This window comes from Ruegeria sp. BHSC276, assembly GCF_059612945.1.
The window spans coordinates 556,519-669,021 of sequence record NZ_JBXWRP010000003.1; the positions used below are offsets into that span (position 1 = coordinate 556,519).

At 63.7% G+C, this 112,503-nt stretch carries 107 protein-coding genes and 3 tRNA genes (2 of these 110 cut by a window edge); 51 read left to right on the forward strand and 59 right to left on the reverse strand.

All coding sequences use genetic code 11. The features are described from left to right. Both AC2FMD_RS06440 and lptG read right to left on the reverse strand, forming a co-directional pair. On the reverse strand, positions 1-92 hold the start of the coding sequence (locus AC2FMD_RS06440; protein ID WP_496794814.1) for an LPS-assembly protein LptD. It extends 2,065 nt beyond the left edge of the window; the window shows 92 of its 2,157 coding nt (coding positions 1-92); the start codon lies at positions 90-92; its stop codon lies off the left edge, out of view. Next, entirely contained in the window at positions 92-1,192 is a 1,101-nt protein-coding gene (lptG, locus tag AC2FMD_RS06445; protein WP_496686298.1) for an LPS export ABC transporter permease LptG, read from the reverse strand. The genes AC2FMD_RS06440 and lptG overlap by 1 nt, the downstream gene beginning before the upstream one ends. A gap of 215 nt (positions 1,193-1,407) precedes the next feature. On the opposite strand from lptG, the gene AC2FMD_RS06450 reads away from it, so the two are divergent. The 3 genes from AC2FMD_RS06450 to AC2FMD_RS06460 are packed head-to-tail and all read left to right on the forward strand — an operon-like array spanning position 1,408 to position 4,440. Continuing rightward, on the forward strand, positions 1,408-2,880 hold the full coding sequence (locus AC2FMD_RS06450) for a leucyl aminopeptidase (protein ID WP_496794815.1): 1,473 nt from the start codon (positions 1,408-1,410) through the stop codon (positions 2,878-2,880). A 4-nt stretch (positions 2,881-2,884) separates the two neighbouring features. Next, positions 2,885-3,346 carry a DNA polymerase III subunit chi gene (locus tag AC2FMD_RS06455; RefSeq protein ID WP_496678018.1) on the forward strand — a complete coding sequence of 154 codons (462 nt, stop codon included), beginning with the start codon at positions 2,885-2,887 and terminating at the stop codon, positions 3,344-3,346. A 47-nt stretch (positions 3,347-3,393) separates the two neighbouring features. Continuing rightward, a complete protein-coding gene (locus AC2FMD_RS06460) occupies positions 3,394-4,440 on the forward strand; it encodes an aldo/keto reductase (protein ID WP_496740666.1) in 1,047 nt (348 codons plus the stop codon). Positions 4,441-4,515: 75 nt separating this feature from the next. On the opposite strand, the gene AC2FMD_RS06465 is transcribed toward AC2FMD_RS06460, so the two are convergent. After that, positions 4,516-5,502, reverse strand: a complete 987-nt coding sequence (locus tag AC2FMD_RS06465) for a GlxA family transcriptional regulator (protein WP_496740664.1) — start codon at positions 5,500-5,502, stop codon at positions 4,516-4,518. Between the two features lie 133 nt (positions 5,503-5,635). Here AC2FMD_RS06465 and bcoG point away from each other — a divergent pair, with 133 nt between their 5' ends. The 3 genes from bcoG to AC2FMD_RS06480 all read left to right on the forward strand — a co-directional run bounded on the left by bcoG (position 5,636) and on the right by AC2FMD_RS06480 (position 8,853). Next, positions 5,636-6,550, forward strand: coding sequence for a 3-dehydrocarnitine:acetyl-CoA trimethylamine transferase BcoG (gene bcoG, locus AC2FMD_RS06470; RefSeq protein ID WP_170368570.1), 915 nt, complete (start codon positions 5,636-5,638; stop codon positions 6,548-6,550). An 81-nt stretch (positions 6,551-6,631) separates the two neighbouring features. After that, on the forward strand, positions 6,632-8,095 hold the full coding sequence (locus tag AC2FMD_RS06475; RefSeq protein ID WP_496794816.1) for a carnitine 3-dehydrogenase: 1,464 nt from the start codon (positions 6,632-6,634) through the stop codon (positions 8,093-8,095). Further along, a complete protein-coding gene (locus AC2FMD_RS06480) occupies positions 8,092-8,853 on the forward strand; it encodes an SDR family oxidoreductase (protein ID WP_496740660.1) in 762 nt (253 codons plus the stop codon). Before AC2FMD_RS06475 ends, AC2FMD_RS06480 begins: the two co-directional genes overlap by 4 nt. Here AC2FMD_RS06480 and AC2FMD_RS06485 read toward each other — a convergent pair. Further along, entirely contained in the window at positions 8,850-9,032 is a 183-nt protein-coding gene (locus AC2FMD_RS06485) for a hypothetical protein (protein ID WP_093962276.1), read from the reverse strand. The two genes, AC2FMD_RS06480 and AC2FMD_RS06485, sit on opposite strands and share 4 nt — an antisense overlap. Positions 9,033-9,122: 90 nt before the next feature. After that, positions 9,123-9,989, reverse strand: coding sequence for a helix-turn-helix domain-containing protein (locus tag AC2FMD_RS06490; RefSeq protein WP_496740658.1), 867 nt, complete (start codon positions 9,987-9,989; stop codon positions 9,123-9,125). Positions 9,990-10,099: 110 nt separating this feature from the next. Here AC2FMD_RS06490 and AC2FMD_RS06495 point away from each other — a divergent pair, with 110 nt between their 5' ends. Genes AC2FMD_RS06495 through AC2FMD_RS06505 form a run of 3 tightly spaced genes read left to right on the forward strand, consistent with a single transcriptional unit; the run spans position 10,100 to position 12,122 of the window. Continuing rightward, positions 10,100-10,303, forward strand: coding sequence for a DUF2061 domain-containing protein (locus AC2FMD_RS06495; RefSeq protein WP_170432309.1), 204 nt, complete (start codon positions 10,100-10,102; stop codon positions 10,301-10,303). Next, complete coding sequence (locus AC2FMD_RS06500) at positions 10,296-11,198, forward strand: fatty acid desaturase (protein ID WP_496740656.1); 903 nt, start codon at positions 10,296-10,298, stop codon at positions 11,196-11,198. Before AC2FMD_RS06495 ends, AC2FMD_RS06500 begins: the two co-directional genes overlap by 8 nt. A 21-nt stretch (positions 11,199-11,219) precedes the next feature. After that, on the forward strand, positions 11,220-12,122 hold the full coding sequence (locus AC2FMD_RS06505; RefSeq protein WP_496678033.1) for an EamA family transporter: 903 nt from the start codon (positions 11,220-11,222) through the stop codon (positions 12,120-12,122). A 59-nt stretch (positions 12,123-12,181) separates the two neighbouring features. Here AC2FMD_RS06505 and AC2FMD_RS06510 read toward each other — a convergent pair whose 3' ends face one another. From AC2FMD_RS06510 to AC2FMD_RS06520, 3 genes are all read right to left on the reverse strand, one after another. Then, positions 12,182-13,570: a DEAD/DEAH box helicase gene (locus tag AC2FMD_RS06510; RefSeq protein ID WP_170459353.1), complete on the reverse strand. Its 1,389-nt coding sequence runs from the start codon at positions 13,568-13,570 to the stop codon at positions 12,182-12,184. Between the two features lie 452 nt (positions 13,571-14,022). Continuing rightward, on the reverse strand, positions 14,023-14,799 hold the full coding sequence (locus tag AC2FMD_RS06515; protein WP_496740654.1) for a YiiX/YebB-like N1pC/P60 family cysteine hydrolase: 777 nt from the start codon (positions 14,797-14,799) through the stop codon (positions 14,023-14,025). A 76-nt stretch (positions 14,800-14,875) separates the two neighbouring features. Further along, positions 14,876-16,483 carry a peptide chain release factor 3 gene (locus tag AC2FMD_RS06520; RefSeq protein ID WP_496740652.1) on the reverse strand — a complete coding sequence of 536 codons (1,608 nt, stop codon included), beginning with the start codon at positions 16,481-16,483 and terminating at the stop codon, positions 14,876-14,878. A 109-nt stretch (positions 16,484-16,592) separates the two neighbouring features. On the opposite strand from AC2FMD_RS06520, the gene AC2FMD_RS06525 reads away from it, so the two are divergent. The 7 genes from AC2FMD_RS06525 to AC2FMD_RS06555 all read left to right on the forward strand — a co-directional run bounded on the left by AC2FMD_RS06525 (position 16,593) and on the right by AC2FMD_RS06555 (position 22,863). Beyond that, positions 16,593-16,955, forward strand: coding sequence for a nuclear transport factor 2 family protein (locus AC2FMD_RS06525; RefSeq protein ID WP_496740650.1), 363 nt, complete (start codon positions 16,593-16,595; stop codon positions 16,953-16,955). Between the two features lie 75 nt (positions 16,956-17,030). Continuing rightward, positions 17,031-17,810: an SDR family oxidoreductase gene (locus AC2FMD_RS06530; RefSeq protein ID WP_496686269.1), complete on the forward strand. Its 780-nt coding sequence runs from the start codon at positions 17,031-17,033 to the stop codon at positions 17,808-17,810. Positions 17,811-17,812: 2 nt separating this feature from the next. Beyond that, positions 17,813-18,925 carry a YhaZ family DNA alkylation repair protein gene (locus AC2FMD_RS06535; RefSeq protein WP_496678355.1) on the forward strand — a complete coding sequence of 371 codons (1,113 nt, stop codon included), beginning with the start codon at positions 17,813-17,815 and terminating at the stop codon, positions 18,923-18,925. An 85-nt stretch (positions 18,926-19,010) separates the two neighbouring features. Next, positions 19,011-20,096 carry an ABC transporter ATP-binding protein gene (locus AC2FMD_RS06540; RefSeq protein WP_496678042.1) on the forward strand — a complete coding sequence of 362 codons (1,086 nt, stop codon included), beginning with the start codon at positions 19,011-19,013 and terminating at the stop codon, positions 20,094-20,096. 123 nt (positions 20,097-20,219) lie between these two features. Beyond that, entirely contained in the window at positions 20,220-21,002 is a 783-nt protein-coding gene (gene surE, locus AC2FMD_RS06545; protein ID WP_496686266.1) for a 5'/3'-nucleotidase SurE, read from the forward strand. Continuing rightward, positions 20,999-21,649 carry a protein-L-isoaspartate(D-aspartate) O-methyltransferase gene (locus AC2FMD_RS06550; protein ID WP_496740648.1) on the forward strand — a complete coding sequence of 217 codons (651 nt, stop codon included), beginning with the start codon at positions 20,999-21,001 and terminating at the stop codon, positions 21,647-21,649. Before surE ends, AC2FMD_RS06550 begins: the two co-directional genes overlap by 4 nt. 62 nt (positions 21,650-21,711) lie before the next feature. After that, positions 21,712-22,863 (forward strand): peptidoglycan DD-metalloendopeptidase family protein, encoded by a 1,152-nt coding sequence (locus AC2FMD_RS06555; protein ID WP_496712850.1) that lies wholly within the window; start codon positions 21,712-21,714, stop codon positions 22,861-22,863. Between the two features lie 33 nt (positions 22,864-22,896). On the opposite strand, the gene AC2FMD_RS06560 is transcribed toward AC2FMD_RS06555, so the two are convergent. Beyond that, a complete protein-coding gene (locus AC2FMD_RS06560) occupies positions 22,897-23,568 on the reverse strand; it encodes a helix-turn-helix transcriptional regulator (RefSeq protein ID WP_496686262.1) in 672 nt (223 codons plus the stop codon). 21 nt (positions 23,569-23,589) lie between these two features. Then, positions 23,590-23,895 (reverse strand): hypothetical protein, encoded by a 306-nt coding sequence (locus tag AC2FMD_RS06565; protein ID WP_480753377.1) that lies wholly within the window; start codon positions 23,893-23,895, stop codon positions 23,590-23,592. A 219-nt stretch (positions 23,896-24,114) separates the two neighbouring features. Between AC2FMD_RS06565 and AC2FMD_RS06570 the strand changes: the two genes are divergently transcribed. From AC2FMD_RS06570 to AC2FMD_RS06585, 4 genes are all read left to right on the forward strand, one after another. Next, positions 24,115-24,330, forward strand: a complete 216-nt coding sequence (locus AC2FMD_RS06570; RefSeq protein WP_496678054.1) for a twin-arginine translocase TatA/TatE family subunit — start codon at positions 24,115-24,117, stop codon at positions 24,328-24,330. A gap of 6 nt (positions 24,331-24,336) precedes the next feature. Continuing rightward, on the forward strand, positions 24,337-24,795 hold the full coding sequence (tatB, locus tag AC2FMD_RS06575; protein WP_149774519.1) for a Sec-independent protein translocase protein TatB: 459 nt from the start codon (positions 24,337-24,339) through the stop codon (positions 24,793-24,795). After that, complete coding sequence (tatC, locus tag AC2FMD_RS06580) at positions 24,792-25,673, forward strand: twin-arginine translocase subunit TatC (protein WP_496686259.1); 882 nt, start codon at positions 24,792-24,794, stop codon at positions 25,671-25,673. Before tatB ends, tatC begins: the two co-directional genes overlap by 4 nt. A 115-nt stretch (positions 25,674-25,788) precedes the next feature. Further along, entirely contained in the window at positions 25,789-26,631 is an 843-nt protein-coding gene (locus tag AC2FMD_RS06585; protein WP_496686256.1) for an ATP-binding protein, read from the forward strand. 58 nt (positions 26,632-26,689) lie between these two features. Here the strand turns inward: AC2FMD_RS06585 and AC2FMD_RS06590 are convergent, their stop codons facing one another. The 17 genes from AC2FMD_RS06590 to AC2FMD_RS06670 form a co-directional block, all read right to left on the reverse strand. After that, a complete protein-coding gene (locus AC2FMD_RS06590; protein ID WP_496678062.1) occupies positions 26,690-27,337 on the reverse strand; it encodes an SDR family NAD(P)-dependent oxidoreductase in 648 nt (215 codons plus the stop codon). A gap of 42 nt (positions 27,338-27,379) precedes the next feature. Then, positions 27,380-27,628 (reverse strand): hypothetical protein, encoded by a 249-nt coding sequence (locus tag AC2FMD_RS06595; protein ID WP_496678064.1) that lies wholly within the window; start codon positions 27,626-27,628, stop codon positions 27,380-27,382. A 184-nt stretch (positions 27,629-27,812) separates the two neighbouring features. Then, positions 27,813-29,273 carry an amidophosphoribosyltransferase gene (purF, locus tag AC2FMD_RS06600; RefSeq protein WP_496678066.1) on the reverse strand — a complete coding sequence of 487 codons (1,461 nt, stop codon included), beginning with the start codon at positions 29,271-29,273 and terminating at the stop codon, positions 27,813-27,815. 482 nt (positions 29,274-29,755) lie between these two features. Further along, positions 29,756-30,325, reverse strand: coding sequence for a CvpA family protein (locus AC2FMD_RS06605; RefSeq protein WP_496678068.1), 570 nt, complete (start codon positions 30,323-30,325; stop codon positions 29,756-29,758). A 41-nt stretch (positions 30,326-30,366) separates the two neighbouring features. Continuing rightward, a complete protein-coding gene (gene radA, locus AC2FMD_RS06610) occupies positions 30,367-31,731 on the reverse strand; it encodes a DNA repair protein RadA (protein ID WP_496740645.1) in 1,365 nt (454 codons plus the stop codon). A gap of 129 nt (positions 31,732-31,860) precedes the next feature. Continuing rightward, positions 31,861-32,640: a kinetochore Spc7 family protein gene (locus AC2FMD_RS06615; RefSeq protein WP_496740643.1), complete on the reverse strand. Its 780-nt coding sequence runs from the start codon at positions 32,638-32,640 to the stop codon at positions 31,861-31,863. 150 nt (positions 32,641-32,790) lie between these two features. Further along, positions 32,791-33,243 carry a paraquat-inducible protein A gene (locus tag AC2FMD_RS06620; protein ID WP_496678072.1) on the reverse strand — a complete coding sequence of 151 codons (453 nt, stop codon included), beginning with the start codon at positions 33,241-33,243 and terminating at the stop codon, positions 32,791-32,793. After that, positions 33,240-33,800, reverse strand: a complete 561-nt coding sequence (locus tag AC2FMD_RS06625; RefSeq protein ID WP_496686248.1) for a HEPN domain-containing protein — start codon at positions 33,798-33,800, stop codon at positions 33,240-33,242. The genes AC2FMD_RS06620 and AC2FMD_RS06625 overlap by 4 nt, the downstream gene beginning before the upstream one ends. Beyond that, positions 33,797-34,543, reverse strand: a complete 747-nt coding sequence (locus AC2FMD_RS06630) for an ABC transporter ATP-binding protein (RefSeq protein WP_496740641.1) — start codon at positions 34,541-34,543, stop codon at positions 33,797-33,799. The genes AC2FMD_RS06625 and AC2FMD_RS06630 overlap by 4 nt, the downstream gene beginning before the upstream one ends. Then, a complete protein-coding gene (locus tag AC2FMD_RS06635) occupies positions 34,540-35,322 on the reverse strand; it encodes an MlaE family ABC transporter permease (protein WP_149774500.1) in 783 nt (260 codons plus the stop codon). Before AC2FMD_RS06635 ends, AC2FMD_RS06630 begins: the two co-directional genes overlap by 4 nt. Beyond that, positions 35,319-36,353, reverse strand: coding sequence for an alanine racemase (alr, locus tag AC2FMD_RS06640; RefSeq protein WP_496686245.1), 1,035 nt, complete (start codon positions 36,351-36,353; stop codon positions 35,319-35,321). The genes AC2FMD_RS06635 and alr overlap by 4 nt, the downstream gene beginning before the upstream one ends. Before the next feature lie 198 nt (positions 36,354-36,551). Beyond that, entirely contained in the window at positions 36,552-38,042 is a 1,491-nt protein-coding gene (locus AC2FMD_RS06645) for a replicative DNA helicase (protein ID WP_496678081.1), read from the reverse strand. Positions 38,043-38,267: 225 nt separating this feature from the next. After that, positions 38,268-38,948 carry an orotate phosphoribosyltransferase gene (locus AC2FMD_RS06650; protein WP_496686243.1) on the reverse strand — a complete coding sequence of 227 codons (681 nt, stop codon included), beginning with the start codon at positions 38,946-38,948 and terminating at the stop codon, positions 38,268-38,270. A 146-nt stretch (positions 38,949-39,094) separates the two neighbouring features. Beyond that, positions 39,095-40,276, reverse strand: a complete 1,182-nt coding sequence (locus tag AC2FMD_RS06655) for an ammonium transporter (RefSeq protein WP_496678084.1) — start codon at positions 40,274-40,276, stop codon at positions 39,095-39,097. A gap of 180 nt (positions 40,277-40,456) precedes the next feature. Continuing rightward, entirely contained in the window at positions 40,457-40,933 is a 477-nt protein-coding gene (locus AC2FMD_RS06660) for a CinA family protein (RefSeq protein ID WP_496712862.1), read from the reverse strand. Then, on the reverse strand, positions 40,930-41,427 hold the full coding sequence (locus AC2FMD_RS06665) for a phosphatidylglycerophosphatase A family protein (RefSeq protein ID WP_496740634.1): 498 nt from the start codon (positions 41,425-41,427) through the stop codon (positions 40,930-40,932). Before AC2FMD_RS06665 ends, AC2FMD_RS06660 begins: the two co-directional genes overlap by 4 nt. Further along, a complete protein-coding gene (locus AC2FMD_RS06670) occupies positions 41,424-42,554 on the reverse strand; it encodes a bifunctional 2-C-methyl-D-erythritol 4-phosphate cytidylyltransferase/2-C-methyl-D-erythritol 2,4-cyclodiphosphate synthase (RefSeq protein WP_496740631.1) in 1,131 nt (376 codons plus the stop codon). The genes AC2FMD_RS06665 and AC2FMD_RS06670 overlap by 4 nt, the downstream gene beginning before the upstream one ends. A 152-nt stretch (positions 42,555-42,706) precedes the next feature. Between AC2FMD_RS06670 and dusB the strand changes: the two genes are divergently transcribed. The 5 genes from dusB (at position 42,707) to ntrX (ending at position 49,977) form a co-directional block, all read left to right on the forward strand. Continuing rightward, complete coding sequence (gene dusB / locus AC2FMD_RS06675; protein WP_496794817.1) at positions 42,707-43,723, forward strand: tRNA dihydrouridine synthase DusB; 1,017 nt, start codon at positions 42,707-42,709, stop codon at positions 43,721-43,723. After that, positions 43,720-44,799 carry a two-component system sensor histidine kinase NtrB gene (locus AC2FMD_RS06680; protein WP_496740628.1) on the forward strand — a complete coding sequence of 360 codons (1,080 nt, stop codon included), beginning with the start codon at positions 43,720-43,722 and terminating at the stop codon, positions 44,797-44,799. Before dusB ends, AC2FMD_RS06680 begins: the two co-directional genes overlap by 4 nt. A 16-nt stretch (positions 44,800-44,815) precedes the next feature. Further along, positions 44,816-46,183 (forward strand): response regulator, encoded by a 1,368-nt coding sequence (locus AC2FMD_RS06685; protein WP_496678096.1) that lies wholly within the window; start codon positions 44,816-44,818, stop codon positions 46,181-46,183. Positions 46,184-46,279: 96 nt separating this feature from the next. Continuing rightward, entirely contained in the window at positions 46,280-48,571 is a 2,292-nt protein-coding gene (locus tag AC2FMD_RS06690; protein WP_496740627.1) for a sensor histidine kinase NtrY-like, read from the forward strand. Further along, complete coding sequence (ntrX, locus tag AC2FMD_RS06695) at positions 48,568-49,977, forward strand: nitrogen assimilation response regulator NtrX (protein ID WP_496678099.1); 1,410 nt, start codon at positions 48,568-48,570, stop codon at positions 49,975-49,977. The genes AC2FMD_RS06690 and ntrX overlap by 4 nt, the downstream gene beginning before the upstream one ends. A 63-nt stretch (positions 49,978-50,040) precedes the next feature. Here ntrX and AC2FMD_RS06700 read toward each other — a convergent pair whose 3' ends face one another. Next, positions 50,041-50,508: a hypothetical protein gene (locus tag AC2FMD_RS06700; RefSeq protein WP_496678100.1), complete on the reverse strand. Its 468-nt coding sequence runs from the start codon at positions 50,506-50,508 to the stop codon at positions 50,041-50,043. A 96-nt stretch (positions 50,509-50,604) separates the two neighbouring features. On the opposite strand from AC2FMD_RS06700, the gene trkA reads away from it, so the two are divergent. From trkA to hflX, 4 genes are all read left to right on the forward strand, one after another. Beyond that, positions 50,605-51,981 carry a Trk system potassium transporter TrkA gene (gene trkA / locus AC2FMD_RS06705; RefSeq protein ID WP_496711421.1) on the forward strand — a complete coding sequence of 459 codons (1,377 nt, stop codon included), beginning with the start codon at positions 50,605-50,607 and terminating at the stop codon, positions 51,979-51,981. Further along, the gene (locus AC2FMD_RS06710; RefSeq protein WP_496711420.1) at positions 51,981-53,519 is read left to right on the forward strand and encodes a TrkH family potassium uptake protein; all 1,539 of its coding nucleotides are present in this window, start codon (positions 51,981-51,983) and stop codon (positions 53,517-53,519) included. The genes trkA and AC2FMD_RS06710 overlap by 1 nt, the downstream gene beginning before the upstream one ends. A gap of 122 nt (positions 53,520-53,641) precedes the next feature. Further along, positions 53,642-53,881: an RNA chaperone Hfq gene (gene hfq / locus AC2FMD_RS06715; protein WP_005982826.1), complete on the forward strand. Its 240-nt coding sequence runs from the start codon at positions 53,642-53,644 to the stop codon at positions 53,879-53,881. After that, complete coding sequence (hflX, locus tag AC2FMD_RS06720; RefSeq protein ID WP_496740625.1) at positions 53,881-55,152, forward strand: GTPase HflX; 1,272 nt, start codon at positions 53,881-53,883, stop codon at positions 55,150-55,152. The genes hfq and hflX overlap by 1 nt, the downstream gene beginning before the upstream one ends. Before the next feature lie 3 nt (positions 55,153-55,155). On the opposite strand, the gene AC2FMD_RS06725 is transcribed toward hflX, so the two are convergent. From AC2FMD_RS06725 to hemB, 4 genes are all read right to left on the reverse strand, one after another. After that, positions 55,156-55,551, reverse strand: coding sequence for an SgcJ/EcaC family oxidoreductase (locus AC2FMD_RS06725; RefSeq protein WP_496740623.1), 396 nt, complete (start codon positions 55,549-55,551; stop codon positions 55,156-55,158). Positions 55,552-55,659: 108 nt separating this feature from the next. After that, on the reverse strand, positions 55,660-58,122 hold the full coding sequence (locus AC2FMD_RS06730; RefSeq protein WP_496740621.1) for a penicillin acylase family protein: 2,463 nt from the start codon (positions 58,120-58,122) through the stop codon (positions 55,660-55,662). A gap of 159 nt (positions 58,123-58,281) precedes the next feature. Next, on the reverse strand, positions 58,282-58,854 hold the full coding sequence (locus tag AC2FMD_RS06735; RefSeq protein ID WP_496740619.1) for a lipid-binding SYLF domain-containing protein: 573 nt from the start codon (positions 58,852-58,854) through the stop codon (positions 58,282-58,284). Positions 58,855-58,998: 144 nt separating this feature from the next. Continuing rightward, positions 58,999-59,997: a porphobilinogen synthase gene (gene hemB / locus AC2FMD_RS06740; RefSeq protein ID WP_496740617.1), complete on the reverse strand. Its 999-nt coding sequence runs from the start codon at positions 59,995-59,997 to the stop codon at positions 58,999-59,001. Positions 59,998-60,116: 119 nt separating this feature from the next. On the opposite strand from hemB, the gene AC2FMD_RS06745 reads away from it, so the two are divergent. Then, on the forward strand, positions 60,117-60,641 hold the full coding sequence (locus AC2FMD_RS06745; RefSeq protein WP_496794818.1) for a component of SufBCD complex: 525 nt from the start codon (positions 60,117-60,119) through the stop codon (positions 60,639-60,641). A 21-nt stretch (positions 60,642-60,662) separates the two neighbouring features. Then, positions 60,663-64,121, forward strand: coding sequence for a transcription-repair coupling factor (gene mfd, locus AC2FMD_RS06750; protein ID WP_496794819.1), 3,459 nt, complete (start codon positions 60,663-60,665; stop codon positions 64,119-64,121). Between the two features lie 9 nt (positions 64,122-64,130). Here the strand turns inward: mfd and AC2FMD_RS06755 are convergent, their stop codons facing one another. From AC2FMD_RS06755 to AC2FMD_RS06775, 5 genes are all read right to left on the reverse strand, one after another. After that, the gene (locus AC2FMD_RS06755) at positions 64,131-64,808 is read right to left on the reverse strand and encodes an SH3 domain-containing protein (RefSeq protein WP_496740611.1); all 678 of its coding nucleotides are present in this window, start codon (positions 64,806-64,808) and stop codon (positions 64,131-64,133) included. Then, a complete protein-coding gene (locus AC2FMD_RS06760) occupies positions 64,805-66,469 on the reverse strand; it encodes a hypothetical protein (RefSeq protein WP_496740609.1) in 1,665 nt (554 codons plus the stop codon). The genes AC2FMD_RS06755 and AC2FMD_RS06760 overlap by 4 nt, the downstream gene beginning before the upstream one ends. A gap of 56 nt (positions 66,470-66,525) precedes the next feature. Beyond that, positions 66,526-67,734, reverse strand: coding sequence for a multidrug effflux MFS transporter (locus tag AC2FMD_RS06765; protein ID WP_496678126.1), 1,209 nt, complete (start codon positions 67,732-67,734; stop codon positions 66,526-66,528). 76 nt (positions 67,735-67,810) lie between these two features. Then, complete coding sequence (locus tag AC2FMD_RS06770; protein WP_496740607.1) at positions 67,811-68,470, reverse strand: DsbA family oxidoreductase; 660 nt, start codon at positions 68,468-68,470, stop codon at positions 67,811-67,813. Further along, the gene (locus AC2FMD_RS06775) at positions 68,467-69,984 is read right to left on the reverse strand and encodes a class I adenylate-forming enzyme family protein (protein WP_496740605.1); all 1,518 of its coding nucleotides are present in this window, start codon (positions 69,982-69,984) and stop codon (positions 68,467-68,469) included. The genes AC2FMD_RS06770 and AC2FMD_RS06775 overlap by 4 nt, the downstream gene beginning before the upstream one ends. Before the next feature lie 65 nt (positions 69,985-70,049). Here AC2FMD_RS06775 and AC2FMD_RS06780 point away from each other — a divergent pair, with 65 nt between their 5' ends. Next, positions 70,050-70,673 (forward strand): helix-turn-helix domain-containing protein, encoded by a 624-nt coding sequence (locus AC2FMD_RS06780; protein WP_496678132.1) that lies wholly within the window; start codon positions 70,050-70,052, stop codon positions 70,671-70,673. Here the strand turns inward: AC2FMD_RS06780 and AC2FMD_RS06785 are convergent. Both AC2FMD_RS06785 and AC2FMD_RS06790 read right to left on the reverse strand, forming a co-directional pair. Beyond that, entirely contained in the window at positions 70,670-70,897 is a 228-nt protein-coding gene (locus AC2FMD_RS06785) for a hypothetical protein (protein ID WP_496678133.1), read from the reverse strand. The two genes, AC2FMD_RS06780 and AC2FMD_RS06785, sit on opposite strands and share 4 nt — an antisense overlap. A 457-nt stretch (positions 70,898-71,354) precedes the next feature. Then, positions 71,355-73,181: an extracellular solute-binding protein gene (locus AC2FMD_RS06790; RefSeq protein WP_496740603.1), complete on the reverse strand. Its 1,827-nt coding sequence runs from the start codon at positions 73,179-73,181 to the stop codon at positions 71,355-71,357. 314 nt (positions 73,182-73,495) lie between these two features. On the opposite strand from AC2FMD_RS06790, the gene AC2FMD_RS06795 reads away from it, so the two are divergent. Beyond that, positions 73,496-74,269: a 3-hydroxybutyrate dehydrogenase gene (locus AC2FMD_RS06795; RefSeq protein ID WP_496678138.1), complete on the forward strand. Its 774-nt coding sequence runs from the start codon at positions 73,496-73,498 to the stop codon at positions 74,267-74,269. 28 nt (positions 74,270-74,297) lie between these two features. Further along, entirely contained in the window at positions 74,298-75,326 is a 1,029-nt protein-coding gene (locus AC2FMD_RS06800) for a patatin-like phospholipase family protein (RefSeq protein ID WP_496740601.1), read from the forward strand. Here AC2FMD_RS06800 and AC2FMD_RS06805 read toward each other — a convergent pair whose 3' ends face one another. The 3 genes from AC2FMD_RS06805 to AC2FMD_RS06815 form a co-directional block, all read right to left on the reverse strand. Further along, positions 75,327-76,004: a DUF502 domain-containing protein gene (locus AC2FMD_RS06805; RefSeq protein ID WP_149774457.1), complete on the reverse strand. Its 678-nt coding sequence runs from the start codon at positions 76,002-76,004 to the stop codon at positions 75,327-75,329. Positions 76,005-76,074: 70 nt separating this feature from the next. Next, positions 76,075-76,989 (reverse strand): pseudouridine-5'-phosphate glycosidase, encoded by a 915-nt coding sequence (locus AC2FMD_RS06810; protein ID WP_496689111.1) that lies wholly within the window; start codon positions 76,987-76,989, stop codon positions 76,075-76,077. Further along, a complete protein-coding gene (locus tag AC2FMD_RS06815; protein ID WP_496689109.1) occupies positions 76,986-77,879 on the reverse strand; it encodes a PfkB family carbohydrate kinase in 894 nt (297 codons plus the stop codon). Before AC2FMD_RS06815 ends, AC2FMD_RS06810 begins: the two co-directional genes overlap by 4 nt. Before the next feature lie 143 nt (positions 77,880-78,022). Between AC2FMD_RS06815 and AC2FMD_RS06820 the strand changes: the two genes are divergently transcribed. Then, on the forward strand, positions 78,023-79,165 hold the full coding sequence (locus AC2FMD_RS06820) for a HupE/UreJ family protein (protein WP_496740599.1): 1,143 nt from the start codon (positions 78,023-78,025) through the stop codon (positions 79,163-79,165). Here the strand turns inward: AC2FMD_RS06820 and AC2FMD_RS06825 are convergent. Then, complete coding sequence (locus tag AC2FMD_RS06825; RefSeq protein ID WP_496794820.1) at positions 79,162-79,782, reverse strand: thiamine phosphate synthase; 621 nt, start codon at positions 79,780-79,782, stop codon at positions 79,162-79,164. The genes AC2FMD_RS06820 and AC2FMD_RS06825 overlap by 4 nt on opposite strands. Positions 79,783-79,944: 162 nt before the next feature. On the opposite strand from AC2FMD_RS06825, the gene AC2FMD_RS06830 reads away from it, so the two are divergent. From AC2FMD_RS06830 to yghX, 4 genes are all read left to right on the forward strand, one after another. Beyond that, positions 79,945-80,688 carry an RNA methyltransferase gene (locus tag AC2FMD_RS06830; RefSeq protein ID WP_496678147.1) on the forward strand — a complete coding sequence of 248 codons (744 nt, stop codon included), beginning with the start codon at positions 79,945-79,947 and terminating at the stop codon, positions 80,686-80,688. 60 nt (positions 80,689-80,748) lie between these two features. Beyond that, a complete protein-coding gene (ctaA, locus tag AC2FMD_RS06835; RefSeq protein ID WP_496794821.1) occupies positions 80,749-81,894 on the forward strand; it encodes a heme A synthase in 1,146 nt (381 codons plus the stop codon). Between the two features lie 4 nt (positions 81,895-81,898). Further along, positions 81,899-83,368: a carboxypeptidase M32 gene (locus tag AC2FMD_RS06840; RefSeq protein WP_496740595.1), complete on the forward strand. Its 1,470-nt coding sequence runs from the start codon at positions 81,899-81,901 to the stop codon at positions 83,366-83,368. A 63-nt stretch (positions 83,369-83,431) separates the two neighbouring features. Beyond that, on the forward strand, positions 83,432-84,328 hold the full coding sequence (gene yghX / locus AC2FMD_RS06845; protein ID WP_496740593.1) for a YghX family hydrolase: 897 nt from the start codon (positions 83,432-83,434) through the stop codon (positions 84,326-84,328). A gap of 39 nt (positions 84,329-84,367) precedes the next feature. Here the strand turns inward: yghX and gyrA are convergent, their stop codons facing one another. Further along, positions 84,368-87,067 carry a DNA gyrase subunit A gene (gyrA, locus tag AC2FMD_RS06850; RefSeq protein ID WP_496740870.1) on the reverse strand — a complete coding sequence of 900 codons (2,700 nt, stop codon included), beginning with the start codon at positions 87,065-87,067 and terminating at the stop codon, positions 84,368-84,370. Between the two features lie 223 nt (positions 87,068-87,290). Here gyrA and AC2FMD_RS06855 point away from each other — a divergent pair, with 223 nt between their 5' ends. From AC2FMD_RS06855 to AC2FMD_RS06875, 5 genes are all read left to right on the forward strand, one after another. After that, positions 87,291-87,560 (forward strand): usg protein, encoded by a 270-nt coding sequence (locus tag AC2FMD_RS06855; RefSeq protein WP_149774447.1) that lies wholly within the window; start codon positions 87,291-87,293, stop codon positions 87,558-87,560. A 318-nt stretch (positions 87,561-87,878) separates the two neighbouring features. Continuing rightward, entirely contained in the window at positions 87,879-89,333 is a 1,455-nt protein-coding gene (gene zwf, locus AC2FMD_RS06860; RefSeq protein ID WP_496689101.1) for a glucose-6-phosphate dehydrogenase, read from the forward strand. Further along, complete coding sequence (gene pgl, locus AC2FMD_RS06865; protein WP_496711400.1) at positions 89,330-90,001, forward strand: 6-phosphogluconolactonase; 672 nt, start codon at positions 89,330-89,332, stop codon at positions 89,999-90,001. Before zwf ends, pgl begins: the two co-directional genes overlap by 4 nt. A gap of 3 nt (positions 90,002-90,004) precedes the next feature. Beyond that, the gene (gene pgi / locus AC2FMD_RS06870; RefSeq protein ID WP_496740591.1) at positions 90,005-91,615 is read left to right on the forward strand and encodes a glucose-6-phosphate isomerase; all 1,611 of its coding nucleotides are present in this window, start codon (positions 90,005-90,007) and stop codon (positions 91,613-91,615) included. 175 nt (positions 91,616-91,790) lie between these two features. Beyond that, positions 91,791-93,410, forward strand: a complete 1,620-nt coding sequence (locus AC2FMD_RS06875; protein ID WP_496794822.1) for a long-chain-fatty-acid--CoA ligase — start codon at positions 91,791-91,793, stop codon at positions 93,408-93,410. A gap of 21 nt (positions 93,411-93,431) precedes the next feature. On the opposite strand, the gene AC2FMD_RS06880 is transcribed toward AC2FMD_RS06875, so the two are convergent. The 3 genes from AC2FMD_RS06880 to AC2FMD_RS06890 form a co-directional block, all read right to left on the reverse strand. Next, positions 93,432-93,506: transfer RNA gene (locus tag AC2FMD_RS06880), tRNA-Asn, on the reverse strand. 139 nt (positions 93,507-93,645) lie between these two features. Then, positions 93,646-93,720, reverse strand: a tRNA-Asn gene (locus AC2FMD_RS06885). Positions 93,721-93,793: 73 nt separating this feature from the next. After that, complete coding sequence (locus AC2FMD_RS06890) at positions 93,794-94,705, reverse strand: MBL fold metallo-hydrolase (RefSeq protein ID WP_496794823.1); 912 nt, start codon at positions 94,703-94,705, stop codon at positions 93,794-93,796. A 48-nt stretch (positions 94,706-94,753) separates the two neighbouring features. Between AC2FMD_RS06890 and AC2FMD_RS06895 the strand changes: the two genes are divergently transcribed. After that, positions 94,754-96,073 (forward strand): ATP-binding protein, encoded by a 1,320-nt coding sequence (locus AC2FMD_RS06895; RefSeq protein ID WP_496740585.1) that lies wholly within the window; start codon positions 94,754-94,756, stop codon positions 96,071-96,073. A gap of 9 nt (positions 96,074-96,082) precedes the next feature. Here the strand turns inward: AC2FMD_RS06895 and AC2FMD_RS06900 are convergent. Further along, a tRNA-Ile gene (locus AC2FMD_RS06900) sits at positions 96,083-96,159 on the reverse strand. Between the two features lie 106 nt (positions 96,160-96,265). On the opposite strand from AC2FMD_RS06900, the gene purM reads away from it, so the two are divergent. From purM to rnd, 3 genes are all read left to right on the forward strand, one after another. After that, positions 96,266-97,312 carry a phosphoribosylformylglycinamidine cyclo-ligase gene (gene purM, locus AC2FMD_RS06905; RefSeq protein ID WP_496740583.1) on the forward strand — a complete coding sequence of 349 codons (1,047 nt, stop codon included), beginning with the start codon at positions 96,266-96,268 and terminating at the stop codon, positions 97,310-97,312. After that, the gene (gene purN, locus AC2FMD_RS06910) at positions 97,309-97,905 is read left to right on the forward strand and encodes a phosphoribosylglycinamide formyltransferase (protein WP_496678167.1); all 597 of its coding nucleotides are present in this window, start codon (positions 97,309-97,311) and stop codon (positions 97,903-97,905) included. Before purM ends, purN begins: the two co-directional genes overlap by 4 nt. 114 nt (positions 97,906-98,019) lie before the next feature. Next, positions 98,020-99,177 carry a ribonuclease D gene (rnd, locus tag AC2FMD_RS06915; protein ID WP_496678169.1) on the forward strand — a complete coding sequence of 386 codons (1,158 nt, stop codon included), beginning with the start codon at positions 98,020-98,022 and terminating at the stop codon, positions 99,175-99,177. A 6-nt stretch (positions 99,178-99,183) separates the two neighbouring features. Here the strand turns inward: rnd and AC2FMD_RS06920 are convergent, their stop codons facing one another. Continuing rightward, complete coding sequence (locus AC2FMD_RS06920; RefSeq protein ID WP_496678171.1) at positions 99,184-99,636, reverse strand: hypothetical protein; 453 nt, start codon at positions 99,634-99,636, stop codon at positions 99,184-99,186. 212 nt (positions 99,637-99,848) lie between these two features. On the opposite strand from AC2FMD_RS06920, the gene AC2FMD_RS06925 reads away from it, so the two are divergent. Continuing rightward, positions 99,849-100,259 (forward strand): SufE family protein, encoded by a 411-nt coding sequence (locus AC2FMD_RS06925; protein WP_496740580.1) that lies wholly within the window; start codon positions 99,849-99,851, stop codon positions 100,257-100,259. Positions 100,260-100,268: 9 nt separating this feature from the next. On the opposite strand, the gene AC2FMD_RS06930 is transcribed toward AC2FMD_RS06925, so the two are convergent. From AC2FMD_RS06930 to AC2FMD_RS06940, 3 genes are all read right to left on the reverse strand, one after another. Then, positions 100,269-100,937: a DUF1638 domain-containing protein gene (locus tag AC2FMD_RS06930; protein ID WP_496740578.1), complete on the reverse strand. Its 669-nt coding sequence runs from the start codon at positions 100,935-100,937 to the stop codon at positions 100,269-100,271. Between the two features lie 77 nt (positions 100,938-101,014). After that, a complete protein-coding gene (locus tag AC2FMD_RS06935) occupies positions 101,015-102,049 on the reverse strand; it encodes a Hint domain-containing protein (RefSeq protein ID WP_496794824.1) in 1,035 nt (344 codons plus the stop codon). Positions 102,050-102,195: 146 nt separating this feature from the next. Next, positions 102,196-102,894 carry a corrinoid protein gene (locus AC2FMD_RS06940; protein WP_149774433.1) on the reverse strand — a complete coding sequence of 233 codons (699 nt, stop codon included), beginning with the start codon at positions 102,892-102,894 and terminating at the stop codon, positions 102,196-102,198. Positions 102,895-103,198: 304 nt separating this feature from the next. Between AC2FMD_RS06940 and AC2FMD_RS06945 the strand changes: the two genes are divergently transcribed. Continuing rightward, positions 103,199-104,269, forward strand: a complete 1,071-nt coding sequence (locus AC2FMD_RS06945) for a PA0069 family radical SAM protein (protein WP_496794825.1) — start codon at positions 103,199-103,201, stop codon at positions 104,267-104,269. A gap of 34 nt (positions 104,270-104,303) precedes the next feature. On the opposite strand, the gene gltA is transcribed toward AC2FMD_RS06945, so the two are convergent. Both gltA and gltX read right to left on the reverse strand, forming a co-directional pair. Then, a complete protein-coding gene (gene gltA / locus AC2FMD_RS06950; protein WP_496794826.1) occupies positions 104,304-105,599 on the reverse strand; it encodes a citrate synthase in 1,296 nt (431 codons plus the stop codon). A gap of 102 nt (positions 105,600-105,701) precedes the next feature. Next, positions 105,702-107,108, reverse strand: coding sequence for a glutamate--tRNA ligase (gene gltX, locus AC2FMD_RS06955; RefSeq protein WP_496689077.1), 1,407 nt, complete (start codon positions 107,106-107,108; stop codon positions 105,702-105,704). 78 nt (positions 107,109-107,186) lie between these two features. Between gltX and AC2FMD_RS06960 the strand changes: the two genes are divergently transcribed. Next, positions 107,187-109,223, forward strand: a complete 2,037-nt coding sequence (locus AC2FMD_RS06960) for a ComEC/Rec2 family competence protein (RefSeq protein WP_496794827.1) — start codon at positions 107,187-107,189, stop codon at positions 109,221-109,223. Here the strand turns inward: AC2FMD_RS06960 and lexA are convergent. The 5 genes from lexA to trpD all read right to left on the reverse strand — a co-directional run. Next, complete coding sequence (lexA, locus tag AC2FMD_RS06965) at positions 109,217-109,915, reverse strand: transcriptional repressor LexA (protein ID WP_496794828.1); 699 nt, start codon at positions 109,913-109,915, stop codon at positions 109,217-109,219. The genes AC2FMD_RS06960 and lexA overlap by 7 nt on opposite strands. 80 nt (positions 109,916-109,995) lie before the next feature. Next, positions 109,996-111,168: a molybdopterin molybdotransferase MoeA gene (locus AC2FMD_RS06970; protein ID WP_496740568.1), complete on the reverse strand. Its 1,173-nt coding sequence runs from the start codon at positions 111,166-111,168 to the stop codon at positions 109,996-109,998. Further along, positions 111,165-111,638, reverse strand: coding sequence for a cyclic pyranopterin monophosphate synthase MoaC (moaC, locus tag AC2FMD_RS06975; protein ID WP_496678187.1), 474 nt, complete (start codon positions 111,636-111,638; stop codon positions 111,165-111,167). The genes AC2FMD_RS06970 and moaC overlap by 4 nt, the downstream gene beginning before the upstream one ends. Beyond that, positions 111,638-112,450 carry an indole-3-glycerol phosphate synthase TrpC gene (gene trpC, locus AC2FMD_RS06980; RefSeq protein ID WP_496740566.1) on the reverse strand — a complete coding sequence of 271 codons (813 nt, stop codon included), beginning with the start codon at positions 112,448-112,450 and terminating at the stop codon, positions 111,638-111,640. Before trpC ends, moaC begins: the two co-directional genes overlap by 1 nt. Next, positions 112,447-112,503, reverse strand: the 3' portion of a protein-coding gene (gene trpD, locus AC2FMD_RS06985) for an anthranilate phosphoribosyltransferase (protein WP_496794829.1). 963 nt of this gene lie beyond the right edge of the window; 57 of the gene's 1,020 nt are visible here — the last part of the coding sequence; its start codon lies off the right edge, out of view; the stop codon is at positions 112,447-112,449. The genes trpC and trpD overlap by 4 nt, the downstream gene beginning before the upstream one ends.

Below are 112,503 nucleotides of genomic sequence, written 5' to 3' on the forward strand. Positions count from 1 at the left end.
GCGGTGTCGGGTTGGCTGGGCTGCGCGGTGGCGAGCCAAGGGGTGCCCGCGGCCAGCGCAGCCGTCAGCAGCAAGGTCGCGAGCCGGCGCATCAGCCATCCTCCACATGCAAAAGCAGGCCAAGCGACAACAGGATGGCGGCAAAGGGCGGCGCCCAGGCCGCGAGGTAGATCGGCAATTGTCCGTTTTCTCCGAGGATCTGTGCGAAGTTGCGGATGAAATAGATGGCGAAGCCCAGCAGAACGGCGCTGAGAACCGCGATGCCGGTGCCCCCGAACCGGACATGGCGCATGGTAAACGCCGCCCCAATCAGGACCATCGAAACCAAAAACAGCGGACGCGCGAGCTGAACATGCATCCAGACCTCGTATTGCTTGGTCGAAAAGCCGGCCTCGCGCAGATCGCGGATCAGTTGCGGCAGGTCATAGACCGAAACGGAATCCCGCTGGCCCAACGTGTCGAGGATGCGATCGCGGGTCAGCGTCGTGGCCAGCCTGAGGGTCTGGTGTTTGGTCGCCTGGGTTTCGGGATTTTCGCCGTCGGCCAGCGACCAGTCTTTGGCGTCGCGTAGAACCCAGTTGCCGTCCTCAAGCATGGCGCGGCGGGCGACGATCTGGCGGTTTGGAATACCCTCGGGGCCGAATGTGATGATCGTCACGTCTCGCAACTCGAGGGTTTCGCCGCTTGTGGTGCTGCGCGCGTTGATCACCGATTGTCCCTGAGCTGATCCCTGGCGCAGCCACAGGCCGTCGCGGCTGATCGAAAGGGTCGAACTGCCGCCGTTCTTGTAGAGGTCTGACATGTTGCGGTATTTTTCCGACGTGGCCGCCGCGATCGGATTCAGGAAGGCCACGGCGAGACAGCCGACCAACAGCGCCACCATCGCCGGTGCGGCCAGCGCACGGATGCCCGACCGACCGATGGCGCGGGTCACCACCAGTTCGGAACTGCGCGCCAGTCCGACGAACAGCGCGATGGTGGACAGGATCATCAGCAGGGGCAGCATTTCCGAGATCGCCGCCGGCGTGTTCAGCAACGTCAGTTGCAGCAACTGGCCGAAGGACAGATTGACGTCACCAAAGCGCCGGAGCTGTTCGATCAGGTCGATCAGGATCATCAAGGTCAGGAAGATGGCGCCGATGACCAGAAAGCTCTGTATAAACCGACGCGCGAAGTAACGGTCGAGAATCACGTCCGCACCTCCGACCAGGCCTCTTTGGCGGATTCGCCTGTGCCTGTCCGTTTCTGCGACGGCCTGTGCCTGCCGTTTGGTGCCAAATTGTCCCCCCGGACCTGCCGTTCATTTTCGGGCGACCTTAATGCAATTGGTTGGCGGGGAAAACTGCTATCTGGTCAATGCCGCGCCTGCGGGCTAGGTCTGGGGGCAGAGTCTTTCAGGAGCAAGAAATGAGCAGTCTGGTACCGATCCGCTTCCAATCCCAAGATCTGGACCTGATGGCGCAGGCCGAGGGGCGTGTGGCCATCATCATCCCCGCCGATGGCAAGTTGAACCCCGTCGCCCGCCGGGCCAACCGGCTGACCCGCGGGGCCATTGCCCGGCTGGTTGAAAGCACCCGGTTCGGCAAGGCCAAGACGGAGGAGGTGATCTCGTTGGCGTGGCCCTGCGGCATGGCGGCCGAGGCGCTGGACGTGCTGGTCCTGCCGCGCCGCCCCGACGCGGACGAGGCGCGCAAAGGCGGCGCCGCCCTGGCCAAGTTGGCCGCGGGCAAGGATCTGCTGGTGATGGCGGGCAACCAAGCGCGGGTCGAGGATCTGGCCATGGGCATCGCTTTGCGCAGCTATGCGTTCGATGCGCACAAAACCAAGGCCGACGCGGATGACGCGCAGGGCACCGTGACCATCTGCCATGTCAAGGCCGACGATGCCGAGGCCGCGTTCGCGCCCTTGTATGCGGTGGCCGATGGCGTGCGCATGACCCGTGACCTGACCAATGAACCGGCCAATGTGCTGACCACCACCGAATTCGCCGACCGTCTGAAAGAGATGGAAGATCTGGGCCTTAAGGTCGAGGTGCTGGACGAGGACGATCTGACCAAGCTGGGCATGCGCACCTTGCTGAGCGTCGGGCAGGGGTCGCACAGCCCGTCCAAGGTGGTGGTGATGCAGTGGAACGGCGGCGACGCCGATGACGCGCCGCTGGCGCTGGTGGGCAAGGGGGTCGTGTTCGACACCGGCGGGATTTCTCTAAAGCCTGCGGCTGGGATGGAAGACATGACCATGGATATGGGTGGCGCCGGGGTCGTGGCCGGCACCATGCGCGCGCTGGCCAAGCGCAACGCCAAGGCCAATGTTGTGGGTCTGGTCGGGCTGGTCGAGAACATGCCCTCGGGCAATGCCATTCGCCCGGGCGACGTGGTCAAGTCGATGAAGGGCGACACGGTCGAGATCATCAACACCGACGCCGAGGGCCGATTGGTGCTGTGCGACGTAATGTGGTACGCACAGGAGCGGTTCAAACCGGTGGGCATGATAGATCTGGCAACCCTGACCGGCGCCATCATCATCGGGCTGGGGCATGAAAACGCAGGCGTGTTTTCCAACAACGACACCTTCTGCGACGCGTTCCTGAAGGCGGCCCGGGCCGAGGACGAAGGCGCGTGGCGGATGCCGCTGGGCGAGGCCTATGACAAGCAGCTGGAGTCCCGCATCGCCGACATCAAGAACGTGGGCGGCCGGCCCGCCGGGTCGATCACCGCGGCGCAGTTTCTGCAGCGTTTCGTCAAGGAAGATACGCCCTGGATCCATCTGGACATCGCCGGTGTGGCCTCGGTGGCGAAGGAAACCGACTATGCGCCCAAAGGCGCGACCGGATGGGGCGTGCGCGCGTTGAGCCGCTTCGTGCAGGACAATTTCGAGTAGGCCGATGGGCGCCGTCTATTTCTACCACCTGACCCGTCACCCGTTGGAGCACACCTTGCCGGTGCTGCTGGACAAGGCGCGGCAGGCCGGGTGGCGGATTGCCGTGCGGGGCACAGACCCCGCGCGGATGGACTGGCTGGACGAAAGGCTGTGGCTGGGCCCCGAGGAATCGTTTCTGCCGCATGGTCGCGCGGGCGGGCCGCATGACGCGATGCAGCCCATCCTGCTGACCACCGGACCCGAGGCCGCCAACCACCCGGCCTGTCTGATGGCGGTGGACGGGGCCGATGTGACCGCCGACGAGGTGACTGCGTTGGAGCGGGTCTGCATCCTGTTCGACGGGAACGATCCGCAGGCGCTGGATCATGCGCGGGGGCAGTGGAAGACGTTGACCGGGGCGGGCTGCGCCGCCCAGTACTGGTCCGAGGAGTCGGGCCGTTGGGAGAAAAAGGCCGAATCCGGGTGATGCGGCCACGGGCGGTGCGACCGCCCGCGAGGACAGGAGAGATTGCAATGAAGTTGAAGCCTTTGGGCCGCACGGGGATCGAGGTGTCGGACCTGTGCCTGGGCACGATGACTTTCGGCACACAAACCGCCGAGGCCGACGCGCATCGGCAGATGGACACGGCACTGGCGGCGGGGATCAATTTCGTCGATACCGCCGAAATGTACCCGGTGAACCCGGTGTCGAAGGACACGATCGGCCGCACTGAGGAGATTCTGGGCAATTGGAACGCCGCCCATCCGGCGCGGAGGGCCGAGTATGTTCTGGCGACCAAGCATTCGGGGGAGGGCCTGGCCGCCGTGCGGGATGGTGCGCCGATCTCGGCTGCGACCATCCCGGGCGCCATCGAGGGGTCTCTGCGGCGTCTGCGGACCGATTACATCGACCTTTATCAGTTCCACTGGCCCAACCGCGGCAGCTACATGTTCCGACAGAATTGGGACTACGACCCGTCAGGCGGTGATCGGCAGGCGGTTCTGGACAACATGCGCGAATGCCTCGAGGCGCTGCAGGCGCAGGTGGACAAGGGCAATATCCGCGCCTTCGGCCTGTCGAACGAAAGCGCCTGGGGAACCGCCCAGTGGCTGCGCCTGTCCGACGAGTTGGGGGCACCACGGGTGGCGTCGGTCCAGAACGAGTATTCCCTGCTGTGCCGCCTGTATGACACCGACATGGCCGAGCTGAGTGCCTATGAGGATGTGGGTCTGCTGGCATTTTCGCCGCTGGCTGCCGGGTTTCTGACTGGCAAGTATCAGAGCGGGGCGGTGCCCGAGGGATCGCGCATGTCAATCGTGCCGCAGATGGGCGGGCGCAAGGGCGACCGGGTGTTCGACGCGGTCGAGGCCTATCTGGCGATTGCCGCGAAACACGGGCTGGACCCGGTGCACATGGCGCTGGCCTGGTGCCAGGCGCGGCCTTTCATGACCTCGGTCATCTTCGGCGCGACCACGCAGGTGCAGCTGGAGCGGATCCTGGAGGGGCGGGATGTCGTGCTGTCGGATGAGATTTTGGCCGAGATCAACGCGGCCCATCGCGCGCATCCGATGCCGTATTAAGCGATGGGGGCGCTGCCCCCGTCGCCCTTGGCGACTCCCCAGGGATATTTTTTTGCCAGATGAAGCTTGCGCTCGTCAGTGATGAGTGGGCTGGGTGCGGTCTTGTCTGAGGTCACGGGCGGACTGCCCGTGCGCGGTGCGGAACGCGCGCGCAAAGCTGGATTGTGACGTGAACCCCGTGGCTTGCGCCACGTCCATCAGCGGCATGTCGGTGTCGGTGACCAGACGGCGGGCCTCGGCAAGGCGCAGTTGCAGGTAGTGGTCCTGCGGCGTGGTATTCAGCCGCAGGCGGAACTGTTGCTGCAGGGTGCGCGGGCTGGTTCCCAGGGCCTTTGCGATGTCGGCCAGGGGCAGCGGGTCATCTAGCGAGGCCTGCATGATCGCGTTGGCGCGGGCGGTCAGGGCGCTGTGGCGGTGCGGTGCGCCAGTGCGGCTCTGCGGTCTGCCGGGTTCGGGGGCACCTTCGTAAAGAAACAGGCCCGAGACCCGGGCCGCGAAGCCGGCGCCATGGCGGGCGGCGATGACATGCAGCATCATCTCGACCGCGGGGATCGCGCCGCCCGAGGTCAGGCGGTTGCCGGAAACGGTGAACCGATCGGGGCGCACGTCGACTTCGGGGAAACGGGTGGCGAAGGTCTCGAGATCCTCCCAATGGGTGGTGGCGGCGTGACCGTCAAGCAGCCCTGCTTCGGCCAGCAGCCATGGGCCTCCGTCAATGCCCGCCATCGTGGCACCGGTATTGGCGATGCGACGCAGCCCGGCCAGAAGGCTGGGCGTGGCGTGGCGCACCAGATTGAACCCCGCGATCACGATCATCAGGTCGCAGTGGTCGAGACGCGCGAGCGGGATGCCCGGCACTCGCAATGCGCTGGTCAGCATCGCCGGTTCGGGCGTTGCGGTCACGTAGTCCCAGTCGAAGGCTGGGCGGTCGGCCAGCCGGTTGGCGGCGCGCATCGGGTCCACCGCCGAGGCAAAGCTGAGCGTGTTGCACTCGTCCAGCACCAGAACGGCGGTTTTCAGCGCGCGGTGCTCGGGCTGGAGGATGTTTTTTGCGGATTTCATCAAGTCTGATTCGCATTCTGGCAAGTTGTCTGCTCAAGGCTGCGCCAGAGTCGGGGCCAGACGCAAATCGGAATCCGGGGAGAAGCCTGGGGAAAACCCATGGCGAAGCCGGGTATAAATTGGGGATAACACCATGCCTTTGGAAATGAACCGCGAAGTTTTCATCACCTGCGCCGTGACCGGCTCGGGCGGGACGCAGGATCGCAGCCCGCATGTGCCGCGTTCACCCAAGCAGATCGCCGACAGCGCCATCGCGGCCGCCAAGGCCGGGGCGGCGGTGGTGCATTGCCATGTGCGCGACCCCGAAACCGGCGCGCCCAGCCGCCGTCTGGACCTGTATCGCGAGGTGACCGACCGCATCCGCGATGCCGAGGTGGACGTGGTTCTGAACCTGACCGCCGGCATGGGTGGCGACATCGTGTTCGGCGGGGTCGAAGCCCCGTTTCCCGTGGCCGAGGGGACCGACATGATCGGTGCGTCGGAACGCGTGGCCCATGTGGCCGAATGTCTGCCCGAAATCTGCACCCTGGATTGCGGCACCATGAACTTTGCCGAGGCCGACTATGTGATGACCAACACGCCCGGCGCGTTGCGGGCAATGGGGCAGATGATGACCGATCTGGGCGTGAAGCCCGAGATCGAGGCCTTTGACACTGGCCATCTGTGGTTTGCCAAGCAACTGGTGAAAGAGGGCGTTCTGGCCCCGAATGCGCTGGTGCAGCTGTGCATGGGCGTCCCGTGGGGCGCGCCGGATGACCTGAACACCTTCATGGCGATGGTGAACAACGTGCCCGACGACTGGACCTTCAGCGCGTTCTCGCTGGGGCGGCATCAGATGGCCTACGTGGCGGCCTCGGTTTTGGCTGGCGGCAACGTGCGCGTGGGGCTCGAGGATAACCTGTGGCTGGACAAGGGGGTGCTGGCTGAAAACTGGCAACTGGTCGAACGCGCCGGAACAATCATCGAGAACATGGGCGCGCGGGTGATCGGCCCGGCTGAGGTGCGCGAGAAGTTGGGATTGGTCAAACGGGCGCCTGTGGCAACCTGACGAGCGGGGCGACCCTCGGAAATTCTGTCAAACAACGATGGCCCCAGATGCCGTGTGGACGCTTGGGGCGAAGGAGAGAAGATGAAGACGGCAGCGATCATCGGTGGTGGCGTGATCGGCGGCGGATGGGCCGCGCGGTTTCTGCTGAATGGCTGGAACGTGCGGGTGTTTGACCCGGACCCCGAAGCCGAGCGCAAGATCGGCGAGGTCCTAGACAACGCGCGGCGGTCGTTGCCCGGGCTGAGCGATGTACCGCTGCCGCCCATGGGCGCGCTGAGCTTTCACGGCGACATGGCCGACGCGGTGCAGGGGGCCACTTGGATACAGGAGAGCGTGCCCGAGCGGCTGGACCTGAAGCTGAAGGTTTACAAGGGGCTGCAGGAGGCCTGCGATCCGGGGGCGATCATCGGGTCCTCGACCAGCGGGTTCAAGCCGTCCGAGCTGCAGGAAGGCGCGTTGCGGCCCGAACAGATTGTGGTGACGCACCCGTTCAACCCGGTCTATCTGCTGCCGCTGGTCGAGCTGGTGCCCTCGGCCGCCAACACGCCCGAACTGGTCGCGCAGGCCAAGGACGTGTTGCGCTCGGTCGGATTCTTCCCGCTGCAGGTCCGCAAGGAGATCGACGCGCATATCGCCGACCGGTTCCTCGAGGCCGTCTGGCGCGAGGCGCTGTGGCTGGTCAAGGACGGCGTGGCCACGACCGAGGAGGTGGACGAGGCGATCCGCATGGGCTTTGGCATCCGTTGGGCGCAGATGGGCCTGTTCGAAACCTATCGTGTGGCTGGGGGCGAGGCCGGGATGCGGCATTTCATGGCCCAGTTCGGGCCAGCGCTGAAATGGCCCTGGACCAAGCTGATGGACGTGCCCGAGTTCACCGACGCGTTGGTCGACATGATCGCCGACCAGTCGGACGCGCAATCGGGGATGCACTCGATCCGCGAGCTGGAGCGGATTCGTGACAACAATCTGGTGGGCATGATGCGGGCGTTGAAGGCGCGCGACTGGGGCGCGGGGGCAGTACTGAACCAGTATGACGCGCTGCTGAAGCCGGGTGCCCTGCCGACGCTGGATCAGGCAGACCTGAGCCAGCCGATTCTGACGCTGGCCCGCGCGGTGCCGCTGGACTGGACCGACTACAACGGTCACATGAACGAGGCGCGGTATCTCGAGGCCTTTGCTGCCGCGACCGACCGCTTCATGGAAATCATCGGCTGCGATGCCGACTACATCGTCTCGGGCGGCAGCTATTTCACCGCTGAAAATCACATCCGGTATCTGGACGAGGCCCATGCCGGGGCGAAAATCGAGGTGCGCACGCAGATGTTGTTGGGCGAGGGCAAAAAGCTGCACCTGTTCCACGGCATGTACGAGGGCGACAAATTGCTGGCCACGGGCGAGAGCTTTCTGCTGCATGTCAGCCTGGAAACCCGTCGGCCCTGTGCGCCGTCTCCGCAGATCGAAGCCGCGATGGCCCGCATCGCCGAAGCGCAGGCCGGGTTGCCCTATCCCGAGGGCGCAGGGGCGGCGATCCGCAAACCGGTATGACCGGGCGGGTTCTGATCACCGCCGGCGCCTCGGGCGTGGGGCGCGCGATGGCTGAGGCGTTCGACGCCGCCGGCGCTCAGGTCTGGGTGGCGGATGTGGACGCCGAGGCGCTTCAGGCCTGCCCGGATCACTGGGGGCGGTCGCAGGTCGATGTGTCGGATGAGGCCGCCGTCGCAGCGCTGTTCGGCGAGATCGCGGCGCAGTGGGGCGGTATGGACGTTCTGTGCGCGAATGCGGGTATCGCGGGGCCGACCGCATTTGTCGAGGATGTTGCGCTAAGCGATTGGAAAAAATGTATTTCCGTCAATCTGGATGGGGCGTTTCTGTGCGCGAAATACGCGGCGCCGATGCTCAAACGGCAGGGACGCGGCGTGGTGCTGATCACATCCTCGACCGCCGGGCAGTACGGCTATCCCAACCGTGCGCCCTATGCGGCGGCGAAATGGGCGGTGATCGGACTGGGCAAGACCCTGGCGATGGAACTGGGGCCGCACGGCGTACGGTGCAACGTGATCTGCCCCGGCGCGGTGGAAGGCCCGCGGATGGAGGGCGTGCTGCAGCGCGAAGCGGCCGCCAAGGGCATGACCCGCGATCAGGTCTATCAGGGCTATGCGGCGGGCACTTCGATGGGCCGCTTCGTCGAAGCCCATGACATTGCCGCCATGGCGGTGTTCCTGGCCTCGGATGCGGCACGGTTGGTGTCGGGCCAGGTCATTGCCGTCGATGGGCATACCGTGAACCCCGACCCCAAGCTCTAGCCCTGGTTGGGGCCGCGCATCTGGCGGATCGAGGCGCGAACGGCCTGCCAGTTCTGTGCCTCTTCCACGTTTCCGGCGGCTTCGAATTCGCGGGCTTTCTGGGCGGCTTCGGCCTCGGCCTTGTCGCCATGCGCCGAGTAGAGGGCGCGCGCGTATTGAGCGGTTTTGAGAGCGTCCATTCCTGATATCCTCCTTTGGGTCGGATCGTTCGGATTTTCGCGCACCTCACTATAGGGGATCGGGTGGGAAATTGCACCCGTGGACTGGTGTCACCCCGCCGAAATGGCGGCGCGCAGTTGGCGCAGATGGGTCGGGAAATGCCGGGCGGTCAGATCGGCTTCGCGGACCAAGGTATCGAAATGCCGCGTAAAAACCTCGATCCGGTCCCGGTCGCGAAAGGCCATGTAATGGCTGCCGACATAGAACACGCATAGCAGCGGACCAAAGATGGTAACCGGCGCGGAATAGAGCCGCTTGGCATCGAACAGGTAGATGCGCATACGCGGATACAGCTGCTCGCACAGCTCGAGCATGTGATCGATCTGGTCCAGCCGCGCCTGCAGGGGCAGTCCATCATAATAGCCGGTGCCATGGGCAAAGCTGTGAATCTCATACAGCGGCATAGCGATTTCATAATCGGACTGGGCACCGCGCATCCAGGTCAGGCGGTCCTCGGAGGCGCCGATGGCCTGGTCGGCGGTTCGGCCCAGATGCGGCGCGTATTCCCATTCCAGCACGGCGCGGGTTTTCAGCATGTCGGGCAGAGTGGCCGGAACATAGCGGATCTTGTAACCCGCGGCCTGCTGGTGCCATTCAAAGATGCGCTCATCGACCAGCGCGCGGGGTGCCTCGGTCATGGTGAGCGAGCTGGCCAGCAGCTCGGCCGCGCTTTCAGGGCGGTCCGAGAGGCTGAGCAGCCAATCCGCCGACACCCCCAGAGCCGAGGCGCAGCTGCCCACAACATGGGCGTTGGGCAGGCGTGCGCCCGTATCGGTCAGCAACTGGGAAACGGTCGAGCGATCGACCCCGATGGTGCGCGCCAGCGCGCTTTGGCTCATGTTCCGCTGCGCCATCGCTCGGGCCAGGCGCAGACGGAACTGCGCGGCGCGGTCTCGTTTGTCGAAATTTTCCTGCATTTGATGATAAATATCACGGACGCTGAGATTTGTTAATCATATTCGGAATTCTCGACAGCGCCACTGGCAGGTAACGCTTTGGTGAAAAGCAAAAAAGACTGGGGACCGGAATGGAAACGCGGCGAAGATCTGTCGTGAAAGCAATCATTTGGAATGCGATGGGCCTTGCGGTCATGACCGTGGTGGGGCTGATCGCCACCGGCTCGGCCGCTGTCGGCGGCGCATTGGCGGTGGTGAACACGGCCATCGGCCTGACGCTCTACGTGATTTACGAACGCATCTGGGCCGGAATCTCCTGGGGACGGCATGGCTGAGGCGACCACTCCCAAGTCCCCCGAATGGCCGACCTTTGCGCTGATCGTTGCCTGCTATGCCCTTTGGCTGATCGCGATTTTCGGTGTGGCGGCGTGGTCGCTCTGGCTGGCGGTGCCGATGATGGGTGGTGTCGCGGCGCTGCACTCATCCCTTACGCATGAGGCGCTGCACGGCCATCCGTTCCGCGCAAAGTGGCTGAACGAGGCGCTGATGGCGCTGCCGCTGACCCTGTTCATCCCCTACAACCGCTTCCGCGATCTGCATCTGGCGCACCATCAGGATGCCAACCTGACCGACCCTTACGACGATCCGGAATCCAACTATCTGGACCCGGCGGTCTGGATCAGGCTGCCGCGATGGCAGCGGTGGGTCTATCAGGCGAACAACACGCTGTTGGGGCGCATGGTGCTGGGTCCGATCATCGGCCAGTTGGCCTTTATGCGCGACGACTGGCGCGGCGCGGTAAGCGGGGACCGCGACATCTGGCTGGCCTGGGCCCTGCATCTGCCGGGTGCGGCGGCGGTTCTGTGGATCGTGGCGCAATCAGCGATGCCTGTCTGGGCCTTCGTTCTGGCGGCCTATCTGGGGCTGGCGCTGGTCAAGATCCGCACCTTTCTGGAACACCGCGCGCACGAGAAATCGCGCGCCCGCACGGTTATCGTCGAAGACCGCGGACCGCTTGCGTTTCTGTTTCTGAACAACAACCTGCACGTCGTTCATCACATGAACCCGGCGGCGCCATGGTATAGACTGCCCGCGCTCTATCGCCGAGGGAAAGAGCGCTATCTGGCCTGCAACGAGGCCTATATCTATCGCTCGTACGGGCAGGTTTTCCGGCAGTATTTCTGGCGCGCCAAGGATCCGGTGGCGCATCCGCTCTGGCCAAAACCCTGATTTGACGACAGAAGGGACTCCATGAGCTTGTGGATCCCCGTAACCTTGGCCGCCGCCACCTTTCAGACGGTGCGCTTCATGCTGCAGAAATCGCTGAGCAGCGTGAAGTTGTCGGCGACCGGCGCGACCTTTGCGCGCTTTGCCTATTCGATGCCTCTGGTGCTGCTGGGGCTGGCGGGGGCGATGCGGCTCAGCGGTCTGCCGCTGCCGGCGCTGCCGCCTCTGTTCTGGCTCTATGCCGCCATCGGTGGGGTGTCTCAGATCCTCGCTACGATCTGCGTCGTGGCGCTGTTCAAGCAGCGCAACTTTGCCGTCGGCATCACCTTCAAGAAAACCGAGGTGATCCAGACCGCCATCGTCGGTTTCATCGTGCTGGGAGACCGGGTCTCGGCCGGTGCGTTCGGGGCCATCCTGCTGGGGCTGCTGGCGGTTCTGCTGTTGTCGAAAACGCCGGGCGGCAGTGGGGCGTGGTGGCGTCACCTGACCAACCGCGCCTCGCAACTGGGGTTGGGGTCGGGCGTCTTGTTCGCCTTTTCTGCGGTCAGCTATCGCGGCGCGTCGCTGCAACTGGGCGATGGCGAGGCTTGGTTCCGGGCGCTGGTGACGCTGGCGGTCGTGGTCTCGATCCAGTTCCTGTCGATGGCGCTGTGGCTGGTTTGGCGCGACCGGGCCGAGCTGCGCGCGGTGTGGGACACACGGCGCACCGGCATCTTCGTCGGGCTGACCAGCCTGGGCGGGTCGTTCTGCTGGTTCTGGGCTTTCAGCCTGCAGAACGCGGCCTACGTCAAGGCGCTGGGGCAGGTGGAGCTGATTTTCAGCCTCATGGCCTCAGTCCTGGTCTTCCGCGAGACGGTTACACGGCGCGAGATTGCGGGGATGGTCCTGCTGGGCCTCTCGATCCTGATCCTGGTCGCAGCGATCTGAGATGTAATAAGGCGCACGGAGGTCCGTGCGCCTTCTGATCTTTTTGCCGTGCAGGCCGGTCAGCCCGCGCGGCGTTCGTCAAAGCTGAGAGCGATGAAGCTGGGCAGGTGATCGCCCATGCCCACGACGGCCGTTCCGCCATCATCGCGGCGCCCACGTCCTTTGCCACGTTTTTCCTTGGCAGGTTTGTCGTTCGGGGCGGCGTCCTTGGCGGGCTTGTCTTTCTTGCCCTCATCCTTGCGGGTCGAGGCGCGCGATTTCTTTTCGGGCTTTTTGTCCTCGGCCTCGGCCGGTTCGGCCTGAACCGGGTTGTCCAGACGCGGGATTTCTTTCTGGATCAGCTTCTCGATCGCATCCAGCGCCTTTTCATCGCGGGCCGAGCAGATGGTGATCGCCTTGCCCTCGCGCCCGGCGCGGCCGGTGCGGCCGATGCGGTGCACATAATCCTCGGGGTGGCTGGGCACGTCGAAGTTGAACACATGGCTGACCGACGGAATGTCGAGCCCGCGCGCGGCCACGTCAGACGCCACCAGCAAACGTACTGAGCCCTCGCGGAACCCGTCCAGCGTTTTCATCCGCTGCGACTGGTCCAGATCGCCGTGGATCGGCGCGGCGTTGTAACCATATTTCTTGAGCGATTTCGCGGTGATATCCACATCGGTCTTGCGGTTGCAGAAGATGATGGCGTTGGTGCATTTGTCACCTTCGGCATCGATCAGTGCGCGCAGGACCTTGCGCTTGGTGCTGCCCTCGCGGTCACGGCGGCCGCCTTTGACCATCACGACACCCTGTTCGATGGTCTCGGACGCGGTGGCCTGACGAGCCACTTCGATCCGGGCCGGGGCCGACAGGAAAGTGTCGGTGATCCGCTCGATCTCGGGCGCCATGGTGGCCGAGAAAAACAGCGTCTGGCGGGTAAAGGGCGTCAGCGAGAAGATGCGTTCGATATCGGGAATGAACCCCATGTCCAGCATCCGGTCAGCCTCGTCCACGACCATGATCTGCACGCCGGTCAGCAGCAGCTTGCCGCGTTCGAAATGGTCCAGCAGACGGCCGGGCGTGGCGATCAGCACGTCGACGCCGCGGTCGATCAGGGCCTCTTGTTCTTTGAAGCTGACGCCGCCGATCAGCAGCGCTTTGGTCAGCTTCAGGTGCTTGGTGTAGGTGTCGAAGTTTTCCGCCACCTGCGCCGCCAGTTCCCGCGTCGGGCACAGCACCAGCGAACGCGGCATCCGCGCCCGGGCGCGGCCGCGCGCCAGCAGGGTGATCATCGGCAGGGTGAAGCTGGCGGTCTTGCCTGTGCCGGTTTGGGCGATACCCAGAACGTCTCGCCCTTCCAGCGCCGGTGGAATGGCACCTTCCTGGATTGGGGTCGGGGTTTCGTAGCCGGCTTCCTCAATAGCTTTGAGGACCTTCGGGTTCAGGTTCAGATCGGTGAATTTCGTCATGTATGTCCGGTTCATGCGGACACTGACCTGGCCCGCGCGTATGAAAAATGCCGGGCCCGGATGGCCATGCGCACCATGCGCGTTTCGGCTTGGGTGCGGACATAACAAAAAGGTGTGGCAGGGTCAAATGAAGTCGCCTTCATGTGTGGCCGTCATCTGTGATTGGGCTTTTGGCGCGACAATTCAGCAACTTCCGGGGAAGTTTTTCAGTGGTTTCGCCTAGAGTTCCAGCGGCCTGTGCAGGATCATGCCCCGCACACCCTCGGGTCGGCACGACCGGGTTCGTCGAAAAAGCTGCGCAGAGTGCGAAAGGTCTTACGGGCGTGCTCATCGAGGTGGATGTGGCACGCCCCGCATTCAGATGAGGGGCGACACGGACGAGGATGTCGGAAGTGGACCGGCGACCATCGACGGCATCCCCCGAGGCGGCGAGGCCCGGTCGGGCGCAGTCGTCATGTCACGGCGCTGCGGTTGGGTTCGGATGGCAGAGCATCGAGCCCGGGCGGCCGGTCCGACCAGGTCAGGGTGCGATAGTCGAACCCGTATTCGATCGTCGGTTTCACGATGCGGAAATAGGGCGACAGGTCAAAGTCGCGCGGGGCGAACAGCGAATGGTGCCGGATGCTGAGGATCTCGCGGGCCTGGCCGGCGTCGCAGTCTTCGGTCAGGACCGGCAGGATCGGATAGCGTACGCTCTGGAACGCCTCGGCGATCAGGGTCGAGCAGATGGCGCGGGTCGGGTCACCCGAGCCCAGTTCCAGCATCTTGCGGCGAAAACGGGCCGGAACCGGCGGGTTCGGAAGCAGATACCGCAGCAGGTCGAAGATGTTCTTCAGGTCATAGGTCTTGCCGATACTGCCGCGCATGAAGGCGATGATCTGCGCCTCGTCTTCCGGGGTCAGGCCGATGGGGCGGCAGATACGAGTATTGAGATGGGCGAAATGTGAAACCGGAACCGCGCGCACGCCCTCTTGCAGGTCGGCCTCGATCATCTGGGTGTCGGGGTCGTCGCCCCCGGCGTAGAAGGCCACATGCGACCAGGTCGAGTTGGTGAGATACTTGATCGCCGAGGCGACCCGGCTGTTGCCCTCGACCAGCAGCACGTCGCAGGGCCGCAGGGTGCGGCGCAGGCGTTCGGGCGTGGTGGTCGAAAAGCTCTGATACCCTTTCAGCGGCTTTTCGATGAACCGCGACAGTGTGCGCCCAACCGTGCCCAGAAGCCTGTTCATGCCGCATCCTCCGCGCTGTGTCCGACGGCAGTATACCGCCCAATCCGGTCCGGGTCGGATCACAAACCCGTTGATATTACGTCATCATCTCCTTGGTCGCGGTCAAGGACAGTTTGGGATAGTCGCGCACCACGCGGTCGATGTCCCACTGAAGCCGGGTCAGATAGACGATGTCGCCATCGTGGTCATGGGCGATGTGCTGCTTGTTGGCATTGACGAACCTCTCGATCTCGGCCTTGTCGCCCGACACCCAGCGCGCACTGGTGAATTGCGAGGCCTCGAACCGGACGGGCAGGCCGTATTCCAGTTCGATCCGGCTGGCCAGCACTTCGAATTGCAACGCCCCCACCACGCCGACGATGAAGCCCGAGCCGATCGACGGCTTGAAAACCTTGGCCGCCCCTTCCTCGGCAAACTGCATCAGCGCCTTTTCCAGGTGCTTGGCCTTCATCGGGTCGCCCGCGCGGACGCCCTGCAGAAGTTCGGGCGCGAAGGACGGGATGCCGGTCACGCGGATCGCCTCGCCCTCGGTCAGAGTGTCGCCGATGCGCAACTGTCCGTGGTTGGGGATGCCGATGATGTCGCCGGCCCAAGCCTCTTCGGCCAGTTCCCGGTCCGAGGCTAGGAACAGCACCGGGTTCGACACCGCCATGGGCTTCTTGGTGCGCACATGGGTCAGCTTCATGCCGCGCTTGAAATGGCCGCTGGCCATGCGGACAAAGGCCACCCGGTCGCGGTGCTTGGGGTCCATGTTGGCCTGCACCTTGAAGACAAAGCCCGCCACCTTCTTTTCGTCCGGCGAAATCTGGCGCGGTTCGGCCGATTGCACCTGCGGCTGCGGGCCATATTGGCCGATACCCTCCATCAGTTCCTTGACGCCGAAAGAGTTGATGGCCGATCCGAACCAGATCGGGGTCATATGCCCTTCCAGAACCGCCTGCGGGTCCAGCGCGGGCAGCAGTTCGCGCGCCATCTCGACCTCTTCCAGCAGCTTGTCCAGCAGATGCGCGGGTACGTGCTCGGCCAGCTTGGGGTCGTCCAGCCCGTTGATCTCGATGCTTTCGGCCACCCTGTTGCGGTCGGCGCGGTCCATCAGCTCCAGCCGGTCGCGCAGCATGTCATAGCAGCCGATGAAATCGCGCCCCATGCCGATGGGCCAGCTGGCCGGGGTCACGTCGATGGCCAGCATTTCCTGGATCTCGTCGATGATCTCGAACGTATCGCGGCTTTCGCGGTCCATCTTGTTGCAGAAGGTCAGGATGGGCAGGTCGCGCAGGCGGCAGACCTCGAACAGCTTCTGCGTCTGGCTTTCCACACCCTTGGCCCCGTCGATCACCATGACCGCGGCGTCAACGGCGGTCAGGGTGCGATAGGTGTCTTCGGAAAAGTCCGAGTGGCCGGGCGTATCGACCAGGTTGAACCGATAGGGGCCATAGTCAAACGACATGGCCGAGGCCGAGACCGAAATGCCCCGGTCCTTTTCCATCTGCATGAAGTCCGACCGCGTGCGCCGTGCCTCGCCCTTGGCGCGCACCTGTCCGGCCATCTGGATGGCGCCGCCATACAGAAGAAACTTTTCGGTCAGGGTCGTCTTGCCCGCATCCGGGTGCGAGATGATGGCAAAGGTCCGGCGCCGGGCGATCTCGGGCGGCAGGGTGGGTTGGTTCGAGGCGGTATCAAGCATGACCGCGCGTATAGGCGGGGAATCCTGCCGAGGCAAGACAAAGGGGGTGGTTCGAATCGGGCGGATGTGCGACGAAGAACATATAGTGAACAAATAATGGAGTGGACCAATGAATTTGAAAGAAATCGCTCAGGAGCTGGTGGCCGGCTGCCGCGAGGACCGCGCCAAGGAAAATCTGGAAAAACTGTATGCGCCCGATGCCGTTTCGGTCGAAGCGATGGACATGCAGGGCATGGGCCGCGAGACCCACGGCATTGAAGGCATCCGAGGCAAGCACGACTGGTGGGAAGGCGCGCACGAGGTGTCGGGCGCGTCGGTCAGCGACCCGTTCCTGCATGGCGAAGACCGCTTCGCCGTGATCTTCGAGGTTCAGGGCAAGGTGAAGCAAACCGGTGAAGTCTTTGATATGAAAGAGGTCGGCGTCTATCACGTGGCAGATGGAAAGATCGTACGCGAAGAGTTCTTCTACTGATTTGCCGCTGCCAATCTGGCCTTCCTTGCCTAGCCGGTGCTAGACATGCGTGCAACAACAAACAGGGGGGATCAGATGGATCTGGGAATCAAAGGAAAACGCGCGCTGGTCTGTGCCAGCAGCAAGGGCTTGGGGCTGGGCTGCGCCGAGGCGCTGGCGGCCGAGGGCGTCGATCTGGTGATGAATGCGCGCGGGCCTGACGCGCTGGAGGCCCAGGCCGACCGGTTGCGCGCCGAACATGGCGTCGAGGTGCAGACCGTGGCCTGCGATGTGACGACGCCCGACGGTCAGGCGCAGGTGATCGAGGCCGCGCAGGGCGTTGATATCCTTGTGACAAACGCCGGTGGCCCGCCGCCTGGTCTGTGGTCGGACTGGGACCGCGAGGATTTCATCAAGGCGCTGGATGCCAACATGCTGACGCCGATCGCCTTCATGAAGGCGCTGTTGCCGTCGATGATGGACAAGGGTTGGGGCCGCGTTGTCAACATCACCTCGCAATCCGTGCGGGCGCCGATCGCGGTGCTGGGCCTGTCGAACGCGGCGCGCACCGGGCTGACCGGCTATGTGGCCGGAACCGCGCGGCAGGTGGCGCCCTATGGCGTGACGATCAACAACCTGTTGCCGGGCATCCACGCCACCGACCGTGCGGATTCGCTGGATAGTGGCGTCGCGCAGCAAAAGGGAATCTCGCTGGACGAGGCACGAGCCGAACGCGCGGCCACGATCCCGGCGCGGCGCTATGGCGCGCGGCAGGAATTCGGCGCGACCTGCGCGTTTCTGTGCTCACAACATGCCGGGTTCATCGTGGGGCAGAACATCCTGCTGGACGGCGGGGCGACCAACCTGACGATGTGACCGTGGCGCAGGGGTTTTCGCTGAAGGATCAACTGTTCAACGCGGAAAAGACCCGTTACCTGGCCGGCCTGTTCACGCAGGCCGACGCCGGTTTTGACGGCGACGCGTTCCACGCGCGGGTCATGTCGCGCCTGCCGGAGCTGGAGCTGAAGCAGCGGATCGCGTGGATTGCCGATTGTTTGCATGCGGCCTTTCCCGGCGCGCTGCCCGACGTAGCCCCGGTGATCCTGCGCGCCTTGCCGCCGCCTCTGGATCCGTCCCTTAGCGATGACGATTTCGGTGACTTCATCTTCGCCCCGCTGGGTGACTGGGTGGCGCAGGTCGGCGCGGACCATCCCGACCTGGCACTGGATGTCCTTGCGGAGCTGACCCAGCGGTTCTCGATGGAATGGGCAATCCGGCCCTTTCTGAACAGCCATCCCGATCTGGTGCTGGACCGGATGCAGGACTGGTGTAGGCATTCCAGCTATCACGTCCGGCGGCTGGTCTCCGAAGGCACGCGCCCGCGGCTGCCTTGGGGGCAGGCGGTCGGGCTGGACCTGACCGACCCACTGCCGCTGCTGGATCGGTTGCATTCGGACCCGACGCGCTATGTCACGCGGTCGGTAGCGAACCATCTCAACGACATCACCAAGAAAGACCCTGACCTGGCGCTGAACCGCCTGAAGGCGTGGCATGCCTCGGGCGCGCAAGACACTGACGAGATGCGGTGGATCACCGCACATGCGCTGCGCGGGCTGGTCAAGTCCGGCCATGGCGGGGCGATGGCGCTGCTGGGCTATGATCCCGACGCGCCGCTGGAGGTGGATGTTGCGGTGAATGGCGACGCCCGTATCGGCGGCGTTCTGGAGTTCACCGTCTCGGTTTCAGGCCCCGATGATCAACCGGTATTGATCGACTATATCGTTCATTTTCAGAGATCTGGGGGAAAAATCTCACCCAAGGTTCACAAGCTCAAGCAAGCCAATCTGTCAGATGGCCGCCTGCAGCTGAGCAAGCGGCACAAGCTCAAGGGCGACGCCACCACGTTTCGGCTGGTCCCGGGGCCGCACAGGCTTGAGGTTCAAGTCAACGGCCGTGTCCGCGCGGGCGTGTCGTTCGAGCTGCTGGCATAGGCCTCTCTTGCGCCCGATGGGCCGGGTTGTTATCCCGACGCAAGCCCGATGAATTTGATCGGGAAAAGGCAATTGGGGTCCGTCGGTGGCAATCAATACAGCTCCTCCGCGATTGGAAATCCGCAATCTGGTCTGCCGGTTCGGCGGGCGCACGGTGGTCGATGATGTCTCTCTGACCGTTCAGGCGGGGCAGGTGACCTGTCTGCTGGGCCCGTCGGGCTGCGGCAAATCCACCACGTTGCGGGCGATCGCCGGGGTCGAGATGCAGGAGTCCGGCGAGATCTATGTCGACGGCAAGCTGATCTGCGACACCGTGTTCCGCGTGCCGCCCGAACGGCGCGAGATCGGGCTGATGTTCCAGGACTTCGCTCTGTTCCCGCACCTGAGCGTGGCCGACAACGTGGCCTTCGGCCTGAAGGGCGGCAAGGACGAGAAACGCGCCCGCGTCGAGGAGTTGTTGGGCAAGGTGGACCTGCTGCGCTATGTCGACGGGTTTCCTCATCAGTTGTCGGGGGGCGAGCAACAGCGGGTCGCGCTGGCCCGTGCGCTGGCGCCGCGTCCCCGGATCATGCTGATGGACGAGCCGTTCTCGGGCCTCGACAACCGTCTGCGCGATGGCATCCGCGACGAGACGCTGGCCATCCTCAAGGAAGAGGACGCCGCCGTGCTGCTGGTCACGCACGAGCCCGAAGAGGCCATGCGCATGGCGGACGAGATTGCGCTGATGCGGCGCGGCAGGATCGTGCAGCAGGGCGCGCCCTACAACGTGTATACCCGGCCGGTCGACAAGGCGGCGGTGGCGTTCTTCAGCGATGTCAACGTGTTGCGGTCACAGGTGAATGGGGCGCTGGCGGAAACGCCATTCGGACAGTTCCTGGCGCCGGGCATCCCCGACGGCACCAATGTCGAGATCGTGTTCCGCCCGCAGCATGTGCGGCTGGATTTCGACCGCAACGGCAAGGGGCCGCTGCCCACCGCCACCGACGGCGTTCCGGCCCGCGGCGTGGTCGAGCGGGCGCGGTTCCTGGGCAACGAAAGCCTGATCGAGTTTCGCATGGACTATGACGGCTCGATCCTGAAGGTCACCGTGCCCAACGTGTTCGTGCCCAATCCGGGTCGGGTGATGTGGCTGACCATCCGCCGCGACAAGTGTTTCGTTTTTCCGGCCTGACCGCCCTGCGCCGTCGATTTCTCCGCAAGTGGTGCGCGAATGCCGCAGAAAGGGCCGGGGCGTCGCTTGCCGCGTTCGGTGGCTGCGTCTATCAAGGGCCAAACGCGGGGGCACAGCAGGCAGATGCGCATACTTCTGACGAATGATGACGGGATAAACGCGCCGGGGCTGATGACGCTGGAGGCGATCGCTGCAGATCTGGCCGGGCCCGAGGGCGAGGTCTGGGTAGTGGCGCCTGCTTTCGAGCAGTCGGGGGTGGGCCATTGCATCAGCTATACCCATCCGATGATGATCGCCAAGCTGGGCGAGCGTCGGTTCGCCGCCGAGGGCTCGCCCGCCGACTGTGTTCTGGCCGGGCTGCACGAGGTGATGAAGGACGCCCGGCCCGATCTGGTCCTGTCCGGGGTGAACCGGGGCAACAATTCGGCCGAGAACACGTTGTATTCCGGCACCATCGGCGGCGCGATGGAGGCCGCCTTGCAGGGCATACCCGCGATTGCCCTGTCGCAGTATTTCGGGCCGCGCAATCTAGGGCTCGAGGATCCGTTCCAGGCCGCCGCGCGTCACGGCGCCGACCTGGTGCGGCGCATCCTTGCGGCCACGCCGCCCGAGCAGGAAGACTACCGGCTGTTCTACAACGTGAATTTCCCGCCCGTTCCCGCCGACGAGGTGCTGGGCACCCGCGTCGTGCGCCAGGGCTTTCGGCGCGACACGCATTTCTCGGTCGAGCCGCACACCTCGCCTTCGGGGCGGCGGTTCCTGTGGATCAAGGGCGGCTATCAGCACAACCCCACCGCGCCCGGCACCGACGCGGCGGCCAATCTGGAAGGTTACATCTCGGTCACGCCGATGCGGGCCGATCTGACGGCGCATGACGCGCTTGACGCTTTGAAGACGATCGAATGACTGGACCGGACCCGGAAACCAAGATGCAGTTCCTGTTTGCCCTGCGCTCGCGCGGGGTGACGGATGCGCGCGTTCTGGACGCGATGGAGCAGATCGACCGTGGCAGGTTCGTCCGCGGCCTGTTCGCGGAACGGGCCTATGAGGACACGCCGCTGCCGATTGCCTGCGGTCAGACGATCAGCCAGCCCTCGGTCGTTGGGCTGATGACGCAGGCGCTGCAGGTCACGCCGCGGGACAAGGTGCTCGAGGTGGGCACCGGGTCGGGCTATCAGGCGGCGGTTTTGGCCAAGCTGGCACGCCGGGTCTACACGGTCGAGCGCCACAAGCGCCTGGTGCGCCAAACCGGAGAGGTGTTTCGCGAGTTGGGACTGACCAACATTACCGCGATGCATTCAGACGGATCCTTTGGATTGCCCGAACAGGCCCCCTTTGACCGGATTATCGTGACCGCCGCCGCCGAGGATCCGCCCGGGCCGCTCTTGGCGCAGTTGAAAATCGGCGGTATCATGGTGTTGCCCGTGGGGCAGTCGGATGCGGTGCAGACCCTGATCCGGGTCACCAGAACCGAGTCCGGCTTCGACTATGACGAATTGTTGCCCGTCCGATTCGTGCCCTTGTTGGAGGGGCTTGGCAGGGACGAAGCGTAGAAGCCGTAGCAAAAAGGGCGCCAGAACCCCGGCAAACAGGGGCAGGTGTTGAGGACAGAGACATGAGAGCAGTTTCCAGGTCAGTCTTGGGTCGTGGCGCGTCGGCGCTGGCCACGGTCGCGGTGCTTGCCGGGTGCGAGGGGCCGCTGGATTACGATTTGCGGGGTCAGGTCGGCGGGTTTTCGACCACCCCGGCCGCCTTGTCGGCCACAGCAGACCGCCCGGCGCCCGATGCGCGCGGGGTGATCACCTATCCCACCTACCAGGTGGCGGTGGCCCGGCGGGGCGATACGGTCGGGACGGTCGCGGCGCGGGTCGGCCTGCCCGAGGCCGAACTGGCCCGGTTCAACGGATTGCTGCCCAGCGACCAACTGCGCGAGGGCGAGGTTCTGGCCTTGCCCCGGTCGGTCGGGGCCGGGGTGGGCAATGTCGATATCGCCTCGATCGCAACGACGGCCATCGAGCAGGCGCCGGATACGGGCGGCGTGCGTGTCTCGACGCTGGAACCGGTCAAACCTGCGCCGGTCACCTCGACGGACGAGCCGATCCGCCACAAGGTCAAGCGCGGCGAGACGGCCTATACCATTTCCCGCCTGTACCAGGTGCCGGTGGATGCGCTGGCCGAATGGAACGGCCTGGGCCCCGATTTCACCGTGCGCGAGGGGCAATACCTGCTGATTCCAGTCAAGGACCAGGCCGCGCCGCGACAGGCGGCCGTGCCCGCGGCAACGGCGGTGACCGAGCCGGGGCAGGGGTCTCCGACACCCACGCCGCCCAGTGCCACCCAGCCCCTGCCGGATGAAAAGATCGCACCGCCGGCCCCCGCGCCGGACGTTACCGCCGAGGCGCCGACCCAGACCAGCGCTTCGGCCCTGGCGATGCCGGTCACCGGCAAGATCATCCGGCCCTATGCCAAGGGCAAGAACGAGGGGATCGATATTGCCGGCAGCCCCGGCACACCGGTCAAGGCCGCCGAGGCCGGCACCGTGGCCGCGATCACGGCCGATGCCGACCAGATCCCGATCATCGTGGTCAAGCACAGCAACGATCTGCTGACGGTCTATGCGAATGTCGAGGGGATCTCGGTTAAGAAAGGCGACCGGGTCAGCCGCGGCCAGAGCATTGCCAAGCTGCGCGGCGGCGAAAACGCCTATGTGCATTTCGAGGTGCGCGAAGGCTTTGAGTCGGTGGATCCGGAAACCTATCTGCGCTGAAAATTCGGCGCGATCTTTCGGGGCTGACGGGCATCAGGCGGTCGGGTCGTAATCGGCCAGCCGCTTTCCGGGCTCATCGGCAAAGATCTCGGGCAAGGGCGTGACGCTTTCGATTAGGTCAATGCGGAACACGCGGAAGGCATCGCGCAGCTCGCACCAGGCGGTCAGGGTCCAGACCCTGCCCCAGTATTCCATGTGCAAGGGGCGGATTGTGCGTTCGGTCAGGGTTCCGTCGATGCGCCGGTAGGTCAGCCGCAGTTTCTGGCGCGATTTGATGGCCGCTCGGATCGGCGCCATATGCGCCAGCCCGCGCGCGGCATCGGCAAAGGGATAGACGGCGAATTTCCACGCATCCGCCTCGGCCACCACCTGGGTGGGCAGTACTGCGTCGATCTTGGCGGCTAGCGACTCCGCGGCGGCCTTCAGGTCGGGGTCGGCGGCCTCGGCCACGATCGCCATGCCGAGGTTCAGGGCCTCAAGCTCGGCCGGGCTGAGGTTCAGCGGGGGCAGGGTGATCTGCTCGCGCACCATGTAACCCACACCGCGTTCGCCCTGGACGGGAACGCCCGAAGCCACCAGTGTGTCCATATCGCGATAGATGGTGCGGACCGAAACCTCGAGCCGGTCCGCGATGTCCTGCGCGCGGTGCAGTTTGCCGTCGCGCAGGATCTGGATGATGTCGAACAGGCGGTCAGTGCGGCGCATGACACGCCGTCCGGACCGCGATCAGGCGGTCATGTTCCATAGCACTTTCTCATGGCGCATCTGGATGCTGGCGGGGTCGATCGCCGCCATCAGACCGGCGGCAAAATCCTGCTGTGGGAACTGCGCTGCGGCGTCCTGTGCGGCCTTCATGTCGGTCCAGATGACATAATCGGTCCAGCGGCCATCCTCGCCCTGGCTCAACTGTCGGTGGGCAAAGCCGCGAGCCGCACGCACGAAGGCCTCGGTCGTCTGGCTGAGCCTGACGAACTCTTCCGGCGTGGTGCCATCAGCGAGGGTGAAGGTGACGATTTCAGCAACATGGGTCATGTGAGTCTCCGTTGACCAGGTTTCGATGCCCTGTTCCTAGTCGTCTGCAACTGACATAAACCTGTCAGTTGAAAATTGCCAGCCCGCAAAAACCACATGAGCGGCCCGGATTTGAACGCGGATTTGACTTGCGTCACTTTTTTCGATGGCCCGGTGGGCGTAGACACGAAGTCAGATCACATTCCCGGCGCGTTGCGCCGACGTAGAAGGAGAAGAGACATGCTCAACAATATCGGCCTTCCCGGCCTCCTGCTGATCGCCGTCGTGGTGCTGGTGCTGTTTGGCCGCGGCAAGATCAGCTCGTTGATGGGTGAGGTGGGCAAAGGCATCACCGCATTCAAGAAAGGCGTAAAGGAAGGCGGCGAGGAGATCGAACAGGACGCGTCTGAGCTGGCCAAGGACGTCACGCCCGAGACCGACAAAGACAAGGTCTGATCGCCCATGTTTGATCTGGGCTGGACCGAGCTGCTGGTCATCGGCATCGTTGCCCTGATCGTCGTGGGGCCCAAGGACCTGCCGGTTCTGTTCCGCAATGTCGGACGGTTCATCGGCAAGGCCCGGGGCATGGCGCGCGAATTTTCAAGCGCCATGAACGAGGCGGCCGACCAGGCGGGCGTGAACGATATCAAGAAAGGTCTGGACGCGGCCACCAACCCGGTGGGCAGTGCGATGGATGGCGTCAAGCAGGCCGCGCAGGACATGGCCAAGAGCATGGATCCGACCAAGTTCGACCCCGACAGCGAAACCGGCAAACTGGCCGCTGAACGCGCCGAGCAGGCCAAGAAGATCCAGGCTGCCACCGCCCGTGCCGCCGCCGAGCGCAAGGCGAAAGAAGCCGCCGAGGCCCTGGCCAAGGCCGAAGAGGCCGAAGCCGCGCTGAAAACCGAAGGCAAGACATGAGCAAGACCGACGAGATCGAGGATACCTCGGCCCCCCTGATCGAGCATCTGGCCGAGTTGCGCACGCGTCTGATCCACAGCGTCGTGGCGTTTTTGATCGGTATGATCATCTGTTTCACGGTTGCCACGCCGATCTTCAACTTTCTGACCCAGCCCCTGTGCGATGTTCTGTCCGAGCGCGGACAGGACTGCGACCTGATCTTCATTTCGCCGCAGGAGGGCTTCTTCGTGGCGATCAAGGTCTCGCTCCTGGGTGGGTTCATTCTGGCCTTTCCATATATCGGCATGCAGATGTGGCGGTTCGTGGCGCCGGGGCTCTACCGGTCCGAGAAGAACGCCTTCCTGCCATTCCTGCTGGCCTCGCCCTTCATGTTCCTGCTGGGCGCGAGCTTTGCCTTTTACGTGGTCACCCCGCTGGCCTATGACTTCTTCCTTGGATTCCAGCAATTCGGGGCCGAGGGTGAGGCTGTCGCCGAAGGCGCATCCGCGCCGCTGAGCGTGGTGTTCCAAGGTTCGGCGCAGGAATATCTGAACCTGACGATCAAGTTCATCGTGGCCTTCGGTCTGTGCTTCCAGCTTCCGGTTTTGTTGACCCTGATGGGCAAGGCCGGGCTGGTCAGCGCCGAAGGTTTGGGCGCGGTGCGCAAATATGCCGTGGTGGGCATTCTGGTTCTGGCCGCCATCGTGACCCCGCCGGACGTGATCACCCAGATCATTCTGTTCGTTGTGGTCTACGGCCTGTACGAGATTTCGATCTTCCTGGTGGCCCGGGTCGAGAAAAAGCGCGAAGAACAGCTGCGGGCCGACGGCTATTATGACGATGAAGAAGCAGCCGATGACGAGCTGATGGCAGAGTTTGAGGCCGAAGACGACAAGTAAACCCGAGCAGTGAATGGGGAAGGGCGCGCCTTGACGGGTGCGCCCTTTCTTCATCCGGGTCTTGTTGGCGGCCCATGAACGTGGTTGAAATCGGCCGCAAGACTTCGGAGGACCCATGGACGACCAAGCCCTGAACCGCATTGCCGACGCATTGGAACGCATGGCCCCGGCGCCGCTGGCTGCGCCTGATTTCTCGGCCGCCCCCGCTTTTGTCTGGCACATTGCGCCCGACCGGCTGGAGCCGGTGCACCATGTCAACCGCGTTGATCTTGACCTGCTGGTGGGCATCAACCGGTCGCGCGATACGCTGTTGGACAACACGCGCCGCTTCGCGGCCGGGTACAAGGCAAACAACGCGCTGTTGTGGGGTGCCCGCGGTATGGGCAAGTCCAGCCTTGTCAAGGCGGTGCACGGCACCCTTCAGCCCGAGTTTCCCGACCTGAAGCTGGTTGAGCTTCAGCGCGAGGACATGGGCTCGGTCGCGCGGTTGCTGAACCACCTGCGCGCTGCACCTTTCCGGTTCATCCTGTTCTGCGACGACTTGTCGTTCAGCCATGACGATCAGCACTACAAGTCGCTGAAGGCCGTACTGGATGGCGGGATCGAGGGTCGGCCCGAAAACGTGGTGTTCTATGCCACGTCGAACCGCCGCCACCTGATGCCGCGCGACATGATCGAGAACGAACGCTCGAGCGCGATCAACCCGTCCGAGGCAGTCGAGGAAAAGGTTTCGCTGTCCGACCGGTTCGGCTTGTGGCTGGGGTTTCACCCCTGCGATCAGGACGAATACCTTGCGATGATCGACCGGTATTGCGCGGCTTATGGCGTCAGCGTCGATGCCGACGCTCTGCGGGCCGAGGCGATCGAATGGCAGGCCACGCGCGGCGCGCGTTCGGGCCGGGTGGCGTGGCAGTTCTTTGTCGATCTGGCGGGCCGGCAGGGCGTCCATATCGAATGAAAACGGCGCCCGTCATGGGGGCGCCGCTGCAACTTGCAAGGGATCTGGCCGAACGGTCTCAGCCCAGCATGGATAGCAGGCGCGCGGCCTCGTCCGAGGGGCTGGCCAGCTTCGACCGATCCTCACCCGGGAAGAAACGCGCGCGCAGGGCTGTGGCCATAGGTCTGGGCTGCAGAACATGAACCTTTGGCCCGGTGCGCACGGTTTCGGCGGCCCAGCTGCGCGCCATGGCAATCTGCGCAGCCTTGGTTGCGCCATAGGTGGCGCAGAACTTCTCGCCGGCACGCGGGTCGTCAAAGAACACCGCCTGTCCAGCCTCACCCAACAGGGGCGCGACATAGGGAATCAGAACCGAAGTCGCGGAGGCGTTCACGTCCACGGATTTCTGCCAATCCTTGGGGTCGATGAAATTCGCAGGCGTCAGCGGTGCGGTGTGGATGGCCGTGTGCAGCCACAGGTCCAGCTTGCCCCAGCGGTCATGGATGCCGCGGCACAGTGTGGCCATGGCATTGGGGTCGGCGATATCCATCGGCGCCAGGGTGGCCGCGCCTCCTTGGGACTTGATGCGGTCATCCAGATCTTCCAGCCCGCCTGTGGTGCGGGCAACGGCGACGATGTGGTATTCGGGTGCCAGCGCCTCAGCCAGGGCGGCTCCCAGCCCACGCGACGCGCCGGTAACAAGGGCAATTTTGGTCTGATCGGTCATGCGCGGGGTTTGAACCCAAGCGCGCAGCCCGTCAAGCCCGGATCAGCTTCCGGGGATGGCGATGCGCTGGGTCCGGCCGCTTTGTCGCAGTATGATGCCGTCCTTGTCGATGGCCACGATCGTGCCCGAACCAAAGCGGCTGCCTGTCTTGACCTCTTTAACCCGTCCCGACGATGAGCGCATCAGGGCGCGCATGTCGTTCTGCGGGCCAAAGACGCCCAGGACGGTCGTACCATTCTTGCTGAGCGCGCCCTTCTGCGTGGCCGCGCTGTCGACTCGGGGATTTGCCATGTGAACTGGCCGGCCCGGTGGCCCGGCCTCCGTGTGATTGCGTGAGTGAGCAGCCGGCTGGCTAGCAGAGCCAAAGGGGAAGGAAAAGCCGGTGCAGCAGCTTTCGGCCATCTTTTGCCACGCGGACCGGGGCCATGAAAAAAGGGGCCCTGCGGCCCCTTGGAGAAGTCTCTGAATTCCGGCCTTATTCGGCCGCCGGTTGCATCTTGAACCCTTGTTCAACCATATCCGCCGGAGTGACGGGATACTCGCCCGAGAAGCATGCATCGCAGTATTGTGGGCATTCTTTGCTGCGACCCTGCGATTCGCCGACCGCCCGGTACAACCCGTCCAGCGAGATGAACCGGAGGCTGTCGACCGCCAAATGCTTGGTCATCTCTTCCTCGGTCATCGTGGCGGCCAACAGCTTTTCGCGCTGTGGCGTGTCCACACCGTAGAAACAGGGCCAGGCCGTGGGAGGCGAGGCGATGCGGAAATGCACCTCTTTCGCACCGGCATCCAGGATCATTTCCTTGATCTTGCGGCTGGTTGTGCCGCGCACCACCGAGTCGTCGACCAGAATCACCCGCTTGCCCTCGATCAGGGCGCGGTTCACGTTCAGCTTGAGCCGCACGCCCATGTTGCGGATTTGCTCGGTGGGTTCGATGAAGGTGCGGCCCATGTATTGATTGCGGATGATACCCATTGCATAGGGGATGCCCGACTCCAGCGAGTACCCAATGGCCGCTGGTGTGCCGCTGTCGGGCACGGGGCAGACCAGATCCGCCTCGACCGGGCTTTCCTTGGCCAGCTCGCGTCCGATGGCCTCGCGGGTCTCATAGACCGAGCGTCCACCCAGAATCGAGTCTGGGCGCGAGAAGTAGACATGCTCGAAGATACAGAACTTGCTGGGTTGTCGGCGGAATGGGAAGTGGCTTTCAACGCCGTTCTGGGCATTGATCACCACCATTTCGCCGGGCTCGATCTCACGCAGGAATTCAGCACCGATGATGTCCAGCGCGCAGGTTTCCGAAGCCAGGCACCAGCCGTCGCCGATTTTGCCCAAAACCAGCGGGCGTACACCCAGGGGGTCGCGTACCCCGATCAGCTTGGTGCGGGTCATGGCCACGACCGAGAAGGCGCCCTCGACCCGGCGCAGCGCGTCCTCCATCCGTTCTGGGATGTTGCGCTGCAACGACCGCGCCATCAGGTGGATGATGCATTCGCTGTCGGACGAGCTCTGGAAGATCGAGCCGCGCTCGATCAACTCGCGCCGCAGGGCGTTGGCGTTGGTGATGTTGCCATTGTGCGCAATCGCAGCGCCGCCCATGGCGAACTCGCCGAAAAACGGTTGAACGTCGCGGATTGCGGTCTGGCCCTTGGACCCGGCCGTGGAATAACGCACATGCCCGATGCCGATCGGACCGGGCAGGCTTTCGATGATGTCGGACGAGGTGAAATTGTCGCGCACATAGCCGAACCGGCGGGCCGAGTTGAAGCCAAGCTGCGGGTCGTGGGTGACGATCCCGCCGGCCTCTTGCCCGCGATGCTGCAGGGCGTGCAGCCCCAAAGCGATGAAACTTGCGGCATCCTGGACGCCGACGACACCGAAGATCCCGCATTCCTCGCGGAGTTTGTCGTCATCGAACGGGTGGGCGGGGGGCATCTGCGGGCTTGGCAAGACGGGCAGCTCCGATTCCGTTGCGGGTTGGCCCTCACATAATGCCTAAACCCGCGCATGTCATCAAAGGATCACAAATCGTTTTGCCGCAGCGCGGTTTTGGGGTTCAATGATGGGCGGAAATATCGCCACCGCAGGTGTGCCGAGGAGTGCTGGCCTGCGGTCCCAAGCCAAGATGGAGGTGGGCATGTGGCAAGGCCGACCCGGACCCAAGAAGGAAGAACGCGTCAAGCGAAGGTGTCATCGGTGCCGCGGAATGGGACGCGCGCCTTGTCAGATCTGCATGGGCAAAGGTGAGGTTCTGAAAGGCCGCGATCACCTCGGTCGGCCGCAATTCAATCGTTGCGATGGCTGTTTCGGCCTGAAGACATCGCGCTGTTCGGTTTGTGGTGGCGAAGGGTTCGTCTGACCGGCAAAAAGAAAAAGCCCGGCCAGGGCCGGGCTTGGTCTGCAATTCCGGGCAGCCGTTATTGACCCTGCGAATCCGCGGTGCACGTTGCCACCAGTTGTTCGTATTGCGTGGTAACCCAGCCCAGAGCGGCCTCGGGGTTCTGCTCTTCGATCTTGTCGCTGAACTGTTCGAACACCTTGGCCGAGCGGCTTTCGTCCACGATCGTGTAGGACTGACCGGTCATGACGGTGTCATAGACAAAAAAGGCAATGGCCACCAGCAGGATACCGCGCGCGATGCCGAAGAAGAACCCCAGCGCCTGATCCAGCCCTCCCAGCGCCGACCGCTGCACCAGCGACGAAAACAGTGGGGTAAAGATACTGACCACGATCAGGGCCACGGCGAACACGGCGGCGAAACCGGTGATGACCGACAACTCGCAGCTGTCGCGCAGGAAATCCCCAACCACCGGGATTTCCTTGACCAGCGGCACCGCCTGCGGCGCAAAGATGAAGGCCAGTACGGCCGCGGCAACCCATCCGGCGATGGCCATCACCTCGCGCATGAAACCGCGTGAATAGGCCAGGATGCCCGACAGCACGACGATCAGGGCAACGACCCCGTCAATGATTGTAAAACCTTCCATGGCCCTCGCCTGTTCGTTTTTCTGCCCCTCGTGGCGCGAGCTTAACCTGCTCCGAAGGTTTCGCCAACAAACCCGGCCAGATCAGAGGGTCGGGTGAGTGTCAGACCTGCCACAGTGCCGGTTTTGCCACCTGCCGGAGCAATTGCCGATGTGAAACCAAGTTTTTGCGCTTCTTTCAACCTGTTTTCGGTTTGCGGTGCGGGTCTAAGTGCCCCGGATAGAGAGATTTCTCCGAAAACCACGGTGTCGGCGGGCAGGGCGGTGTCCTCGCGCGCGCTCAGCAGAGCGGCTGCCACGGCGAGGTCGGCTGCGGGCTCGCTGATCTTCAGGCCCCCGGCCACGTTCAGATAGACGTCGAGCCCCGCAAAGGGGATGCCGCAGCGCGCTTCGAGCACGGCGAGGATCATCGCAAGCCGTCCGCTATCCCAGCCGACGACGGTGCGGCGGGGCTGTGAGTGGGGCGAGGGCGCGACCAGCGCCTGCAGTTCGACCAGAACCGGCCGGGTGCCCTCGATGCCTGCGAAAACGGCCGAGCCGGGGCTGGGCGTGCCGCGTTCCGACAGGAAAAGGGCCGAAGGGTTGGTGACCTGCGCCAGACCTTTCCCAGTCATCTCGAATACGCCGATCTCGTCAGCGGGGCCAAATCGGTTCTTGACCGCGCGCAGGATACGGAACTGGTGGCCGCGCTCGCCCTCGAAATAGAGGACGGTATCGACCATGTGTTCGACCACGCGGGGGCCGGCGATCTGGCCTTCCTTGGTGACGTGGCCGACCATGATGATGGATACGCCGCGGCGCTTGGCAAAGCTGGTCAGTTCATGCGCGGCGGCGCGGACCTGGCTGACCGATCCAGGCGCGCTGTCGACATTGTCCGCCCACATGGTCTGGATCGAGTCGATGATGGCAAGGCCGGGTTTCTCGGCCTCAAGCGTGGTCAGGATGTTGCGCAGGTTGGTCTCGGCGGCCAGTTGCACCGGCGCGTCTTCAAGCCCCAGACGGCGCGCGCGCATGCGGACCTGCGCACTGGCTTCCTCGCCCGAGACATAAATGGTTTTCAGCCCCGACCGGGCAAAGCGCGCGGCGGCCTGCAGCAGCAGGGTGGATTTGCCGATGCCCGGATCGCCGCCCACCAGCAGTGCCGAGGCCGGGACCAGCCCGCCGCCCAGGACACGGTCCAGTTCCTCGACACCGCAGACTGTGCGGGGGGGCGGGGCCTCCTCGGTAGAGAGGTCAGTCAGGGTTACAGCTTGGCCGCGCTTGCCGCCCAGAGATTTTTTGGCTGGGCCAGCCGACAGCGGGGTTTCCTGGACAATGGTGTTCCACTCGCCACAGCCGTCGCAGCGCCCGGACCAGCGGGTATGCGAGGCGCCACAGGCCGAGCAGGTAAACGTCGTCATCTTTGCCATGGAACCTTTGGTGCCCGAGGATGGAAGGTTCTTCAAGCCCCCGTGGCCCGAAAGCCGAACGGGCGAGCCGCGGCGTCAGGCCCGGCGGGCCATCCTTCACGGCGGGTGCTGGTGCACTTGGGGGGCGTGCTATTCAGCAGCCCGCGGGGGCATGGCGATGACACTCGTGGCAGTCGGATCGCTGTCGTCGGGTGGGGTCTGCAATTGGGCGGACAGCTCGGGCAGGAGCTCGAACAATTCGTCTCGCAGGCGGGTCAACTGGGACTTGGCTATCGATTCCTCGATCTCGATGTCGCGCGTCCACTGGCGCAGCTCGTGCTGGATCGTCTGGGCCTCTTCGATCCGCTGCTGGAACAGCGCGACCTCTTCCTGCCGCTGTTGCAGGAACGCCCGCGCCCGCGCGACCTTGGCCGCGCCATAGGTCTCGGCCAGTTCGTGGCTGACCTGGCTCATCTGTGCAGCCAGTTCCAGGACTTCGGGCTCGAGCGTTTGCAGGTCGGGGTGGTCGCGCAGGAAAGCCATGCGTTCCTTGACCGCGTCGAATTCCGAGGCCAGCGCAAACACGCCGCTGCGGTCGGCCGCGTGGGCGATCTGGTAGGCATCGACCACGTCCTGCATCTGCAGCGAGAACTTCCGATGCGCATTTTCCAACGCCATCATGCGCGCGCTGGAGGGCAGATAGAAAGCGAACATCAGAACCAGAGCGGTCAGGCCGATCTGGATGTAGGCGCCTGCGTTCGGGATGTCCTGTCCGCCCAATCCAGCCTGCATCGTCAGCCAAGGCCAGACATCCACGGCGGCAAGCATGGTGGCGGATACGGCAAACAGGGCAGCGGCGCAGATCAAGAAAAAAGTCAGTCGAAGGAATACGTTCTGGAAATGAATTGAAATCGAATGGAGGGCGGCCATGGCAGTCCTACTCCTTTTGAAACCGGCAAAACCGGGCCCGGGCGGAGTATCCATCAAACGTGCAAGACGATCCGCGTCGGACCCTGAAACAAAAAACGACTTGGCTGCTCGAATGCTGGCCATCATAGCCAGAAATGCGTTTTCAATCAATCAGGTCCGGGGATTTCGTGAACCACGTTTCACTTCGGTAACGTAGCCCAGCGCGATTGAGGCAAGGATGCAGCCAGTGAACAGGTACAGACCCCACGCTGTTTCGATCGTTGCGTAGGAAATGCCCTTGGCCAAGGTGATGTAGAGCGCGATGAGGAAGATATCGGCCATGGCCAGCTTGCCCATGATGTTCAGCGCGGGTTGGACACGTGGGTCCAGCAGGTCCCATTGGACCAGCGCGGTGCCGATGGTTTTGATGTACGGGGCGAACAGGGCAAAGACGGTAACGACCAGCGCGAGGAAGATGTCTGATTTCCAGAGGGATTGAAGGCCGGTGATGACGCTGATCTCGCTGAGGCCGAAGATCGGCAGCAGGCCTGCGCGCATCAGCGGGGCGAACCACGCGATGGGGTAGAGGATCAGCAGCGAGAGGGTGGCGAGGCGGAGGGTCATTCGTTCGTCTTCGGTTGCCAACGTCTTTTTTCGACATTCAACTTGGACAAAACAGTATCGGCAATAGCGATAAGTGCGATTGCGTCAGGTAGGCTGTGGCCGCCGAGTATGGGGTATCTGGACATAAACGGTCGATCGTAGACACGGTCAAATAAGTCCACATGAATGTGATGCCGCCGATAAGCTTCTGCTAACTCCTGGATGTCCATGGAGTTGTTTGCTTCCTGGATTTCTTTTGGAACACTTAGATTTTGCAGTTGGGCTTCGATGCGCTTTTCTAGGTCGTAGTCGTCTAGTTTCAGAAAGAGTTTTGAAATGCTGTGAGTTTTAGGTGGAACTGTTGAACGACAAGCAATCAAACCCTTCAATGAAGTTTCAAGAGCTACGCCCAGCAATTGCGAAAGCGGATGAAAAATTAGTGCTAGGTCCCAATGGAATCGGTTCTTGTTTTCGAATTCGGATTCCCACAGAATTTTTGCTGCCTGCAGATACTTCTCAGATATAGCAGCAAAAAGGATAGGGCTCGTCGACTCGCGGTTCTTCCCCAGCTCAGTCACCGCACCGCCTCAATCGGCCCTTCCGCACTCCCACTGATGAACTGCTCGACAAAAGGATCACCCGAGGAATCCATCTGGCTGACCGGACCGGTCCACTGGATCACCCCGTCATGCAGCATCGCCACGTTGTCGGCGATCGCGCGGACGGAACTCATGTCGTGGGTGATGGTCATTGCGGTGGCGCCCATCTCGGTCACGATTTCGCGGATCAGATCGTTAATGACGCCCGACATGATCGGGTCCAGCCCCGTGGTGGGCTCGTCGAAAAAGATGATCTCGGGCTCGGCGGCGATGGCGCGGGCCAGGCCCACGCGTTTCTGCATGCCGCCCGACAGCTCGGAGGGGTACAGATCGGCCACATTGGCGCGCAGGCCGACGCGGCGCAGCTTGTCGATGGCGATCTCGCGGGCCTCGTGTGCCGGGCGCTTGAGCGAGCCGCGCAGCAGACGAAAGGCCACGTTCTGCCAGACGGGCAGGGAATCGAACAGAGCGCCGCCCTGGAACAGCATTCCGAACCGAGCCAGAAAAGCATCGCGGTCGCCGGTTTCGGCATCCTTACCATCGACATAGATCTTGCCGCTGTCGGGCTTGATCAGGCCCAGGATGCATTTCAGCGCCACCGATTTTCCAGTGCCCGACCCCCCGATGATGACCATTGAGGTACCCGTGGGAATTTCCAGGTTCACGCCCCGCAGGACATGGTTGTCGCCAAAGGCCTTGTGTACGTTCTCCAACCGGATCATAGCGAGAAGAACACCCCCGTCAGAACGAAGTTGGCGGCCAGGATCAGCACGGCCGCGGCCTCGACCGAGCTTTTGGTCGCGCGGCCCACGCCCTGGGCGCCACGGCCTGAGTGCATGCCGTAGTAGCAGCCCATGATGGCGGCGATTACCCCGAAGGCCGCCCCTTTGACCAGCGACGACAGAATGTCGAGCGGTTCCAGAAAATCGACCGTATTCTTCAGATAGGCCGCCGGGTTGAAGCCCAGGTTCTGCGTGGCCACGGCATAGCCGCCCGCGATGCCGATGATGTCACCTACCGCCACCAGCACGGGCAGGGTGATTAGCGCGGCCAGAACGCGCGGGGCGGTCAGGTATTTCATCGGGTGGGTCGACAGGGTGACCAGCGCGTCGATCTGCTCGGTCACTTTCATGGTGGCGATTTCGGCCGCGATTGACGAGGTGACGCGGGCGGCGATCATCAGGCCGACCATGACAGGGCCCAGCTCGCGCACCATGCCGATGGCGACGATCTGGGGCACCACGGCCTCGGCATTGAAACGCGCGCCGCCGGCATAGATCTGCAGCGCCAGTGCCCCGCCGGTGAAGATGGTGGTCAGCCCAACGACCGGCAAGGACAGCCAGCCGATGTTCAGCAGGGCCACGCCGAATTCACGCGGGTAGAAGGGCGGGCGAAAGATGTGCGACACCGCATCCAGAGCAAACAGCGCCACGCGGCCGAAGGCGGCCAGCAGGTTCAGGACCGCGCGGCCCAGTTCGCCAAGCCATGCGATCGGGTTCATTCGACGTAGCCCCGCGAATAGCGGCTGCCGAGTGAGGTCAGGATCTCGTACCCGATGGTGCCCGCGGCCTCGGCCAGATCGTCCACCGTCTGGTGGCCGTTGAGAATGCGCAGACGTTCGGGCGTGTGCGGCAGGTCGGTCACGTCGACGGTGATCAGATCCATCGAGATGCGCCCCACGACCGGGCAGGGCAGGTCACCGGCGAAGGTGTCGATGCCGCCGCCGATGGCGCGGTGGAGCCCGTCGGCATAGCCCGCGGCCACCGTGGCGATGCGCGACGGGCGGCGGGCCTTCCAGGTATTGCCATAGCCGACGGTTTCTCCGACGGCCAGATCGCGCACCTGGATTACCGGCAGATCGACGGTGACGACCGGCCTGGCCGCGGCGAAGGGCAGGCCGCCATACAGGCCGATGCCCGGGCGGCACAGATCGAAATGGTATTCAGGGCCCAGCAGCATGCCACCGGTGGCGGCCAGCGACCGGGGGGCCGACACGCCCTCGGTCATGCCCCGGAATGCCTCGAGCTGCTGGCGGTTCATCGGGTGGTCGGGTTCGTCTGCGCAGGCCAGGTGAGACATGACCAGCACCGGGTTCAGTGCCTCGGCCCGGTTGCGCAGGGCGGACCAGTCGGCGGGCTCCAGCCCCAGGCGGTTCATGCCCGTGTCCAGTTGCAGGCCGAACGGATGCACCGGCAGCGCCTGGATGTGGCGCTGGAATTGTTCGGGCGAGTTGAGCAGCGGCACCAGGTCGTGATCGCGCAGCAGATCCGCATCGCCTTCCATGTGGCCGGAAAAAACGAAGATCAGAGGCCCGGGACCGATCGCCCGGCGCACGGCGGCGCCTTCCTCGGCCACGGCAACAAAAAACTTGCGGACGCCTTCCTCGGCCAGCGTGCTGGCAACGGGGCCGGCACCCAGACCGTAGGCGTCGGCCTTGACCACGGCGCCGGTCTCGGCATCGGTTTTGGCGTCCAGCGCTCGCCAGTTTCCGGCCAGCGCGTGAAGGTTGATCGTCAAACGTGCGGTACTCATGATCCGTTCATGACATCGCGCCGCACGAGGTCAAGGGGGAATGCGCCACAAATGAGCGGAATCTCCGCGACTTGGGCAGCATGTGGCCGGGCCGCTCCCAAAGGGGGCGCGTTCGACGGCCACCCGCATTGTTCCCCCATCAGGGTCAAAGCCAGCGAATGACCCCGATCGTTCACATGGTCGACTGAGGAGAGGGGGTCAGTAACCCTCGATCTGGGCGCCCTGCTGCCAGGGTTTGACAAGGTTGCCGAACCGGGTGAACTGCGCCTCGAAGGACAGCTCGACCGTGCCGATGGGACCGTGGCGCTGTTTGCCGACGATGACCTCGGCCTTGCCGTGCAGGCGCTCCATCGCCTGCTTCCATTCTTCCATCTTCTCCAGCTCGTGATCGCCGGGCTTTTCGCGCTCTTTGTAGTACTCTTCGCGGAACACGAACATCACCACGTCGGCGTCCTGCTCGATCGAGCCGGATTCGCGCAGGTCGGACAACTGCGGGCGCTTGTCGTCACGGTTTTCCACCTGACGCGACAACTGCGACAGGGCGATGACGGGGATGTTCAGTTCCTTGGCGATGGCCTTCATGCCCATCGAGATCTCGGCGATCTCGTTCACGCGATTGTCGGACATGCCGCGGCACAGCTGCAGATAGTCGATTACCAGCAGGTCCAGCCCATGCGTCCGCTTGAGCCGACGCGCGCGCGCCGCCAGCTGGCTGATCGGCAGAGCCGGCGTGTCGTCGATGAACAGCGGGCAGGCCTCCAGCGCCTTGGCGGCGTCGACGAAACGGCGGAACTCGTCCTCGGTCATGTCGCCCTGGCGGATCTTGTGGCTGGAAATCTCGGACGCTTCGGCCAGGATCCGCCCCGCCAGCTGCTCGGCGCTCATTTCCAGCGAGAAGAAGCCGACGACGCCGCCATCGACCGCCCCTTCGGTGCCATCGGCACGGATTCCGCGCTTGTAGGCCTTGGCCACGTTGAAGGCGATGTTGGTCGCCAGCGAGGTTTTTCCCATCGACGGCCGCCCCGCAAGGATGATCAGGTCGGACGGATGCAACCCGCCCAGCTGCTTGTCCAGATCGATCAGCCCGGTCGAGATCCCGGCCATGCCGCCGCCGCGCTGATAGGCTTCGTTGGTGACGTTCACCGCCTCGGTCACGGCCTTGAGGAAGGACTTGAACCCTTGTTCGGTCTGGCCCTGCTCAGACAGCTGGTACAGCTTCTGCTCGGCTTCGACGATCTGTTCCTTGGGTTCGCTGGCCACATCGACCCGCGCCGCTTTGTCCGAGATGTCGCGACCCAGCCGGATCAGCTCGCGCCGGATCGCCAGGTCATAGATCATCTGGGCATAGTCATGCACGGCAAAGGCGCTGATCGAGGCGCCGGCCAGCTTGACCAGATAGGCCGGACCGCCCAGTTCCTTAAGGCCTTCGTCCTCGGCCAAAAAGGATTTCAGCGTCACCGGCGAGGCCAGTGCGTTCTTGGCGATGCGCGCGGCGGCGACTTCATAAATACGGGCATGGACCGGGTCATAGAAATGCTCGGGCCCGATGATCGAGGCGACCCTGTCATACAGGTCGTTGTTGGTCAGGATCGCGCCAAGAAGCTGCTGTTCGGCTTCGATGGAATGCGGCATGGTCTCGGCGTTCTGAATCTGCGCCGCTGCCTGCTCGATACTGCTGATTTCGTTCATTTCGTCCCCGCTGCCTGTCCCGAGGTTCTACACGCAGACCCGCTGTTCAAGCTATCTGGAAATACCTGTGGCTAACTGCGGGTAAAGCCATGGGATAACTTTCCAGACCGTTTGGATGTTATCTTGATTGTCGCCTATTATGTAGGAAACGGTGAAAAAGTCACCAGATATCGCGGTGACTGGGCTGATTCCCTCACAGTTATCCCCATCTCATCCACATCTGACCTAAGACTGTTTGTTGGCCTCCTGCCAGCCGCGCGGGTCGTTCAGGAAGGCTTCGACCCCGTCAAGTGTTTCCGCATCAAAGGCTTGCTGCGCCTTGGCCTCGGCCAGAACGTCCCACCAGGTGCACAGGTGGTGCAACTGCACGCCGTGATCGCCCAGCGTCTTTTCGGTTTCGGGAAAGATGCCATAATAGAAGATCACCGCCGTATGTGCGCAGGTGGCGCCGGTTTCGCGGATCGCGTCCACGAAGGACAGTTTCGAGCCGCCATCGGTGGTCAGGTCCTCGACCAGCAGCACGCGCTGGCCTTCGGTCATGGTCCCTTCGATCCGGGCGTTGCGGCCATAGCCCTTGGGCTTCTTGCGCACATAGGTCATCGGCAGGGCCATGCGTTCGGCCACCATCGCGGCGAAGGGGATGCCCGCGGTTTCACCGCCGGCGATGTTGTCGAAGGCTTCGAACCCGGCATTCCGCATGACTGTGACCGTCAGGAAATCCATCAGGGTCGACCGGATGCGCGGGTACGAGATCAGCTTGCGGCAATCGATATAGGTGGGGCTGGGCAGGCCACTGGCCAGCGTGAACGGCTCACGCGCGTTGAAATGCACCGCCTTGATCTCCAGCAGCATCCGCGCGGTCAGGCGGGCGATTTCCGTGCTGTCGGGAAAGGAACTGGGGATCATGGCGGGACCTCGGTGCTGAAATGACGTTGCGGGCTGATAGCCTGCCGACCGGCCCGATGTCGAGAGGGGTTGGCGCAAAAGAAAAGCGGACCTCGCAAGAGGTCCGCTTGATGCCCGGATGGGCAGTTGAGGCAGCCAAGGTGGGCTTAGCTGCTCATGTCATAGGCCCGTTCGCCGTGGACCGACAGATCGAGCCCGTTCGTCTCGGTCTCGGCGTCTACGCGAAGCGGGGTGACAAGCGCAACCACCTTGATCAGCACAAATGTGACAACTGACGTAAAGGCACCCACGATCACCAGCCCGCCCAGCTGTGCGGTCCAAGCGCCCAGGCCGAAGACGGCGATCATGATGGTGCCGAAAATGCCGCCCACGCCATGCACGGCGAACACGTCCAGCGTATCGTCGATGTTCAGCACGTTGCGGACCACGTTCACCGCCTCTTGGCACAGGATGCCGGCGACCGCGCCGATGATCAGCGCCTGAACCGGATCGACATAACCCGAGGCCGGAGTGATCGAGGCCAGACCCGCGATGGTCCCGGTGACCAGACCGACCAGCGAGGCCTTGCCATACTTGATCCGCTCCCACAGCGCCCAGCTGAGCGATGCGGTGGCGGCCGAGATATGGGTGACCGTCAGCGCCATGGCCGCGCCGCCATCCGCGGCCAGTTGCGAGCCGCCGTTGAAGCCGAACCAGCCGACCCACAGCATCGCGGCCCCGATCATGACGAATCCGGGGTTGTGCGGCGGGGTTGTGCGGTTCTTACGCGGCCCCAGGACCCAAGCGATGATCAGAGCGGCCAGACCGGCGGTTTCGTGCACCACGATTCCACCGGCGAAATCGCGCACGCCGATTTCACCTAGAATGCCGCCATCGGTCAGGATTCCTCCGCCCCAGATCCAATGAACCACCGGCGCATAGCACAGCAGCATCCACAGGCCCGAGAAGACTAGCACGAAGCCAAAGCCCACGCGCTCCACATAGGCGCCGACGATCAGGGCCGGGGTTATGATGGCAAAGGTCATCTGGAAGGCAAAGAACAGCACCTCGGGCAGGGTGCCCGACAGGCTGTCGGCATCGACGCCGTTCAAAAACGCCTTGCCCAGCCCGCCCCACAGGCCCGAACCGCCGTCGCCGAAGGCGATCGAGTAACCCGCGACCAGCCACAGGATGCTCATCAGGCAGGCGATCGCGAAGCAGTGCATGAAAACGCTCAGCACGTTGCGGGCGCGCACCAGCCCGCCATAGAACAGGGCCAGGCCCGGCAAGGTCATGAACAGGACCAGCGCCGTCGCGACGATGATCCAGGCGGTATCGGCTCCGTTCATTGGGCCGTTCTCCTCTTTCCTGAAGCTGCGCCAAGGGGCGCGGTGTGAGTGACGTGCCGTGGGTTCAACCGAACGGACGCCGAGGAAAAAAGAGGCAGGGTGCAAAAAAGATGCCTGTTTTGGCGCCCTTTTTCCAAGTGGTGACAAAAAGTGCGCCTTTTTTGGACAAGTGTCGAAAAATTAGGCGAGTTCGGAAAGCCCGTTTTCCAGCAGTTTCAGCGCATGATCCCGCGCCGCGCGTCGGACATTGGCGCGGCCTGCGGCGCCGAACTCTACGGTTTCGGTCAGGGTAGGGCGGTCGTTGACGGCGAGGCCGAAACAGACCCGGCCCTCGGGCTTGAACTCGGACCCGCCGGGCCCCGCGATGCCGGTGATCGAGACTGCAAGCTGCGCCTGAGAATGCGCCAGCGCACCCTCGACCATCTCGCGGGCGACCTCTTCAGAGACGGCACCATGGGCCGCCAAGGTCTCGGCGCGCACGCCCAGCATGTCCTGTTTGGCGGCGTTGGTATAGGTGACGAAGCCTCGGTCAACCACGGCCGAACTTCCAGGAATGTCGGTCAGCGCGGCGGCGACCATACCGCCCGTGCAGCTTTCGGCGGTGGCGATCATGACGTTCAGCGCCTTGGCGCGGTCGAGCAGTTCGGCGACGGTCATAGGCCCAGTACTCCGTGTGCTATCCCGGCCAGGATCAGAACGCCCACGGCCGCGAACGCGCCCGCGATCACGTCGTCCAGCATCACGCCCAAGGGGTCGCCGCGCCGGTCGGCCCAGCCGATGGGGCCGGGTTTGGTGATGTCGAACAGGCGGAACAGTAAAAACGCGGCGATCCAGCCCGGCCACAGGGCGGTGACCGCGATGTCATGCGCCCAGGCTGGATAGGACACGGCCCAGATGGAGATGAATTGGCCCGCGACCTCGTCGGCGACGATCTCCGAGGGGTCGTGATCGTCCTGCCCGGCAGTCATGACGCCGGTGGCCCAAGTGCCGGCCAGAAAGACGGCGACGGTTGCGACGACCAGCAGCGGGAAGCCGCCCAGCAGGTGCAGCGCCAAGGCCAGCGGCAGTGCGGCCAGCGAGCCCCAGGTGCCGGGGGCAGGGCGCAGATATCCGACCCCGCCGACGGTTCCGATCAGGCGCGCCAAGGTCATGGTTTCACCAGACAGGCGGTCGCGAGGGCGGCGATGCCTTCCTTGCGGCCGGTAAAGCCCAGCCGCTCGGACGTGGTGGCCTTGATCGACACGCAGTCGGCCTCCAACCCCATGATTTCACTCATTTTTTGCCGCATCGCCGCGGCGTGCGGGTCGATCTTGGGGTATTCGCAGACCAGCGTGCAGTCGATGTTCGAGATACGAAAGCCCATGCGCGTGGCCAGATCCACCGCATGGCGCAGAAAGATCTCGCTGGCGGCGCCTTTCCACTGCGGGTCGGACGGGGGGAAGTGCTGGCCGATATCGCCCTGCGCCAGCGCGCCATAGATCGCGTCGGTGACGGCGTGCATGCCAACATCCGCGTCGGAATGGCCCTGCAGCCCCCGATCATGCGGGACCTCGACGCCGCACAGGATAACGTGATCGCCCGGCCCGAACCGGTGCACGTCATATCCGTTGCCCAGCCTTACATCCATGTCTGACCTCAATATCCGTTCAGCCCGGGCAAAATCCTCGGGCCGTGTGATTTTCAGATTGTCCGCGTCGCCCGGCACGATGGCCACGTTGATCCCGGCGGCCCGGGCAACCTCGACATCATCAGCGGCCCCGCCGGAGTGCGCCGCATGAGCGGCCACGATTGCGTCATAGCGGAACCCCTGCGGTGTCTGCGCGGCAAACAGGCCCGCGCGATCTCGGGTACCCGTTACTTGGTCGTCGGCCCCGGTCCACAGCGCATCGGTCACCGGCAGCCCAGGTGCCGCGGCGGCGTGGGTGTCGAGGGCCGCCAGCACGTCAACAATGACCCGCGCGCTGACACAGGGTCGGGCCACGTCATGGATGAGAACCTTGCTGACGCTGCGATCAGCCAGTGCTTGCAAGCCGTTGCGCACGGATTCGGCCCGGTCGGCGCCGCCGGGCGCAAGGATCAGGCCGCTGTCGGCGAATTCCGTCCAGGCCGCGGGGTCGTCGGGAGACAGGACCAGCACGACCAGTGACACCTGCGCCTTGATCCGTTCGATCGTCCAGTCGGCCACACGCCGCCCGGCCAAAGGGCGCCATTGCTTGGGCTGGCCTCCTCCGGCGCGAAGGCCGCGCCCGGCGGCGACGATGATGGCGGCGGTTGTCATGTTTGTGTTTCCGAACTTCGCTTGGCTCCCGTGTTTAGGCGGCGGTGAAAGCAGAGGCAATCACTCGCGGTAGTCTGATTAAAAATTGTGCACATGATGATTTTGCGGGCTTGCGGGCCGTGGTTTTATTGTTCATACGCGCCGAATTCGATATGAAAGCCGCGAATGCTCAAGGATTAGGCACGTTGACGCTGCGCATTGCCGAGAAAATTGTGACCCCGCCGGTTTTGCTGGCGCCGATGGCCGGAATCACCGACCGGCCCTTTCGCGACCTCGTCATGCGGTTCGGTGCCGGGATGGTGGTCAGCGAGATGGTCGCCAGCCAGGAGATGGTGCAGGCCAAGCCGGGCGTGCGCGAACGGGCCGAGCTGTCGGCTGATGTGGAAAACACTGTCGTACAGCTGGCCGGGCGCGACGCCTATTGGATGGCCGAGGCCGCGCGGCAGGTCGCCGATCGGGGCGCGCGGGTGATCGACATCAACATGGGCTGCCCGGCCAAGAAGGTGACGAACGGCTATTCCGGCTCGGCCCTGCTGAAGACGCCCGACCACGCCCTGACCCTTATCGAGGCGGTCGTGGGCGCGGTGGACGTTCCGGTGACTCTCAAGACCCGGCTGGGGTGGGACGACACGCTGCTGAACGCGCCGGACGTGGCGCGGCGGGCGCAGGAGGCCGGCGTTCAGATGGTGACGATCCACGGGCGCACGCGCTGTCAGTTCTACAAGGGCGAGGCGGATTGGGCCGCGATCCGCGCGGTCAAAGAGTCTGTCAGCATTCCGGTTGTGGCCAATGGCGACATCACCAGCCCCAGACGTGCGCAGACAGCGCTGGAGCGGTCGGGTGCGGATGGCGTCATGGTGGGCCGTGGAGCGCAGGGCAAACCGTGGCTGCTTGCGCAGATCGCGCACGAGCTGTGGGGGACACCGGCGCCAGAAGTTCCCGAAGGTGACGATCTGGCCGACATGGTGCGGTTGCATTACGAGGCGATGCTTGGGTTCTATGGCGCCGATCTGGGGCTACGCGTCGCGCGCAAGCATCTGGGCTGGTACATGGACGAGGCCAGAACGCCGGCGTCTCTGCGCCGCGCGGTCCTGACCTCGCGCGATCCTAACGTGGTTCTGCGTCTGATCGGCGACGCGTTGACGGAAAATGCCGAGGTGGCAGCATGATTTCGGATCAGGTCATCTGGGCTTCTCTGCCGGTTCCGGCCTTCATTATCGACCCCGAGGATCGCATCGCCGATATCAATTCCTCGGGTGAGGGGTTTCTGAACGCCTCACGCAAATCGGTGGTCGGGCATCCGGTCTGGGACCAGATCGCCGTGGACGCGCCGTTGGAAGAGGCTTTCACGCGCGCCCGCCAGCAGGGCACGCCGCTGTTCGTGAATGATGTGGACGTGGGTTCGGGCAATCGCGCGCCGCTGCAATGCGCGTTGCAGATCGCGCCGCTGCTGGGGCATCCGGGGTCCATGATCATGATCGTCTCGCCGCGCGAACTGGCCAGCCGCATGACCCGCGGCAACACGGTCAAATCGGCGGCACAGTCGGCGATCGGCATGGCCGAGATGCTGGCCCACGAAATCAAGAACCCGCTGGCCGGGATCACCGGTGCTGCGCAGTTGTTGAGCATGAATATCGGCCCACAAGACCTTGAACTTACAGATCTTATCGTGGCCGAAAGCCGCCGGATCGTGAAGCTCCTCGAACAGGTCGAGCAGTTCGGAAACCTCTCGCGCCCCGACTTCAAGCCGGTCAACATCCACGATGTTCTGGACCGCGCGCGCCGCTCGGCGCTGCTGGGCTTTGGAGCCGACATGACCATCATCGAGGATTACGACCCCTCGTTGCCACTGGCTTATGGTGACCCGGATCAGTTGCTGCAGGTGGTTCTGAACCTGCTCAAGAACGCGTCCGAGGCGGCCGGTCCCGAGGGCGGGACGATCCGCCTGCACACTTATTTCGAACATTCCTTCCGTCTGCGGCGCAGTGATGGGTCGGGCCACTCGCTGCCGCTGCAGATCGAGATCATCGATGATGGCCCGGGCCTGCCCGAGGACATCCGCAGCGACATTTTCGACCCGTTCGTATCCGGCAAGGAAAACGGGACCGGGCTGGGTTTGGCGCTGGTCAGCAAGATCGTGTCCGACCACGACGGTTGGATCACGGCCGAGTCGGTGCCGGGGCGGACGGTCTTCCGGCTGTCGCTGCGCCGCGCGCCGCGCGAGGCAGGGCAGGACAAAGAATAATCAAGGAGAACACCAGATGGATGGCACGGTACTGGTTGCAGATGATGACAGAACGATCCGGACGGTTCTGACCCAGGCCCTGACGCGGGCGGGCTGCAAGGTGCATGCGACCTCGTCCCTGACAACGCTGATGCGTTGGGTCGGCGAGGGCAAGGGCGACGTGGTGATCTCGGATGTGGTCATGCCTGATGGCAACGGGCTGGAAATGCTGCCCAAGATCGCGCAGGACCGGCCGGGCCTGCCGGTGATCGTGATCTCGGCTCAGAACACGATCATGACGGCGATCCAGGCGGCCGAGGCGGATGCCTATGACTATCTGCCCAAGCCGTTCGACCTGCCGGACCTGATGAAGCGCACCGCCCGCGCGCTCGAGCGCAAGCAGCGCGCACGGTCCGAGCCGGATACGCCGAGCGAAGAGCGCCCCGACGATTTGCCGCTGGTCGGTCGTACCCCGGCGATGCAGGCACTGTACCGTCTGGTCGCGCGGGTGATGAATACGGATCTGTCGGTGCTGATCTCGGGCGAGAGCGGCACCGGCAAATCGTTGATCGCGCGGGCTATTCACGATTTCTCGGACCGGCGCACGCTGCCCTTTGTAACGGCTGCCGCCGCGGATCTGAGCGACCTTGAAGGCCCCGCGCGCGTCATGGCGCGGGTACGCGGCGGGACCCTTCTGTTCGACGAGATCGGCGATCTGGACGACGAGATCCAAGCCCGTATCGTGCGGATGATGGATACGCCCGGCGATCACGTTCCGCGTTTCATGGCCACCAGCCAGACCGACCTGACTGAGGCGATGGAACGCGGCCAGATCCGGCAGGACTTGTATTACCGCCTGTGCGGGGCCACGATCCAAGTGCCCGCCCTGCGCGAGCGCGTCGACGACATCCCGCTGCTGGCAGAGCATTTTCTGGCTCGGGACGAGCGAGACACTGGTGTGAAACGCTGGCTTGGGCCCGAGGCGCTTGAACTGGTGCGCCGCTATTCCTGGCCGGGCAACGTGCGACAGCTGGAAAACGCCATCCGACGGCTGAGCCTGACCAGCCGGTCTGACGAGATCACCAAGGCCGAGGTCGAGGCGGTTCTGGGCAGCCAGCCCGAGGCCGAGCCTCTGTTGGGCGGGGGAGAGCGCGAAAAGCTGTCGTCGTCGGTCGCGCGCCATCTGCGGCGGTATTTCGACCTGCACGGGAACATGCTTCCGCCGCCGGGCCTGTACCAGCGCATCCTGCGCGAGGTCGAGGCGCCGCTGATCGAAATCGCGCTGGAGGCAACGGGCGGAAACCAGGCGAAATGCGCCGATCTTTTGGGGATCAACCGGAATACGCTGCGCAAAAAAATCACCGATCTCGATATTCAGGTGACACGTCGCCGCAAACTGATGTAATATCGCCACACAAACCGTGGCATCCGGGCATGCGACAGGCAAGGACCACGACATATGGCGGTAAGTCGCGCAAGCGGCACATCAGGATGAGGGCAGATGGTGGCAACCCGGGCACAGAACCGGCCGATGATTGTCCTAGATCGGTGGCGGAAGTCCCGAAAGTTGCGCAATTTCGGCACGTTGGGCTTGGTGGTTCTGGGGCCGGCCCTGGCCTTGGCGACCTATCTGGTGATCGGGCCGTTCGACCTGGGCGCGACCGCTCCGTCGCTGCGGCTGATCCTTCTGGCAGATCTGGTGTACGTTCTTGTCGTGGCGGCGCTGGTGCTCAGCCAGTTGGGCCGCTTGGTCGCCGCTCGGCGTGCGAAATCGGCGGGGTCCCGCCTGCACCTGCGGCTGATCGGCGCCTTCACGCTGCTTGCGCTGGTGCCTACGGTGATCGTGGCGATCTTTGCCGGCTTGACGGTGAATATCGGGCTCGAGGGCTGGTTCTCGGACCGGGTGCGGCAGGTGGTGGGCTCGTCGCTGGCGGCGGCCGAAGCCTATGAGCAGGAGCACCGACAGGGCCTGACGCAGGATGCGCTTGTGCTGGCCCGGTTTCTGGACAATGCGCGGTCGCTGGATTTCTTCATCTCGGATGGCGAACTGCGCGAGGTATTGGCGCAGGGGCAGGCCCAGATCCAACGCGGCCTGCGCGAAGCTTATGTCATCGACGGCAGCGGCGAAATCCGGGCTCGGGGCGACCGGTCCTATCTGTTCAATTATGAACGACCGACTCCGCAGCAGTTCGACCAGGCGCGCGCGCAGGGCCATCTGGTCATCGCCGACTGGCCCAACAACGAGTTCCGCGCGCTGGTCCCGTTGGAGGCCTTCCCCGACCGGTACCTGTACGTTAGCCGCGCGGTGGACGGGCGGTTGTTGACGCTGCTGGACGATACCAAGGAAACCGCCCAGTTCTACCAACAGCTCGAACGCGAGCGGGGCCGGGTTCTGTTCGAGTTTGGCTTGCTGTATCTGGGCTTTGCGCTGATCCTGATCCTGGCGGCGGTGTCGCTGGGCATGTGGTTTGCCGAACGTCTGTCGCGGCCTGTCGGGCGGCTGACCACCGCCGCGCAACGGGTCGGGGCCGGTGATCTGGACGTGCAGGTCATCGAAGAGTCCAGCGATGACGAGATTTCCATGCTGGGCCGCTATTTCAACCAGATGACCCGGCAGTTGAAGGCGCAGCGGGACACGTTGCTGGAAAACACCCGCCAGATCGAAAGCCGACGGCGGTTGTTCGATTCGGTACTCAGCTCGGTCACGTCGGGTGTCGTAGGAGTCGATTCCGACGGGCGGGTGACATTCGTGAACCGGTCGGCCGAACGGCTGCTGGACTGGTCCGGCAGCGACCAGCATCCGCCGATCGGCATTGCCGTGCCTGAATTTCTGCCATTGTTCGAGAAATTGAAGGAAGGCGCGCAGGAGGCCGTTCAGGGCGAGGTCAAGGTGATCCGCAAGGGGCGGTTGGAGAACCTGTTGGTGCGAATGGCCACGCGCCGGGGCGAGGATGGCCGCCTTGAAGGGTATGTGGTGGCGTTTGACGACGTGACTGACCTGGTCAGCGCTCAGCGGATGGCGGCCTGGGGCGACGTGGCCCGTCGGATCGCGCATGAGATCAAGAACCCGCTGACCCCAATCCAGCTGAGTGCCGAGCGCATCAAACGCAAGTTTGCCCGCAAGCTGGAGCCCGAGGACAGCGCCACGCTGGAATCCATGACCGACGTGATCGTGCGCCAGACCAACGACCTGCGCCGGATCGTGGACGAGTTCTCGAAGTTCGCGCGGATGCCCGAACCGGACCGGCGCCAGGAGGATGTCGTCAACCTGGTCAGCGAGGCGGTCTTGCTGCAACAGGCCGGGCAGCCGGATGTCGAGATCACGGCCGATCTGCCGGATCAGCCGGTGCTGGCCGACGTCGATGCGACCATGCTGAGCCAGGCCTTGACGAACTTGATCAAAAATGCCGGCGAAGCGATTGAAACACTGAAAGAAAAAGGGGCCCCCGAGAACCTGATGCCGCAGATCCGAGTCGTGGTGCTAACGGTTGATGACGGGGTTCAGATCACCATCGCGGACAACGGGATCGGTCTGCCCGAGGATCGGGCCAAGCTTTTCGAACCCTATGTGACCACCCGCGACGAGGGGACGGGTCTGGGCCTGCCCATCGTCAAAAAGATCATTGAAGAACACGGCGGTTCGCTGACCCTCGAGGATGCCCCCGTGTTCGCCGGACAGGACCATTTTGGCGCGATGGCCGTGATCCGCTTGCCGTTGACCGACGCGGTCCCAGGCGCAGCGCCGCAGAAACAGGCAATAATAACCAACTCACTGAAAGCAGGCCAAAGATGAGCGACATTCTGATCGTAGATGACGAACGCGATATTCGCGAACTTGTGTCCGACATTCTGGAGGACGAAGGATACACCACCCGGCTGGCCGCAAACTCGGACGAATGCATGAACGCAATCAACGCCGAGCCGCCGGGGTTGTTGATCCTGGATATCTGGCTCAAGGACAGTCGGATGGACGGCATCGACATCCTGAAGGCGGTCAGGCGCGACAATCCCGACATTCCGGTGGTTATCATCTCGGGGCACGGCAACATCGAAATCGCCGTCGCCGCGATCAAGCAGGGCGCTTATGACTTCATCGAAAAGCCCTTCAACATCGACCAGTTGATGGTGGTTATCCGCCGTGCCATGGAGACCTCGCGCCTGCGCCGCGAGAACGCCTCGCTCAAGCGCAATGAGGTCAGCAGTTCCGAGATGATCGGCAGTTCGGCCGCGTTCCGCGCCATGGTGGCCCAGTTGGACAAGGTGACCAAGTCGAACGGTCGGGTGATGCTGCGCGGCCCGGCCGGGTCGGGCAAGGAGATCGCCGCGCGCTACATCCACGCTCATTCCAATCGCGCCAACGCCCCCTTCGTGACCGTGAATTGTGCCGGGATCGAACCCGAGCGCGTGGAAGAGGTTCTGTTCGGCCGCGAGTCGCCGGAACGCGGCATCGAATCCGGTCTTCTCGAACAGGCGCATGGCGGTGTGATCTATTTCGACGAAGTCGCCGACATGCCTTTGGGCACGCAGTCCAAGATTTTGCGGGTGCTGGTGGATCAGCAGTTCCAGCGCGTCGGCGGCAGCGACAAGGTGCGGGTCGATCTTCGGGTGATCTCGTCGACCAACCGCGACCTCGAGGCCGAGATCGCGGCCGAGCGGTTCCGCGAAGAGCTATACCACCGTCTGAACGTGGTTCCGATCGCGGTGCCGTCGCTGGAAGATCGGCGGGAGGATATCCCGGTTCTGGCCCGTCATTTCATCCAGATCTGCAACGAGACCCAGGGCCTGCCCGTTCGCGAGTTGTCGGACGAGGCGGTGGCGCTGCTGCAGACCATGAGCTGGCCCGGAAACGTGCGACAGCTGAAAAACCTGGTCGAGCGAGTGTTGATCCTAGGTGATGGCAGCGGTCCCATCGAGGCGCGCGAACTGCCCAGCGACGAAGACAAGAGCGAAGAGCCGGGCCGCGTGGTGCTGTCGGGCGCGCTGGCAACCTTGCCCCTGCGCGAGGCGCGCGAGGCGTTCGAACGTGAATACCTGCTGACCCAGATCAACCGGTTCGGCGGCAATATCAGCCGCACGGCCAGCTTTGTGGGGATGGAGCGCAGCGCGCTGCACCGCAAGCTGAAGTCGCTGGGTGTGGTCACCTCAAGCAAATCCGGCGCCCGGGTGGCACGGGTGGATGAACCCGAACCGGCCGAGTGACGGGCGGCTTGCCTGCGGGGGTGAATGCCCCTGCGGCGCATGCGCGAACCGGTGTCGTCCCTGTCAGGGCGTGATGATCTGGAAGGATCCGTCGTCGAATTTGACATAGCAGGCGCTGCCGGTCAGCGGTGGCAGGGTGGTAGTCCGCTGGGGTGCAACTCCGCGTTTCTGGCTCTGCTTGCAGGGCGGCAGGCTGACCGGCCGGTATCCGTTGCGCGCCATGCATTGCGCCTCGACCGTGTCGCGTAGGCCCTTGTTTGCATCCACGGTGTAGACCCGCCCCGGCTCCCACCAACCGGCCGAGCGATAGCAACGTCCGCGGCCATCGCAATAGGTCTGGCCCGGCCAGTAGACCGGCGGAGATTGACGCACCTGGTTGGCCACGGGCACCTTGTTCAGCGCCGCGACCTGGCATTCGGTGGTATCGGCCTGCATACGCGTCACGCTCGCGCCTTCGCGATAATACATCGACAGGGGACCGCAGGCGGCCACGGCAAGCAGGATCAGACAGCTGAGCAAGACGGTCTTCATGCCTCGATCTTGCATCACGGATAAGGTCATGACAATTCAATTGACCGTATTCGGGGCATCTGTCATTCAAAACGCTCAGGCAGAAGGGCCAAGGGAATGAAGGTCATCATTTGCGGCGCCGGCCAGGTCGGCTGGCAGATCGCGCGGCACCTGTCGGGCGAATTGAACGACGTAACCGTCGTGGACAACAACCCGGATTTGGTGCGCCGGGCGATCGAGACGCTGGACGTGCAGGGTGTCTCGGGCTTCGCCAGCTATCCCGACATACTCGAGCAGGCCGGGGCGCGGGACGCCGACATGATCATCGCCGCCACCCATTCTGACGAGGTGAACATGGTCACCTGCCAGATGGCGCATTCGGTGTTCTCGATCCAGCGCAAGATTGCGCGGCTGCGTGCGAAATCCTATCTCGAAGCGATCCACCGCGATCTGTACCGGCGCGACCATCTGCCCATCGACGTGGTGATCAGCCCCGAGCGCGAAGTGGCCGCCGCGGCCATGCGGCGCCTGTCGGCGCCGGCAGCCTTCGACACCGAGCTGTTCATGGACGGCATGGCGCAACTGCTGGGCATCCGGCTGGATGAAGAATGCCCCATCGTGAACACCCCTTTGCGTCAGTTGACCGATCTGTTCTCGACTCTCAGCGCGATTGTGGTGGGGGTGCGGCGCGACGGCACGCTGTTTGCGCCGGAATCCGAAGATCAGCTGTTCGTGGGCGACGAATGCTACGTCTTTACCCACGTCAAGGACGTCGACCGCACGATGGAGGTCTTCGGCAAAACGCAGAAAAAGCAGGACCGCGTGGTCATCGTCGGTGGCGGCAATGTCGGGCTCGAGGTTGCGCGCACGCTGGAAGAGCGCGAGGGTCGGATCCGGGCCAAGGTGATCGAGCGCGATCGGCGCTGCGCCGAGAAGGCCGCCGAGGCGTTGGAGCGCACGATCGTTCTGAATGGCGACGGTCTGGATGCCGCGTTGCTGCGCGAGGCCGGGATCGAGCGGGCCGACGCCATGCTGGCCGTCACCGATGACGACCGGACCAACATGTTGTCGGCGGTGCGCGCCAAGGCCGAGGGTTGTCCGCTGGCGATTGCGCTGATCAACGATCCCAGCATGGCGGCCTTGACCGGCCCGTTGGGGATCGACGCCTATATCAACCCGCGCGCAACCACGGTCAGTTCGATCCTGCGCCACATCCGGCATGGCCGCGTGCGGCAGGTCTATTCGATCGGCGACGCCGAGGCCGAGGTGATTGAGGCCGAGGTCCTGTCGACCTCGCCGCTTGCCGGGCAGAAACTGCGCGACATCGCTTTCCCCGAAGGTGTACTGGTCGGCGCATTGCGCCGCGGCGACGAGGTGCTGCGGCCGTCCGGCGCTCTGCGGATCGAGGAAAAGGATGTGCTTGCGATTTTCGCCATGGCCAGTGACGTACCCGAGGTCGAACGCCTGTTGCAGGTGTCGATCGATTTCTTCTGATGGCCGTCGCGCGCACCGGACGGATCGGCGTTTTTCAGCGCTTGCCCCTGTTCCTGCTGATCTGGGGGGTCGCGTCGCTGGCGATGTGGATTCCGGCGATCTATGCGTTGGCACTGAACGACCATCACACGTCGCAGTCCTTTTTCTATTCCGGCCTGATCGGGGTGTTTCTGGTGTCGATCATCGGATTGGCCCTGTCCAATCGGCGGCCGCGCAGGGGCACGTTGGGCCAACTGGCGGTGCTGTTCGCCACGCTGACCGTGCTGCCGGTCTTTCTGGCGGTGCCAATGCATGACGCGCTGGGGAACACGCGCTTTCTGAATGCCTATTTCGACATGGTCAGTGCCGTGACGACCACCGGAGCCGATCTTTTCAGTGATCCCGGCCGCCTGTCGGCCCCGGTGCATCTGTGGCGTGCGCTGGTCGGCTGGATGGGCGGGCTGCTGATGTGGGTCTCTGCGGCGGCCATCCTTGCACCTCTGTCTCTGGGCGGGTTCGAGATCACCGCACGCGGTGAACCGGGGCGGCCGGTCTCGGGCGTGGCGCAGAGCGAACTGGCCGATCCCCGCGGCCGGCTGTTTCGCGTGGCTCGAACCCTGACACCGGTTTATGCGGGGCTGACGGCCGTGATTTGGATCCTGCTGCTGATCGCGGACGAACAGGGTCTGACGGCGATTTGCCATGCGATGTCAATCATGGCGACGTCGGGGATTTCACCCGTTGGTGGCCTGGAAGGATCAACCGCGGGGATCACGGGCGAGGCCATCCTGTTCCTGTTTCTGTTTTTCGCTCTGTCGCGGTTGACCTTTTCGACCGATACGGCGGTTTCCGGTCATAGCCGTCTCGACAAGGACCCCGAGTTCCGCATTGGCCTGCTGATCGTGGTTGCGGTCGCGGCCTTGCTGGTGTTCCGGGCCTTGGCCGGCATGGCCGAGATAGGAGGCCAGGCCACCGGGTTGCAGGTTTTGAACGTGATCTGGGGCATGCTGTTCACGGTGCTGTCCTTCCTGACGACCGCCGGGTTCGAAAGTTCCTATTGGAACGATGCACAGCAGTTGTCGGGCCTGGGGACGCCGGGGCTGGTTTTGATGGGGCTGGCGCTGATCGGTGGCGGTGTGGCCACGACTGCGGGCGGGGTCAAGCTGTTGCGGGTCTATGCGCTGTATCTGAACGGCGCGCGCGAGTTGGACCGCCTGATCCATCCGTCTTCGGTCAGCGGCGCGGGGGCGGGCAATCGCCGCATCCAAAGCCAGGGCGCTTACATCGCGTGGATCTTCCTAATGATCTTTGCCTTGGCGCTGGCGGTCTTCGACGTTCTGCTGGCCGCCGAAGGGGTGGGCTTCGAGCAGGCCATGGTTCTGAGCGTCGCCGCGCTGAGCACGACGGGCCCGCTGATCGAACTGGCAACGGACGTGCCGTTGCGGCTGATCGATCTGTCGGCGGGGGCCAAACTGTCACTGTGTGCCGCGATGGTGATCGGGCGGCTGGAAACGCTGGCGATCATCGCGCTGATCACGCCCAGCCTGTGGCGCGATTGAAGCGCTTCGGGTTACTGCCTGATTTTTCATCTGGAATATCTGTTCGTGTCACTCCATACTCGCGCGGAGGGAGCGCGTTGGTCCGCAGCGCGTAAGCAAGAACAACGGCGAGATAACAAAATATGGCTTCGGACAGACAGAATCTTCAGGATGCCTTCCTGAACAATGTACGGAAAGCAAAGGTTCCCGTTACGATTTTCCTGATCAACGGCGTGAAATTGCAGGGTGTCATCACCTGGTTCGACAATTTCTGCGTGCTGCTGCGCCGCGACGGACAGTCGCAGCTTGTCTACAAGCACGCGATCTCGACCATCATGCCCTCACAGCCGATCAACCTGTATGAGGGCGAAGACGCCTCTTGATGGAACATGACCGGAGGCGCACCCGGGCTTGGGTGCTGCATCCCGATATCAAGTCAGATGACCAGCGCCGTGATCCCGTTCCGGCGCTGGAAGAGGCGGTGGCACTGGCTGCCGCTTTGCCCGATCTGGATGTGATCGGGTCCGAGATCGTTCGCCTGCCGCGGGCGCAGCCCGGCCTGCTGTTCGGCAGCGGCAAGATCGAGGAACTGGGCGCGCGTTTTGCTGAAAACGAAATCGAGCTGGTCCTGATCGACGGGCCGGTCACGCCGGTTCAGCAGCGCAATCTGGAGAAGGCTTGGAAGGTCAAGATTCTCGACCGAACGGGGTTGATCCTTGAGATCTTCTCGGACCGCGCCCGCACGCGTGAGGGCGTGTTGCAGGTCGAGATGGCCGCGCTCAGCTATCAGCGCACGCGACTGGTGCGGGCCTGGACCCACCTGGAACGTCAGCGCGGTGGGCTGGGCTTTGTCGGCGGACCGGGGGAAACCCAGATCGAGGCCGACCGTCGTGCGATCGACGATCAATTGGTGCGCTTGCGCCGTCAGTTGCAGAAGGTCGTGAAGACACGGACGCTTCACCGGGCCGCGCGGGCCAAGGTTCCCTATCCGATCGTGGCGCTGGTCGGCTACACCAACGCGGGCAAATCCACGCTGTTCAACCGCCTGACCGGGGCCGAAGTCATGGCCAAGGACATGCTGTTTGCCACGCTGGACCCGACCATGCGCCGGATCGAACTGCCCGACGGGCCCGAGGTGATCTTGTCGGACACGGTGGGATTCATCTCGAACCTGCCGACCGAACTGGTCGCGGCCTTCCGCGCCACGCTCGAGGAGGTTCTGGCCGCCGACCTGATCGTGCATGTGCGCGACATCAGTCATGCCGAGACCGAGGAGCAGGCCGAGGATGTGCGCACGATCATGGCCTCGCTGGGTGTGGACGACACCCGCCCTCAGCTTGAAGTCTGGAATAAGATCGACCTGCTGTCCGACGAAGACCGGCAAGCCGTGCAGGCGCGTGCCGGGCGCGATCCGGCGGTGTTCCCGATCTCGGCCGTGACCGGCGATGGGATCGATCCGCTGCTGACCGAGATTGCCACGATCCTGCAGGGCGTGCGCCGGGAAGAGGTTCTGAAACTGGGGTTTGCCGACGGCAACAAACGCGCCTGGCTGTTCCGACAGGACGTGGTGCGCGGGGAAAAACAGACTGAGAACGGGTTCGAGATCACCGTTCTGTGGACCGACAAGCAGGCCAATCAGTTCGCGGGCCTCTGACGCTCAGGCCCCGTTGATCTGGCGCTGATGGTCGTCGGCATCGAACCAGCCCGACGACAACTGGATTTTGTAATCTGCATCCAGCTCCCATTCTTCCCAGCCGCGTGTGATGACTGCATTGCCGGTCTGGGCATGATGCCCTTCAAGGGTCCAGACGAAAATGGCGTGGCAACCGGCCCATCGCAGCATATCGCAGCGCACCTCAAGATCGGGAAAGTCGGTATGAAAACCGCGCGCCATGTCCGCTATGGCCGCGCGCCCGACGATGGGGTCGCCGCGATTGATCGTGATCTGCCCGTCCGACGTAAAGAATTGGGCCACGGCATCGGCGTCACCCGAGCTCCAGGCGATTGCATAGTCGCGGGCTAGATTGTTCAGGGTATCGCGCAAACTGGCCATTATTTTCCCCCTCGCGCTACGGTCTGGGCGCTCCGGAATGGTAGGCCAAGCCACGGGGCCACGTCCACGGGGCGGCAAAAAAGGGGCGGGGGTCCGCCGAAACCTCGCCTATTGCGGCATCAGGTGGGTGGTCCCGACGGCTGCGGCGCGGGCCAGATCCAGGTCCAGCGACATGGGAATGTACTCACCCCGGCGCCACAGTTGCGCTTGATCGTCATAGTAGCGCGACAGGAAGTGGCCCGATTGCCCTGTGGCCGTGATGAAGACCGAGTTGTCGGGGTCGGCAAAGTCATAGACCCCGCGATAGCCGGCGCCGTGCACGTTCTGGAACGGATCCGGCCCTTCGCCCGAGGTGCGCCCGCGCAGCAGGGTGTTGTCGCCGCCGCTGGTCGATTGGCGGATGTTAACGAAATAGCGCAGTACCGGAACCTCGCCCAGCACCGGGTGGTCATGGGTGGCTTGGTGGGCATCGCCCCAGCGCAGGGATTCCAGTTGGCTGCCATAGCGCTCTGAAATCCAGACCAGCGCGTCGTCCAAGGCCAGCCGGGCCATGTCGGTGCAGGTTTCCACCGGTGCGCTCTGCCGGACGTCGCACCAGGCCGAGGCCCCGTCGATGTCGCGGAAGACGCGTTCGATGAACAAGGGCTCGACATGCTTGAATTCCTTGGCCAGTGGCCCGAGGTCATCGGCGATTAGGCGGTTTTGCAGCGCGCGGACCCAGGCCGCATAGATCAGCGGCTCGGGCAGGTGCTCGTTCATTTCACCGTTCCATTCGGCTAGCAGGGTCAAGGCAATCTGGCGCTGGCGTTCGGGGGTGCCTTCAGGCGCGGCCTCGCCGGTGAACCACAGGTCGGCACCGATCAACGGCAACAGTGACCGCGCGGTAAAGCTGACCGTGTCCAGTTGCGCCTCGATGAAGCTGTCGCGGGTGTGCACCTCGCGCGATTGCATCAGGTATTCCCAGCGGTGGACTCGCTGCGTATCGCCCCATTCATAGGACACATGCAGGGGGAAGGGCCGGTCGATGATCTTGTTGTTGGTGTTGCCCAGAACGCCGCCGGCCGGAGCCACAAATTCGGGGTTGTCGGAATAGGGCAGACGGCCCTGCCAGCGGTTTGCCGCGATCCAGCCCGGGGTCGGGATGCGCCCGCGGCTCTGGTTATTAAGGTCGCGGCTTGGCATTGCGCCGATGAGTTTCATGCCGACGGTCATCTTGTCGACCACCGACAGGTTCTGGGACGGCGCGATGTACTTCTCGGCCGCGTCGATGGCTTCGCCAACGCTGTCCGCGTTCATTAGGGCCATCGAGGCGCTGATCGAGGTGTCGCGCGGGCTGAGCGCCGTCCAGGACAGCGAAGCCACATGGCCCGGCGGCGTGATGGTTTCCAGGTTGTAATGCGTGCCGGGCAAGACGGGGCCGTTCTCGGTCCAGCGCAGAGTCAGGGTGATCGGTGGCGCGCCCTTGATTTCGATGATCGAGGGGCGCGTCTTGAAGGGTTTGTAACCGTCGGGCGTCAGGTATTCCTCGGGGTTGTCGGGGTTGATCTTTTCGATATGCACGTCCTGATCGTCGAGGTAGGACGAGGTCAGCCCCCATCCCAACCGGTCGCTGCGTCCGGACATAACCGCCGGAATGCCGGGGATGGTGGCGCCGATCACGCCACCCTTGGCCAGTTCCAGCCGCGCCAGATACCAGATCCCCGGCGCGGTCAGGCCCAGATGCGGATCGTTGGCCAACAGGGTGCCGCCGCTGGCCGAGCGCGACGGCGCAGCAGACCAGGCATTCGACGCCCCCGCCAAACCGCGTTCGGGAAAGGGTGACAGTGGTGAATCCGGCATGTCTGTCCCTTGGGCATAGCGTGGCATGCCGGGAAAAAGCGCGGAATATTCCGGCAGCGCGGCGATACCGTCACCGGGCACGTCGGGCAGGATATCGGCCAGACGCGCGGGATCGTTCAACATCAGCGATACGCGCGCGCGAAGCACCTCGTCGGCCAGGTGGCCGGACAATTGCACCGCCATGAGCTTGATCAGGGCAATGCTGTCGCCGGGTTGCCAGGGGGCCACGGGAGCGTCGAACAGGAACATTTCGGGCGCGCCACGACCCAAGGCGCGGTCGTTGATCTCGTTGAGGCGCGCGTTCACCCCGGCCGCATAGGCGCGCAGGGCAGCCTTGGTATAGTCGTCCTGAACCTCCAAGGACCGATGCGCCAGCGTGTAAAGGTCCAGCCGCCGCATCAGCTTGTCGATCTGGACGGTGCGCGGGCCGAACAGTTCGGACAGGCGTCCCTGGACGGTGCGGCGCATAACGGTCATCTGCCACAGCCGGTCCTGCGCGTGGGCGTAGCCAAGGCCGAAAAAGACGTCGGGGTCGGACTGGCCCAGGATGTGCGGCACGTTGGCGTTGTCGCGCACGATCTCGACCGGTGCCGACAGGCCCTTGACCTCCAGCGTCTGGTCATAGTCGGGCAGGGATTGGCTGGCTAGGTAATAGACAAGCCCGATCGCGACCACCGCCAGAACAACCAGCCCCGAGGCGATCCGCAACAACCAGCGAAAGACTAGACCCATCAGCAGCGTCCCAAATCAACCCATCCAATCGCGGCGGAGGTTAAATCATGCCGCCGCCGACCAAAAGAGCCCGCCCCAGGAAAATACCGGCTGGAAATGAAAAACCCTGCCGTCACGCCGCGCGGAGGGCAGGGTTGGGGCCCGGTCCTGTTCGGATGATCACGGGATGATGCGCGTGTATTTGACGCCTTCTACGGTGGCGCCGATCTGCAGCCCGGCCTGACCGAAGACGGCAGCGAGAACCGGTTTGCGCAGGGTGGTCAGATCGGCCGACAGCTGGTCGCCCTCGTCGCTGATCACATAGCCGATATCGGCGCCCGCGGTCCAACCGCTCGAGCGGCGGAACTCGTTCAGTGCGGCCTGGGTCATGAAGAACAGAACATGCGCATATTGCTGGGCGCCGATCTGCAGCCCCGCCGTTCCCTTGACGGACGAGTAGTAATCGACCGTGGCACCGTTGATGCGCAGCGCGCCGCGACCATAGCCGCCGCCAAAGACGAATCCGGCCTCGGTGATCAGCGGCATGACCAGCATACCGTTGGCTTTGTTGGCGATTTCGACCGTGTTGGGATACCGGGCGAACATCTCGTTCAGCGTGGCATCGACGCGGGCGTCGATCGTGGCCGCGTTCGAATTGCCGACGCCGTTGCCGCAAGCGGCGGTCAGGGTCAGTCCGGCCATGCCGAAGGCAAAGCCGCGACGGCTCAGTCGTGGTGTGTTGGAACTGCTCATGTTTCTTTTTCTCTGTCGATGTGCCTGAAAAGCCGGGTGGTCCCGGTCTTGTGTGCAAGAATACGCCGAACAGCGTGGGGTGTCACGGGAAAACCGGCAGACCAAGGCCGGCTGATCGGCGAAAAATCGCGGATTCCCTTGGGATTAGCCTTGCAGCAGCTTGGCGACCTGCGGCGCGAAATAGGTCAGGATGCCGTCGCAACCCGCGCGTTTGAAGGCCAGCAGGCTTTCCAGCATCACCTTGTCGCCGTCGATCCAACCGTTCTGCGCTGCGGCCTGGATCATCGCGTATTCACCCGACACCTGATAGGCATAGGTGGGTGCGCCGAACGTGTCCTTGACCCTCCGGCAGATGTCCAGATAGGGCATCCCTGGCTTGATCATCACCATGTCGGCGCCCTCAGTCAGGTCGCGCTGGATCAGGCGCAGCGCCTCGTTCGAGTTGGCCGGGTCCATCTGATACGTCTTCTTGTCGCCGGTGAGCGCGCCCGAAGCCCCCACCGCATCACGGAAAGGCCCGTAGAAGGCGCTGGCATATTTCGCGGCATAGCTGAGGATCATGACGTCATGATGGCCGGCGGCCTCGAGCGCCTGCCGCATCGCGCCAACCCGGCCGTCCATCATGTCAGACGGGCCGATGATGTCGGCTCCGGCCTCGGCCTGGGCCAGCGTCATCTTTACCAGCGCCTCGACGGTTTCGTCATTCACGATCTTGCCGTCCACCACGTATCCGTCGTGGCCGTTGATGTTGTAAGGGTCCAGCGCCACGTCGGTCATCACTGCGATTTCGGGCGCGGCCTGCTTGATCGCGCGGATGGCGCGGTTCGACAGGTTGTCGGGGTTCCACGCCTCGGCGCAATCCTGCGTCTTGAGGCTGGGATCGGTGTAGGGAAACAGGCAGATCGCCGGGATGCCCATCGCTTGTGCCTCGGCAGCGGCCCCGGCGATCAAGTCGACCGAACGGCGTACCACGCCGGGCATCGAGGGCACGGGCTCTTGAATGCCCTCGCCGTCGCGCACGAAGACCGGCCAGATCAGGTCATCAACGGTCAGGGTGTTTTCGCGCACCAGGCCCCTGATCGCCTCGGACTGGCGGGCGCGGCGAAAGCGGCCGTGGGGGTAGGGAGCGATTGTCGGTTTCATGGCGCGTTCTCCTTGAACAGTCGCGCATTGGGTGGCATGAATTCGCGCAGGTCTCAAGGGTACCAATGGCCGCGCCGTTGCGATAGAACCGCCTGAGAATTTTGAAAAAAGGACCGAGTTTGGACTGGTACTCCACGATCTTCGAGCTCATCGACATGCGCAGCTTTTCGAATCTGTGGTACTGGATTGCGCTTGCGGTCCTGTGGTCGACGGCCAGCCATTGGGTGCTGGGGGTTCCCTATGATCTGGTCGTGCGTGCCCGCCGCGTCGGAGGCCAGGCCGAGGCTGACCTGCTGGACATCGTGCGGATCAACACCAACCGAATTCTCTATGTGGCCGAAGTTTCGGGCGTCATTCTTCTGACATTGTGCTGCTTCCTGTTCGCCGGGCTGGCCACGCTGGGATTCTACTATCAGGTCGAGTTCGCACAGGCCGTGTTTCTGCTGTTGTTCCCGATGGTTCTTGTCGGCGCAAACAGCCTGCGGGTGGCCCGGAACCTGCGGCGGCAGGACTTAACGGTTGAAGGTGTATCCAAGGCATTGCACCGGTGCCGGCTGGCAACCCAGATCATCGGTATGCTGGCGATACTGGTCACTTCGATGTGGGGCATGTATCAGAACTTTTCGATCGGCGTTCTGGGATAGAAAATTCGGAAAGGCGAGGCGATGAAGGCTCCGAACCACGTGACAGTCGGCGGCGCCCCCGAGGGGTTCGACGCGCAGTTGGTGCTGAACGAGGTCGCCCGCTCGGGCGGGCCGGTTCTGCATGTGGCGCGCGACGACAAACGTGCCGAGGCGATGCGCGCCGCGCTGCGATTCTTTGCGCCCGACATGCCCGTGATCCTGTTTCCCGGCTGGGATTGCCTGCCCTATGACCGGGTATCGCCCAACCCCGACATTGCGGCAGCGCGGGTGGCGACCCTGGCGGCGCTGGTGCATCAGATGCCCGAACGCTTTGTTCTGCTGACCACGCTGAACGCTGCCACCCAGCGCGTGCCAGCGCGCGACGTGCTGCGGCAGGCGGCGTTTACCGCACGGGTCGGACAACGCATCGACGAGGCCGCGTTGCGTGACTTTCTGGTGCGGATGGGGTTCAGCCAAAGCCCCACGGTGATGGAACCCGGCGACTATGCCGTGCGCGGCGGGATCATCGACATCTTCCCGCCGGGCGAGGCAGGGCCAGTGCGGCTGGACCTGTTCGGTGACGTGCTGGACGGCGCGCGCCGGTTCGATCCGGCCACCCAGCGCACCACAGAAAAGCTCGATCTGGTCGAATTGGCCCCGGTCTCCGAGGTGATACTGGACGAAGCCGCCATCACCCGGTTCCGTCAGAACTATCGCATCGAATTCGGTGCGGCTGGTACGGATGATCCGCTGTACGAAGCGGTCAGCGCCGGACGCAAGCATCAGGGCATGGAGCACTGGCTGCCCCTGTTCCACGAAAAGCTGGAAACGTTGTTCGACTACCTTCCGGGCGCGACGATCACGCTGGACGATCAGGTCACGCCCGCGCGTCTGGCCCGGTGGGACAGCATCGCCGATCAATACGAAACCCGGCGCCTGGCGCTCGAGAACCGCTCGCGCATGGATTCGGTCTATAAACCCACGCCGCCGGGTCTGCTGTATCTGGACGACGCCGCCTGGACCCAGGCGGTGGCGCAGCGGCGGGTGCTGCAATTCAGCCCCCTGCCGCAGGCCAGCGGCCCCGGGGTGATCGACGCGGGCGGTCGGATCGGGCGCAACTTTGCCCCCGAGCGGCAGCAGGAAAGCATCAGCCTGTTCGGCGCGCTGGCCAGCCACATCAAGAACAAGCTGGAGAAGGGGCCGGTTCTGGTCGCGTCCTATTCCGAGGGCGCGCGCGAACGCCTGACCGGGTTGATCGAGGATGAGGGCCTGGCCGAGGCAATTCTTGTGACCGACGGCTCGCGCATCGGCAAACGCGGCCTGCACCTGGCAGTCTGGGCGCTGGAGCATGGCTTCGAGACGCCCGACATGACGGTGATTTCGGAACAGGACGTGCTGGGCGACCGGCTGATCCGCCAACCCAAGAAACGCCGCAAGGCCGAGAATTTCCTGACCGAGACCCAGTCACTCAGCCCCGGCGATCTGGTCGTGCATGTCGATCACGGCATCGGCCGTTATATGGGCATGGAGGTCGTGACCGCCCTGGGAGCCGCGCATGAATGCCTGCTGCTGGAATATGCTGAAGGCGCCAAGCTGTACCTTCCGGTCGAAAACATCGAGCTGCTGTCGAAATACGGGCACGAGGAAGGCTTGCTCGACAAGCTGGGCGGTGGTGCGTGGCAGGCCAAGAAGGCCAAGCTCAAGGAACGCATCCGCGAGATGGCCGACCGGCTGATCCGCATCGCGGCCGAACGCGCCCTGCGCAAGGCTCCGATCATGGACCCGCCGCCCCACGCGTGGGAGGAGTTCAGCGCCCGCTTTCCTTACCAGGAAACCGAGGACCAGCTGCGCGCCATCGCCGACGTGATGGAGGACCTGCACTCGGGCACGCCGATGGATCGCCTGATCTGCGGCGACGTGGGCTTTGGCAAGACCGAGGTCGCCATGCGCGCGGCCTTCGTTGCGGCCATGTCCGGGCTGCAGGTGGCGGTGATCGCGCCCACAACATTGCTGGCGCGCCAGCACGCTGCCAGCTTCAAGGACCGGTTCCGGGGATTCCCGCTGGAAGTCCGGCAATTGTCACGTTTCGTCTCGGCCAAAGAGGCGCAACAGACCCGCGAAGGGCTGGCCAAGGGGACGGTCGATATCGTGATCGGCACCCATGCGCTGCTGGCCAAGGGCATCCGGTTCCAGAACCTCGGGCTGTTGATCATCGACGAAGAGCAGCATTTCGGCGTGGCCCACAAGGAAAGGCTCAAGCAACTGCGCTCGGACGTGCATGTGCTGACGCTGACCGCGACGCCGATCCCGCGCACGCTGCAACTGAGCCTGACCGGGGTGCGCGACCTGTCGATCATCGGCACACCGCCCGTCGATCGCCTGGCGATCCGCACCTATGTCAGCGAGTTCGATGCCGTCACCATCCGCGAGGCGCTGCTGCGCGAGCACTATCGCGGCGGGCAAAGTTTCTATGTGGTGCCGCGCATCTCGGACCTGCCCGAGATCGAGGAATTCCTGAAAGAGCAGCTGCCGGAACTGACCTATGTGGTGGCCCACGGCCAGATGGCGGCGGGCGAGTTGGACGACCGGATGAATGCCTTCTATGACGGCAAGTATGACATCCTGCTGGCCACGACGATCGTGGAAAGCGGGCTGGACATTCCCACGGCCAACACGATGGTCGTGCACCGGGCCGACATGTTCGGGCTGGCGCAGCTCTATCAGATCCGGGGCCGAGTGGGGCGGTCCAAGACCCGCGCCTATGCCTACCTGACCACCAAGCCGCGCGCGCGGCTGACGCCGGCCGCCGAAAAGCGGCTGCGGGTTCTGGGCTCGCTCGATACGCTGGGGGCCGGGTTCACGCTGGCCAGCCAGGACCTGGACATTCGCGGCGCGGGCAACCTGCTGGGCGAGGAACAGTCGGGCCAGATGCGCGACGTGGGGTATGAACTCTACCAATCGATGCTGGAAGAGGCGATTGCCAAGATCAAGGCCGGCGAGATGGAGGGGCTGAGCGAAGCCGACGACCAGTGGGCGCCGCAGATCAACCTGGGCGTTCCGGTGCTGATCCCCGAAGACTATGTGCCCGATCTGGACGTGCGGCTGGGCCTCTATCGCCGTCTGTCGTCGCTGTCGACCAAGGTCGAGTTGGAGGGCTTTGCCGCCGAGTTGATCGACCGATTTGGCCCGCTGCCGAAAGAGGTGAACACCCTGCTGCTGGTGGTACGGATCAAGGCGATGTGCAAACGCGCGGGCATTGCCAAGCTGGACGGCGGACCCAAAGGGGCCACGATCCAGTTCCACAACGACAAGTTCGCCTCACCGCAAGGTTTGGTCGAGTTCATCCAGAACCAGCGCGGGCTGGCCAAGGTCAAGGACAACAAGATCGTGGTGCGGCGCGACTGGAAGAAGGACAGCGACAAGATCAAGGGCGCCTTTGCCATTGCCCGCGATCTGGCCGAGAAGGTGGCGGCTGAGAAAAAGAAGAAGGCCAACGCCTGAGGGCGCGGCCTAGTCCCCGGCCACGAATGTGCACAGCTGCCAGTCGCCGCTGTCCGATTTCACGAAGGCCGCGCGATAGCCGACCATCGACCACAGAAAGTCTGAATAGATATAGCCGCGGGTTCCGTCGGTCAGGATGACGCCCTGATATTCGGCCTCTTCCAGATATTCCGGCACGATCACCACCTCGTGGCTGATCAGGTCCAGAATGGGCGCGCCACGGTTGGGAGCCTGGCGCAGGGTGACATCCTGGCCGGTCACGAAATAGGCGGTGAACGGGTCCAGCGCCGCCGGCAGGGTGATGCGCCACTGGTGCGGCATCCAGAATTCGCCATCCTCGTCGAAATAGCCGGGCTGGGCCAGCGTGGTCTCGAGGTCGCGCCAGTAGATCTCGCGGATCGTGGCGGCGTGGCGGCGATCGGACTCGGGCAGGGTCACGGGATCGACCGCCAAGTTGGCGCGGAACGTCTCGGGGCCGTCCTCGTCGCCGTGGCTGGTGTAGATCTCGGGGCAGGTGGCGGCCATGACGCCCTCCAGGTCGCGGTCGGCGACCTTGGCGCGCAGCTCCGCACGGAAGGCTTCAAGCGCCGGGTCGTTGCTGGCCTCGTCCACAGGCGGAAAGGTCTGACGGTCGGCCCAGGCGGGGCCGCAGAACAGTGCGACCAGCGCAGCGTTCAACAGTTTCATTCAGCGGCTCTCATCGCGGCCTGGGCGCAGAAGCATGAGGCGCCGACGCTGTGGTCGGCCCGCGCCAGGGCCAGGTCAAGTCGTTGTCGGATCAGCTGCAATTCCTCTCGCGCGCCGCGCGCCTTGAGGCAATCGTGCAAGCCCTTGAGGCTCCAGACATTGTCGGGATGGATCGAGGCGCGGCTGAGGGTGCCGCCCAGCCCCAGATCCTCGCGATAGACGGCTTCGGCCTCGGCCACATGGCCCTGTTCGAACAGGAGCGCCCCCAGCGCGTGGCGGGTGGGCTGCATCCAGCCCCAGGGCTCGTCATAGGGCAGGTTGTCGTCCAACTCGACCGAGCGGCGCAGATGGGCGAAGGCCGTGTCGAAGTTGCCTTTGCGGTACTCGATCTCGCCCCGCAGCATCTCGCGCGCGATCTCCAGCAGGTCGATCACGCGGTTGTTGTGCAACAGGCGGGTTTCGGGCACCCGGTCCTTGGCGACCAGGAACAGCCGTTCTTCGGCTTCGGCCTCGGCCACGTCGCCCGTGGCGGCATGGGCGACTGCGCGGGCATAATGCGTGGTGGCCGTCACCGTCAGATACAGGTCGGGATCGGGGGGCAGGGGCAGAGCCTTGGCTTCCTCCCACCGGCCGAAACGGATCAGGATATGCGGTCCCATGGCCATGTAGCTTTCGAAGTAATCCGCCATGGGCGGGCTTTCGATGCGCAGCATTTCCTCGGGCGTGGTGTCCCACAGGCCCTTGTTGGCGCGTAGGGCGGGCTCCATCTGACCCAGGAACAACGCGCCATAGATGACGAAGTGGTAATTGTGCTGGCGATAGCCGGTATAGATGTTGAAAGCGCCTTCGCGCTGGTAGTATTTCAGATCGGCAGTGACCGCCTGTTCGTTCCAGTGGACGACGTTCTGATAGTGGCCGCACAGCACGTCGATATGGGTTGGCATGTGCACCAGATGCCCGGCATCCGGCACCAGCGTGCGCAGCACGTCACCGGCCTTCAGTGCCTTTTCCGGCGTGGGCGACATCTCCATCAGGTGTACGTAGAGGTGCAGCAGGCCCGGATGCGACATCGCCGCCGGATCATGGGCCATGGCCCATTCCAACGCCTCCTGCGCTTCAACCGTGGCGGCGCCCTCGGCGGGCTGGCCTGTCCTCAGGTCCCACATCTGCCAGGGGGTCAGGTTCAGCAATGACTCTACATAGATGGTGCGCAAGTCCAGATGATCGGGTTGGGCCGCGAAGGCGGCGCGCATGGCGTCGGCGAAGTCGTGGTCCCAGCGGTGCATGTCGGGCGCCGGGTCACGCTGGGGATAGCGGGCGGGCAGGGCGCGGATCAGTTCGCGTTCGACAGGCGTGCAGCGGTCCAGCAGGGCCAGTGCGCACTGGGTCGCGTCATTGGCGCAGGCCAGCGCCTTGGCCTTGCCCGCATCGTCCAGCAGCTCCCAGGGCAGGTTGTAGTTCGGCCCGGCGGCATAGGCCACGCCCCAATGGGCCATGCCGCAGTCCGGGTCATGCTCCAGCGCGCGCTGGAAACACACGACCGCCTCTTCGTGATTGTAGCCGTAGGTCCAGACAAGGCCCCGGTCGAACCACAGCTGCGCCTGATCCGAGGACGTGGTGACGGGGCAGCTATGCGTGCCCAGATCGTAATAGTCGCTCATTCCGGATTCCCCCCTGAATGGGGCGAGCCTAGCGCAGTTCAGGTGCGCTGCACAGGTCAGGCGGGAACGCGGTCTTCGATCCGGCCCATGTGGACCATCAGCCCGAAGGCCAGCACGCACATGGTCAGGATGCCGATGGTCAACGGCCCCAACGTGCCGTCGAACAGCAGCCCCACCGGTGCGGCGATCGCGGCGGCCAGCACGGTCGAGATCGACCCGATGACCGAGGCCGCCATGCCGGCGATATGACCCATCGGTTCCATCGCGATGGCATTCAGGTTGCCCATCGTGACGCCGGCCATGAAAAAGACCGTAGTCTGCCAGAACACGAACAGCGCAAACGAGGCCTGCGGCGACAGGTTCGACATATTTAGGGCAATCACCAGCGAGGTGATCAGGATCTGTCCGGCCAGTGCCCAGGTCACCATGCGGCGCATCCCCACGCGCACCACGACGGCCGCGTTCAGCAGGCTGGCCGAGCCGGACATCAGCGCCACGAACCCGAACCAGAAGGGGAAGCTGTCGGCGCGGTGGTGGATCACGTCATAGACCGGCTGCACCATGGTCAGCATGGTGAACAACATGCCCATGCAAAGGGTCTGAACAAAGATCGACAAGCGCACGGTGGGGTGGGCGAACATCTCTTTCACCGCACCGACCATCAGCGGCAGGCGGAACGGGCGGCGGTTTTCCGGGGCGAGGGACTCCGGCAGTCGGAACCCCATCCAGACAATGATCACCAGCGCGAACAGGATGAACGACATGAACACACCGCGCCAACCGGCGAAGGCGATCACGGCGGCACCGGCCATGGGCGCGATGGCAGGCACCAGTGTAAAGATCATCATCGCGATCGACACGATCCGCGCCATTTCCCGGCCCGAGAACAGATCACGGATGATGGCCATGGCCACGACACGCGGACCGGCGGCCCCCAGCCCCTGAGCCACCCGGGCAGCCAGAACCAGCTCCAGCGATGAACTGGCCCAGGCCACGGCCGATGCCAGAATATAGAGCGCCGCGCCGGCGAAGATCACCGGCCGGCGTCCGACCGCATCCGAGATCGGACCGGTGAAGAACGTGCCGATCCCCATGCCCAGAACAAAGCTGGTCAGGATCAGCTGCGCCCGGTTCACGTCATCAGGGCTGAGCTGCGCGCCGATCTCGGGCAGGGCAGGCAGCATTGAATCAATCGAAAATGCGATGGTGGCAAACATCATCGCGATCAGCGCGATGAATTCGGCCCTGGAAATACGGTCAGCCATGCGGGGACTCCTTGCCCCAACGCGCTAACACGACAGGGCAAGGTGGGCTAGGTGCAACCGCGCACAGAACTCTGTGCTATTCTGCAGAGGAGGGCTCAAACTGAGACATGATTTCATCGATGACCTGCGCCCAAAGCTCGGGCGGCTGGGCGCCAGGTACTGCGTGCTGGTTGGCGACGATAAAGGTCGGCACCGAGTTCACCCCCATCTCGCGTGAATGGGCGTCGCGTTTGCGGATGTCGTCCCGGTCGGCCTCGGATTTCAACAGTTTCAGAACCACAGCGGCGTCCATGCCCACGCTGTCGGCGATGTCGGCCAACACCTCGTGGTCGCCTATGTCGCGGCCCTGCACGAAATAGGCGTCGAACAGCGCATCCACCACCTCGTTCTGCTTGCCTTCGATCCCGGCCCAGTGGATCAGGCGATGGGCGTCCAGCGTGTTCGGGGTGCGCTTCATGGCCTCGAAATTGATGTTCAGGCCGGCCTTTTCGGCATGCTCCACCACCGGCGCATAAGCTTTGACCGCACCTTCCTTGCCACCGAACTTGCGTTCCAGGTATTCGCGCCGGTCCATGCCGCCTTCGGGCATGTCGGGGTTCAGCTGGAACGGATGCCATTCGATCACGAACGGATGGTCCGGGACCGAGGCCAGGGCCTTGTCTAGGTTGGTCTTGCCGATATAGCACCACGGGCAGATCGGGTCGGACAGGATATCAAGCTTGACGGTCTGGGTCATTCGGAGGGTGCCTTGAAATAGGCCGGCAGTGCGCGGCGCAGGAGTTTTCCGTTGCCCCCGGTGGGCAGTTCGGGAAGATGGATGAAGGCGCGGGGTTGCTTGTAGCGCGCCAGGTTGGCCTCGACATAAGCGCGCAGGGCGGTTTCGTCCAGTTTTTCCGGCCCGGAATAAAAGGCGGCGATCACGAAGGTGTCCGGTTTGACCTCGACCGCCGCCGCTCCGACCTGCGAGATTCCGGGAAAGCGCGACAGGACGGATTCGACCTCGACCGGGGATACCCGGTAGCCGCCGGCGTTCATCATGTCGTCGTCGCGCCCCAGATAGGTGATCTGCCCATCCACGGCCATCGCCCCTTGATCGCCGGTCAGGAACCAGTCGCCCTGCATGCGCGCGCGGGCCTCGTCCGGGGCGTTGAGGTAAGTCAGCATCAGCCCCGGGTCCGAGCGGTGAATGGCGATGGTGCCTTCCTGTCCCTGCGGAACCGGTCCGTCAGGCCCCAGGATCGCCACGCGGCGCCCCGGTTGCGGCTGGCCCAGAGAGTCTCCGCGCGCAGGGTGGGATGGGCTCGATGAGATGAAGGTCGAGCATTCCGACATGCCGTAAGCCTCGTACAGCTCTGTCCCGGTGGCCTGAACCCAGCGTTCGTGGAGGGCGCGCGACAGTTTCTCGCCGGCGCTCAGGCCGTGGCGCAGATCGGGCAGGGGCAGCATGTCTGCCGCGTTCAGCATCTTGCGGTACACGCCCGGGGCGGCCGCAAAGATCGAGGCGCGGTGGCGGCGCAGCAACCCGGGCAGGGCTGCCGGGTCGGTTCCGGGTTCGGGGATCAGCGCAGTGGCGCCGATGGTCCACGGGTCCATCAGGCCGGTGCCCAGCGTGTAGGTCCAGTTGAACGCGCCCGCGTGGCACAGGCGGTCGGCCTCGCGCAGACCGTACCAGCCATCGACCATCATCTGCCGCGCCCAGATCGCGCGATGCGCATGGGCCACGGCGCGTGGCTTGCCCGAGGTGCCTGAGGTATAGACGATATAGGCCATGCGTTCCGGGTCGCCCATGTCGAACGACGCGAGCGGCAGGTCGCGCATGGCGGCAAGGTCGGTCAGGCCGATCTGCTGGGGATGCGCGGCACAGGCCACGGACGGATCGCGCAGAATGGCGGCTGGGGACAGTTCCCGGATCATCCGTTCCGTTTCTGGCTCGGTCAGTTGCGAGGATGTCGGCACCGGGATCAGACCGACAGCGATTGCCCCCAGATAGGCGATGGGAAAATCGACCGTATTGCCCAGGCGCATCAGCACGATGTCTCCGGGCACAAGGCCCGCGCGCAGCAGCCCGGTTCCGGTGCCCAGAACTGCGGATTTCAGAAGCGCATAGGACCAATCGTCCGAACCGTCGGCGCGCAGCACGGACAGAGCTACCTTGTCCGGCGTGGCATCGGCGCGCCGCAACACGTGGGCGGCCAGGTTGAATGGCGTAGGACAGGGCGGCGGTGGCCCTTGATCAAAGATTGACAACATGCGCCTTGGCTATTGCCGTTTGTCACGCGTTGCAAGCGCGCGGCGCTGGCCCTATAGAATGACGCATGACGAGCAAAGACCACAAATCCATCGTACGCATCGCCCGCGACAACGGCACCCAGTCCGAGCCCGAGCCGGTCGATCTGGGCGCACGCGTGCGCGAGCTGCGCAAGGCGCGCAACTGGACGCTGGAACAGGCGGCCAATCAGGCCGGACTGGCGCGCTCGACCCTGTCCAAGATCGAAAACGGCCAGATGTCGCCCACCTATGATGCGCTGAAAAAGCTGGCGACAGGACTTGAGATTTCGGTGCCGCAGCTGTTCACCCCGCCTGAGCGCGATCAGGTCATCGGCCGCATGGCGGTGACGCGAAACGGGCAGGGCACCGCCCATGCCACCACAACCTATGAACACGAGCTGCTGGCCGAGACGCTGACGAAAAAGCAGATGCTGCCCTATCGTGCGCGCGTGCGGGCGCGGTCGATGGACGAGTTCGATGGCTGGGTGCGTCACGACGGCGAAGAGTTCCTGTATGTGCTCACCGGCGTAATCCGCCTGTATACCGAGTTCTACGAGCCCGTCGAAATGCGCCGAGGCGACAGCGCATATTACGACGGCAGCATGGGTCACAATGTGATCTCGGTCAGCGAGGAAGACGCGACCATCCTGTGGGTCACGTCGCTGGCCTAGCTGCGGGCCAGCTCTCGGTTCAGTCCTTCGGTGAACAGGAAGTCTTCGACTTCTTCATGGGCCTCGGTCATCGTCAGGTGATGACGTTCGGCCAGATAGGCCTCGAACCGTTTTCTGTCGGCCCTGACGCGCGCCATATCCTGGTCGCGCAGGTTCGGAAAACGGCGCTTGGCGCGGGCATAGGTCGCGCTCCAGTCTTGTGTCAAATCAGTCCAGTTCAACATCTGTGAGCCTCCCGCGGTTCGGGTTTCAGGACTGCTCTTCCCCAGATCAGCGTAAGGAGGAGGTGATGCTATGTAAGACATGACAAAATGTCGCAGTTCGTCTCGCGCTCTGTACAGCCGGGCGTGAGCAAGACAACGGAGCTTGGGCACGGCATCGACCCCGTCTGAAACGATCGGCCTCAATCGTCGGCCCGCGCCTCCAAACTCTTTTCATGTCGTGCATTTTCCTAAAAGAAGCTGCGATAACTAACCGGGCTTTCGTGCAAGCTGTTCCAATATTTGGGGGTGCGTTCGATCGCAGCCGCTTGATCTGCCGTCCAACCCGGTATGCGGTCGGACGTGCCCGGGCCGGGTCATTATCTTGTGGTTGGGCGATGTGCCGTTTTTTGCCGATCTTCCGCTGGCGCACTCAAGTCTGAATCCGCCCGCAGGGTCAACCGCCCCCGCGGGCCGTGAGTCAGTCCTCGTACCACCAGACGTCGGGCATGAATTGCGGGCCGTCGCCATAGATCGGCAGAATTTCAGGGTGCCGCATCTGCCTGACATGGGCGATACGGCCCACGTCAAAGCTCCAGATCGGAACGACGTAGCGGCCCGCCGTCAGAACCCGGTCCAGCGCGCGGGTGGCGGCCACGAAATCCTCGCGGCTCTCCGAGGCCAGCATCGCGTCAATTAGCCCGTCGACGGCGGGCGAGGCTACGCCCATCAGGTTGCGTGTGCCCGGCGTGTCGGCGCCTTCGCTGCCCCAGTACAGGCGCTGTTCATTGCCCGGCGACAGCGACAGCGCGCGGCGAAACGGGGTCATGTCGAAATCCAACTCGGAAATGCGTTGGGTGTATTGGGCGTCATCCACCTTGTCGACGGTCAGCTCGATCCCCAGCCGTTCCAGCGCTCGGGCATAGATCTCGGCGATGGCGTCGACGTTCTGCACCACGTTCAGGCCGCCTTGGCTGATGATCAGGTTCACCTTGAATGGCTGGCCTTCGGCGTTGCGGAGCACCCCGTCCTGGATGGTCCAGCCGGCCTGTTCCAGCAGGTCGGCCGCCTTGCGGATGTCCCTTCGGTTGCGGACCGAGGCGTCGCCCTTGGGCAGATCGTACCCTTCCAGCGCACCGGGGGGCAGATCATCGGCATAGGGCTGCAGCAACTCGGCCACGCGCCCTTTGGCCGGCCCGGGCTGCATGGCCAGGTCGGACCCCGAGAAATACGAGGTGATCCGCGGCTGTGCCCCGCCGGTGAAGGTGCCGTTGATGTATTCGAAGTTGAAGGCGAGGATCAGCGCCTCGCGCACACGCCAGTCGTCGAACGGCGCGCGTCGGGTATTCATGACCAGCCCGGTCATCCCCGACGGTTTCTTGTGCGGGATCTCGGTTGTGACTATGTCGCCCCGCTGGACGGCAGGGAAATCGTACTGCGTGGCCCATTTGTCGGCGTTGAATTCGCGGATGGCTGACAACTTGCCGGCCTTGAAAGCCTCGAACAGAACGGTCTGATCGCCGTAGAATTCGATCCGCATCTCGTCGAAATTCATCGTGCCGCGCCGGAAGGGGACATCCTTGCCCCAATAGTCGGGGTTGCGCTTGAAATTCACGAAACGCCCGGCTTCGTAGTCGTCGATCACGTAAGGGCCGGTGCCGATGGGAATGTCCTGCAGGGGTGCCTCGGCAAAATCCTTGCCCTCCCACTGGGCCTTTTTCAGGATCGGACGCAGGCCCGCGATCAGGGCCAGTTCGCGGTCGGGTTCGTTGAACGTTATCCGGACCGAGCGCGGCCCGGTCTGTTCGATGCTGTCGATCTTGGCCCACAAACTGCGATAGCGCAGGTGACCCTGGGTGCCCAGCGTCTCGTAGGACCAGATCACGTCGTCCACCGTGACTGGGGACCCGTCCGAGAATCGGCCATTCTCCCGCAGGGTGAATTCGACCCAAGATCGGTCGGGCGCGGTGTCGATTGATTCGGCCAGAAGCCCATAAAGTGTGAATGGTTCGTCCCAGGACCGGCCCATCAACCCCTCGTGCGTCCAAAATCTCAGCTGCCAGGGGGCGGTGCCTTTTTGCACGAACGGGTTCAAACTGTTAAAGCCGCCGGTGTTGCCGAACACGACCTTGCCGCCCTTGGGCGCATCCGGGTTGGCATAGGGCAGAGACACAAAATCCGGTGGTAGGGCAGGGTCGCCATACATAGCTATGCCATGGGCCGAATCTGCGAGCGCTGACGTCACGGAAAGCGCGGCGGTGATTCCCGCGATCACAGGGCGAAGCGGGCGAAGAAAATCGGGGCTCATTTTGGAAACAATCCTGCTCTGGCCTTATTTTGTTGGGATTCACCGTACCGATGATTTTTCTTATTTTCAAACTTTTAGCTTGGATGACGGCGCGGAATTGCTTATAAAGGTGCCACTGCTCGATAGGTTTCTTGCCTGTATGAAACCTGCCTCAATAACTTAACGCCCGCTTCGTGCGGGCGTTTTTTTCTGCCACGAGCTCCGAGTTTCCCGCCCAAAAATTGACCGTATCCGCAACCGGGTCTTTCCCCGTTTATTTTGCAGGTGCAGCATGGCACTGTGTCTCCAAATCATGAATCTGTGGGAGACCCCAAATGAACCTGTCGGGAAAAACTGCAATCATTACCGGGTCCAATTCGGGCATCGGGTTGGGCATCGCGCGCGAATTGGCCAAGGCGGGGGCCGACGTGGTTCTGAACTCGTTCACCGACCGCGATGAAGATCACGCGCTTGCGGCCGAGATCAGCAAGGAAACCGGAACCACGGCGCGCTACATTAAGGCCGACATGTCCAAGGGCGAGGAATGCCGGGCGTTGGTCGAACAGGCCGGAGCCTGCGATATACTGGTCAACAACGCAGGCATTCAGCACGTGGCACCGATCGACCAGTTTCCGGTCGAGAAATGGGACGCGATCATCGCCATCAACATGAACTCGGCCTTTCACACGACGGCGGCGGCGCTGCCGATGATGCGCAAGGCCGGGTGGGGGCGGATCGTCAACATCGCCTCGGCGCATGGGCTGACGGCGTCGCCCTACAAGGCGGCTTATGTGGCGGCCAAGCATGGGGTCGTGGGCATGACCAAGACCGTTGCGCTTGAAACCGCGCAGGAGCCGATCACCTGCAACGCCATCTGTCCGGGCTATGTGCTGACGCCGCTGGTCGAGGCGCAGATCCCCGACACGATGAAGGAATACAACATGAGCCGCGAGGACGTAATCAAGAACGTCATGCTCGAACGGCAACCCTCGAAAGAGTTCGCGACCGTCGAACAACTGGGTGGAACCACGGTGTTCCTGTGCTCGGACGCGGCGGCCCAGATCACCGGCACCACGATCTCGGTCGACGGCGGCTGGACCGCGCTGTGATCCGCGGCGCGCGCCGGGGCCGGCGGACATGGTAAAGCGCATCAATCTCGCCCTGCAGGGCGGCGGCGCGCATGGCGCCTTTACTTGGGGCGTGCTGGACCGTCTGCTGGACGACGAAGACATCGAGGTTGCGGCGATCACCGGAACCTCGGCCGGGGCGCTGAACGGGGCTGCGTTCAAGGCCGGCATGGTTCATGCCGGTCGCGATGGCGCGCGCGAGACCCTGAACGCCCTATGGGAGCGGATGGGCGCGGTGGGCGACATGCGCATCGCCAACTGGCTGGCCGGGATGGAGCCCGCCCAGATCGCGCAGGCGATGGAGTATTCCGTGCCGTTCTCGGTGGCCGATACCTGGTCGCGGATGGTGTCGCCCTATGCCTATGGGCCGTTCTACCGCAATCCGCTGGCCCCAGTGGTCGAGGCCTTTGATTTTGGCGAGGTCTGCGCCGATCAGGGGCCGCGTCTGTTCGTCTGCGCCACCTGCGTGCGCAGCGGCAAGATCCGGGTGTTCACGGGCGATGAGGTGACGACCGACGCGATCCTCGCCTCGGCCTGCCTGCCGAACCTTTTCCAGGCCGTTGAAATTCACGACCCCGAAACCGACCGGACCGAAGCCTATTGGGATGGCGGCTATACCGGCAACCCGGCGCTGTTCCCTCTGTTCAACGCGGGTCTGCCCAAGGATGTGGTGATCGTGAACATCAACCCGCTGGAGCGCGACGAGGTTCCGAAGACCCCGCAGCAGATCCAGAACCGGATCAACGAGATCAGCTTCAACTCGTCCCTTCTGCGCGAATTGCGGGCGATCAACTTCGTGCAGCGCCTGCTGGCCGAGGGCAAGTTGAAAGCGGGCGAGATGAGCCGTGTCTTCGTGCACATGATTGCCGATGACGCCCTGATGAACAGCCTGTCGGTTGCGACAAAGACGGTGCCAAACCCGGTGGTTCTGCACAGCCTGAAACAGGCGGGACGGGCCGCGGCCGACCGGTTTCTGGCCGATCACAAACCCGATCTGGGTGCACGCAGCACCGTCGATCTGCCCGCGATGTTCGGCTGATCACTCAGGCGGCTGTGTGGGGTCTTTCTGGTTCGGGTAGACCAACCCGGCCGAGATCACCAGCTTGGCGGCATCCTCGATCGTCATGTCCAGCAGGATCACGTCTTCCTCGGGGAAGAACAGCAGAAAACCCGAAGTCGGGTTCGGCGTGGTCGGGATGAACACGCTCAGCAGGCCGCCGCCGGTTTCGGCGCGTTTGTTGATCTCGCCCTTGGCCTCGGTCGAGACGAAGCCGATGGCCCAGATGCCCCGGCGGGGATACTGCACCAGGCAGGCCTTCTCGAATGACCGCTCGGTCTGGGCAAAGACGGTTTCCGAGATCTGCTTGATCCCGGAATAGATCGACCGGACGACGGGCATCCGGTTGACCAGGCTTTCGGCAAAATGGATCAGTGACCGACCCAAAATACCTTTGGCGATCCAGCCGACCAGAACCGTGAAGATCAGGAAGAACAGTACGCCTACGCCGCGCAGGTTGATGCCTACATATTGTTCAGGGCGGAACTGGTGCGGGATCAGGGGCAGAACCGCGCTGTCGATCCAGCCGACCACCGACAGGATCAACCACAGCGTCAGCCAGACTGGTGCGATGACGACGATACCCGTCAGAAACGACGCGCGTAGCCGCGACAGCAGGCCGGGGCGGCGGTGGGGTTCTTCATCAAACGGTGTGTTCATCGCGGTTCCGAGCGGTTTGCCGGATTAGTTAATCAGTCCGGCGCCTTGGTACAATAGGTCCGATTGGCGTTCAGTCCGCCTGAGCCTTCAAAGCCTTGGCGATGCCAGCCGCAAGGCGCGCATTGTTGCGCACCAGGGCGATGTTGGCGATCAGGGATCGGCCCTCGGTCCGCTCGTAGATGCGCTGCAGCAGATAGGGCGTGACGGCTTTGCCGGTGATGCGGTGTGCTTCAGCGTCCTGCTGCGCCGAGGCGATAATCGGGTCCAGTTCCTCGGATGGGATCTGATCGGCCTGCGGGATCGGGTTAGCCACCAGTTGCCCGCCGGGCAGACCCAGCGCGCGGCGCGTCGCATGGGCCTTGGCGATCTGCTCGGCCGTATCCATCCGCAGGGGCGCGGCAAAGGGCGACTTGGCCGACCAAAAAGCCGGGAATTCATCCTGCCCATGGGCGATGACCGGCACGCCCAGCGTTTCCAGTACCTCGAGCGTCTTAGCCAGATCGAGGATCGCCTTGGCCCCGGCGGCCACGACCGTGACGGGGGTCTGCGCCAGTTCGTGCAGGTCGGCCGAGATGTCAAAGCTGGTTTCCGCACCACGGTGCACCCCGCCGATGCCGCCGGTGGCAAAGACCTCGATCCCCGCAAAATGGGCGGCGATCATCGTGGCGGCCACGGTGGTGGCCCCGGTGCCGCCCGAAGCGATGCAGGCCGCCATGTCCGCGCGCGAGATCTTGGCCACACCCTGCGCCTGTCCCAGATCCTTCAGCTGATCGGGCTCCAGCCCCACATGCAGCCGGCCGTCAATCACCGCGATCGTGGCCGGAACGGCACCCGCGTCACGGATGTCCTGCTCGACCTGGGCCGCCACCTCGATGTTCTGCGGGTAGGGCATGCCGTGGGTGATGATGGTGCTTTCCAGGGCAACGATGGGGGTTTCGTCGTCCTTGGCCGCGCGCACTTCGGCGGAATACTGGATGTCGATCACAGGGGGGTCTCTCCGGATACATAGGTTGCGGCGGCATGCAAGGCGCGGGTCAGCGCCTCGTCGATCCTCGCGCCATTGGCTTCGGCGGCGATATGGGCCGCCATGAACGTGTCGCCTGCGCCGGTCACGCGCGTGACCAGAACCGACGGGGGTTTCTGGGTGATCACCGCTTCGGCACTGGCCACGGTGGCCGAGTTGCCCCCGTCGGTCACCAGCGCACGCAGCGCGCCCCTGTCCAGCAGCGCGCGGGCGGCGGTTTCGGAATCGGCAAACTCGCGCTGGCACAGCAGCCCGGCTTCCTCGAGGTTCACATACAGCGTGGCCCGGCCGTGCTTGAGGAAAGGCAGCAGCCGCTCGGCCTTGCCGGGCGACGCCGGGGCCACGCGCAGGTCGGCACGGGCGAAGGCCGGGCTGACGGCGATTTCTTCCAGAAGGTCCAGCGTCAGGTTGCCGTCCAGCGCGATCTGGCCCTCGAACGGGGTGTTTTCATACCCCAGCGGGCCATGGATCAGCGGGCGCAGGATCTTGGCACCGGCAGCCTCGAGAGAATGGGCGTCGGCGATAGCGGCGATCAGGCCGTTTGCGCCTTCGACCGCCATGTAACGGTCGGTGGGCAGGTCTTGCGAGCGGTAGACATGGGTCGTGTCCATGCCCAGCCGCTTGCAGGCGTGAACCAGCTCGTCGCCCTCGGGGTCGCTGCCGATGGCGGTCAAAAGGGTCGGTGTCATGCCGAAGCGCACAAGCGTCATGGCGATGTTCATCGCCACGCCACCGGGCAGGCGCGTGATGCGGCCGGGCACATCCGAACCCTGCCGCATGTGGCTGGCGGATCGTCCGATCACGTCCCACAGGACGGACCCGATACACAGGATGTCAGAATTCCGAGTCATGTCCTCGTCATGCCGCAGGGTCGCCATGGGCGCAAGCCGGAAGGGTGCGGAAACGGGCCGCCCTGACCAATCGGGCTTGTCAAACGCCTGTATCCCGGAAACACTCGGGGCCAGTGCTTAGATTTATTTCTGGATCCTTCGGGATGGTTTTGATCATTCGCTTGCTGGCGGTTCTTTGGCATCATTTTCGGCCTATCCGTTACCTTTGTGCTTTTCTTGTTCTGGCCGGGCCGGTTGCGGCGCAAGGCGCAGGCCGGTCCGTCGTGGAGTTTCAGGTCAAAGGCGACCGGGTGCTTGTGGAAATCACCCTGAATGCCGAGGCGTTGCTGGCCGGGCTTGACCCGCAGACCGTGGCGCAGGGGGGCGGCAGCGCCGACTATGCACGGTTGCGCCGCTTGCCTTCCTCGGAATTGGAACCTTTGCTGCACGCGCGTGTGGCGGTGTGGAAAAACGCTCTGACGATCGATGCGAACGGCCCGGTCGAACTGTCCTACGAGGGTGCGCGTATTCCCGTGGTGGGCGATTCCGACAAACCCAGGCTGTCTCGGGTGTTGCTGGTCGGTACATTGCCGCCCGGGGCGACCGAGGTGCGCCTGACCTGGCCTCCCGGGTTCGGCCCGGTGGTCCTTAGGCAGGCGAGCGTCGACGCGCCCTATACCGGGTTGCTGGAGGGGGGCGAGACCAGCCCCGCCATTCCCTTGCGCGGCGGGGCAGGGATGGGGCCACGACAGACCGCCGAGACCTTCTTTCGGCACGGCGTAGCACGGGTTTGGCAAGACAAGGGGCAAGTTCTGGCATTGGCCTTGGTGCTGGTTTTTCTAAACCTGCGGGTGCGCCCCCTTCTGGCGCAATTCGCCGCCCTGGCGCTGGGTGTTCTGTTGGCGCAGCCGCTGGGATTGTCCCGCCTGCTTCGGTTCGGGGATGAGGCGTATTGGCTGGCGGTCGCCGGGGCCGTCTTCATTCTGGCGATATGGAATCTGATCGGGTCGCGGGCCGGTGCGTTGCGGTTGGGGGCGGTTTTCCTGACCGGCGCGATACTTGGCTTGGGCCTGTCGCACGAACTGATCCGGTTGGGGGTTCCACCCCTTCACGTCGTGCCGGCCCTGCTGGGTTATTCGGGCGGGGTTTTGCTGGGAATCGCGGGTGTCGCCGGACTTGCATATGCCGCAGTGACCGTGTTGCTGCCCGATGTACCCCGGTTGCGGGGACGCATTTCGACTGTCGCATCGCTGATGCTGGCGGGTCTGGGTCTCTACTGGGTCGCGCTGCCGGTCCTGCCGCTCTAGCGCATCGGCGCCAGCAGGGTGTCGAGCGCGCGCAGCGGGTCGTCGTCGCCCCAGATCTCGTCACTGACCCCGAAAAAATCGGTGCAGGGCGCGAGGTCGGCCACCAACTCGGGCGTCAGGCCGCCTTCGGCGACCACCGGAACCTCGATCATCTCGGACCACCATTGGAACAGGTCGCGTTCCGCGCGGGCTCCTTTGCCCAGAGACATATCTCCCACGGGTCCGAAGGCCACATAGTCGGCCCCGGCTTCGCCCGCGGTCATCCCGTCATGGCGCGAGGTTCCGCAGAAGCTGCCTACGATGGCATCCGCCCCCAACTCCTTGCGCGCGGCCCGGACCGAGCGGGCCGCATCGTCCAGATGCACCCCGTCCAGCCCCAGCCGTTGCGCCAGCAGGACATGGTTCGAGATCACCAGCGCCACGTCGCGCGCATGGGCCACCTCGCGGCAGGCGTCGGCCGCGCGGGCGATGGCGTCCTCGTCGCTGCCGGCCAGCGCCAGCCGGATGCAGGCGATCTCGGTCCCGTCCAGAACGCGGGCCAGCCGGTCGGGGAAGGTGGCCGGGTCGATGGTCGGCGGGGTGATCAGATAGATCTGAGGCTGCTCGGGGGTGTCCATTGGCGGATCCTTCGCGGTTGGTCTTTGGCGCGGTTTAGCCGATTGCGGCGGGGAAGCAAACTTTATTGCCCGCAGACCGGCCGATTTGCAATCGGGCAGGGCGGCCGGGCTTGCCCTGTGGCAAAGGCGGCAGTATGGCAGGCGCAACTTTCGGAGATCAGGATGCCTAGCGACAGACCCCAGCCCTCATTCGTGCTTGTGCGCCCGCAGATGGGCGAAAACATCGGCGCCGCGGCCCGGGCGATGTGGAATTTCGGCCTGGACCGGATGCGCATCGTTGCCCCGCGCGACGGCTGGCCCAACCCCAAAGCCGTGGCCATGTCGAGCGGTGCCGGGCGGCTGCTGGACGAGGCGCAGCTGTTCGACGATCTGGCCGGCGCTTTGGGCGACCGCACATTTGTGTTTGCCACCACCGCCCGTCAGCGCGGCCTGACCAAGCCCGTCTACAGCCCCGAGCGCGCCATGCAGATCGCGGCCCAGAAGGTGGCGGCGGGCGAAAAGGTGGCCGTGCTGTTCGGGCCTGAGCGGGCCGGTCTGGAGAATGAAGACATCGCCAAGGCCAATGCGATCATCTCGGTGCCTGTGAACCCCGAATATGCCTCGCTGAACCTGGGGCAGTGCGTGTTGCTGACCGCCTATGAGTGGATGCGCCAGACCGGCGACGTGGTGCACGAGGCCACCGATCTGGGCAAAGGCGACTGGGCCACCGGCATCGAGGTCGAGAAACTGGCCGAGCATTACGAGCAGCGGCTGGAGGAGGCCGGGTTCTTCTACCCTCCGGAAAAGGCCGAAGGGATGAAGGTGAACCTGCGCAACCTGTGGTCGCGCATGCGCATGACGCGGGCCGATGTGCAGATGCTGCACGGGATCATGCGTCAGATGGTCCGCTGGAAGGACAAGGGCTGAGGCTGGACCTTCGCGGGCACTGGCCCTAGCTTGCGGGAAAATCAAGGACATGAGGACGGCATGAGCGGCAAGCGCAGCATCTTCGAAGAAGTCTCGGGTGAACAAAAGCAGGAAATGGTCCAGCCCGGCATGATCGACCGCGGCCGGGGTGGCGCGCGCAAGGCCATCCGTACCTGGCTTATGATCCTGTTCGCACTTGTCGTCGTGATGATCGCGGTGGGCGGGCTGACCCGCCTGACCGACAGCGGCCTGTCGATCACCGAATGGCGCCCGGTCACTGGGGCGATCCCGCCGATGTCGGAGGCGGACTGGCAGGCCGAGTTCGACAAGTACAAACAGATCGACCAGTGGCGGATCATGAACCAGTGGATGGAGCTGGATGACTTCAAGACCATCTACTGGTGGGAATGGGGCCACCGGCAGCTGGGCCGGGTGATCGGTCTTGTCTGGGCGCTTGGCTTCTTTGGCTTTCTGGTGCTGCGCAAGATCCCCGCAGGCTGGACCGGGCGCCTTGTGATCCCAGGACTGCTGGGCGGCGTTCAAGGCGCTGTCGGTTGGTGGATGGTGGCCTCGGGTGTGACGCAGGGCGAGGGGATGACCGCGGTTGCCAGTTATCGTCTGGCCACCCATCTTGGCCTTGCGTTCGTGATCCTGGGCTTTCTGGCCTGGTACATCTTCATGCTGGGGCGCGAGGAACGCGACCTGATGCAAGCCCGCCGCGCTAAAGAGGCGCGGCTGTCCTCCCTGTCGACCGGGCTGCTGCACTTTGCCTTTCTGCAGATCCTGATCGGCGCATTGGTGGCTGGCATCGACGCCGGCCGGTCCTATACCGACTGGCCGCTGATCGGCGGGCAACTGCTGCCGCCGGACGCCACCGCGCTTGAACCGCTGTGGCGCAATTTCTTCGAAAGTCCGGGACTGGTGCAGTTCATCCACCGCGGCGTAGGCTATGCACTGTTCGCCTTCGCCATTTTCGTCTGGCGGCGCGGCAGCAGCAGCGCCCACCCGCAGACGCGGTTCGCCTTCAACGCCATGTTCGCGGCGCTTTCGCTGCAGGTGGTCGTGGGCATCCTCACCGTGGTCTACGGCGCGCCCTGGCAGATCGCCATCTTCCACCAGTTCATGGCCGTGATCGTCTGGACCCTGATCCTGCGCGCCCGGTTCCTGACCGCTTATCCCATCGCAACCTCGCTGCGCGGAGCTTGACCCAATGAGTGCATTCAATGACCTGATGGCCTTTCAGCGCGAGACCGAGGCGCTGGCGCAGATTTCAGGCCGCCTGGGCTGGGACCAGGAGACTGTCATGCCGCGTGGCGCCGTCAACCAGCGTGCCGAGGAAATGGCTGCGATCGAAGCCGTCCTGCACGCGCGCCGTTCGGATCCGCGTGTGGCCGAGTGGCTGGAGAACGCCCATGCCGACACCGAGGTCGGCCAGGCGCAGCTGCGCGAAATCCGCCGTACTTACGAGCGCACGATAAAAGTGCCTGCTGATCTGGCCACGGCCATCGCCCGCGTGACCTCGGCCGCGCAGGGCAAGTGGGCACAGGCCCGCGCCGACGAGGACGTGCCCGCGTTTCTGCCGGTTCTCGAGGAGGTCGTGGCGCTGAAACGCGAAGAAGGCGCGGCTCTGGCCCAGGGCGGCGATGTCTATGACGCGCTGGTCGAGGACTATGAGCCGTACACGACAGCCGCCCAGATCGCCGACATCTTCGACGCCATGCGCCCGCGTCTGGTTGCGCTGCGCGCGGCTGTGCTGGACCGGCCGTCCCCTGCGGGCGTGACCGGAACGTTCGACGAAGCGGCCCAGATGAAGCTGACGCAAAAGCTGGCGGTCACTTTCGGGTACGACCTGAAACGGGGGCGGGTGGACAAGGCCGTACACCCGTTCTGTTCGGGCAGCGGCGACGACGTGCGCGTCACCACCCGTACCAGCGAAACCGACCCTTTCAACTGCTTCTACTCGACCATTCACGAGGTCGGGCACGCCTGCTATGAGCAGGGCATCGACCCGGCTTACGCTCTGACACCGCTCGGCCAGGGCGTGTCGATGGGCGTTCATGAAAGCCAGAGCCGCATCTATGAAAATCAGCTGGGCCGCTCGCGCGCCTTCACTGGCTGGTTGTTCCGGCAGATGACGGACACCTTCGGTGATTTCGGCATCGCGGATGAAGATTCCTTCTATGCCGCCGTAAACCGGGTGCACAACGGATACATCCGCACCGAAGCGGACGAGGTTCAGTACAATTTGCACGTCATGCTGCGGTTCGATCTGGAACGCGCCTTGATGTCGGGCGATCTGCAGGTTCAGGACCTCGAAGCCGCGTGGAACGACCGCTTCCATGCTGATTTCGGCTATGCGGTCGACAAGCCGTCGAACGGGTGCCTGCAGGACGTGCATTGGTCGGTCGGCCTGTTTGGCTACTTCCCGACCTATTCGCTGGGAAATGTGTACGCAGGCTGTCTGTACCAGACCCTGCGGGCGGCAGTTCCAGGTCTGGGTGATCAACTGGCACAGGGCGATACCACTGCTGCGACCGGCTGGCTGCGCGAGCATGTTCAGCAGCATGGCGGTCTGTACGCACCCCGCGAGGTGATCCGGCGGGCCAGCGGTCAGGAGCCGAGCCCCGAGCCACTGCTGGACTATCTCGAAGAGAAATTTGGCGAACTCTACGACTTGTAAGTTTCTTGATCCGGGGTGAACGGTTAAGCTGGTATTGGCGTTGCCATCGCGGAGGACCAGCCAATGACAGGAACTGCCCGAAAGAAAGCCAGTGATTTTGACCCTCGAATCCTAGAGATCTTCGACGGTTATGTTCACGGCAAGATGACAAAACGGGAATTCATCGCGAAAGCCGGGCGGTACACGGCCGCCGGGGTCACAGGAGCGATGATCCTGGAGCAATTGCAGCCCAACTATGCCTGGGCGCAGCAGGTTGCGCCGGACGATCCCGATATCGAAACCGCAATTGTCGAATTCGAAAGCCCTGACGGACATGAGGGAACAGGCGGGCTCATGGTGCGCCCCTCCGCCGCGGAAGGTCCATTGCCAGCGGTGCTGGTCGTGCATGAAAACCGCGGGCTCAATCCCTATATCGAAGATGTTGCGCGCCGCCTTGGGAAATCCGGGTTCCTAGCCTTCGCACCCGACGGGCTGAGGCCTTTGGGCGGTTATCCCGGTACGGATGAACAAGGGCGGGAGACGCAAAAGTCGATGGATGCGGGAAAGCTGATGTCGGATTTTTTTGCGGCGTTCGAATTTTTGCGGGATCACCCGGGATCAACCGGAAAGGTCGGGGCGGTTGGGTTCTGCTATGGCGGAGGCGTGTGCAACGCTTTGGCTGTTGCGTATCCCGATTTGGCGGCGTCGGTTCCCTTCTATGGTCGCCAACCACCGGCCGAGGATGTTCCGGCGATTCAAGCACCGCTGATGATCCACTACGCCGGTTTGGATGACAGGATCAACGCAGGCTGGCCCGCTTATTCCGAGGCCTTGAAAGCCAATCAGAAAAAGTTCAGCGTCCATTTCTATCCGAACGTGAACCACGGCTTCCACAACGACACGACGCCGCGCTACGACGACGCGGCTGCGACCCTCGCCTGGAAGCGGACGCTGGTGTTTTTTGAAAACTACCTTAGTTAACAAAAAACCCGGCTCCGATTGGAGCCGGGTCTTTGTTTTTCACTCTGCGGAGCCTTCGTCATCACCCTGATCGGCGATCCGGGCGACACTGACGACCTCTTCACCCTTGCCGGTGTTGAACACCTTGACCCCTCCGGCGCTGCGGGACCGGAACGAGATGCCGTCGACCGGGACCCGGATCGACTGCCCCTTGGAGGTGGCCAGCATGATCTGGTCGTCGATTTCGACCGGGAACGAGGCCACCAGCGGGCCGCCCCGCATCGCCTTGTCCATCGCCGTCACGCCCATGCCGCCACGGCCGCGCACCGGATAGTCATGCGACGAGCTGAGCTTGCCCGATCCCTTGGCCGTGATGGTCAGAATCAGGTTCTCGGCCGCCGACATCTCGGCATAGCGTTCCTGCGGCAGGATGCTGTCAGCATTGCCGCCATCCTCGTCGGTCTCAGTATCGTCGGTCACGCCGGCCATCAGGCGACGCATCTTCAGATAGGCGGCGCGCTCGTCCGGGGTGGCCTCGAAATGGCGGATCACCGACATTGAGACCACGCGGTCGCCCGCGTTCAGCCGGATGCCGCGCACGCCGGTCGATTTTCGCCCCTTGAACACCCGCACGTCAGTGGTGGGGAAACGGATCGCCCGGCCGGAATTGGTGACCAGCATCACATCGTCATCGTCCGAGCAGATGCGTGCGTTGACGAGTTCCACGCCTTCGGGCAGGTCCATCGCGATCTTGCCGTTGCGCTTGACGTTGGTGAAGTCGCTCAGCGCGTTGCGGCGCACATCGCCGGCGCTGGTGGCGAAGACGATCTGGAGGTTTTCCCATTCTTCATCCGGCACATCGACCGGCATGATCGCCGCAATCGAAACGCCAGTGGGAATCGGCAGGATGTTGACGATCGCCTTGCCTTTGCCGGTGCGCCCCGACTGGGGCAAGCGCCAGGTCTTGAGCTTGTAGACCATCCCGTCGGTGGTGAAGAACAACAGCTGGGTATGCGTGTTGGCCACGAAGAGGGTGGTGACCACGTCCTCTTCCTTGGTCTGCATGCCCGACAGCCCCTTGCCGCCGCGCTTTTGCGCGCGGAAATCGGCCAGCGGGGTGCGCTTGATATAGCCACCCGAAGTCACGGTCACGACCATGTCTTCGCGTTCGATCAGGTCTTCGTCCTCCATGTCGCCCGACCAGTCGACGATCTCGGTGCGGCGCGGAACGGCAAAGTTCTCTTTCACTTCGCGCAATTCGTCGGCGATGATGCCCATGATGCGTTCGCGCGAGGACAGGATATCCAGGTATTCCTTGATCTTGGCGGCCAGGTCTTCCAGCTCGTCCGTCACCTCTTTGACGCCGATCTGGGTCAGGCGTTGCAGGCGTAGATCAAGGATGGCGCGGGCCTGCACCTCGGTCAGGTTGTAGGTGCCATCGTCGTTCATCTTGGACAGCGGATCGTCGATCAGCCGCAGATAGCTCTCGATCTCGGCTGCGGGCCAGCGGCGGGTCATCAGCTTTTCGCGCGCCTCGGCCGCATCGGCCGAGGACCGGATCGTGGCAACGACCTCGTCCACGTTCGAGACCGCCACGGCCAGACCACACAGGATATGACTGCGTTCCCGCGCTTTGCGCAGGTCATAGGCGGTGCGGCGGGCAACGACATCTTCGCGGAAGTCGATGAAGCTGGTCAGGAAACGGCGCAGGGTCAGCTGCTCGGGGCGGCCGCCGTTCAGCGCCAGCATGTTGCAGCCGAACGAGGTCTGCATCGGCGTGAACCGGTACAGCTGATTCAGCACCACCTCGGGCGTTGCGTCGCGTTTCAGCTCGACCACCACCCGCACGCCGTTCCGGTCGGATTCGTCCTGAACATGGCTGACACCTTCGATGCGCTTTTCGCGCACGGCTTCGGCGATTTTCTCGATCATCGAGGCCTTGTTCACCTGATAGGGGATCTCGTCCACGATGATGGCATAGCGGTCCTTGCGCAACTCCTCGACGCGGGTCTTGGCGCGGATGATGACGCTGCCGCGGCCTTCAAGATAGGCCTTGCGCGCGCCGGACCGGCCCAGCATCACGCCGCCGGTTGGGAAATCAGGGCCGGGGATGTATTCGATCAGCTGTTCGCTGGTCAGGTCCGGGTCTTCGATCAGCGCCAACGTCGCGTCGACCACTTCGCCCAGGTTGTGCGGCGGGATGTTCGTCGCCATCCCCACCGCGATACCGCCGGCGCCGTTGACCAGCATGTTCGGGAACCGCGCGGGCAGGACGGTGGGTTCCTTGTCCTTGCCGTCGTAGTTGTCCTGGAAATCGACCGTCTCTTTCTCGATATCCGCCAGCAGGGCGGCGGCGGGCTTGTCCATGCGGACCTCGGTGTAGCGCATGGCCGCCGGGTTGTCGCCGTCCATCGAGCCGAAGTTGCCTTGGCCGTCCAGCAGCGGCAGCGACATTGAGAAATCCTGCGCCATCCGCACCAACGCGTCATAGATCGCGCTGTCACCGTGGGGGTGGTACTTACCCATCACATCGCCCACTGGACGAGCCGACTTGCGATAGGGTTTGTCATGGGTGTTCCCGGTCTCGTGCATCGCGTAGAGGATGCGCCGATGCACCGGTTTCAAACCGTCGCGCAGATCGGGGATCGCACGGGACACGATGACCGACATGGCATAGTCCAGATAGGACGTACGCATCTCGGATTCGATGGATACCGTCGGGCCGTCGTAAACCGGGCGCTCGGGCGGGGTTTCATCCATGTTTTCGGGGATTTCTGGCGTATCGCTCACGTAAACTGCCCGTTTTTTGTGCTGGGTCTATATCTTGTGGATGCATCTTATCAGACCCGGCACATAAGGTGCAAGCAAGCAGCGCAGATGCCGCGCGAATCTCGGGCTCGGATCTCTTAACATGTTGTTTTAATGAAATTTGAATGAGAATCATGCTAGGCTGAAGAGACCTTTTGAGAAATTGGAGGTCTGAATGAAGCAAACCGAAACCGAACTGATGCTGAAAGGGTACGGCCTGACGACGGCGGAATTCTTCTATCGCATGCCCGACTATATCCATGTCCTGAACACGTTCATCTGGCAGGACTACGACCTGGCGCCGGATCATCCCAAGCTGTTCAAGTTCATCGAATTCTGGCAGCGCGAGATCGAGGGGCCGCTGCATTCGGTCCGCTTCACCCACCGCAAGATGATTGCCCCCGGCGAGTGGCAGAATGTCGTAGGTGAATACCGGCTGAACTAGGCGCGGTCGCTGCAAGAGCCTGTGCCTTGGCGCTCTTGGGGGCTGGCCCCTGATAAAACGGGGCTGACCGGGACTTGCCTGACGTTTCGACGGCTTGTAGCGGTATTGATTGTTTTCCTTGGCCTGCTCGGAAAAGGCGATTTCAATTCTGGCGGAACCTGCAATTTCAGCGTTTTTTGGCTTCACGCGCCGCTGCAACACTGCGATTCCGACAGAAGTTTGATTGAACACGGATTTTCATCCGGACGTTTCAGAACGGTCGGGGAAATGATTGCGCTAACATTGGACATGTGCGTGTGGGCGGGTTAAGGACGCTTCATGGTTTCACGCGTCATACCTGTCGATCCGTTCGATCTGGTCATCTTCGGCGGCACCGGCGACCTTGCACAGCGCAAGATCCTGCCGGCCTTGTTCCGCCGCTACTGTGCCGGGCAATGGCATGAAAGCGTCCGCATCATCGCGGCGGCGCGGTCGGATTATGATTCCGACGCTTTTCGTGCGATCGTCGCGCGGTCACTGGCCGAATTCGTGCCAGAACACGCAGGGCAGGTCGACCTGCGCAGCGGGTTCCTGCAACGCCTGGACTATGTGCAACTGGACGCCGGGGCCGATTCCGGCTGGGACGTTCTGGCGCGTAAGCTGACCGACGATCGGATTCGGGCTTTTTATTTCTCGGTCGGGCCCAGCCTGTTCGGACCGCTGGCCGAGCGGATCCGGCAGCATGGGCTGGCCACCCCGCAGACGCGCATCGTGGTGGAAAAGCCGTTCGGTCACGATCTGGACAGCGCACGCGCGCTGAACGCCACGCTGGCTGCCTATTTCAACGAGAATCAGATCTATCGGATCGACCATTACCTGGGAAAGGAGACGGTCCAGAACCTGATGGCCGTCCGGTTCGGAAACATGCTGTTTGAACCGCTGTGGAACAGCCAGTATGTCGACCACATCCAGATCACCGTCGCCGAAACCGTGGGCGTGGACGGGCGCGAGGAGTACTATGAGCGTGCCGGCGCCATGCGCGACATGGTGCAGAACCACCTGATGCAGCTTCTGTGCCTGATCGCGATGGAACCGCCCGCCAAGTTCGATTCGGACGCTGTCCGGGACGAAAAGCTCAAGGTGATCCGCGCGCTGGACCCGGTGCAGCCGCATCACATCGTGCGGGGTCAGTATACCGGCGGCCCCGACGGGCCGGGCTATCGTGAGGCGGTGGGCAATCCGCGTTCGACGACCGAAAGCTATGTGGCGCTGCGGGCGCATGTCAGCAATTGGCGGTGGGCGGGCACACCGTTCTATTTGCGCACCGGCAAGCGGTTGGTGGCGCGGTCCTCGGTGATCAACGTGATCTTCAAGGACGCCCCGCACTCAATCTTCGGGGCTGCGGCCGGGCGGCATGCCAACACGCTGTCGATCCGCCTGCAACCGAACGAAGGCATCACGCTGAAGGTCACGATCAAAGAGCCGGGACAGGGTGGCATGCGCCTGATCGACGTCCCATTGGACATGAGCTTTGCCGAGGCACTGGGGCCTGAGAACCATCAGGCCCCCGACGCCTATGAGCGCCTGGTGATGGACGTGATCCGCGGCAACCAGACCCTGTTCATGCGCGGCGACGAGGTCGAGGCCGCCTGGGCTTGGACCGACCCGATCATCGCCGGATGGCAGGCGCGCGGCGACGTTCCCAAACCTTATGACAGCGGCAGCACCGGCCCCGGCGACGCCGAGCTGCTGATGAAACGCGACGGTCGCCAATGGCAGGGGATCAAGCCATGAACATTCAGGAATACGCTGACCGCGACATGCTGGCCATTGACGTGGCCAATGCGTTGGCCGGAGAGCTAGAGGCCGCACTGCTGCACAATGACGTCGTGGCCTTTGCCGTGCCCGGCGGTACCACGCCCGGGCCGATCTTCGACAACCTGTGTGCGGCCGACCTGGACTGGGACCGCGTGCGGGTTCTGCCCACCGACGAACGCTGCGTTCCGGCCGACAGCGACCGGTCGAACGAACGGCTGATCCGCGAGCGTCTGCTGACCAACCGCGCCGCTGCGGCCGAGTTCGTGCCGCTGTTCATTCCCGGCAAGGCACCCGAAGACATCCTGCCCGAGATCGAGGCGCTGATTGTCCCGGTTCTGCCGCTGTCGGTTCTGGTGCTGGGCATGGGCGACGACATGCACACGGCCTCGCTGTTCCCGGGGATGGCCGGGCTGGACGCGGCGTTGGACGGGGATGCGCCCCCGCTGGCGGTCGCCCGGCCGCAATCGCAGCCCGAGGCGCGCATCACGCTGACTGCGCCTGTGCTGAACGGGGCGTTGTCCAAGCATCTTGTAATTTTCGGATCGAAAAAGCGCGACGCGTTGGAGCGGGCCATGTCTCTGCCGCCCGAAGAAGCTCCGATTGCGGCGGTGCTGGACGGCATTACGGTACATTGGGCGGAGTAGGACATGCAGCTCGACAAACTCAGAACCCTTGCCGCGCAGGCGGAAGACACCCGAATCCTCGATCTGTTCGCGCAGGATCCCGACCGGGCGCAGAGATTCTCGGCCTCGACCGGCGATTTGCTGTTCGATTATTCGAAAACCCTGATCGACGCGGATATCCGCGCGGCGCTGATCGACCTGTGCGATCAGGCTGGTCTGGCCGAGCGGCGCGACGCGATGTTCCGGGGCGACAAGATCAACGAAACCGAGGGCCGCGCAGCGCTGCATACGGCGCTGCGCAATCTGGACGGCGGCCCAGTCGAGGTTGATGGCCAAGACGTTATGCCCGACGTTTTGGACACCCTGCAGCGCATGCGCGTGTTCGCCGAAGAAGTCCGGGGCGGAACGGCCCAGGGGGCAGGGGGGAGCTTTACCGACGTGGTGAATATCGGCATCGGTGGCTCGGACCTTGGGCCGGTGATGGCGACGCTGGCGCTGGCGCCCTATCACGATGGGCCGCGCCTGCACTACGTCTCGAACGTCGATGGCGCGCACATCGCCGACACGCTGCGAGAACTGGACCCGACGCGGACGCTGGTGATCGTGGCGTCCAAGACCTTTACAACGATCGAAACCATGACCAACGCGCGGACGGCGCGGGCCTGGATGCTGGACGGCGGGGGCGACCCGGCGCGGCAGTTTGCGGCCGTGTCCAGCGCCGTGGACAAGACAGCGGATTTCGGCATCCCGTCTGACCGCGTGTTCGGCTTTGCAGATTGGGTCGGCGGGCGCTATTCGGTCTGGGGGCCGGTTGGGCTGCCGGTGATGATCGCGGTGGGCTCGAACGCCTTTGACGCGTTCCTGCGCGGCGGACAGGCGATGGACGTGCATTTCCGCGCCGCGGACTGGGTCGAGAACATGCCGGTGATGCTGGCGCTGGTGGGCATCTGGCACCGTCAGGTGCTGGGCCATGTCAGCCGCGCGGTGTTGCCCTATGACCAACGGCTGCTGCGGTTGCCGGCCTATTTCCAGCAGCTCGAGATGGAATCGAATGGCAAATCGGTTGCCATGGACGGCTCGGCGCTGAGCGTGCCTTCGGGACCGTTGGTCTGGGGTGAGCCTGGCACAAACGGGCAGCACGCGTTTTATCAGTTGATCCACCAGGGCACCGACGTGATCCCTTGCGAATTCATGGTGGCCGCCGAAGGGCACGAGCCCGAGCTGGCCCATCATCACCGTCTGCTGCTGGCCAATTGCCTGGCCCAGTCCGAGGCGTTGATGCGCGGCCGGTCGCTGGAGGAAGCGCGGGCGCGCATGGCCGAGAAGGGACTGCAGGGTGACGAGTTGGAGCGTCAGGCCCGGCATCGCGTGTTTCCGGGCAACCGGCCCTCGACCACGCTGATCTATCCGCAGCTGACGCCCTTCGTTCTGGGCCAGATCATTGCGCTCTATGAGCACCGGGTGTTCGTCGAAGGCGTGCTGTTGGGCATCAACTCGTTCGACCAGTGGGGGGTTGAGTTGGGCAAGGAACTGGCAACCTCGCTGGGGCCGATCGTCGATGGCGATGCGGGCACCGAGGGCAAGGACGGCTCGACCGCCGCACTTGTGGCCTATGCGCTGCGGCACCGGGGCTGAAGCCCAGCAAATCTGACGACCTGCCGCAGCGGCAGGTCGCATTTCCTTATTGTCAGACAATTGAATGATTGGCAGGATCGGCCCCGAGGAGAAGCCCCGGGGCCGGCCACGCCGCCGTGCCGCCGGGCCGCAACAGACGCCGCATCAAGCCGGCGCGATGAATGGGAGGATGTCCATGCTGGGACAGATGATGACGCAGCCGCTGTTGATTTCGTCACTGATCGATCATGCTGCGCGCTATCATGGTCAGACCGAGATCGTGTCGGTCGAAACCGATGGAACCGTCACCCGGACGAACTGGGGTGAGATCGCTGCCAATGCCCGGCGCATGGGGTCGGCGCTGACCAAGCTGGGCCTGCAGTCGCAGGATCGGATCGGCACCCTGGCCTGGAACAACCGCCGGCATCTTGAGATCTACTATGCGGCCTCGGGCGCAGGATTCGTCTGCCACACGATCAACCCGCGCCTGTTCCCCGAACAGCTGGTTTACATCATCAACCACGCGCAAGACAGGGTGCTGTTCTTCGACGCCACCTTTCTCCCGCTGGTTGCCGCGATCCGCGATCAACTGACCGAGGTGAAGCATTTTGTCCTGATGGGGCCGCGCAACGAGGACGCGCTGCAGCAGATCCCCGGCCTGGAGTTCTATGACGAGTTAATCGAGACCGGCGACGCCGATTTCGAATGGCCCGTCTTCGATGAAAACACAGCCTCGAGCCTGTGCTACACCTCGGGCACGACCGGCCACCCCAAGGGCGTTCTGTATTCGCACCGTTCGACCGTTCTGCACAGCTTTGCGTCGAACACCCGCGACGTGATTGGGTATTCGGCGATGGACGTGGTGATGCCGGTGGTGCCGATGTTCCATGTCAACGCCTGGGGCTCACCCTATGGCTGCGCCATGTCCGGTTCGCAGATGGTGCTGCCCGGGCCGGACCTGCATGGCGAGGCGCTGGTGAACCTGATCGACACCTATGGCGTGACGCTGGCGATGGGGGTTCCCACGATCTGGCAGGGCCTGCTGGCGCATGCCGCCAAATGCGGCACAAAGCTGGAAAGCCTCGAACGTACGGTAATCGGCGGCGCGGCTTGCCCGCCCTCGATGATCAAGGCCTTCCGGGAAAAATACGGCGTCGACACCGTGCACGCCTGGGGGATGAGCGAGATGAGCCCGCTGGGCACCGCCAACATCCCGCTGGCCAAGCACCGAAAGCTGCCGATCGAGGAACAGCACAAACTGCGCGAGAATCAGGGCCGTCCGCCCTTTGGGGTCGAGCTGAAGATCGTCGATGACGATGGCAACGACCTGCCGCATGACGGAGTCACGCAGGGCGACCTGATGGTGCGCGGACATTGGGTGCTGGACAGCTATTTCCAGCTGCAGGATCAAGAGCTTCTGCAGGATGGCTGGTTCGCTACTGGCGATGTGGCGACGCTCGACCCGGACGGCTACATGACCATCCGCGACCGCTCCAAGGACATTATCAAGTCGGGCGGTGAATGGATCAGCTCGGTCGAGCTGGAAAACATCGCCGTAGCGCACCCGAAACTGGCCACCGCGGCGGTGATTGGCGTGCCGCATCCCAAATGGGACGAACGCCCGCTGCTGGTGGCCGTCAAGGCTGAGGGCGAGGACCCGTCCGAGGCCGAGCTGCTGGAGTTTTTCGACGGCAAGATCGCCAAGTGGCAGGTGCCGGACAAAGTGGTCTTCGTCGATGCGCTGCCACTGAATGCGACTGGCAAGGTTTTGAAACGCAAACTGCGGGACGAGTTCAAGGACGCCCTGAAGGGGTGACTTGTGCGGGTCTTTGAGAAATGGCTCCGGCGGTAGGGATCGAACCTACGACCAATTGATTAACAGTCAACTGCTCTACCGCTGAGCTACGCCGGAACGGTGCGCGCCGTATAGCAACCCGGTCCGGCGGCGTCCAGAGGTCGAAGCAAGTTTTTTTTGATCGATTTTCAGGTTGCGCGAACGCCGACAAAAGCGCGCCACGACGCGGATTTTAGAAGCGTTTTCGGGGAGATTTTGGCTCCGGCGGTAGGGATCGAACCTACGACCAATTGATTAACAGTCAACTGCTCTACCGCTGAGCTACGCCGGAACTGAGGCGGATATAGCAACCCGAATTTTCGAGGTCCAGAGGGGAAAAGCCGTCGATGCGAATTTTTTCGACGTCAGGCGACCGGGGCGAATTCAGCCTGAATGCCAAGCGCGCCGTTCGGGGCAACGCGCCGTTTCCCGGTCAGGTCGACCAGATGGGCGAAAACGTTGCGCTCGGCCGCGGGCAGCAGGGCAGGGGGCGTGTCGGAATAAATTCGTCGCGCCAGCTCCCGCGCTGTTCCCGGTGCCTGTGACAGGGCGTCAAGTATCTGTGCCTCGCGCGATTGCCGGTGCCCGATCAGCCAATCCAGCCGGCCTGCGGGATCGGTGATCGGCGCACCGTGACCGGCATGGAACACCGACCAGGTCCGGGCTCGTAACTTGTGGCAGGAGGCCATGAAGTCGGTCAGGTCTCCGTCGGGTGGAGACACCAGCGAACTGGCCCATCCCATCACATGATCGGCGGTGAAGCAGACATCGCCCCATCCCAGCGCGACGTGATTGCCCAGATGGCCCGGCGTGTGGATCACCTCCAGCGACCAGCCGTCCCCTTCGACCCGGTCTTGGTCGGCCAGTTCGATGTCGGGGCGGAACGTGGCGTCTATGCCTTCGCCGCCGCCGGCCATCCCCTGCGCGGCCAGTCGGGCCATGACCGGGCTGCGACCGGCCTCGGGGCCGCCGAAGGCCAGAATAGGCGCGCCGGTCCGCTTGGCCAGAGGCGCGGCAAGCGGAGAGTGGTCCAGATGGCTGTGCGTCACGATGATGTGGCTGATGCGCTGATCCGGGGACAATGCGGCCAGAATGGCCAGAAGATGGGACTCGTCGAGTGGGCCGGGGTCGATCACGGCGACGTCGCGGGTGCCGAGAAGGTAGGTGTTCGTGCCGCGATGGGTCATGGGCGACGGATTCGGGGCCACGATGCGCCTTAAGCCTGGTTGCAGCTGGACGGGAAGTCCGGGCTGCGGGTCGAATTCGTGGTCCGTCATCCGTCGTCGCCTCTTTCGCATGTCTGAACGTCCCGCTAGGTTTAGCGCATGAACGCACGCTGGCTCAAACCCTATATGCCGCGCAGCCTGTACGCGCGCGCGGCGCTGATTCTGGTGGTGCCGGTGGTGGTCGTCCTGCTGGTCGTGTCCATCGCCTTCGTACGCGAGCATCTCAAGGACGTGACGCAACAGATGACCCATGCCGCGTCGCGCGAGGTGCAACTGGTCCTCGACACGATGGCGGGCTCGGAAACACAGAACGAAGGCCTGGCCAAGGTACGTCCGCTTCTGAAGGGGCTGGCTATGCAGGCCCGGTTTCTGGGGCCAAGCGAGTCTCCGACGATCGAGGCGCGCCGCTGGTATGATTTTATCGCGCCGCAGGTCGAATCGGATCTGCGCGTTGAACTGCCTGAGCTATCGGCGGTTTCATTGCCGAACAGCCAGACCGCCACCCTATATCTGCAGACCGATCTGGGATTGCTCGAATTGCGCTTCGACCGGCGGCGTCTTTCGACTGTGGCGCCGCATCAGTTGATCGTGACGATGGTGTTCTTCGCGGTGCTGATGACGTCGGTGTCGTTTCTGTACATGCGCAACCAGCTGCGGCCGATTACCCGGCTGGCCGAGGCGGCGCAGGCCTTCGGGCGGGGTCGTGTCGTGCCGTTCTCGCCGGGCGGCGCGGTCGAAGTGCGCGCCGCGGGCAATGCGTTTTTGGACATGCGCGCTCGCATCGAACGGCAGATCGAACAGCGGACCTTGATCCTGTCCGGAGTCAGCCATGACCTGCGCACGCCTCTGACGCGGCTCAGGCTGGGCCTGTCGCTGCTACCCGAGGAAGACGCCGCGCCTCTTTTGCAGGACGTGGCCGAGATGCAGTCGTTAGTGGATGCGTTCCTTCAGTTCTCGCAGGGTGTGTCCGAGGGCGACCCCGTCGATGTCGATCCGGCCGCGCTGGTGCGGCAGATCGTCGACGATGCCCAGAGGGCCGGCCAGAATGCCGCCCTTGGGACCATCGAGGGCGAAGGCGCGGTCAAGCTGCGCCCGGTTGCCATCCGGCGCGCGGTCGAGAACCTGATCGGCAACGCCGTCCGCTATGGGACGCGGGCCGTGGTCAGCGTCGCCCTGACCGGTAAGTCGCTGCGGATCCGGGTCGAAGATGACGGGCCGGGCATTCCGCCGGACCAGCGCACCGAGGCGGTGCGCCCGTTCAGCCGTCTTGATCCGGCGCGCAACCAGAATCGGGGCAGCGGCGTCGGGCTCGGGCTGGCGATCGTGGCCGATGTGGCCCGCGCCCATGGCGGCGTGCTGCGCTTGGGCAAAAGCGAAAGCCTGGGCGGATTGTGTGCCGATATCATCATCGGGCGATGAACAGGGAAATGGTAGGCCCGGAGGGACTCGAACCCCCAACCAAAGCGTTATGAGCGCTCTGCTCTAACCAATTGAGCTACAGGCCCGCCCGACCGCTTGGGTATCACGCAGAACGGCCGCGTCAAGCCTGACCGTTGCAACGCGGCGCACAATCGACTAACCCGCGCTGAAAGCATTCATGAGGGAACGGCCATGACAGCGGGCAAGAACGGCATCACCTATGCAGATGCGGGCGTGGATATCGATGCGGGCAACGCGCTGGTCGACCGGATCAAGCCCGCCGCCAAGCGGACGAACCGCCCCGGCGTCATGAGCGGCCTTGGCGGGTTTGGCGCGTTGTTCGATCTGAAAGGGGCGGGGTATTCCGACCCGATCCTGGTGGGCGCAACCGACGGCGTGGGTACCAAGCTACGGATCGCGATCGACACGGGCGTGGTCGACGGCGTGGGCATCGACCTGGTGGCCATGTGCGTGAACGATCTGATTTGCCAAGGCGCCGAACCGCTGTTCTTCCTGGACTATTTCGCCACGGGCAAGCTGGACACCAGCACCGCCGCGCGAATCATCGAGGGTATCGCCGAGGGGTGTGTCCGCTCGGGCTGTGCCTTGATCGGGGGTGAGACCGCCGAGATGCCGGGGATGTACCCCGATGGCGATTTCGACCTGGCCGGGTTTGCCGTCGGCGCGATGGAGCGCGGCAGCGATCTGCCCGCCGGTGTGCAGGCCGGGGATGTTCTGCTGGGGCTAGCCTCGGACGGGGTGCATTCCAACGGCTATTCGCTGGTACGCAAGCTGGTCGAGATCTCGGGGCTGGGATGGGATGCGGATTCGCCGTTCTGTGACAGACCTTTGGGAGAAGCGCTGCTGACGCCCACGCGGCTTTACGTCAAACCCGCCCTCGCCGCGATCCGGGCGGGTGGTGTACATGCGCTGGCGCACATCACCGGCGGTGGGTTGACCGAGAACCTGCCGCGCGTGCTGCCCGACGATCTGGGGGCTCAGATCGACCTGAACGCTTGGGATCTGCCGCCGGTGTTCCGCTGGATGGCGGAAACCGGAGGCATCGCCGAGGCGGAGATGCTCAAGACCTTCAACTGCGGGATCGGCATGATCGTCGTCTGCGCCGCCGACCGCGCCGATGACCTGGCCGCCCTGCTGTCGGATGCCGGCGAGACCGTCGCGCGCATCGGATCGGTCACCGAAGGGGCGGGCGTTTCCTACGCAGGCAAGCTGCTGTGAGCCACAAGCGCGTCGCCATCCTGATTTCCGGGGGCGGGTCGAACATGGTGTCGCTGGTCGACAGCATGACCGGCGACCACCCGGCGCGCCCCTGTCTGGTTCTGTCGAACAATGCAGATGCGGGCGGACTGGCCAAGGCGGCGGATCGCGGGATCGCCACCGCCGTGGTCGATCACCGGCCGTTCGGCGGCGACCGTGCCGCGTTTGAGGCCGAGCTATGCAAGCCGTTGCTCGAGGCCAAGCCCGACATCATCTGCCTGGCCGGGTTCATGCGCGTGCTAACGGGCGATTTCGTGTCCCGGTTTCAGGGGCGGATGTTGAATATTCACCCTTCGCTGCTGCCTAAATACAAGGGGCTCAACACCCACGCCCGGGCTATCGCCGCCGGAGATGCCGAACATGGCTGCACCGTGCACGAGGTCACAGCGGCGTTGGATGACGGCCCGATCCTGGGTCAGGCTCGGGTCAAGATCGCGCCGGATGACACGCCCGAGACCTTGGCGCGGAAGGTTCTGGCGTGGGAACACAAACTGTACCCGGCGGTTTTGGAGCGATTTGCCCGTGGCGACAAGGCACCGGTCATGTTGCCTTGATATCCCGCCGGAGATTTACATGCGGCGCGCAATCGGCTTATGGTCTGCCGAAGCGCTCGTGGCGGTGAAAGACCAACGGGCATTGACCACAGAAAGAGCAAGAACAGCGCGCGCATGAAGACCCTGAAGACCACGCAAGACCTGGCCGACTTCTGCACGGCTGCGGCCAAGTTTCCCTATGTGACCGTCGATACCGAGTTTCTGCGCGAACGGACCTATTACTCGAAACTCTGCCTCGTGCAGCTCGCTGTGCCGTCGGACGACGATGACAGTGCGGTTCTGGTCGATCCTCTGTCCGAGGGGATCTCGCTCGACCCGCTGTATGACCTTTTCCGGGACGAAAATGTCGTCAAGGTGTTCCACGCCGCGCGGCAGGATCTTGAGATCTTCTGGGTCGAAGCCGGGGTCTTTCCCAAGCCGCTGTTCGATACCCAGGTCGCCGCAATGGTCTGCGGCTTTGGCGAGCAGGTGGGCTATGAAACGCTGGTGCGCAAGATCTGCAAGCAGGGTCTGGACAAGACCTCGCGCTTTACCGACTGGTCGCGCCGTCCGCTGAGCGAAGCGCAAAAGACCTATGCGCTGGCCGATGTGACCCATTTGCGCCAGATCTACGAACACCTCGCCGCCGAACTTGAAAAGACCGGCCGCAGCCGCTGGGTTGCGGAAGAACTGCAGGTTCTGACCAATCCCGACACCTATGACATCCGACCCGAAGAGGCCTGGCGACGGGTCAAGACCCGCACCAATTCTGGCAAGTTTCTGGCCGTGGTGCGTGAATTGGCCAAGTTCCGAGAAACCTATGCGCAAGAGAACAACATTCCCAGAAACCGGGTGTTTAAGGATGACGCGCTGATCGAACTGGCCTCGACCAAGCCCCGCACCCATGCGGATCTGGGCGGGTCGCGCCTGTTGCTGCGCGAGGCCCGCAAGGGTGCGATCGCAGATGGTATCCTCGAAGCGGTCAAACGGGGCGTCAACTGCCCGCCCGAGGACATGCCCAAGGTTGACAACAGCCGTGACAAGCTGAAGGTCAACCCGGCCCTGGCCGATCTGCTGCGGGTGCTGCTCAAATCCAAGACCGAAAGCGCCGGCGTGGCCGCAAAGCTGATCGCCAACAGCTCGGAGCTGGACCAGATCGCGGCGGGTCAGCGCGACGTGCCGGCCATGTCGGGCTGGCGCTACGAGGTGTTCGGCGAGGACGCTCTGAAACTGTGCGAGGGAAAGATCGCACTGGCCGCCAAGGGGCAGAACGTCAAGGTCGTGCCACTGTAGGGCGGCTCAGCGCCGCCGCGATTCCAGCGCATTCTGTTGGCCCCTGACGCGGATCAGGCGGATGCCGTCCAGGTCATCCTGGCTGATGTCGATCGCGTCGGTTACTTCGCGCGTCCGCTCGGGTCCCTGCGGAGTGGCATAGGGCGGATAGTTCACGCGGAATTCGAGTTCAAGCACGCCGTTCTTGCGGTTTTCCTCCGACTCAACCGGACGCAGTTGGGCGTCATAGGCGCCCTGACGAAAGGCCGTACCGCTGGCCAGAACGATCGCGCCCGAGGGCTTGCGGTCGATCCGCAACTCGTCGATCGTGGTGACCAGAACGCTGATGTCCTCGGCTTCGGGCCGGGCGAAGAATCCTCGTCCGGAACCCTGATCGGGGACCAAAGCGTTGGCGTCATCTGCGGGCGTTTCGACCGGGGCGGCGGGAGTGCTGCGGCCGAACCAATTCGACGGATTCACCCGCGAATCCCGCCAACCACTGCAAGCCGAAAGGGTCAAGGACGCGATCATGAGAACGGACAGAGTTTTTTGCATGGACCCAACGCTTTGCACAAAGTTACTCGATACCGATTAGCCTAATTCCAGTGGTTTGAAAAGGCGCGCTTGGGGTGGACAGGCCCGGTTTGGCGGCTTAGGTCAGGCCTTAGATGGAAACCAGAGGATCTGTGCCCATGGCAACCCCCACGTTCGAAGACATCGTAGAGGATTTCGAATTCCTGGAGGACTGGGAAGATCGCTATCGCTATGTGATTGAGCAGGGCAAGGCCATGCCGCCCCTGGACGACGCGCTGAAGGTTCCGGCCACCAAGGTGGACGGCTGCGCCAGCCAGGTCTGGCTGCACCCGGTTGTCGAAAACGGAGTTTTCCGGTTCGACGGAGACAGCGACGCCCTGATCGTGCGCGGACTGATTGCGGTGTTGCGGGCGTTGTACAACGGCCTGCCGGTCTCCGAGGTGCCCAAGGTGGAAGCGGCAGCCGAACTGGCGCGGCTGGGGCTGAACGAGCATCTGTCTTCGCAGCGGTCCAACGGGGTGCGGGCGATGGTGCAGCGCATTCGAAGCGTCGCCAGCGAACACGCCTGATCCGGGGCGTCACTTGCTGGGCGCGCGGCTGGCCCAGTCCGACAGAGTTCGCTCCAGATCGCCATACCCGGTGAAGCGGCGTTCGAAAGCCAAGCCCATACGGTCGGCGCATTCCTTGGCTCGCTTTGTCAACTCAGGGTCGTCGGTCTGTGCCTGATAGACCAGCTTGGTGTAGTTCCCGAAATACATGTCGCGCAGCTGCGGATGACGGTCGAGCCCCAGAGGTTTCCAGACGAAGGCATCGAACTGACGCGCCAGGAAATCGGTCAGATAGAAGGCCGTGGCCTCTTCGTCGCCATGTTGGGCAAACCGGTCGTTGCCCTCGAAAAACGAATAGCAGTGTGGTCCCTTCACCATCTCGACGCCCAGCCGTTCGCAGGCCTGCTCCAAGAGGCCACCGGTGCCGCAGTCGGCATAGACCACGAAGATGCGGTCGAAGTCGTTGCGGTGCCTGGCCACTGCGTCCTCGACCGCCTGGGTGATCCGTTCAGGGTAAACATGCAGGATCGCCGGCAGGCAGGTCAGGGCCAGATGGTCCCATCCGTTGCGCCGTTTCAGATCGAGGATTTCGCGCGCCAACGCGCCGCAAGCGATCAGAAGAACGTTCTGCCGCGCGCCCGCGTCCGTATATCCGCGGATCGTCAGGCTTTCGTCATCCGGAAGATCGTTGCAGTGCATGTGCGGGTTTCCTTTGGTGCCATACCCAGCAGATACCGTCCGGGCCGGCGATGCAAGCTCGGTTCCGACATGGTCGGTCAGGCGACCGACCCCTGGGTCTCGTACGCGCGCAGGGCAGGGCGCGCCGTTGGGCCAAAGGCCTGCAGCCCGCGGTGCGCAAGCTTGGGGAAGAGGCTCAGAACTTCTGTGCGGGAGGCCTCGTCCAAACTGGTCCACCCCAGGGCGCCGGGGTGGAAGCTTTCGCTGATGCATCCCTCGGACCAGACAAGTTCGTGGCGGTCGAACAGCAAATGCAGATAGGTGACATTGCCGCCGGGGCGCAGCACGATCGAGTGGCCGTTCACCAGATGTTTTGCGGGGGCCAGCGCTTCGGGGTGACCGGTGTTCAACTCGACCCGCCAGTTGCGCACCAAAATGCGATGCTGCTGCGAGACCAAAAGGTCACGATCGTTGCCGATTGCCCCACGCCGAAACAGGACCGGAGCGAAAGCGGCATGCGCGGGTACCGTGCAACGCCCGATCCAGCGCAGCGGCTGCAGGCCGTGATCGACCGTGGCCACCATGTCGCCGGGTTTCAGAGTTTCGACAGGGCGATCACCGCTTTCGGTACGGATTCGGGTGCCCTGCGTGAAACAGGTGACCAAGTCCCAGGTTTGACGATCCGCAGTCAGGCCGCGAAAGTCGCGCCCCGCCAGACTGTCCAGACGGATGGACTGGATCGGCCCAGCCGACAGGGCCGTCTGATCGGGGTTTGGAGAGAACTCGGGCATAAGATAGGTGTTGCCGTCGATATCCTGCGCGACGACTGCGGTGATATTGGCCGTCGTCCCATCGATATAAGTGATCGTCGCGTTGTAGATCGACGTGCCATCGAAAGTCTGGGGCGGGCCGCCGTCGATCGAGAACTGATCGCCGTTGGCGTTGTTCATCTCGTACACTTGGCCGGGATTGCCTGCGGGGTTCCAGGTGACGGCGCTGTTGAGAAGAGCATTGCCCGGTCCGCCGAATTGAGACCCAACAAGGGCTTGTGCGTTTTCGGCGCGGTTGTTTCCTTCGAAGGTGTCGATGTCGGCTAGATTGCCGAGATAGATGGCCGTGAACGTCGTTGGCACAGGAACCTCGTATGCTCGTTAACGGTGCTCTACTAGCCAAAGATTACCGGAAGGTTAAGCCGGAAATCAAAACACTCAACCTGTTGTCAAGAAATAAAAAAACCGCCCCCAGAGAGGCGGTTTGTTGATCGGGTCGGGCGTTGCGTTCAGCCGGCCAGCTGATTGTGCTTGCGCGACACGAATTCCTTGGCCGTTTCAACTGCCACCGCGGCGTCGCGACAATAGGCATCGGCACCGATTGCCTTGCCGAATTCTTCGTTCAGGGGGGCGCCGCCCACCAGCACGATATAGTCGTCGCGCTTGCCCTGTTCGACCAGCGTGTCGATGACGACCTTCATATAGGGCATGGTCGTGGTCAGCAGGGCCGACATGCCCAGAATGTCCGGCTGTTCGGTCTCCAGTGCTTCCAGATAGTTCTCGACGGGGTTGTTGATGCCGATGTCCACCACCTCGAACCCGGCGCCTTCCATCATCATGGATACGAGGTTCTTGCCGATGTCGTGGATGTCGCCTTTGACGGTTCCAATCACCATCTTGCCGACCCGCGGCGCGCCGGTTTCGGCCAGCAGAGGCTTGAGAATCGCCATGCCGCCCTTCATCGCGTTGGCGGCCAGCAGAACCTCGGGTACGAACAGGATGCCGTCGCGGAAGTCATGCCCCACGATGGTCATGCCGCCGACCAGAGCCTTGGTCAGAATGTCGTAAGGGGCCCAGCCGCGTTCCAGCAGAATGTTGACGCCTTCCTCGATCTCTTCCTTCAGGCCGTCATACAGGTCATCAAACATCTGTTCGACGAGTTCGTCGTCATTCAGTTCCGACAGGACGATGTCTTCTTCATCGGACATGGGGCAAATCCCTGAGCTGTTGGGGCCATGGGCCCGTGGTGGCTGTTTTTTCCGTTTTGGCCAAAACGTCGCAGTCGGACTGTGACGATTGCGACCTCGGCGGTTCCGGGACCGACGTATAGGCGAAAATCTTACGTCCAACGAACGAAAATTTCACATGATCATTCTGTAGAAATCATTCTGTAGAAATTTCACGTGGATTCCATCCTCAGAGTTTAACCGAGGTATGCAAGAACGCGGTTCGGCTTGCGCCGAGATCGTCCCGTCGTTATCACTGTGCAGTGAGAACAATAGGTGAACAAACATGCGTGTTCAGCAGGAAAAACGTGCGCGGGGCGCCCGGTCCAACCAAGCCGGCCGGTACGAGCAGTTCGCGTATGAAGACTTCGATGATGGCTGGGATATCCCCGAGGTTCTGCCGCCCTTACGCACGGATGTCCGGTACGAAACCGCGCGGTCACTTATCACCTACAACAGGTCGCCGGACCTGCCGTTCGACCGGTCGATCAACCCGTATCGGGGGTGTGAACATGGGTGTGTCTATTGTTTTGCCCGGCCGACCCACGCCTATTTGGGCCTGTCGCCGGGGCTGGATTTCGAAACCCGCCTGATCGCCCGGCCGAACGCGCCCGAGATCCTGCGAGTCGAGCTTTCGACGCGCCGCTACAAAGTGGCGCCGATCGCGTTGGGAACCAACACAGACCCGTACCAGCCGATCGAAAAGACGCATGAGATAACAAGACGTTGCCTCGCGGTATTGCATGACTTCAACCACCCGGTGGCCATCGTGACAAAGGGAACGATGATCGAACGGGACCTGGACTTGCTTGCCCCCATGGCGGCCAAGGGACTGGTGCGGGTCGGCATTTCGCTGACCACGCTGGATGGCAGCCTGTCGCGGCGGATGGAGCCGCGCGCGCCGTCGCCGCAACGGCGGTTGCAGACTATTCGGGCGCTGACCGAGGCCGGGATCCCGGTGCGGGTGATGACCTCGCCCGTCATTCCCGGCCTGACCGACCACGAGCTTGAGGCCCTGCTGGAGGCAGGCCGAGATGCGGGGGCGGATGCGGCCAGCTGGATCATGCTGCGCCTGCCGCGCGAGGTTTCAGACCTGTGGCGGGAATGGCTGGCGGATCACGAACCGGGCCGCGCCGAAAAGGTGATGGCGCGGCTGCGCGAGATGCATGGCGGCAAGGACTATGACCCGCGCTGGGGGCATCGGATGCGGGGCGAGGGCGTCTTTGCCGAGCTGATCACCAAGCGGTTCAACGCAGCCGTGACCCGGTTGGGACTAGCAGTGCGAACGCCCGATCTGCGTTGCGACCTATTCGCGCGGCCGCCGCTGCCCGGCGACCAGCTGTCATTGTTCCAATAGAAAAAGACCCCGCTCTGTGGCGGGGTCGGGTTCTTCAGCGGTTTTCGATGTCGACATAGTCGCGCATGGTCTCGCCCAGGTACAGCTGGCGCGGACGGCCGATCTTATTCTGCGGATCGGCGATCATCTCTTTCCACTGGCTGACCCAGCCGACGGTCCGCGACAGGGCAAAGATCGGGGTGAACATCGAGGTCGGGAAGCCCATCGCCTCGAGGATGATGCCCGAGTAGAAATCGACGTTCGGGAACAGCTTCTTCTCGGCGAAATACGGATCTTCCAGCGCCTGTTTCTCAAGCGCCTTGGCGACCTGCAGTTTCGGGTTGTTCTCAATGCCCAGCAGGTCCAGAACCTCGTCGGCCGATTGCTTCATCACCTTGGCCCGCGGGTCGAAGTTCTTGTACACGCGGTGGCCAAAACCCATCAGGCGGAACGGGTCATTCTTGTCCTTGGCGCGGGCGATGTATTCGGGGATACGGTCGACGCTGCCGATCTCTTCCAGCATCTCCAGGCAGGCCTGGTTGGCGCCGCCATGGGCCGGGCCCCACAGACAGGCGATGCCGGCAGCGATGCAGGCGAACGGGTTAGAGCCCGAGGACGACGCCAGACGCACGGTCGAGGTCGAGGCGTTCTGCTCGTGATCTGCGTGCAGGGTAAAGATGCGGTCCATGGCGCGGCTGAGGATCGGGTTGACCTCGTAATCCTCGGCCGGAACAGCAAAGCACATGCGCAGGAAGTTCGACGCATAGTCCAGATCGTTGCGCGGATAAACGAAGGGCTGGCCGATGTGGTACTTGTAGGCCCAGGCCGCGATGGTGGGCATCTTGGCGATCAAGCGGTGCGACGCGATCTCGCGCTGGCGCGGATCCGAGATGTCGGTCGAGTCATGATAGAAGGCCGACATCGCGCCCACGACACCCACCATGATCGCCATCGGGTGCGCGTCGCGGCGGAACCCGCGATAGAAATACTGCATCTGCTCGTGCAGCATCGTGTGGTGGGTGATGGTCGTTTCGAACTGTTCCAGTTCGTCTGCCTTGGGCAGATATCCATACAGCAGCAGGAAGCACACCTCGAGGAAGTGTGATTTCTCGGCCAGTTGGTCGATCGGATAGCCGCGGTGCAGCAGTTCACCCTTTTCACCGTCGATATAGGTGATGGTGCTGTCGCAGCTGGCGGTCGAGGTAAAGCCGGGGTCATAGGTGAACACGCCCGCATGGCTGTACAGTTTGCGAATGTCGATGACGTCCGGCCCGGCGGTCGGCGAGAGCACCGGCAGTTCGTAAGTGTCGCCGTGGACGGTCAGCGTGGCGGTTTTGTTGCTCTCTGTCATGGTATCCCTTCCTCAATCATGCGTATGGCGGAGCCCGCACCGATGGTGCGCACAGCCCTTGCGTCGTTGGTCCTAGCCGAGCAGCGTTACCCGAACGTGAAGTCAGGATCGGTTCGCTGCGTCGGATATCCGCGCCAAGGTCTCTTCCCGCCCCAGCACGAGCATCATGTCAAAAACCGAAGGGGTCACCGTCCGTCCTGCCAGGGCCGCACGCAGCGGACCGGCCAGCTTTCCGAACTTCAGCCCGTTCGCCTCGGCGAACGAATTGAGAACCTCCTCCAGCGTATCACGCGACCAGCTAGCACTTTGCAGGTGCGGCGTCAATTGCTCCAGTATACCATCGGATACAGAAGCAAGCGCCTTTTGCGCCTTCTCATCCATGTCGATCGGGCGTGAGGCCAGAACAAACCGCGCTTTTTCAAGCAGTTCCGGAAAAATGCGCGCCCGGTCCTTGAGACAATACATCGCGCGATCCAAGTCGGCCGCTTGCGCTTCGGTCAGCTGCGGCAAATTCGCAGCCTCCAGATAAGCCTGAATTTCTTGCCGCAATGCAGCATCGCCCGAGATCGCGATGTGCTGACCGCACAGGTTTTCCAGCTTTTTCAGGTCGAAACGCGCCGGGCTTTTGCCGATTCCATCCAGATCGAACCATTCCCGTGCCTGTTCGTCGGTGAAAAATTCATCGTCCCCGTGACTCCAGCCCAGCCGCGCCAGATAGTTGCGCATGCCGGCGGCGGGATATCCCATCGCCTGATATTCCTGCGCTCCCAGCGCGCCGTGCCGCTTGCTGAGCTTCTTGCCGTCGGGGCCGTGAATCAGCGGGATATGCGCCCAGACCGGAACGTCCCAGCCCATGGCCTGATATATCATCATCTGGCGCGCGGCGTTGTTCAGGTGGTCATCGCCGCGGATCACATGGGTGACGCCCATGTCATGGTCATCGACCACCACCGCCAGCATGTAGACCGGTGTCCCGTCCGAGCGCAGCAGCACCATGTCGTCCAACTGGTCGTTGCGGATGGTTACGTCCCCCTGCACCTTGTCGCGGATCACCGTAACGCCGTCTTGCGGCGCCTTGATGCGCACCACGAACGGCCGGTCGGGATGGGTGCTGGGATCGGCCTCGCGCCAGGGGCTGCGGAACAGGGTCGATTTCCCCTCAGCCCGGGCCTGTTCGCGGAATGCCGCGATTTCTTCTTGGGTCGAGAAACACTTGTACGCCTTGCCCTCGGCCAGCAACTGGTTGGCAACCTCGGCGTGCCGGCCGGCGCGGGCGAACTGGCTGATGACCTCGCCGTCATGGTCCAGCCCCAGCCAAGCCATACCCTTCAGGATGGCCTCGGTCGCCTCGGGGGTCGAGCGTTCACGGTCGGTGTCCTCGATCCGCAGCAGGAACTTGCCGCCGCGACCGCGCGCATACAGCCAGTTGAACAGCGCGGTGCGGGCGCCGCCGATATGCAGGAAACCGGTGGGCGAGGGGGCGAAACGTGTGACGACCTGTTCGGACATGGGCGTGATTAACCTTTTGGTAACCGTGGTGGGCGTAATCTGGCGCCTGTCTAACGAGCCTCAAGGACGGGGGCAACCATGCGTGTTCTGGCACGGGTCGAAGACGCGCTGCTGAACCAGCGTGGGCATCTTTTTGCGTGGTCTCCGGTCTGTCTGGCAATCGGCATCGGCCTGTATTTCGGACTGCGGTTCGAACCCGGTCCGAGCCTGTATCTCGGTCTGTCCGCCCTGGCTCTGCTCGCCATGTGGGCGGGATGGCGGATGCGCGAAGCCTGGGCGCCGTTGGCAATTGGGGGGGCGTTGATCGCCGCCGGGTTCCTCCTGGCCGGTGCGCGCGCCCACATGGTCGCAGAGCCGGTTCTGCAATGGCGTTTCTATGGCCCGGTCGAGGGGAGGGTCGTGGCGCTGGACCGGTCTGCGTCGGGCGCGCTGCGGGTGACATTAGACCAGGTGCGGATCGGGGACGTACCGCCGGACCAGACACCGCGGCGCGTCCGGCTTTCACTGCACGGGGATCATGTGCCGCCGGTTCCGGGCCAGCGGATCATGACCACCGCGCATCTGAGCCCGCCGCAAGGCGCGGTCGAACCTGGCGGGTTCGACTTTCGCCGCCATGTCTGGTTCCAGCGGCTCGGGGCGGTCGGCTATTCGCGTGTGCCGGTTCTGACGGTTGCGCCGCCGCGTGCCGAGGGCGTGCGCATCGCCGGTTGGCGTATGGCCATATCGCGGCATGTCCAGTCGATCCTGCCCGGCGATGTCGGAGGTTTTGCCGCCGCCGTCACGACCGGCGACCGAAGCGGCATGTCGCGTGCCACGCTCGAAGGGTTGCGGGCGTCGAACCTGGCGCATCTGCTGGCGATTTCCGGGTTGCACATGGGGTTGCTGACGGGGTTCGTCTTTCTGGCCTGCCGGATCGCACTGTCCGCGATCCCGCCAGTTGGGCTGCGGCTTCCGGTGCGCAAAGTCGCGGCGGTGTGCGCACTGGCGGCCGCCACATTCTATCTGTTGATGTCCGGCGGCAACGTCGCGACCGAGCGCGCCTTTGTCATGGTCGGCGTGATGTTCTGCGCGGTGCTGATCGACCGCCGCGCCATATCGCTGCGGGCAGTTGCGGTTGCCGCGCTGATCGTATTGGTGCTGCGGCCCGAAACGCTGCTCAGCCCCGGTTTTCAGATGTCCTTCGCGGCAACGACAGCGCTGGTCGCCGTGTTCGGAGCCTTTCGAGAGCTCCGCCTGACAGAGGCGCCACGATGGGTGAAGGCGGTCGGCGGACTCGTGGCGTCGTCCGCCGTGGCGGGTCTTGCCACCGCTCCGATCGGGGCTGCGCATTTCAACGGCGTCTCGCATTATGGCTTGTTGGCGAATGTCCTGTCGGTCCCCGTCATGGGCACGGTCGTCGTGCCGGCTGCGGTGGCGGCAGCGATCCTGGCGCCACTGGGGTTCGAGGCCGTGGGGATTCAGGTGATGGGTCTGGGGCTCGGTTGGATCCTGACAGTTTCGGATTGGGTGGCGGGGTTGGACGGGGCACGCGGTTTCGTGCCCAGCCCTCCGGGCTATGTGCTGCCGGTCTTTGCCCTGGGGGCGCTGTGGGTCGTGTTGTGGCGCGGCGCGGCGCGATGGCTGGGTGCCGTGCCGGCATTGGGGGTGTTCCTGCTGTGGAACCAGGCCAGCCGACCCGAAGTTCTGATTGCCGATACCGGAGGTCTGGTCGGCGTGATGACCGATCAGGGGCGGGCGCTCAGCAAGGAAAAGGGCGGCGGCTTCATCGCCTCGGTTTGGCTGGAGAATGACGGGGACGGCGCGGCCCAAGCACAGGCTGCCCGGCGTTGGCCCGACGATGGCGGGCTGGTGCGCCGGATTGTTGTCGGAGAAACCGAATTGGTGCATGTCACCGGCAAACGCGCGGCGAAAACGTTGACCGGCTGTAGCGAGGGCCAAATCGTCGTCAGCCCGGTACCGCTGGAACTGACCGGTGGATGCGCGGTTTTCGGACCCAAGGAACTGCGGCGCAGCGGCAGCCTTGCGCTGAAGGGCGGGCAGCTAGTCAGCAGCGCCAAAATCGGCGGAAACCGGCTGTGGTCTGCGGTTGTGCCGCGCGATGATAAAATTCAGTAGGTGCGGATCAGGCCGACAAGACGCCCTTGGACCTTGACCTTGTCCTCGGGCAGCACGCGAGTTTCATAGGCCGGGTTGGCCGCTTCCAGCGCGATGGCGTTTCCCTTGCGAAAGAATCGCTTCAGAGTGGCTTCCTGATCCTCGACCAGGGCGACGACGATATCGCCATTGTCGGCGGTCGAGGTTTCGCGGATCACCACGACATCCCCGTCGTTGATCCCGGCATCAATCATCGAATCCCCGCGCACCTCGAGCGCGTAGTGCTCGCCGCGACCGGACACCATGGTTCCGGGCACGGCCACATGATGCGAGACATGGCTGATGGCTTCGATTGGCACGCCGGCCGCGATCCGCCCCATGACGGGAAGCTCGGTCGCGTCCACGGAAACGGGCTCGAAATTGGCAGGGCGGGGGCCGTCTGGCCTGTCGCCTTCAATCACCTTGGGCTTGAAGCCGACGGTGGGTTCGCCACCCAGGCTTTCCGGCAGTTTGACGATTTCGATCGCGCGGGCACGGTGGGCAAGGCGACGGATGAAGCCCCGTTCCTCGAGCGCGGTGATCAGGCGGTGAATGCCCGATTTGGATCGCAGGTCCAGCGCAGTCTTCATTTCGTCGAAGCTGGGCGGAACACCATCCGTCTGCACCCGCTTGTGGATGAATTCCAGCAAATCCAACTGCTTCTTGGTCAGCATCGCTCAAACCTCGCCGCTCATGCGTTTTCTTTTGTTCTACGCATGTTCACCTTTTGTGTCAACGGTGGCGGTGGCTGACGTCAGATGGGCAGATATTGCACGAATTCTCCGCTGGCGCGTTCCGGGTCGTGGGGCGGGCGCACGATCAAGGCGTTGGATCGCGCCAGAACGCTGAGCAGAGAACTGTCCTGATCGTCGAAGGCGCTCAGCCCCTCATCGCTCAGCCAGGCACGCATGTAGTGCTCGCGCGGGCCGTTGGCGCGCAGGGGCTTAGCCAGTCGCGCCTGCTTCAACTCAGGTTCGGCCGGGGTCAGGCCCAGCATCCGGCGCACCATCGGCACCAGGAAGACATATCCGCAGACCATGGCGCTGACCGGGTTTCCCGGCAACCCCACCATCGCGGCGTCGCCCAGCCGCCCGGCCATCAGCGGTTTCCCGGGCCGCATGCGGACCTTGTAGAACGATTGCCGCAGGCCCAACTTGTCCGAGGCTTCGCCGACCAGATCATAGTCGCCGACCGAGGCGCCGCCGATCGTCACGATGACGTCCGCACCTTGCGCCAGGTTCAGCGCGGTCTCGAGTGACTTGATCGTGTCGCGCGCGATCGGCAGCATCCGCACATGCGCGCCCGCGTCTTCCAGCAAAGCCTTGAGGCCAAAGGAGTTCGACGCGATGATCTGGTCCGGTCCCGGGGTTTCGCCGGGCATCACCAGTTCGTTCCCCGTGGCGATCAGTGCGATCTGGGGCTTGCGGGCCACCGGGACCGCAGGAGCGTTCATCGCGGCCAGCAGGGCCAGATCCTTGGCGTTCAGCCTCCGGGGTGCGCTGAGCGCGGACCCAACCCGGAAATCCACGCCCGCCGGGCGGATATTGCTTTTGGGTCCCGGATCATTCGTGATTGTCAGAAGTTCGCCACGTCGCTTCGTATCTTCCTGAATGACGATGAAATCGGCGCCATCCGGTACCGGGGCGCCAGTGAAGATCCGAACCGCCTGTCCGGGGCCGACGGTTCCGTGAAAACGCTGGCCTGCGGTCGCTTCGCCGATGACTTTGAACATGGCATGCAGTTCGACCTCGGCCGCCTTGACCGCGTAGCCATCCATCGAAGACGCCGCAAAGGGCGGTTGGTCACGAGTCGCAGTGACATCGGCGGCCAGAACGCGCCCTGTCGCCTCGGCCAGCGGAACCTGTTCGGTCTCCATCTCCGGCGCCAGGTCCAGAACCAGAGCGCGCGCCTCGTCCACCGTGATCATGACGCTTCGTAACGTCCCGATTTTCCGCCGTCTTTCAGGGTTACGCGGATTCCGCCGATCTCCATTGCCTTGTCCACGGCCTTGGCCATATCATAGACGGTCAACGCCGCGGTCGATACCGCGGTCAGCGCCTCCATCTCGACACCGGTCTGGCCGGTCGTCTTGACGGTGGCCTCGATCCGAACACCGGGCAGCTTTGGGTCCAAGGACAGGTCAACCGAGACCTTGGTGATCGGCAGCGGATGGCACAACGGGATCAGGTCTGCGGTTTTCTTGGCGCCCATGATCCCGGCCAGCCGGGCCACCCCCAGCACATCGCCCTTTTTGGCGCGACCTTCCGAAATGATATCAAAGGTTTCACGGGCCATCTTGACGTACCCGCCTGCCACCGCGATGCGATTGGTCACGCGCTTGCCCGAGACATCGACCATATGCGCCTGGCCGTCGCTGTCGAAATGGGTCAGCGGCATCACATCACCCCCGGCACCAGCGGGCTCGCCAACAGGCCGCGGGTTGCGGCGGCCACGTCCTGCTGGCGCATCAGGCTTTCGCCGATCAGGAAACACCGCGCGCCATAACGGGCGATATCGGCCAGATCCTCGGGGGTGTTAAGACCGCTTTCGCACACTATCGTACGGTCGGCCGGGACCAGCTTGGACAGCCGGCGCGTCGTATCAAGCGAGGTTTCGAAGGTCTTGAGATTGCGGTTGTTTATGCCGATCAGCGGGCTTTTCAGCGCGGTCGCGCGTTCCAGTTCGGCCTCGTCATGCACCTCGATCAAAACATCCATGCCCCAGTCAAAGGCCGTCTGTTCCAGTTCGGCCGCCTGCGCGTCTTCGACCGAGGCCATGATGATCAGGATGCAGTCCGCCCCCAATGCCCGGGCCTCGACCACCTGATAAGGGTCGTACATGAAATCCTTGCGCAGGGCCGGCAGGCTGCAGGCGGCGCGCGCGGCGGTCAGGTATTCCTTCGCGCCCTGAAAGCTGGGTGTGTCGGTCAGCACCGACAGGCAGGCCGCGCCGCCTTCTTCATAGGCTTGCGCTAATGCGGGCGGGTCGAAGTCCGCGCGGATCAGGCCCTTGGAGGGGCTTGCCTTCTTGATTTCTGCGATGAGCCCGTATCCTCGGCGGCTGGCCCGTTGCAGCGCCTCGGCGAAACCGCGGATTTCAGGCGCCTCGCGGGCGTCTTGTTCGACGGCCTCCAGCGGCTTGCGCGCCTTGTCGGCGGCGATTTCCTCTAGCTTGTAGGCCTTGATCCTGTCGAGAACGGTTTCGGTCATGCAGCTTCCTGTGTCAGTCGTGCCAGAGCGGCGATTTTTTCCTTGGCCTTGCC

Bases quoted from the DNA above. Each gene is read 5' to 3' on its own strand.
- AC2FMD_RS06450 (WP_496794815.1), top strand. From the start codon at position 1,408: ATGAGCAGTCTGGTACCGATCCGCTTCCAATCCCAAGATCTGGACCTG.
- AC2FMD_RS06455 (WP_496678018.1), top strand. From the start codon at position 2,885: ATGGGCGCCGTCTATTTCTACCACCTGACCCGTCACCCGTTGGAGCAC.
- AC2FMD_RS06460 (WP_496740666.1), top strand. From the start codon at position 3,394: ATGAAGTTGAAGCCTTTGGGCCGCACGGGGATCGAGGTGTCGGACCTG.
- AC2FMD_RS06465 (WP_496740664.1), bottom strand. From the start codon at position 5,502: ATGAAATCCGCAAAAAACATCCTCCAGCCCGAGCACCGCGCGCTGAAA.
- bcoG (WP_170368570.1), top strand. From the start codon at position 5,636: ATGCCTTTGGAAATGAACCGCGAAGTTTTCATCACCTGCGCCGTGACC.
- AC2FMD_RS06475 (WP_496794816.1), top strand. From the start codon at position 6,632: ATGAAGACGGCAGCGATCATCGGTGGTGGCGTGATCGGCGGCGGATGG.
- AC2FMD_RS06480 (WP_496740660.1), top strand. From the start codon at position 8,092: ATGACCGGGCGGGTTCTGATCACCGCCGGCGCCTCGGGCGTGGGGCGC.
- AC2FMD_RS06485 (WP_093962276.1), bottom strand. From the start codon at position 9,032: ATGGACGCTCTCAAAACCGCTCAATACGCGCGCGCCCTCTACTCGGCG.
- AC2FMD_RS06490 (WP_496740658.1), bottom strand. From the start codon at position 9,989: ATGCAGGAAAATTTCGACAAACGAGACCGCGCCGCGCAGTTCCGTCTG.
- AC2FMD_RS06495 (WP_170432309.1), top strand. From the start codon at position 10,100: ATGGAAACGCGGCGAAGATCTGTCGTGAAAGCAATCATTTGGAATGCG.
- AC2FMD_RS06500 (WP_496740656.1), top strand. From the start codon at position 10,296: ATGGCTGAGGCGACCACTCCCAAGTCCCCCGAATGGCCGACCTTTGCG.
- AC2FMD_RS06505 (WP_496678033.1), top strand. From the start codon at position 11,220: ATGAGCTTGTGGATCCCCGTAACCTTGGCCGCCGCCACCTTTCAGACG.
- AC2FMD_RS06510 (WP_170459353.1), bottom strand. From the start codon at position 13,570: ATGACGAAATTCACCGATCTGAACCTGAACCCGAAGGTCCTCAAAGCT.
- AC2FMD_RS06515 (WP_496740654.1), bottom strand. From the start codon at position 14,799: ATGAACAGGCTTCTGGGCACGGTTGGGCGCACACTGTCGCGGTTCATC.
- AC2FMD_RS06520 (WP_496740652.1), bottom strand. From the start codon at position 16,483: ATGCTTGATACCGCCTCGAACCAACCCACCCTGCCGCCCGAGATCGCC.
- AC2FMD_RS06525 (WP_496740650.1), top strand. From the start codon at position 16,593: ATGAATTTGAAAGAAATCGCTCAGGAGCTGGTGGCCGGCTGCCGCGAG.
- AC2FMD_RS06530 (WP_496686269.1), top strand. From the start codon at position 17,031: ATGGATCTGGGAATCAAAGGAAAACGCGCGCTGGTCTGTGCCAGCAGC.
- surE (WP_496686266.1), top strand. From the start codon at position 20,220: ATGCGCATACTTCTGACGAATGATGACGGGATAAACGCGCCGGGGCTG.
- AC2FMD_RS06550 (WP_496740648.1), top strand. From the start codon at position 20,999: ATGACTGGACCGGACCCGGAAACCAAGATGCAGTTCCTGTTTGCCCTG.
- AC2FMD_RS06555 (WP_496712850.1), top strand. From the start codon at position 21,712: ATGAGAGCAGTTTCCAGGTCAGTCTTGGGTCGTGGCGCGTCGGCGCTG.
- AC2FMD_RS06560 (WP_496686262.1), bottom strand. From the start codon at position 23,568: ATGCGCCGCACTGACCGCCTGTTCGACATCATCCAGATCCTGCGCGAC.
- AC2FMD_RS06565 (WP_480753377.1), bottom strand. From the start codon at position 23,895: ATGACCCATGTTGCTGAAATCGTCACCTTCACCCTCGCTGATGGCACC.
- AC2FMD_RS06570 (WP_496678054.1), top strand. From the start codon at position 24,115: ATGCTCAACAATATCGGCCTTCCCGGCCTCCTGCTGATCGCCGTCGTG.
- tatB (WP_149774519.1), top strand. From the start codon at position 24,337: ATGTTTGATCTGGGCTGGACCGAGCTGCTGGTCATCGGCATCGTTGCC.
- tatC (WP_496686259.1), top strand. From the start codon at position 24,792: ATGAGCAAGACCGACGAGATCGAGGATACCTCGGCCCCCCTGATCGAG.
- AC2FMD_RS06585 (WP_496686256.1), top strand. From the start codon at position 25,789: ATGGACGACCAAGCCCTGAACCGCATTGCCGACGCATTGGAACGCATG.
- AC2FMD_RS06590 (WP_496678062.1), bottom strand. From the start codon at position 27,337: ATGACCGATCAGACCAAAATTGCCCTTGTTACCGGCGCGTCGCGTGGG.
- AC2FMD_RS06595 (WP_496678064.1), bottom strand. From the start codon at position 27,628: ATGGCAAATCCCCGAGTCGACAGCGCGGCCACGCAGAAGGGCGCGCTC.
- purF (WP_496678066.1), bottom strand. From the start codon at position 29,273: ATGCCCCCCGCCCACCCGTTCGATGACGACAAACTCCGCGAGGAATGC.
- AC2FMD_RS06605 (WP_496678068.1), bottom strand. From the start codon at position 30,325: ATGGAAGGTTTTACAATCATTGACGGGGTCGTTGCCCTGATCGTCGTG.
- radA (WP_496740645.1), bottom strand. From the start codon at position 31,731: ATGGCAAAGATGACGACGTTTACCTGCTCGGCCTGTGGCGCCTCGCAT.
- AC2FMD_RS06615 (WP_496740643.1), bottom strand. From the start codon at position 32,640: ATGGCCGCCCTCCATTCGATTTCAATTCATTTCCAGAACGTATTCCTT.
- AC2FMD_RS06620 (WP_496678072.1), bottom strand. From the start codon at position 33,243: ATGACCCTCCGCCTCGCCACCCTCTCGCTGCTGATCCTCTACCCCATC.
- AC2FMD_RS06630 (WP_496740641.1), bottom strand. From the start codon at position 34,543: ATGATCCGGTTGGAGAACGTACACAAGGCCTTTGGCGACAACCATGTC.
- AC2FMD_RS06635 (WP_149774500.1), bottom strand. From the start codon at position 35,322: ATGAACCCGATCGCATGGCTTGGCGAACTGGGCCGCGCGGTCCTGAAC.
- alr (WP_496686245.1), bottom strand. From the start codon at position 36,353: ATGAGTACCGCACGTTTGACGATCAACCTTCACGCGCTGGCCGGAAAC.
- AC2FMD_RS06645 (WP_496678081.1), bottom strand. From the start codon at position 38,042: ATGAACGAAATCAGCAGTATCGAGCAGGCAGCGGCGCAGATTCAGAAC.
- AC2FMD_RS06650 (WP_496686243.1), bottom strand. From the start codon at position 38,948: ATGATCCCCAGTTCCTTTCCCGACAGCACGGAAATCGCCCGCCTGACC.
- AC2FMD_RS06655 (WP_496678084.1), bottom strand. From the start codon at position 40,276: ATGAACGGAGCCGATACCGCCTGGATCATCGTCGCGACGGCGCTGGTC.
- AC2FMD_RS06660 (WP_496712862.1), bottom strand. From the start codon at position 40,933: ATGACCGTCGCCGAACTGCTCGACCGCGCCAAGGCGCTGAACGTCATG.
- AC2FMD_RS06665 (WP_496740634.1), bottom strand. From the start codon at position 41,427: ATGACCTTGGCGCGCCTGATCGGAACCGTCGGCGGGGTCGGATATCTG.
- AC2FMD_RS06670 (WP_496740631.1), bottom strand. From the start codon at position 42,554: ATGACAACCGCCGCCATCATCGTCGCCGCCGGGCGCGGCCTTCGCGCC.
- dusB (WP_496794817.1), top strand. From the start codon at position 42,707: ATGAAAGCCGCGAATGCTCAAGGATTAGGCACGTTGACGCTGCGCATT.
- AC2FMD_RS06680 (WP_496740628.1), top strand. From the start codon at position 43,720: ATGATTTCGGATCAGGTCATCTGGGCTTCTCTGCCGGTTCCGGCCTTC.
- AC2FMD_RS06685 (WP_496678096.1), top strand. From the start codon at position 44,816: ATGGATGGCACGGTACTGGTTGCAGATGATGACAGAACGATCCGGACG.
- AC2FMD_RS06690 (WP_496740627.1), top strand. From the start codon at position 46,280: ATGGTGGCAACCCGGGCACAGAACCGGCCGATGATTGTCCTAGATCGG.
- ntrX (WP_496678099.1), top strand. From the start codon at position 48,568: ATGAGCGACATTCTGATCGTAGATGACGAACGCGATATTCGCGAACTT.
- AC2FMD_RS06700 (WP_496678100.1), bottom strand. From the start codon at position 50,508: ATGAAGACCGTCTTGCTCAGCTGTCTGATCCTGCTTGCCGTGGCCGCC.
- trkA (WP_496711421.1), top strand. From the start codon at position 50,605: ATGAAGGTCATCATTTGCGGCGCCGGCCAGGTCGGCTGGCAGATCGCG.
- AC2FMD_RS06710 (WP_496711420.1), top strand. From the start codon at position 51,981: ATGGCCGTCGCGCGCACCGGACGGATCGGCGTTTTTCAGCGCTTGCCC.
- hfq (WP_005982826.1), top strand. From the start codon at position 53,642: ATGGCTTCGGACAGACAGAATCTTCAGGATGCCTTCCTGAACAATGTA.
- hflX (WP_496740625.1), top strand. From the start codon at position 53,881: ATGGAACATGACCGGAGGCGCACCCGGGCTTGGGTGCTGCATCCCGAT.
- AC2FMD_RS06725 (WP_496740623.1), bottom strand. From the start codon at position 55,551: ATGGCCAGTTTGCGCGATACCCTGAACAATCTAGCCCGCGACTATGCA.
- AC2FMD_RS06730 (WP_496740621.1), bottom strand. From the start codon at position 58,122: ATGGGTCTAGTCTTTCGCTGGTTGTTGCGGATCGCCTCGGGGCTGGTT.
- AC2FMD_RS06735 (WP_496740619.1), bottom strand. From the start codon at position 58,854: ATGAGCAGTTCCAACACACCACGACTGAGCCGTCGCGGCTTTGCCTTC.
- hemB (WP_496740617.1), bottom strand. From the start codon at position 59,997: ATGAAACCGACAATCGCTCCCTACCCCCACGGCCGCTTTCGCCGCGCC.
- mfd (WP_496794819.1), top strand. From the start codon at position 60,663: ATGAAGGCTCCGAACCACGTGACAGTCGGCGGCGCCCCCGAGGGGTTC.
- AC2FMD_RS06755 (WP_496740611.1), bottom strand. From the start codon at position 64,808: ATGAAACTGTTGAACGCTGCGCTGGTCGCACTGTTCTGCGGCCCCGCC.
- AC2FMD_RS06760 (WP_496740609.1), bottom strand. From the start codon at position 66,469: ATGAGCGACTATTACGATCTGGGCACGCATAGCTGCCCCGTCACCACG.
- AC2FMD_RS06765 (WP_496678126.1), bottom strand. From the start codon at position 67,734: ATGGCTGACCGTATTTCCAGGGCCGAATTCATCGCGCTGATCGCGATG.
- AC2FMD_RS06770 (WP_496740607.1), bottom strand. From the start codon at position 68,470: ATGACCCAGACCGTCAAGCTTGATATCCTGTCCGACCCGATCTGCCCG.
- AC2FMD_RS06775 (WP_496740605.1), bottom strand. From the start codon at position 69,984: ATGTTGTCAATCTTTGATCAAGGGCCACCGCCGCCCTGTCCTACGCCA.
- AC2FMD_RS06780 (WP_496678132.1), top strand. From the start codon at position 70,050: ATGACGAGCAAAGACCACAAATCCATCGTACGCATCGCCCGCGACAAC.
- AC2FMD_RS06785 (WP_496678133.1), bottom strand. From the start codon at position 70,897: ATGTTGAACTGGACTGATTTGACACAAGACTGGAGCGCGACCTATGCC.
- AC2FMD_RS06790 (WP_496740603.1), bottom strand. From the start codon at position 73,181: ATGAGCCCCGATTTTCTTCGCCCGCTTCGCCCTGTGATCGCGGGAATC.
- AC2FMD_RS06795 (WP_496678138.1), top strand. From the start codon at position 73,496: ATGAACCTGTCGGGAAAAACTGCAATCATTACCGGGTCCAATTCGGGC.
- AC2FMD_RS06800 (WP_496740601.1), top strand. From the start codon at position 74,298: ATGGTAAAGCGCATCAATCTCGCCCTGCAGGGCGGCGGCGCGCATGGC.
- AC2FMD_RS06805 (WP_149774457.1), bottom strand. From the start codon at position 76,004: ATGAACACACCGTTTGATGAAGAACCCCACCGCCGCCCCGGCCTGCTG.
- AC2FMD_RS06815 (WP_496689109.1), bottom strand. From the start codon at position 77,879: ATGACTCGGAATTCTGACATCCTGTGTATCGGGTCCGTCCTGTGGGAC.
- AC2FMD_RS06820 (WP_496740599.1), top strand. From the start codon at position 78,023: ATGGTTTTGATCATTCGCTTGCTGGCGGTTCTTTGGCATCATTTTCGG.
- AC2FMD_RS06825 (WP_496794820.1), bottom strand. From the start codon at position 79,782: ATGGACACCCCCGAGCAGCCTCAGATCTATCTGATCACCCCGCCGACC.
- AC2FMD_RS06830 (WP_496678147.1), top strand. From the start codon at position 79,945: ATGCCTAGCGACAGACCCCAGCCCTCATTCGTGCTTGTGCGCCCGCAG.
- ctaA (WP_496794821.1), top strand. From the start codon at position 80,749: ATGAGCGGCAAGCGCAGCATCTTCGAAGAAGTCTCGGGTGAACAAAAG.
- AC2FMD_RS06840 (WP_496740595.1), top strand. From the start codon at position 81,899: ATGAGTGCATTCAATGACCTGATGGCCTTTCAGCGCGAGACCGAGGCG.
- yghX (WP_496740593.1), top strand. From the start codon at position 83,432: ATGACAGGAACTGCCCGAAAGAAAGCCAGTGATTTTGACCCTCGAATC.
- gyrA (WP_496740870.1), bottom strand. From the start codon at position 87,067: ATGGATGAAACCCCGCCCGAGCGCCCGGTTTACGACGGCCCGACGGTA.
- AC2FMD_RS06855 (WP_149774447.1), top strand. From the start codon at position 87,291: ATGAAGCAAACCGAAACCGAACTGATGCTGAAAGGGTACGGCCTGACG.
- zwf (WP_496689101.1), top strand. From the start codon at position 87,879: ATGGTTTCACGCGTCATACCTGTCGATCCGTTCGATCTGGTCATCTTC.
- pgl (WP_496711400.1), top strand. From the start codon at position 89,330: ATGAACATTCAGGAATACGCTGACCGCGACATGCTGGCCATTGACGTG.
- pgi (WP_496740591.1), top strand. From the start codon at position 90,005: ATGCAGCTCGACAAACTCAGAACCCTTGCCGCGCAGGCGGAAGACACC.
- AC2FMD_RS06875 (WP_496794822.1), top strand. From the start codon at position 91,791: ATGCTGGGACAGATGATGACGCAGCCGCTGTTGATTTCGTCACTGATC.
- AC2FMD_RS06890 (WP_496794823.1), bottom strand. From the start codon at position 94,705: ATGACGGACCACGAATTCGACCCGCAGCCCGGACTTCCCGTCCAGCTG.
- AC2FMD_RS06895 (WP_496740585.1), top strand. From the start codon at position 94,754: ATGAACGCACGCTGGCTCAAACCCTATATGCCGCGCAGCCTGTACGCG.
- purM (WP_496740583.1), top strand. From the start codon at position 96,266: ATGACAGCGGGCAAGAACGGCATCACCTATGCAGATGCGGGCGTGGAT.
- rnd (WP_496678169.1), top strand. From the start codon at position 98,020: ATGAAGACCCTGAAGACCACGCAAGACCTGGCCGACTTCTGCACGGCT.
- AC2FMD_RS06925 (WP_496740580.1), top strand. From the start codon at position 99,849: ATGGCAACCCCCACGTTCGAAGACATCGTAGAGGATTTCGAATTCCTG.
- AC2FMD_RS06930 (WP_496740578.1), bottom strand. From the start codon at position 100,937: ATGCACTGCAACGATCTTCCGGATGACGAAAGCCTGACGATCCGCGGA.
- AC2FMD_RS06940 (WP_149774433.1), bottom strand. From the start codon at position 102,894: ATGTCCGATGAAGAAGACATCGTCCTGTCGGAACTGAATGACGACGAA.
- AC2FMD_RS06945 (WP_496794825.1), top strand. From the start codon at position 103,199: ATGCGTGTTCAGCAGGAAAAACGTGCGCGGGGCGCCCGGTCCAACCAA.
- gltA (WP_496794826.1), bottom strand. From the start codon at position 105,599: ATGACAGAGAGCAACAAAACCGCCACGCTGACCGTCCACGGCGACACT.
- gltX (WP_496689077.1), bottom strand. From the start codon at position 107,108: ATGTCCGAACAGGTCGTCACACGTTTCGCCCCCTCGCCCACCGGTTTC.
- AC2FMD_RS06960 (WP_496794827.1), top strand. From the start codon at position 107,187: ATGCGTGTTCTGGCACGGGTCGAAGACGCGCTGCTGAACCAGCGTGGG.
- lexA (WP_496794828.1), bottom strand. From the start codon at position 109,915: ATGCTGACCAAGAAGCAGTTGGATTTGCTGGAATTCATCCACAAGCGG.
- AC2FMD_RS06970 (WP_496740568.1), bottom strand. From the start codon at position 111,168: ATGATCACGGTGGACGAGGCGCGCGCTCTGGTTCTGGACCTGGCGCCG.
- moaC (WP_496678187.1), bottom strand. From the start codon at position 111,638: ATGCCGCTGACCCATTTCGACAGCGACGGCCAGGCGCATATGGTCGAT.
- trpC (WP_496740566.1), bottom strand. From the start codon at position 112,450: ATGACCGAAACCGTTCTCGACAGGATCAAGGCCTACAAGCTAGAGGAA.